Source organism: Streptomyces sp. NPDC048483 (genome assembly GCF_040651455.1).
GTDB lineage: Bacteria > Actinomycetota > Actinomycetes > Streptomycetales > Streptomycetaceae > Streptomyces.
Genome location: NZ_JBEZJZ010000014.1, coordinates 1 through 109590, shown reverse-complemented (window position 1 = coordinate 109590; position 109590 = coordinate 1). Strand labels below are relative to the sequence as shown.

The 109590-nt window shown below is 70.5% G+C and carries 111 protein-coding genes, 1 tRNA gene, 4 pseudogenes and 1 riboswitch (1 of these 117 only partly in view); of the genes and pseudogenes, 53 read left to right on the top strand and 63 right to left on the bottom strand.

Features of this window, described 5'->3' with window-relative positions; translation table 11 throughout:
* Nucleotides 1–43, bottom strand: the start of a protein-coding gene (locus tag AB0D04_RS10760; protein ID WP_362701684.1) for a hypothetical protein. Its footprint begins 167 nt before the window's first position; 43 of the gene's 210 nt are visible here — the first part of the coding sequence; the start codon lies at nucleotides 41–43; the stop codon falls past the left edge of the window.
* A 335-nt stretch (nucleotides 44–378) separates the two neighbouring features.
* Between AB0D04_RS10760 and AB0D04_RS10755 the strand changes: the two genes are divergently transcribed.
* On the top strand, nucleotides 379–2466 hold the full coding sequence (locus AB0D04_RS10755; RefSeq protein WP_362701681.1) for an AAA family ATPase: 2088 nt from the start codon (nucleotides 379–381) through the stop codon (nucleotides 2464–2466).
* A 98-nt stretch (nucleotides 2467–2564) separates the two neighbouring features.
* Here the strand turns inward: AB0D04_RS10755 and AB0D04_RS10750 are convergent, their stop codons facing one another.
* Nucleotides 2565–2951, bottom strand: coding sequence for a DoxX family protein (locus tag AB0D04_RS10750; protein ID WP_362701678.1), 387 nt, complete (start codon nucleotides 2949–2951; stop codon nucleotides 2565–2567).
* Nucleotides 2952–3149: 198 nt separating this feature from the next.
* Nucleotides 3150–3923 (bottom strand): copper homeostasis protein CutC, encoded by a 774-nt coding sequence (locus AB0D04_RS10745; RefSeq protein WP_362701675.1) that lies wholly within the window; start codon nucleotides 3921–3923, stop codon nucleotides 3150–3152.
* A gap of 312 nt (nucleotides 3924–4235) precedes the next feature.
* Between AB0D04_RS10745 and AB0D04_RS10740 the strand changes: the two genes are divergently transcribed.
* Genes AB0D04_RS10740 through AB0D04_RS10730 form a run of 3 tightly spaced genes read left to right on the top strand, consistent with a single transcriptional unit; the run spans nucleotide 4236 to nucleotide 6408 of the window.
* Nucleotides 4236–4718, top strand: a complete 483-nt coding sequence (locus AB0D04_RS10740; protein ID WP_362701672.1) for a hypothetical protein — start codon at nucleotides 4236–4238, stop codon at nucleotides 4716–4718.
* On the top strand, nucleotides 4715–5449 hold the full coding sequence (locus tag AB0D04_RS10735; protein ID WP_362701669.1) for a hypothetical protein: 735 nt from the start codon (nucleotides 4715–4717) through the stop codon (nucleotides 5447–5449). Before AB0D04_RS10740 ends, AB0D04_RS10735 begins: the two co-directional genes overlap by 4 nt.
* Nucleotides 5450–5490: 41 nt before the next feature.
* Entirely contained in the window at nucleotides 5491–6408 is a 918-nt protein-coding gene (locus AB0D04_RS10730; protein WP_362701666.1) for a transporter substrate-binding domain-containing protein, read from the top strand.
* A gap of 95 nt (nucleotides 6409–6503) precedes the next feature.
* On the opposite strand, the gene AB0D04_RS10725 is transcribed toward AB0D04_RS10730, so the two are convergent.
* Nucleotides 6504–7196: a maleylpyruvate isomerase family mycothiol-dependent enzyme gene (locus AB0D04_RS10725; protein WP_362701663.1), complete on the bottom strand. Its 693-nt coding sequence runs from the start codon at nucleotides 7194–7196 to the stop codon at nucleotides 6504–6506.
* A 141-nt stretch (nucleotides 7197–7337) separates the two neighbouring features.
* Between AB0D04_RS10725 and AB0D04_RS10720 the strand changes: the two genes are divergently transcribed.
* Nucleotides 7338–8015 carry a hypothetical protein gene (locus tag AB0D04_RS10720; protein WP_362701661.1) on the top strand — a complete coding sequence of 226 codons (678 nt, stop codon included), beginning with the start codon at nucleotides 7338–7340 and terminating at the stop codon, nucleotides 8013–8015.
* Between the two features lie 221 nt (nucleotides 8016–8236).
* Entirely contained in the window at nucleotides 8237–9463 is a 1227-nt protein-coding gene (locus AB0D04_RS10715) for a Cmx/CmrA family chloramphenicol efflux MFS transporter (RefSeq protein ID WP_362701748.1), read from the top strand.
* A gap of 74 nt (nucleotides 9464–9537) precedes the next feature.
* On the opposite strand, the gene AB0D04_RS10710 is transcribed toward AB0D04_RS10715, so the two are convergent.
* A complete protein-coding gene (locus AB0D04_RS10710; RefSeq protein ID WP_362701659.1) occupies nucleotides 9538–11742 on the bottom strand; it encodes an MMPL family transporter in 2205 nt (734 codons plus the stop codon).
* 289 nt (nucleotides 11743–12031) lie between these two features.
* Here AB0D04_RS10710 and AB0D04_RS10705 point away from each other — a divergent pair, with 289 nt between their 5' ends.
* Nucleotides 12032–12619, top strand: a complete 588-nt coding sequence (locus AB0D04_RS10705) for a TetR/AcrR family transcriptional regulator (protein ID WP_362701747.1) — start codon at nucleotides 12032–12034, stop codon at nucleotides 12617–12619.
* A gap of 36 nt (nucleotides 12620–12655) precedes the next feature.
* On the opposite strand, the gene AB0D04_RS10700 is transcribed toward AB0D04_RS10705, so the two are convergent.
* From AB0D04_RS10700 to AB0D04_RS10690, 3 genes are all read right to left on the bottom strand, one after another.
* A complete protein-coding gene (locus AB0D04_RS10700; protein ID WP_362701657.1) occupies nucleotides 12656–13186 on the bottom strand; it encodes a pyridoxamine 5'-phosphate oxidase family protein in 531 nt (176 codons plus the stop codon).
* A gap of 147 nt (nucleotides 13187–13333) precedes the next feature.
* Nucleotides 13334–13621 carry a DUF4031 domain-containing protein gene (locus tag AB0D04_RS10695; RefSeq protein WP_362701655.1) on the bottom strand — a complete coding sequence of 96 codons (288 nt, stop codon included), beginning with the start codon at nucleotides 13619–13621 and terminating at the stop codon, nucleotides 13334–13336.
* 9 nt (nucleotides 13622–13630) lie between these two features.
* Nucleotides 13631–14005, bottom strand: a complete 375-nt coding sequence (locus tag AB0D04_RS10690; protein WP_362701745.1) for a hypothetical protein — start codon at nucleotides 14003–14005, stop codon at nucleotides 13631–13633.
* A 228-nt stretch (nucleotides 14006–14233) separates the two neighbouring features.
* Here AB0D04_RS10690 and AB0D04_RS10685 point away from each other — a divergent pair, with 228 nt between their 5' ends.
* Genes AB0D04_RS10685 through AB0D04_RS10675 form a run of 3 tightly spaced genes read left to right on the top strand, consistent with a single transcriptional unit; the run spans nucleotide 14234 to nucleotide 17856 of the window.
* Nucleotides 14234–15085, top strand: a complete 852-nt coding sequence (locus AB0D04_RS10685) for a MurR/RpiR family transcriptional regulator (protein WP_362701743.1) — start codon at nucleotides 14234–14236, stop codon at nucleotides 15083–15085.
* 50 nt (nucleotides 15086–15135) lie between these two features.
* Nucleotides 15136–16074 (top strand): N-acetylmuramic acid 6-phosphate etherase, encoded by a 939-nt coding sequence (gene murQ, locus AB0D04_RS10680; RefSeq protein ID WP_362701653.1) that lies wholly within the window; start codon nucleotides 15136–15138, stop codon nucleotides 16072–16074.
* A gap of 21 nt (nucleotides 16075–16095) precedes the next feature.
* The gene (locus AB0D04_RS10675; protein ID WP_362701651.1) at nucleotides 16096–17856 is read left to right on the top strand and encodes a PTS transporter subunit EIIC; all 1761 of its coding nucleotides are present in this window, start codon (nucleotides 16096–16098) and stop codon (nucleotides 17854–17856) included.
* A 71-nt stretch (nucleotides 17857–17927) separates the two neighbouring features.
* On the opposite strand, the gene AB0D04_RS10670 is transcribed toward AB0D04_RS10675, so the two are convergent.
* Both AB0D04_RS10670 and AB0D04_RS10665 read right to left on the bottom strand, forming a co-directional pair.
* A complete protein-coding gene (locus AB0D04_RS10670) occupies nucleotides 17928–18128 on the bottom strand; it encodes a hypothetical protein (protein WP_362701750.1) in 201 nt (66 codons plus the stop codon).
* A 5-nt stretch (nucleotides 18129–18133) separates the two neighbouring features.
* The gene (locus AB0D04_RS10665) at nucleotides 18134–18373 is read right to left on the bottom strand and encodes a hypothetical protein (protein ID WP_362701648.1); all 240 of its coding nucleotides are present in this window, start codon (nucleotides 18371–18373) and stop codon (nucleotides 18134–18136) included.
* 114 nt (nucleotides 18374–18487) lie between these two features.
* Here AB0D04_RS10665 and AB0D04_RS10660 point away from each other — a divergent pair, with 114 nt between their 5' ends.
* The 3 genes from AB0D04_RS10660 (at nucleotide 18488) to AB0D04_RS10650 (ending at nucleotide 20779) form a co-directional block, all read left to right on the top strand.
* Nucleotides 18488–19330 carry a helix-turn-helix transcriptional regulator gene (locus AB0D04_RS10660; RefSeq protein WP_362701646.1) on the top strand — a complete coding sequence of 281 codons (843 nt, stop codon included), beginning with the start codon at nucleotides 18488–18490 and terminating at the stop codon, nucleotides 19328–19330.
* Nucleotides 19311–19613: a DUF397 domain-containing protein gene (locus tag AB0D04_RS10655; protein ID WP_362701643.1), complete on the top strand. Its 303-nt coding sequence runs from the start codon at nucleotides 19311–19313 to the stop codon at nucleotides 19611–19613. Before AB0D04_RS10660 ends, AB0D04_RS10655 begins: the two co-directional genes overlap by 20 nt.
* A 254-nt stretch (nucleotides 19614–19867) precedes the next feature.
* The gene (locus tag AB0D04_RS10650) at nucleotides 19868–20779 is read left to right on the top strand and encodes a hypothetical protein (protein ID WP_362701641.1); all 912 of its coding nucleotides are present in this window, start codon (nucleotides 19868–19870) and stop codon (nucleotides 20777–20779) included.
* 10 nt (nucleotides 20780–20789) lie between these two features.
* On the opposite strand, the pseudogene AB0D04_RS10645 reads toward AB0D04_RS10650, so the two are convergent.
* Nucleotides 20790–20900: pseudogene (locus tag AB0D04_RS10645) on the bottom strand (integrase core domain-containing protein); the annotation flags it as partial.
* A 326-nt stretch (nucleotides 20901–21226) separates the two neighbouring features.
* On the opposite strand from AB0D04_RS10645, the gene AB0D04_RS10640 reads away from it, so the two are divergent.
* The 3 genes from AB0D04_RS10640 (at nucleotide 21227) to AB0D04_RS10630 (ending at nucleotide 23133) form a co-directional block, all read left to right on the top strand.
* Nucleotides 21227–21652 (top strand): hypothetical protein, encoded by a 426-nt coding sequence (locus tag AB0D04_RS10640; protein ID WP_362701639.1) that lies wholly within the window; start codon nucleotides 21227–21229, stop codon nucleotides 21650–21652.
* Nucleotides 21653–21749: 97 nt separating this feature from the next.
* Nucleotides 21750–22379, top strand: a complete 630-nt coding sequence (locus tag AB0D04_RS10635; protein WP_362701636.1) for a sigma-70 family RNA polymerase sigma factor — start codon at nucleotides 21750–21752, stop codon at nucleotides 22377–22379.
* Nucleotides 22372–23133 (top strand): hypothetical protein, encoded by a 762-nt coding sequence (locus AB0D04_RS10630; RefSeq protein WP_362701634.1) that lies wholly within the window; start codon nucleotides 22372–22374, stop codon nucleotides 23131–23133. Before AB0D04_RS10635 ends, AB0D04_RS10630 begins: the two co-directional genes overlap by 8 nt.
* Nucleotides 23134–23150: 17 nt before the next feature.
* Here the strand turns inward: AB0D04_RS10630 and AB0D04_RS10625 are convergent, their stop codons facing one another.
* From AB0D04_RS10625 to AB0D04_RS10605, 5 genes are all read right to left on the bottom strand, one after another.
* Complete coding sequence (locus tag AB0D04_RS10625) at nucleotides 23151–23639, bottom strand: hypothetical protein (protein ID WP_362701632.1); 489 nt, start codon at nucleotides 23637–23639, stop codon at nucleotides 23151–23153.
* Nucleotides 23640–24134: 495 nt separating this feature from the next.
* Entirely contained in the window at nucleotides 24135–24608 is a 474-nt protein-coding gene (locus tag AB0D04_RS10620; RefSeq protein WP_362701630.1) for a hypothetical protein, read from the bottom strand.
* 20 nt (nucleotides 24609–24628) lie between these two features.
* Complete coding sequence (locus AB0D04_RS10615) at nucleotides 24629–29431, bottom strand: putative T7SS-secreted protein (RefSeq protein ID WP_362701627.1); 4803 nt, start codon at nucleotides 29429–29431, stop codon at nucleotides 24629–24631.
* A gap of 62 nt (nucleotides 29432–29493) precedes the next feature.
* Entirely contained in the window at nucleotides 29494–30123 is a 630-nt protein-coding gene (locus AB0D04_RS10610) for a hypothetical protein (protein ID WP_362701625.1), read from the bottom strand.
* Complete coding sequence (locus AB0D04_RS10605) at nucleotides 30120–30551, bottom strand: SseB family protein (RefSeq protein ID WP_362701623.1); 432 nt, start codon at nucleotides 30549–30551, stop codon at nucleotides 30120–30122. The genes AB0D04_RS10610 and AB0D04_RS10605 overlap by 4 nt, the downstream gene beginning before the upstream one ends.
* Nucleotides 30552–30644: 93 nt before the next feature.
* Here AB0D04_RS10605 and AB0D04_RS10600 point away from each other — a divergent pair.
* Nucleotides 30645–30803: pseudogene (locus AB0D04_RS10600) on the top strand (AraC family transcriptional regulator); the annotation flags it as partial.
* A gap of 223 nt (nucleotides 30804–31026) precedes the next feature.
* Here the strand turns inward: AB0D04_RS10600 and AB0D04_RS10595 are convergent.
* The 8 genes from AB0D04_RS10595 to thrC all read right to left on the bottom strand — a co-directional run bounded on the left by AB0D04_RS10595 (nucleotide 31027) and on the right by thrC (nucleotide 37461).
* Nucleotides 31027–31398: a peptidase inhibitor family I36 protein gene (locus AB0D04_RS10595; protein WP_362701621.1), complete on the bottom strand. Its 372-nt coding sequence runs from the start codon at nucleotides 31396–31398 to the stop codon at nucleotides 31027–31029.
* Nucleotides 31395–31973 (bottom strand): hypothetical protein, encoded by a 579-nt coding sequence (locus AB0D04_RS10590; RefSeq protein ID WP_362701618.1) that lies wholly within the window; start codon nucleotides 31971–31973, stop codon nucleotides 31395–31397. Before AB0D04_RS10590 ends, AB0D04_RS10595 begins: the two co-directional genes overlap by 4 nt.
* Before the next feature lie 19 nt (nucleotides 31974–31992).
* Complete coding sequence (locus AB0D04_RS10585; RefSeq protein WP_362701616.1) at nucleotides 31993–32358, bottom strand: hypothetical protein; 366 nt, start codon at nucleotides 32356–32358, stop codon at nucleotides 31993–31995.
* A 162-nt stretch (nucleotides 32359–32520) separates the two neighbouring features.
* Complete coding sequence (locus tag AB0D04_RS10580) at nucleotides 32521–32928, bottom strand: VOC family protein (protein ID WP_362701615.1); 408 nt, start codon at nucleotides 32926–32928, stop codon at nucleotides 32521–32523.
* A 309-nt stretch (nucleotides 32929–33237) separates the two neighbouring features.
* A complete protein-coding gene (gene groL, locus AB0D04_RS10575) occupies nucleotides 33238–34863 on the bottom strand; it encodes a chaperonin GroEL (protein ID WP_362701612.1) in 1626 nt (541 codons plus the stop codon).
* Between the two features lie 307 nt (nucleotides 34864–35170).
* Nucleotides 35171–35374 (bottom strand): cold-shock protein, encoded by a 204-nt coding sequence (locus tag AB0D04_RS10570; RefSeq protein ID WP_003986833.1) that lies wholly within the window; start codon nucleotides 35372–35374, stop codon nucleotides 35171–35173.
* A 466-nt stretch (nucleotides 35375–35840) separates the two neighbouring features.
* Nucleotides 35841–36119, bottom strand: a complete 279-nt coding sequence (locus tag AB0D04_RS10565) for a MoaD/ThiS family protein (protein WP_362701609.1) — start codon at nucleotides 36117–36119, stop codon at nucleotides 35841–35843.
* Between the two features lie 55 nt (nucleotides 36120–36174).
* Entirely contained in the window at nucleotides 36175–37461 is a 1287-nt protein-coding gene (gene thrC / locus AB0D04_RS10560) for a threonine synthase (RefSeq protein WP_362701607.1), read from the bottom strand.
* A gap of 17 nt (nucleotides 37462–37478) precedes the next feature.
* A riboswitch (SAM riboswitch) is annotated at nucleotides 37479–37630 on the bottom strand.
* Nucleotides 37631–37814: 184 nt separating this feature from the next.
* Here thrC and AB0D04_RS10555 point away from each other — a divergent pair.
* Both AB0D04_RS10555 and AB0D04_RS10550 read left to right on the top strand, forming a co-directional pair.
* On the top strand, nucleotides 37815–38777 hold the full coding sequence (locus AB0D04_RS10555; RefSeq protein ID WP_362701604.1) for a glucosyl-3-phosphoglycerate synthase: 963 nt from the start codon (nucleotides 37815–37817) through the stop codon (nucleotides 38775–38777).
* 76 nt (nucleotides 38778–38853) lie between these two features.
* A complete protein-coding gene (locus AB0D04_RS10550) occupies nucleotides 38854–40362 on the top strand; it encodes a trehalose-6-phosphate synthase (RefSeq protein ID WP_362701602.1) in 1509 nt (502 codons plus the stop codon).
* Between the two features lie 7 nt (nucleotides 40363–40369).
* On the opposite strand, the gene otsB is transcribed toward AB0D04_RS10550, so the two are convergent.
* From otsB to AB0D04_RS10535, 3 genes are all read right to left on the bottom strand, one after another.
* On the bottom strand, nucleotides 40370–41311 hold the full coding sequence (gene otsB / locus AB0D04_RS10545) for a trehalose-phosphatase (RefSeq protein ID WP_362701601.1): 942 nt from the start codon (nucleotides 41309–41311) through the stop codon (nucleotides 40370–40372).
* A 92-nt stretch (nucleotides 41312–41403) separates the two neighbouring features.
* Nucleotides 41404–41748 (bottom strand): DUF3263 domain-containing protein, encoded by a 345-nt coding sequence (locus tag AB0D04_RS10540; RefSeq protein WP_362701742.1) that lies wholly within the window; start codon nucleotides 41746–41748, stop codon nucleotides 41404–41406.
* 73 nt (nucleotides 41749–41821) lie between these two features.
* A complete protein-coding gene (locus tag AB0D04_RS10535) occupies nucleotides 41822–43090 on the bottom strand; it encodes an extracellular solute-binding protein (RefSeq protein WP_362701740.1) in 1269 nt (422 codons plus the stop codon).
* Nucleotides 43091–43348: 258 nt separating this feature from the next.
* Between AB0D04_RS10535 and AB0D04_RS10530 the strand changes: the two genes are divergently transcribed.
* The 3 genes from AB0D04_RS10530 (at nucleotide 43349) to AB0D04_RS10520 (ending at nucleotide 46679) form a co-directional block, all read left to right on the top strand.
* Nucleotides 43349–44281, top strand: a complete 933-nt coding sequence (locus AB0D04_RS10530) for an ROK family protein (protein WP_362701599.1) — start codon at nucleotides 43349–43351, stop codon at nucleotides 44279–44281.
* Nucleotides 44281–45504, top strand: coding sequence for an N-acetylglucosamine-6-phosphate deacetylase (nagA, locus tag AB0D04_RS10525; protein ID WP_362701597.1), 1224 nt, complete (start codon nucleotides 44281–44283; stop codon nucleotides 45502–45504). The genes AB0D04_RS10530 and nagA overlap by 1 nt, the downstream gene beginning before the upstream one ends.
* Nucleotides 45505–45749: 245 nt before the next feature.
* Nucleotides 45750–46679, top strand: a complete 930-nt coding sequence (locus AB0D04_RS10520; protein ID WP_362701595.1) for a 1-phosphofructokinase family hexose kinase — start codon at nucleotides 45750–45752, stop codon at nucleotides 46677–46679.
* A 75-nt stretch (nucleotides 46680–46754) separates the two neighbouring features.
* Here AB0D04_RS10520 and AB0D04_RS10515 read toward each other — a convergent pair whose 3' ends face one another.
* On the bottom strand, nucleotides 46755–47675 hold the full coding sequence (locus AB0D04_RS10515; RefSeq protein WP_362701593.1) for a carbohydrate-binding protein: 921 nt from the start codon (nucleotides 47673–47675) through the stop codon (nucleotides 46755–46757).
* Between the two features lie 245 nt (nucleotides 47676–47920).
* Nucleotides 47921–49564 carry a diguanylate cyclase CdgB gene (gene cdgB / locus AB0D04_RS10510; RefSeq protein ID WP_362701591.1) on the bottom strand — a complete coding sequence of 548 codons (1644 nt, stop codon included), beginning with the start codon at nucleotides 49562–49564 and terminating at the stop codon, nucleotides 47921–47923.
* Between the two features lie 481 nt (nucleotides 49565–50045).
* Here cdgB and AB0D04_RS10505 point away from each other — a divergent pair, with 481 nt between their 5' ends.
* Nucleotides 50046–50546, top strand: a complete 501-nt coding sequence (locus AB0D04_RS10505; RefSeq protein ID WP_362701738.1) for a flavin reductase family protein — start codon at nucleotides 50046–50048, stop codon at nucleotides 50544–50546.
* 103 nt (nucleotides 50547–50649) lie between these two features.
* On the opposite strand, the gene arfB is transcribed toward AB0D04_RS10505, so the two are convergent.
* Nucleotides 50650–51078, bottom strand: coding sequence for an alternative ribosome rescue aminoacyl-tRNA hydrolase ArfB (gene arfB / locus AB0D04_RS10500; protein ID WP_362701588.1), 429 nt, complete (start codon nucleotides 51076–51078; stop codon nucleotides 50650–50652).
* A 211-nt stretch (nucleotides 51079–51289) separates the two neighbouring features.
* Between arfB and AB0D04_RS10495 the strand changes: the two genes are divergently transcribed.
* Nucleotides 51290–51865: a TerD family protein gene (locus AB0D04_RS10495; protein ID WP_362701585.1), complete on the top strand. Its 576-nt coding sequence runs from the start codon at nucleotides 51290–51292 to the stop codon at nucleotides 51863–51865.
* A 142-nt stretch (nucleotides 51866–52007) separates the two neighbouring features.
* On the opposite strand, the gene AB0D04_RS10490 is transcribed toward AB0D04_RS10495, so the two are convergent.
* Nucleotides 52008–52289, bottom strand: coding sequence for a helix-turn-helix transcriptional regulator (locus AB0D04_RS10490; RefSeq protein ID WP_362701582.1), 282 nt, complete (start codon nucleotides 52287–52289; stop codon nucleotides 52008–52010).
* Between the two features lie 101 nt (nucleotides 52290–52390).
* Here AB0D04_RS10490 and map point away from each other — a divergent pair, with 101 nt between their 5' ends.
* Nucleotides 52391–53158 carry a type I methionyl aminopeptidase gene (gene map / locus AB0D04_RS10485; RefSeq protein ID WP_362701580.1) on the top strand — a complete coding sequence of 256 codons (768 nt, stop codon included), beginning with the start codon at nucleotides 52391–52393 and terminating at the stop codon, nucleotides 53156–53158.
* Between the two features lie 256 nt (nucleotides 53159–53414).
* Here map and AB0D04_RS10480 read toward each other — a convergent pair whose 3' ends face one another.
* Nucleotides 53415–53990 carry a heme-binding protein gene (locus AB0D04_RS10480; RefSeq protein WP_362701737.1) on the bottom strand — a complete coding sequence of 192 codons (576 nt, stop codon included), beginning with the start codon at nucleotides 53988–53990 and terminating at the stop codon, nucleotides 53415–53417.
* A 250-nt stretch (nucleotides 53991–54240) separates the two neighbouring features.
* Between AB0D04_RS10480 and AB0D04_RS10475 the strand changes: the two are divergent.
* The 4 genes and pseudogenes from AB0D04_RS10475 to AB0D04_RS10460 all read left to right on the top strand — a co-directional run.
* Nucleotides 54241–55023 (top strand): annotated as a pseudogene (locus AB0D04_RS10475) (histidine kinase); the annotation flags it as partial.
* A 636-nt stretch (nucleotides 55024–55659) separates the two neighbouring features.
* Nucleotides 55660–56004 (top strand): annotated as a pseudogene (locus tag AB0D04_RS10470) (ATP-binding protein); the annotation flags it as partial.
* The gene (locus AB0D04_RS10465) at nucleotides 56001–56648 is read left to right on the top strand and encodes a response regulator transcription factor (protein ID WP_362701577.1); all 648 of its coding nucleotides are present in this window, start codon (nucleotides 56001–56003) and stop codon (nucleotides 56646–56648) included. The pseudogene AB0D04_RS10470 and the gene AB0D04_RS10465, both read left to right, overlap by 4 nt.
* A gap of 121 nt (nucleotides 56649–56769) precedes the next feature.
* Nucleotides 56770–57267, top strand: a complete 498-nt coding sequence (locus tag AB0D04_RS10460) for a hypothetical protein (RefSeq protein ID WP_362701735.1) — start codon at nucleotides 56770–56772, stop codon at nucleotides 57265–57267.
* A 90-nt stretch (nucleotides 57268–57357) separates the two neighbouring features.
* On the opposite strand, the gene AB0D04_RS10455 is transcribed toward AB0D04_RS10460, so the two are convergent.
* Complete coding sequence (locus AB0D04_RS10455; protein ID WP_362701574.1) at nucleotides 57358–58047, bottom strand: pentapeptide repeat-containing protein; 690 nt, start codon at nucleotides 58045–58047, stop codon at nucleotides 57358–57360.
* A 243-nt stretch (nucleotides 58048–58290) separates the two neighbouring features.
* Between AB0D04_RS10455 and AB0D04_RS10450 the strand changes: the two genes are divergently transcribed.
* The gene (locus tag AB0D04_RS10450; RefSeq protein ID WP_362701572.1) at nucleotides 58291–59304 is read left to right on the top strand and encodes a zinc-binding dehydrogenase; all 1014 of its coding nucleotides are present in this window, start codon (nucleotides 58291–58293) and stop codon (nucleotides 59302–59304) included.
* Between the two features lie 100 nt (nucleotides 59305–59404).
* Here the strand turns inward: AB0D04_RS10450 and AB0D04_RS10445 are convergent, their stop codons facing one another.
* The gene (locus tag AB0D04_RS10445) at nucleotides 59405–60508 is read right to left on the bottom strand and encodes an aminopeptidase P family protein (protein WP_362701733.1); all 1104 of its coding nucleotides are present in this window, start codon (nucleotides 60506–60508) and stop codon (nucleotides 59405–59407) included.
* Between the two features lie 850 nt (nucleotides 60509–61358).
* Between AB0D04_RS10445 and AB0D04_RS10440 the strand changes: the two genes are divergently transcribed.
* Entirely contained in the window at nucleotides 61359–62060 is a 702-nt protein-coding gene (locus tag AB0D04_RS10440) for a hypothetical protein (RefSeq protein ID WP_362701570.1), read from the top strand.
* Between the two features lie 451 nt (nucleotides 62061–62511).
* Here AB0D04_RS10440 and AB0D04_RS10435 read toward each other — a convergent pair.
* Nucleotides 62512–62585: transfer RNA gene (locus AB0D04_RS10435), tRNA-Thr, on the bottom strand.
* A 204-nt stretch (nucleotides 62586–62789) separates the two neighbouring features.
* Here AB0D04_RS10435 and ugpC point away from each other — a divergent pair.
* The 3 genes from ugpC to AB0D04_RS10420 all read left to right on the top strand — a co-directional run bounded on the left by ugpC (nucleotide 62790) and on the right by AB0D04_RS10420 (nucleotide 65420).
* Nucleotides 62790–63926, top strand: a complete 1137-nt coding sequence (ugpC, locus tag AB0D04_RS10430; protein ID WP_362701567.1) for a sn-glycerol-3-phosphate ABC transporter ATP-binding protein UgpC — start codon at nucleotides 62790–62792, stop codon at nucleotides 63924–63926.
* Nucleotides 63927–64230: 304 nt separating this feature from the next.
* Nucleotides 64231–64662 (top strand): hypothetical protein, encoded by a 432-nt coding sequence (locus AB0D04_RS10425; RefSeq protein WP_362701565.1) that lies wholly within the window; start codon nucleotides 64231–64233, stop codon nucleotides 64660–64662.
* A gap of 29 nt (nucleotides 64663–64691) precedes the next feature.
* Nucleotides 64692–65420, top strand: coding sequence for a nucleotidyltransferase family protein (locus AB0D04_RS10420; protein WP_362701562.1), 729 nt, complete (start codon nucleotides 64692–64694; stop codon nucleotides 65418–65420).
* Nucleotides 65421–65595: 175 nt separating this feature from the next.
* On the opposite strand, the gene AB0D04_RS10415 is transcribed toward AB0D04_RS10420, so the two are convergent.
* The 7 genes from AB0D04_RS10415 to AB0D04_RS10385 form a co-directional block, all read right to left on the bottom strand.
* The gene (locus AB0D04_RS10415) at nucleotides 65596–67227 is read right to left on the bottom strand and encodes a DoxX family membrane protein (protein WP_362701560.1); all 1632 of its coding nucleotides are present in this window, start codon (nucleotides 67225–67227) and stop codon (nucleotides 65596–65598) included.
* A 156-nt stretch (nucleotides 67228–67383) separates the two neighbouring features.
* Nucleotides 67384–68334 carry a 23S rRNA (guanosine(2251)-2'-O)-methyltransferase RlmB gene (gene rlmB, locus AB0D04_RS10410; RefSeq protein ID WP_362701558.1) on the bottom strand — a complete coding sequence of 317 codons (951 nt, stop codon included), beginning with the start codon at nucleotides 68332–68334 and terminating at the stop codon, nucleotides 67384–67386.
* Nucleotides 68335–68519: 185 nt separating this feature from the next.
* The gene (gene cysS / locus AB0D04_RS10405) at nucleotides 68520–69914 is read right to left on the bottom strand and encodes a cysteine--tRNA ligase (RefSeq protein WP_362701555.1); all 1395 of its coding nucleotides are present in this window, start codon (nucleotides 69912–69914) and stop codon (nucleotides 68520–68522) included.
* A gap of 199 nt (nucleotides 69915–70113) precedes the next feature.
* Nucleotides 70114–70518 carry a PPOX class F420-dependent oxidoreductase gene (locus tag AB0D04_RS10400; protein ID WP_362701552.1) on the bottom strand — a complete coding sequence of 135 codons (405 nt, stop codon included), beginning with the start codon at nucleotides 70516–70518 and terminating at the stop codon, nucleotides 70114–70116.
* A gap of 203 nt (nucleotides 70519–70721) precedes the next feature.
* Nucleotides 70722–71234, bottom strand: a complete 513-nt coding sequence (ispF, locus tag AB0D04_RS10395) for a 2-C-methyl-D-erythritol 2,4-cyclodiphosphate synthase (protein ID WP_362701549.1) — start codon at nucleotides 71232–71234, stop codon at nucleotides 70722–70724.
* Entirely contained in the window at nucleotides 71221–71967 is a 747-nt protein-coding gene (gene ispD, locus AB0D04_RS10390; protein WP_362701547.1) for a 2-C-methyl-D-erythritol 4-phosphate cytidylyltransferase, read from the bottom strand. Before ispD ends, ispF begins: the two co-directional genes overlap by 14 nt.
* 367 nt (nucleotides 71968–72334) lie before the next feature.
* On the bottom strand, nucleotides 72335–72817 hold the full coding sequence (locus tag AB0D04_RS10385; RefSeq protein ID WP_003953493.1) for a CarD family transcriptional regulator: 483 nt from the start codon (nucleotides 72815–72817) through the stop codon (nucleotides 72335–72337).
* Between the two features lie 908 nt (nucleotides 72818–73725).
* Here AB0D04_RS10385 and AB0D04_RS10380 point away from each other — a divergent pair.
* Nucleotides 73726–74400, top strand: a complete 675-nt coding sequence (locus AB0D04_RS10380; RefSeq protein ID WP_362701544.1) for a DUF461 domain-containing protein — start codon at nucleotides 73726–73728, stop codon at nucleotides 74398–74400.
* A gap of 97 nt (nucleotides 74401–74497) precedes the next feature.
* Here the strand turns inward: AB0D04_RS10380 and AB0D04_RS10375 are convergent, their stop codons facing one another.
* Nucleotides 74498–75178, bottom strand: a complete 681-nt coding sequence (locus AB0D04_RS10375; RefSeq protein WP_362701542.1) for a response regulator transcription factor — start codon at nucleotides 75176–75178, stop codon at nucleotides 74498–74500.
* Nucleotides 75175–76446, bottom strand: coding sequence for an ATP-binding protein (locus tag AB0D04_RS10370; protein ID WP_362701539.1), 1272 nt, complete (start codon nucleotides 76444–76446; stop codon nucleotides 75175–75177). Before AB0D04_RS10370 ends, AB0D04_RS10375 begins: the two co-directional genes overlap by 4 nt.
* A 485-nt stretch (nucleotides 76447–76931) precedes the next feature.
* Between AB0D04_RS10370 and phoU the strand changes: the two genes are divergently transcribed.
* Both phoU and AB0D04_RS10360 read left to right on the top strand, forming a co-directional pair.
* A complete protein-coding gene (phoU, locus tag AB0D04_RS10365) occupies nucleotides 76932–77609 on the top strand; it encodes a phosphate signaling complex protein PhoU (protein ID WP_362701536.1) in 678 nt (225 codons plus the stop codon).
* A gap of 471 nt (nucleotides 77610–78080) precedes the next feature.
* Entirely contained in the window at nucleotides 78081–78290 is a 210-nt protein-coding gene (locus AB0D04_RS10360; protein ID WP_362701534.1) for a hypothetical protein, read from the top strand.
* A gap of 47 nt (nucleotides 78291–78337) precedes the next feature.
* Here the strand turns inward: AB0D04_RS10360 and AB0D04_RS10355 are convergent, their stop codons facing one another.
* Both AB0D04_RS10355 and AB0D04_RS10350 read right to left on the bottom strand, forming a co-directional pair.
* Nucleotides 78338–79099, bottom strand: coding sequence for a phosphoglyceromutase (locus AB0D04_RS10355; RefSeq protein ID WP_362701531.1), 762 nt, complete (start codon nucleotides 79097–79099; stop codon nucleotides 78338–78340).
* Between the two features lie 96 nt (nucleotides 79100–79195).
* A complete protein-coding gene (locus AB0D04_RS10350) occupies nucleotides 79196–79876 on the bottom strand; it encodes a DUF899 family protein (protein ID WP_362701528.1) in 681 nt (226 codons plus the stop codon).
* 194 nt (nucleotides 79877–80070) lie between these two features.
* On the opposite strand from AB0D04_RS10350, the gene AB0D04_RS10345 reads away from it, so the two are divergent.
* A complete protein-coding gene (locus tag AB0D04_RS10345) occupies nucleotides 80071–80397 on the top strand; it encodes a deoxyxylulose-5-phosphate synthase (protein ID WP_362701526.1) in 327 nt (108 codons plus the stop codon).
* A gap of 46 nt (nucleotides 80398–80443) precedes the next feature.
* On the opposite strand, the gene AB0D04_RS10340 is transcribed toward AB0D04_RS10345, so the two are convergent.
* Entirely contained in the window at nucleotides 80444–81082 is a 639-nt protein-coding gene (locus AB0D04_RS10340; RefSeq protein WP_362701524.1) for a hypothetical protein, read from the bottom strand.
* A 338-nt stretch (nucleotides 81083–81420) separates the two neighbouring features.
* Between AB0D04_RS10340 and AB0D04_RS10335 the strand changes: the two genes are divergently transcribed.
* The gene (locus AB0D04_RS10335) at nucleotides 81421–82767 is read left to right on the top strand and encodes a hydrolase (protein ID WP_362701522.1); all 1347 of its coding nucleotides are present in this window, start codon (nucleotides 81421–81423) and stop codon (nucleotides 82765–82767) included.
* Nucleotides 82768–82791: 24 nt separating this feature from the next.
* Here the strand turns inward: AB0D04_RS10335 and AB0D04_RS10330 are convergent, their stop codons facing one another.
* Nucleotides 82792–83211 carry an ester cyclase gene (locus tag AB0D04_RS10330; protein WP_362701520.1) on the bottom strand — a complete coding sequence of 140 codons (420 nt, stop codon included), beginning with the start codon at nucleotides 83209–83211 and terminating at the stop codon, nucleotides 82792–82794.
* A gap of 101 nt (nucleotides 83212–83312) precedes the next feature.
* Between AB0D04_RS10330 and AB0D04_RS10325 the strand changes: the two genes are divergently transcribed.
* The gene (locus tag AB0D04_RS10325; protein WP_362701519.1) at nucleotides 83313–83993 is read left to right on the top strand and encodes a TetR/AcrR family transcriptional regulator C-terminal domain-containing protein; all 681 of its coding nucleotides are present in this window, start codon (nucleotides 83313–83315) and stop codon (nucleotides 83991–83993) included.
* A 3-nt stretch (nucleotides 83994–83996) separates the two neighbouring features.
* Here AB0D04_RS10325 and AB0D04_RS10320 read toward each other — a convergent pair whose 3' ends face one another.
* Complete coding sequence (locus tag AB0D04_RS10320) at nucleotides 83997–84503, bottom strand: YbjN domain-containing protein (protein WP_362701731.1); 507 nt, start codon at nucleotides 84501–84503, stop codon at nucleotides 83997–83999.
* 55 nt (nucleotides 84504–84558) lie between these two features.
* Nucleotides 84559–85944 (bottom strand): D-inositol-3-phosphate glycosyltransferase, encoded by a 1386-nt coding sequence (gene mshA / locus AB0D04_RS10315; protein ID WP_362701729.1) that lies wholly within the window; start codon nucleotides 85942–85944, stop codon nucleotides 84559–84561.
* 168 nt (nucleotides 85945–86112) lie between these two features.
* On the opposite strand from mshA, the gene AB0D04_RS10310 reads away from it, so the two are divergent.
* Nucleotides 86113–86937, top strand: a complete 825-nt coding sequence (locus tag AB0D04_RS10310) for a class I SAM-dependent methyltransferase (RefSeq protein WP_362701517.1) — start codon at nucleotides 86113–86115, stop codon at nucleotides 86935–86937.
* Here the strand turns inward: AB0D04_RS10310 and AB0D04_RS10305 are convergent.
* The gene (locus tag AB0D04_RS10305) at nucleotides 86900–87874 is read right to left on the bottom strand and encodes a helix-turn-helix domain-containing protein (protein WP_362701515.1); all 975 of its coding nucleotides are present in this window, start codon (nucleotides 87872–87874) and stop codon (nucleotides 86900–86902) included. The two genes, AB0D04_RS10310 and AB0D04_RS10305, sit on opposite strands and share 38 nt — an antisense overlap.
* A 207-nt stretch (nucleotides 87875–88081) precedes the next feature.
* Between AB0D04_RS10305 and AB0D04_RS10300 the strand changes: the two genes are divergently transcribed.
* The gene (locus AB0D04_RS10300; protein WP_362701512.1) at nucleotides 88082–89089 is read left to right on the top strand and encodes an aldo/keto reductase; all 1008 of its coding nucleotides are present in this window, start codon (nucleotides 88082–88084) and stop codon (nucleotides 89087–89089) included.
* Here AB0D04_RS10300 and AB0D04_RS10295 read toward each other — a convergent pair.
* Both AB0D04_RS10295 and AB0D04_RS10290 read right to left on the bottom strand, forming a co-directional pair.
* Entirely contained in the window at nucleotides 89044–89703 is a 660-nt protein-coding gene (locus AB0D04_RS10295; protein WP_362701510.1) for an exonuclease, read from the bottom strand. The genes AB0D04_RS10300 and AB0D04_RS10295 overlap by 46 nt on opposite strands.
* A gap of 94 nt (nucleotides 89704–89797) precedes the next feature.
* Nucleotides 89798–90241 (bottom strand): helix-turn-helix domain-containing protein, encoded by a 444-nt coding sequence (locus AB0D04_RS10290; RefSeq protein ID WP_362701508.1) that lies wholly within the window; start codon nucleotides 90239–90241, stop codon nucleotides 89798–89800.
* Nucleotides 90242–90311: 70 nt separating this feature from the next.
* Between AB0D04_RS10290 and AB0D04_RS10285 the strand changes: the two genes are divergently transcribed.
* Nucleotides 90312–91136, top strand: a complete 825-nt coding sequence (locus tag AB0D04_RS10285; RefSeq protein ID WP_362701505.1) for an NAD(P)H-binding protein — start codon at nucleotides 90312–90314, stop codon at nucleotides 91134–91136.
* Nucleotides 91137–91209: 73 nt separating this feature from the next.
* On the opposite strand, the gene AB0D04_RS10280 is transcribed toward AB0D04_RS10285, so the two are convergent.
* Together AB0D04_RS10280 and AB0D04_RS10275 are read right to left on the bottom strand one after the other, a co-directional pair.
* Nucleotides 91210–91686 (bottom strand): hypothetical protein, encoded by a 477-nt coding sequence (locus AB0D04_RS10280; protein WP_362701502.1) that lies wholly within the window; start codon nucleotides 91684–91686, stop codon nucleotides 91210–91212.
* Nucleotides 91687–91719: 33 nt separating this feature from the next.
* On the bottom strand, nucleotides 91720–92961 hold the full coding sequence (locus AB0D04_RS10275) for a helix-turn-helix transcriptional regulator (protein WP_362701499.1): 1242 nt from the start codon (nucleotides 92959–92961) through the stop codon (nucleotides 91720–91722).
* A 207-nt stretch (nucleotides 92962–93168) separates the two neighbouring features.
* Here AB0D04_RS10275 and AB0D04_RS10270 point away from each other — a divergent pair, with 207 nt between their 5' ends.
* The 3 genes from AB0D04_RS10270 (at nucleotide 93169) to AB0D04_RS10260 (ending at nucleotide 95142) form a co-directional block, all read left to right on the top strand.
* Nucleotides 93169–93582 (top strand): hypothetical protein, encoded by a 414-nt coding sequence (locus AB0D04_RS10270; protein WP_362701498.1) that lies wholly within the window; start codon nucleotides 93169–93171, stop codon nucleotides 93580–93582.
* Between the two features lie 135 nt (nucleotides 93583–93717).
* Nucleotides 93718–94680: a radical SAM protein gene (locus tag AB0D04_RS10265; protein WP_362701496.1), complete on the top strand. Its 963-nt coding sequence runs from the start codon at nucleotides 93718–93720 to the stop codon at nucleotides 94678–94680.
* 105 nt (nucleotides 94681–94785) lie between these two features.
* Nucleotides 94786–95142: a hypothetical protein gene (locus AB0D04_RS10260; RefSeq protein WP_362701494.1), complete on the top strand. Its 357-nt coding sequence runs from the start codon at nucleotides 94786–94788 to the stop codon at nucleotides 95140–95142.
* 1 nt (nucleotide 95143) lies between these two features.
* Here AB0D04_RS10260 and AB0D04_RS10255 read toward each other — a convergent pair whose 3' ends face one another.
* From AB0D04_RS10255 to AB0D04_RS10245, 3 genes are all read right to left on the bottom strand, one after another.
* The gene (locus tag AB0D04_RS10255; RefSeq protein WP_362701492.1) at nucleotides 95144–95590 is read right to left on the bottom strand and encodes an NUDIX hydrolase; all 447 of its coding nucleotides are present in this window, start codon (nucleotides 95588–95590) and stop codon (nucleotides 95144–95146) included.
* Nucleotides 95583–96593 (bottom strand): CHAD domain-containing protein, encoded by a 1011-nt coding sequence (locus AB0D04_RS10250; RefSeq protein WP_362701726.1) that lies wholly within the window; start codon nucleotides 96591–96593, stop codon nucleotides 95583–95585. The genes AB0D04_RS10255 and AB0D04_RS10250 overlap by 8 nt, the downstream gene beginning before the upstream one ends.
* A 154-nt stretch (nucleotides 96594–96747) precedes the next feature.
* A complete protein-coding gene (locus AB0D04_RS10245) occupies nucleotides 96748–99045 on the bottom strand; it encodes an RNA degradosome polyphosphate kinase (protein ID WP_362701490.1) in 2298 nt (765 codons plus the stop codon).
* A gap of 441 nt (nucleotides 99046–99486) precedes the next feature.
* Between AB0D04_RS10245 and AB0D04_RS10240 the strand changes: the two genes are divergently transcribed.
* Nucleotides 99487–99648 (top strand): hypothetical protein, encoded by a 162-nt coding sequence (locus tag AB0D04_RS10240; RefSeq protein ID WP_362701488.1) that lies wholly within the window; start codon nucleotides 99487–99489, stop codon nucleotides 99646–99648.
* A gap of 103 nt (nucleotides 99649–99751) precedes the next feature.
* Nucleotides 99752–101698: an ABC transporter ATP-binding protein gene (locus AB0D04_RS10235; protein WP_362701485.1), complete on the top strand. Its 1947-nt coding sequence runs from the start codon at nucleotides 99752–99754 to the stop codon at nucleotides 101696–101698.
* Here the strand turns inward: AB0D04_RS10235 and AB0D04_RS10230 are convergent.
* Entirely contained in the window at nucleotides 101693–102403 is a 711-nt protein-coding gene (locus AB0D04_RS10230) for a response regulator transcription factor (protein WP_362701482.1), read from the bottom strand. The genes AB0D04_RS10235 and AB0D04_RS10230 overlap by 6 nt on opposite strands.
* A gap of 161 nt (nucleotides 102404–102564) precedes the next feature.
* On the opposite strand from AB0D04_RS10230, the gene AB0D04_RS10225 reads away from it, so the two are divergent.
* Nucleotides 102565–103176: a GNAT family protein gene (locus tag AB0D04_RS10225; RefSeq protein ID WP_362701479.1), complete on the top strand. Its 612-nt coding sequence runs from the start codon at nucleotides 102565–102567 to the stop codon at nucleotides 103174–103176.
* A gap of 9 nt (nucleotides 103177–103185) precedes the next feature.
* Here AB0D04_RS10225 and AB0D04_RS10220 read toward each other — a convergent pair whose 3' ends face one another.
* Complete coding sequence (locus AB0D04_RS10220; protein WP_362701476.1) at nucleotides 103186–104538, bottom strand: tetratricopeptide repeat protein; 1353 nt, start codon at nucleotides 104536–104538, stop codon at nucleotides 103186–103188.
* Between the two features lie 217 nt (nucleotides 104539–104755).
* On the opposite strand from AB0D04_RS10220, the gene AB0D04_RS10215 reads away from it, so the two are divergent.
* Genes AB0D04_RS10215 through AB0D04_RS10205 form a run of 3 tightly spaced genes read left to right on the top strand, consistent with a single transcriptional unit; the run spans nucleotide 104756 to nucleotide 105527 of the window.
* On the top strand, nucleotides 104756–105106 hold the full coding sequence (locus AB0D04_RS10215) for a hypothetical protein (protein ID WP_362701474.1): 351 nt from the start codon (nucleotides 104756–104758) through the stop codon (nucleotides 105104–105106).
* A complete protein-coding gene (locus AB0D04_RS10210; RefSeq protein WP_362701471.1) occupies nucleotides 105106–105297 on the top strand; it encodes a hypothetical protein in 192 nt (63 codons plus the stop codon). The genes AB0D04_RS10215 and AB0D04_RS10210 overlap by 1 nt, the downstream gene beginning before the upstream one ends.
* Nucleotides 105294–105527: a hypothetical protein gene (locus AB0D04_RS10205; RefSeq protein WP_362701469.1), complete on the top strand. Its 234-nt coding sequence runs from the start codon at nucleotides 105294–105296 to the stop codon at nucleotides 105525–105527. Before AB0D04_RS10210 ends, AB0D04_RS10205 begins: the two co-directional genes overlap by 4 nt.
* 118 nt (nucleotides 105528–105645) lie before the next feature.
* Here AB0D04_RS10205 and mshD read toward each other — a convergent pair whose 3' ends face one another.
* On the bottom strand, nucleotides 105646–106584 hold the full coding sequence (gene mshD / locus AB0D04_RS10200; protein WP_362701467.1) for a mycothiol synthase: 939 nt from the start codon (nucleotides 106582–106584) through the stop codon (nucleotides 105646–105648).
* 322 nt (nucleotides 106585–106906) lie between these two features.
* On the opposite strand from mshD, the gene AB0D04_RS10195 reads away from it, so the two are divergent.
* Nucleotides 106907–108727, top strand: a complete 1821-nt coding sequence (locus tag AB0D04_RS10195; protein WP_362701464.1) for a bifunctional metallophosphatase/5'-nucleotidase — start codon at nucleotides 106907–106909, stop codon at nucleotides 108725–108727.
* 77 nt (nucleotides 108728–108804) lie between these two features.
* On the opposite strand, the gene AB0D04_RS10190 is transcribed toward AB0D04_RS10195, so the two are convergent.
* The gene (locus AB0D04_RS10190) at nucleotides 108805–109065 is read right to left on the bottom strand and encodes a hypothetical protein (protein WP_362701462.1); all 261 of its coding nucleotides are present in this window, start codon (nucleotides 109063–109065) and stop codon (nucleotides 108805–108807) included.
* 3 nt (nucleotides 109066–109068) lie between these two features.
* Nucleotides 109069–109401 (bottom strand): hypothetical protein, encoded by a 333-nt coding sequence (locus AB0D04_RS10185; protein WP_362701460.1) that lies wholly within the window; start codon nucleotides 109399–109401, stop codon nucleotides 109069–109071.
* Between the last annotated feature and the right edge of the window lie 189 nt (nucleotides 109402–109590).

Genomic DNA, 109590 nt, shown 5'->3' with positions numbered 1-109590 from the left:
AGGTCGGGTGGACGGATGCGGAGTGAATCGCTGCGCTGCTCATACCTCAATGATGGATTTCACTCGATTGCCGCACATCGGTCCATGGGTCCATCCTTCGGGCGCCGGACGTCAGCCTCCAGTGCTACGCCGACCCCTACGGGCCCCACTCGTACCGCCTCCGCGCGTACCGCCACCCGCACCCCGCGGCCCGCGGCCCCCGCCGAATATCCATTGGCGCCCCTAATAGGTGCTGGCTACAATCGCGCGTCTGCCCCGCCTCCCGTCGAGGAGTGCCGCCGACCGGACGGAAACCGGCCGGCCCCGCCGTGCCCGCTCTCCGCGGCACGCGCCCGCCGCAAGTACTTCCACCGGACACTTCCCACCGGAGTCAACGCCGTGCCGCCCTCCCCTGCCCACCCGTCGCCCGACACCGACCCCCTGCAGCGCGAACGCTCCCACCTCGCCGCCTCCCGCTCCGCCCTGCGCGCGATGCGCAAGAACACCGAAGAGCTCAACATCGCCGACGTCACGGCGAACTGGGTCAACGCCGAGGTGCTCCAGGGCGAGATCGACGCCCGTATCAAGGCCCTCGCCGACCTCGCCCACACCCCGCTCTTCTTCGGCCGCCTCGACTATCTCCACGCTCCCGGCATGGGTGGCGGTGAGCGACGGGAGGGCGAGAACTTCTACGTCGGTCGCCGCCATGTCCACGACGCCGACGGCGACCCGATGGTCATCGACTGGCGCGCCCCCGTCTCCCAGCCGTTCTACCGGGCCTCCAAGAAGGACCCGATGGATCTGAAGCTGCGCCGCCGATTCGGCTACACCGGTGGCGAGTTGACGGCCTACGAGGACGAGCACCTGACCGACCCGACAGAGGCGGCCCGCACCAGCCAACTCCTCCAGTCGGAGATCGAGCGGCCGCGCGTCGGCCCCATGCGGGACATCGTCGCCACGATCCAGCCGGAGCAGGACGAGATCGTGCGCGCCGGCATCGGCGGTTCGGTCTGCGTCCAGGGGGCGCCGGGCACCGGCAAGACGGCGGTCGGCCTGCACCGTGTCGCGTATCTGCTGTACGCCCACCGGGAGCGGCTGGCCCGCTCCGGCACCCTCGTCATCGGCCCCAACCGCTCCTTCCTGCACTACATCGAGCAGGTCCTGCCCGCCCTGGGTGAACTGGAGGTCAAGCAGGCCACGGTCGACGACCTGGTGGGGCATGTGGAGGTGCGGGGCGCCGACGAGGCGGCCACGGCGACGGTCAAGGGCGACGCCCGGATGGCGGAGGTGCTGCGGCGGGCCGTCCGCTCGGGCATCACCATGCCGCAGGAGCCGTGCGTGGTGGTCCGCGGCTCCCGTCGCTGGCGCGTACCGGCGTATGAACTCGAAGAGATCGTCCGGGAGTTGAGGGAACGGGAGATCCGTTACGGCGCGGCGCGCGACGCGCTGCCGCAGCGGATCGCGCACGCCGTCCTGGTGCGGATGGAGCAGGCGGGCGAGGCACCGGACGACCGGGTGCAGGACGCGGTGGCCCGTAATGCCGCGGTGAAGGCCACGGTCAAGGCGGCCTGGCCGGCGGTCGATCCGGCCAAGCTGGTGCTGCGGCTGCTGGGCGATGCGGAGTTCCTCGCCGCGCAGGCGGACGGCATTCTGACGCCCGAGGAGCAGAAGGCGATCCTGTGGGCCAAGCCGCCCCGGAGCGTGAAGAGCGCCACGTGGTCGTCCGCGGATGCGGTGCTGGTCGACGAGGCGATGGACCTGGTGGAGCGCACCCACTCACTGGGCCATGTGGTGCTCGACGAGGCGCAGGACCTCTCCCCGATGCAGTACCGGGCGGTGGGCCGCCGCTGCACGACGGGTTCGGCGACGATCCTCGGCGATATTGCGCAGGGTACGACCCCGTGGGCGACCGACACCTGGGAGCAGGCGCTGGCTCACCTGGGCAAGCCGGGTTCGGCCGTCGAGGAGCTGACCCAGGGCTTCCGCGTGCCGCGCGAGGTCATCGCGTATGCGTCCCGGCTGCTGCCGGCCATCGCCCCCGACCTGACGGAGGCCACCTCGATCCGGGAGTCGGCGGGCGACTTCGCGGTCCGCTGCGTCGCGACCAAAGACCTGGACGCGGCCGTCCTCGCGGCCTGCGACGAGGCGCTGACGAAGGAGGGGTCGATCGGCCTGATCGCCTCGGAGGCCCGCATTCCGGTGTTGCGTGCGGCCCTGGAGGCGGCGGGCGTGACCCCTCTGGCGCCCGGCGAGGAGACCTCCGCCGAGTCCCGCCTCACCCTGGTGCCCGCCACTCTGGCCAAGGGCCTGGAGTACGACTACGTGGTGCTGGACGAGCCCGCGGCGATCGTCGACGGCGAGCCGGACGAACGCACCGGGCTGCGCCGGCTGTACGTGGGCCTGACGCGCCCGGTCTCCGGCCTCACGGTCGTCCACGCGGCGGAGCTGCCGGAACGGCTGACGGCGGGAGCGGACCGGAACAGCTGACGGCGGGAGCGGCCGCGCATGGGGGCCAGGGCAGGGGCACCTCGTCCTGTACCTGTGCAGCCGGCTCGGCGATCAGCTGCTGCGGTGAAACCGCACGGCTACATGCAGTTCCCGCCGTGGTAGGCCAAGTTGAGGACCAGGGCTGCCACGGCCAGGCAGAAGAAGACGGCCCAGCCACCGAAGTGGTGGTCACGAGCTCGCAGGTGGGCTCCGAAGGCGCCGAGAAAGTACAGCACGAGGCCCGCGGCGGCGAACGCGCCCAGCCACGGCACCACAACCCCCACCGCCAACCCGATGGCGCCCGCCGCCAGCAGGGTGCCCAACGGGCGCATCCAGGACCGCGGTACACCCATCTTGTCCGCCTGGCTCTTGGGGTAGTCGTGGCCCATGAAGTTCGCGACGGCGGCCAGACCGTTGAGGACCGAGGCAGTGAGGGTGACCGCGAGGTAGGCGACGAACACGCAGGACTCCTGTTCCGTGAGCACGGGGATGGATCGTTCACCTCACGGACGGGGCATGCCCCCAAGAAGTGACACACCCTCGCATGGTGTACGTCACATGGGCCTGCGGGGCCGGGCGTCACCGGCGACCGCCCCAGGCGTCATCAGCGACCGTCCCACCCGCCGCATCGACCGGCAGCACGGGGCCCGGCCGGCAGCACGGGGCCCGGCCGCCGGAAGGGTTTAGACGCCCGCCCCGTCCCCCACCGCGTGGCCCACCGGGCCCCCCGCCCCGCCGTGGGCCCCGCCCTGGGGCCCGTCCACCGCGTCCCGCCACTCCCGTACCGCCGCCGCGTCCACCGGGGCGGACCAGCCGGCCGGGCGTGCCGCGCCGCCGATGTGGAACGCGTCGAGTCCGGCCGCCCGCAGCCGCGGCAGATGTCCGAGGGTGAGCCCGCCGCCCACCAGGATGCGCGGCGCATATCCGGCCTCGCCCGCCGCCGTACGGGCCTGCTCCGCGACCAGCGTCGCCAGCCCCTGCTCGACGCCCTGTGCGGACCCGGCCGTCAGGTACGTGTCGAGCCCGGCGGCCGCGGGCAGCCCGGCCAGCTCCTTGCGCAGCGCGTCCCGGTCGGCGGCCCGGTCGATGGCCCGGTGGAAGGTCCAGCGGCAGCCGTCGATCGCCTCCGCCACGGCCCGTACGGCCTCGAGATCCGGCCGCCCGTCCGGGGTCAGAAAGCCCAGCACGAACTCGTCCGCCCCCTCCGCCCGCAGCGCCGCCGCGTCCGCGCACAGCGCCGCCACATCGCCGGCCGCGAAGCCGTCGGAGGCCCGCAGCATCACCCGCAGCGGGAGGTCGACGGCCGCCCGGACCGCCGCGAAGACGGCCCGCGGCGGGGTGAGCCCGTCGGCCGCCATATCGGTGACCAGTTCCAGGCGGTCGGCTCCACCGGCCTGGGCGGCGATCGCGTCCTCCGGGCCGAGGGCGATCACCTCCAGGAGCGCGCGCTTGCTCATGTGACCCCAATCCGGGCAACGACAGATTTCGACAGGTCTAGTCCAATATCCAGCGTAAAGGCTGCCCGGCCCTGCGAGGACCAATCGCCACCGGACGCGCCCGGAATCCCCCGGCAACCACCCGTACGCCACCGCCCCGCACCCGGCCCTCAACCTGGCCCGAAACCCCTCAATCGTGCAGGTATGGATCACCCCGCACATGGGTAACACGCCTTTCCGGTAAGGATGTTGCGCCCGTGACCTATGAGCGCTGTGACTTATGAGCGTGGCGACCCATGAGCGTTCGTGACCTATGACCGTTGGGAGAGTCGGATGTCCGACCTGGCGAATGTGTCCGCCGAGATCGCTCCGTATCTCGCCCTGGCCGCGAACAGCCTGGGCACCGCCGTGATCACCCAGGCCCAGCAGCGGATCGCCGAAGGCACGGTGGCAGCCGGCGAGGGCTTCTTCCGGCGCCTGCTGCACCGCGACGGCGCCGGCGACCTCGGCGACGGCACCGCCCAGCCGCTCCTCGACACCCGCCGCGCGGACGCCCTCGACGAACGGCTCGCGGGCCTCGGCGAACAGGACCGGCAGCTGCTGTCCGACGCGGTGACGGCCTGGCTGCGCGCCCCCGCCGACCGGCGCGACGCCCCCCACCTGCTGGAACACATCGCCCAGCGCGCGCCGGCCACCAGCACGCAGATCACCCACAACAACCACGCCACCGCGACCGGCCAGGGCTCCATCGCGGCCAACAAGATCGAGGGCACCATCAACGTGGGGGGCGGCAGCGGCACCCAGGACAGCTCATGACCCGCCCGGGGGACACCCAGGACGGCGCCGTCCACAAGCACTCGTTGGCGCAGGGCGACCACTCCATCGCCGCCAATGACATCAAGAACGTGATCATCAAGTGGGTGATGCACCCCAGCGCGCGCTGGGTGCCCCTCCTGGCGGCCTGCACCGGTCTGGTGATCAGCGGGAGCACCTGGCCGGACGGACCCGCGAGCCAGTACACCCTGTGGGGCGTGCTCGCCGCCCTGTCGGTCGGCACGGCCGCCGCCCGCGTGCTCAACCGGAGACCGCGCGGCGCAACCGTGGTCGGCGCCCTCTCCCTCGTCTCCGTCCTGGCAACGGTCGGCGCCTGGCTGGCGTTCCAGAGCGTCCGCACCCACGGCGAGATCGATGTCACCGGACAGGTACGCACCGAGGGCAGCCAGCCGCTGGACGCCGACGCCCACCGCACCCTGGCCCTCCTCCTGGACGCCGACGCCCTGAAGGAACCGCGCAACGCCCTGCGCCTGACGCTGGCCGTCGACGACCACGACCCGTCCGGCCCGACCTGCCTCCCGGACACCCGCGCCACCGTCTCCCTGCTCACCTCCGGTGTCGCGGCCCAGACCAAGAGCCTCCGCCCCGGTGGAACCGTCGATTTCACCCTGGGCGCAGGGACCGGCTCCGTACGGATCGATCTGCGGCTGCGTACCGCGCGCGGCTGCCGGATGGACGTGCGGGCGACGGGCGCCGTGCTGCACGACAGGTGATCCGGAGCCGCCTACGCCGAACGACAAGAACGGGGACCCTCATGACCATCAGGACAGCGCGAACCGGAACCACGCGAGGAACCACGCGAGCCCGCCGCACCGCCCACCGCGCCCCCCTCGTAGCCGCTCTGCTCGCCCTCGCCGCCCTGACGGCCACCGCCTGCGGCGCCGACCAGCCGCCCTCCCTCTTCGCCGACGGCAAGGTCCTGGTCGGCACGAAGAACGACCAGCCGGGCACCGCCGTCGTCCGCAACTACAAGTTCTCCGGCTTCGACACCGCCGTCACCCGCCAGGTCCTCAAGGGCGTCGGCGCCACACCGGACTTCGGGATCGTGCCGTCCGAGGACCGCCGTTCGGTGCTCACCGACAAGACGAAGGACCTGGTCGTGGCGACGTACTCGATCACCGTCGACCGGATGAAGGACCTGGACTTCGCCGGGCCGTACGCAACCACCTACCAGGGCATCATGATCCGCAAGAACGACCACCGGATCAAAAAGCCCGACGACGTCATCGGCAAGCGCGTCTGCACCTGGCCGGGGACCACCTCCGTCACCACCCTGGAGAGCCCGGCGTACGACCGGATCGTGGTCTACGAGCAGCCGGACGCCTCCACCTGCATCAACGACCTCAAGGTCAAGAAGACGGCCGACGCGGTCTCCACCGACCAGATGATCCTCTACGGCTTCACCCAGGAGAACCCGGATCTCAAGGTCGTCCCCGACATCACCTATGGATCCGCCAACCAGTACGGCATCGCCATGGCCAAGGGGCATCGCGAGGACTGCCTGAAGCTGCGCAACGCCCTGCGGGACTACCTGGCCGACAACGCCTGGAGCCAGGATTTCGCGACCGCCCTGCCGTCGATCCCGAAGGCCGACGCCAACTGGGAGACCAACTTCAAGCCGCGGCCGACGACCGTCGACTCGCTCTCCTGCCGCGACCGGCCAAAGACCTGACGGTCTGTCTGTACGACGCTCAGGAGCGGAGCGACGACTCAGACGCAGAGTGACGGCTCAGCCGAAGAGCGACGACTCGGGCGAAGAGCGACAGCTCAGGCGAAGATCGACAGCTCCGCTTCCTCCGCTCCCGCGAGCTCATACCGCGTACCGACCAGCGAACGTCCCGCGTAGAGCCGGATCAGCGTCGGCACATCGCAGGTCAGCCGGGCGGGCGCGCGCCCGTCGGAGGCGACACCGAGTTCCAGCGACCGGCCACTGCTGCGGCCGTCGCCGTCCAGGAGGTCGGCACGCAGCAGCGGCTTGCCGCGCTTCCGCGAAGAGATCACCAGCAGGTCCAGCGCCGCCTCCGCGCCTTCCCCGGCGTACGCCCCGGGCACGCCGAACGCATCCCGTACGTCGCCCGCATGCACCCACTCCCCCAGCGCCACCCCGTCGAGCGGCCCACCGGCCGCGGCGATCGCCGGACCCGCCTCGCTGAACCCGCGCTCCAGCTCGTCCAGCACCCGGGCCAGCGGCCAGTCGGCCCGCTCGGCGACATCCGCGGCATTCGACGCGGGCGAGAACACCCCCGGCTCCAGGCGGCCTTCGATGATCCGGATCAGCGCCGCGCCGCAGTGCGCCAGCACATCCCGTACGGTCCACCCCGGACAGGCCGTACGGAGCGCGAACCACTCCTCGGGCGTGGCCCGGAGCAGCGGCATGAACGCATCCCGCTCGGTCACCAGCAACCGGCCGGGCAGCTCCGCGTCGCGGATGTCTTCGGATGCTTCCGGTATTGCGGACACAGGCCACCCCTTGATCGGTACGGCGACGATACGGCCGCACGGTAACCGCGCCCCGGCCCCGCCCGCAGGGAATTCCCGAACCTGGAGGATCTTGGATTCCCGAGCCCGGAGGATCTTGACCCCCGAGGCACAATGACTGCCATGACCCCCGAGCCCCGTAAGGCGCACCTCACCGCCCCGGAGGAGCTGACCCACCGCTGGGCGGCCACCGTCGCCGAGGCCCGCGGCTCGTACGCCGTCGCCGGTCCCGACCCGGTGCCGTACGCGGACAACCTCCTCGCCCGGTGGGCCGAACCGCAGCGCCGCTATCACACCGTCGCCCATCTGACCGCCGTCCTGCAGCGCATCGACGAACTCGCCGAGCACGCCGACGATCTGCCCGTCGTCCAGTTGGCGGCCTGGTTCCACGACGCGGTCTACCGCCCGGAACGCTCGGAGAACGAGGAGCGCAGCGCCGCCCTCGCCGAGCGCGCCCTGCCCGAACTGGGCATCGGCGCGGCCCGCACGGCCGAGGTGGCCCGCCTGGTACGGCTCACGGTCACCCATGACCCGTCCCCGGACGACCCCGACGGCGAGGTGCTGTGTGACGCCGATCTCGCGGTGCTCGCCGGTTCCCCGGACGACTATGCGGCCTATGCCGCCGCCGTCCGCGAGGAGTACGCCTTCGTCCCCGACCCCGATTTCACCGCGGGCCGCGCCGCCGTACTGCGCCAACTCCTCGGCCTGCCTCGCCTGTTCAGGACCCCGATGGCGTACGACCGCTGGGAGCACACGGCGCGGCAGAACCTCACCACCGAGCTGGACCTGCTGATCGGCTGACCCCGGCTGGCCCGGCTGGCCCGGCCGACCCGGCTGGCCCGGCCGACCCGGCTGGCCCGGCTGGCCCGGCTGGCCCGGCGATTGAGGTCACATTTCACGAACCGGGAATGTCAGGCGTCCTACCGTTGTTAGCACCTGTCATGCCAGCCCGATCCGAACTCGCCGAACCCGCCGACCGCACGGCCCGCACCGCCCGCACCCACCACACCGACCGCGTCCGCATGCCCATCGCCGTCTACGTCCTGGGGCTGTCCGTCTTTGCCCTGGGAACGTCCGAATTCATGCTCTCCGGCATCCTCCAGCCGCTCGCCCGCGATCTGGAGGTCTCCATTCCGCAGGCCGGACTGCTGGTCTCCGCGTTCGCGATCGGCATGGTGGTCGGCGCTCCGGTCCTCGCCGCGGCGACGCTGCGGCTCCCGCGCCGCACGACCCTGATAACCCTGCTCGGCCTGTTCGGCCTGGGCCAGGTGGCCGGCGCGGTGGCACCGACGTACGGCGTGCTGTTTGCGTCGCGGGTGGTGAGCGCGCTGGCCTGCGCCGGTTTCTGGGCGGTCGGCGCGGCCGTGGCCATCTCGCTGGTGCCGGTGACCGCCCGCGCCCGCGCGATGGCCGTGATGGTCGGCGGGCTGAGCATCGCCAACATCGCCGGCGTCCCGGCCGGCGCGCTGCTCGGCCAGCACGCCGGCTGGCGGGCGGCCTTCTGGGCGGTGGCCGGGCTGGCCGCCATCGGCCTGGTTGGGGTGATCGCGGTGGTGCCGCGTACGGCCGTGCCCACCGGCGACGACCGCCCCCAGCTGCGCCGCGAGCTCACGATCTACAAGGACAAGCAGGTCTGGCTGGCGCTGACCGCCACGGCCTTGAACGGCGCGGCCGTCTTCGCCCTCTTCTCGTACCTCTCGCCGCTGCTGACCGACACCGCCGGGCTCGCCGAGAGCTGGGTTCCGACGGTGCTGGCCCTCTTCGGTGTCGGCGCCCTGATCGGTACGTTCATCGGCGGCCGGATCGCCGACGCCCACCTCTTCGGCACCCTGTTCGTCGGCATCTCCGCCTCTACGGTCGTGCTGGCCGTCCTGGCGCTGACGGCACACAACCCGATAGCCGCGGTTGCGCTCTCCCTGATGCTCGGCGTGACGGCCTTCACCACGGCCCCGGCGCTCAATGCCCGGATGTTCAATGTCGCCAACGCCGCGCCGACGCTGGCGGGCGCGACCACCACCGCCGCCTTCAACATCGGCAATACGCTCGGCCCCTGGCTGGGCGGCCTGGTCATCGGCGCCCACTGGGGTTACCCGGCCGTGGCCTGGACCGGCGCGGCGCTGGCCGCCGCGGCCGTCGCCGTGACGGGCATCGCCTTCCGCCTGCACCGGTCGGACGACCACCGCTCCCGGCTCGTTGCCTCCTCGGCCGGCGTGACCACCGCGAAGAGCGCGCCCGCCGAGCGGCGCTAGCGGCACCAGGAACACCAAGGGCGCGAGCGGCGCGGGGGCGGGCTCACCGATCGTGGGCCCCGCCCCCCGAACGCCTACGCCACGGGTTGAGGCTCGCGGGCCTGCTCTGCCATGGGCGCGGGGGCGGATTCGCCCTCCGATATACCGAACCGGGCGTGGAAGCGGCGCAGAGGGCCCGGCGCCCACCAGGTGGCCCGGCCCGTCAGGCGCATGACCGCAGGGACCAACAGGCTGCGCACGATCATCGCGTCCATGAGGACCGCAAGCGCAATACCCAGGCCCAGCATCTTTGTGTTGGCCACCCGGGATGTGCCGATCGCCACCATCACCACCGCGAGGATCAGGGCGGCCGCGGTGATCAGGCCGCCGGTGCGCTGGAGCCCGTACCGCACGGCATGCGGATGGTCGCCCGTGTGGTCGTACTCCTCCTTGATGCGGGAGAGCAGGAACACCCCGTAGTCCATGGAGAGCCCGAAGGCGACGCAGAACATCAGCACGGGGAGCGTGGTCTCGATGTCTCCGGTGCTGGTGAAGTTCAGGACGCCGGAGAGGTGGCCGTCCTGGAATACCCAGACGACCGCGCCGAACATCGCGGTGAGGCTGAGGGCGTTGAGCACCACCGCCTGGAGGGGTATGAGCACGCTTCCGGTGAGCAGAAAGACCAGCAGCAGCGTCACCACGGCGATGATGCCCGCGGCCCAGGGCAGCCGGTCGCCGATGGCGTCTTTGGAGTCGACCAGAACGGCCGCCGTGCCGGTGACAGAGGTACGGAACGGGGCGTCGGCGGCGCGCACTTCATGGACCGCGCGCTGGGCGTCCTGGCCGACCGCCTCGCCCTTCGGGAGCACCGTGAAATAGGCCGCGTCGCCCTTCACCAGCGGCCCTTCGACCCGGGCCACTCCGGGCAGGCCATCGATCCGCTTGCGGTAGTCGGCGTACTGGGAGTGGGTCGCCCGGCCCTCGGCGAGCACCTCGAGGCCGCCGCCGGGGCTGCCGGGGAAGCCGTCGCGGAGGTGCTGCTGGACGATACGGGACTCGGCGGTCGTGGGCAGCTGGCGATCGTCGGCGGTGCCGAACTTGACGCCGAGGAAGGGGAGTCCGAGGAGGACGAGACCGACGGTGGTGGCGAGGGCGAAGACCGGGGCGCGCCGCATCACCAGGGAGGCGGCGCGGGCCCAGCCACGGCCCGGTTCGGTACGGGGTGCGCCGCGGCGCATGAGTCGTCGCAGGTCCAGGGCGTTGACCCGGTGACCGAGGAGGACGAGCGCGGCCGGGAGCAGGATCAGCGCGGCGCCCGCGGCGAGCAGCACCACGGCGATGCCGGCATAGGCGAAGGAGCGCAGGAAGTACTGCGGGAACACCAGCATCGCGGCCAGCGAGACCGCGACGGTCAGCGCGGAGAAGAGAACGGTGCGTCCGGCGGTGCGCAGAGTCGTCCCGACCGCCTGGAGTGGCTCGGCGCCCGCGGTCAGTTCCTCGCGGAACCGGCGGACGATGAACAGGGCGTAGTCGATGGCGAGGCCGAGGCCCAGGGCGGTCGTGAGATTCATGGCGAAGACCGATACGTCCGTGACCTCGGTGAGGCCGCGCAGGACCGCGTTCGTACCGAGAATGGCGACGATGCCGATGCCGAGCGGCAGCAGGGCGGCAACCGCGCTGCCGAAGACCATGACGAGCAGCACGAGCGTGATCGGCAGGGCGATCATCTCCGCCCGGACCAGGTCCTCCCCGATGGTCGTCTGGATCTCGTGCCGCACGGCGACCGGGCCGCCCACGGAGACCCGGACCGGGCCGTGCGCTCCGCGGAGCGTGGGTGCGATGCGGTCGAGGGTCTCGCCCGCGGCCTTGTCGTCACCGGTGACCCGGGCCGCGATCAGGGCCTCGTGTCCGTCCTTTGCGCGCAGCTGCGGGGAAGGCGTCCGCCAGTACGACCCGACGCCTGTCACCCCCCGCTCGTCCGCGAGGCGGGCCGTCAGCCGCTTGGCCTGGGCGGCGATCGCTGGATCGTCCACGGACGCCCGTCCGCTGTCCACGAGGAGCAGCAGGTTCGGCTGCGAGCCGGGGAACTCCCGCTCCAATGCCTTGGTCGCATACGTGGACTGCGCGGCCGGGTCCTCCCAGCCGCCGGCGCCCATACGGTCGGCGACCCCGCTGCCGACGAACACGGCCAGCGCGGTCAGCACCAGCGCCACCAGCAGCGACAGGCGGGGCCGCGCGGTCACGAAACGGGTCCAGCCCCCCACCCTCGGGCCGTCCGGCGGGCTGTTGACTTCGGACATGACGCGGTGTCCCCTTCACCGTGACCCTTGCGTCCGGGCAGGCAGCATGGGTCGCCCATTGCCATAGACTGGCAAACACGAGCGGTCGCTCGCGTTTTTCAAGAATGCGAGCGATGTCTCGTGTTTGTCAATCGCGATCGGAGAGTTGAGGAAAACCGTGGTCGACAAGCAGCAGGCCGAGGACGGACTGCCCCGCGGCCGGGCAGCGGCCGGACCGGCGCCGACCACCCCGTCCGAAGGCGGACAGGACGAGAAACCGCGCCGGCGTCAGGCCCGCGGCGAACGCCGCATCGCCCAGCTGCTCGAAGCCGCGGCGGCCGTGTTCTGCAAGAGCGGGTACACCGCGGCCTCCACGAACGCCATCGCCCGCGAGGCGGGCGTCTCACCCGGCACGCTGTACCAGTTCTTCCCGAACAAGGAGGCCATCGCCATCGAGCTGGGCGACCGGCTCATCCACCAGATGCGCGATACGTACGGCGAGGCGCTCGCCCCCGGCGACACGGACATCCCGCTGCGTGAGCGGCTGGACGGCATCGTGGACCGTTTCGTCGACTTCAACTGCCGGCACCCGGTCTTCTTCGCGCTGATGCACGGCCCGGACGTCCCGGGCCGGATGGCCGAGGAGCACGACGCGCTGCACACGGCCCTGCTGGAGCGCATCCGGGATCTGATCGCCCTCTATCGGCCCGACGCGCCCCAGGCCGACATCGCACGTACCGCGGAGATGAGCTTCGGCCTGTTCAAGGCGGGCCTGGAACTCATCCTGGCGCATGAGGGCGCCGAACGTGACGCGTACGTCACGGAGTTGAAGCACGCCATGTTCCGCTATCTGGACCCGATGGTCGGCGAGGCCCTCCGCACCCCCGCGCGGCCGTAACTTTCGTACCGCGGCCGCCTGCGGACCGGTGGCGCCTCACGCCCCGCCGTCGAACGTCCACCGGGTCTGGGTGTAGGTCTCCCCGCGCCCGAAGCCGAACGCCGTCACCGGCTCGACCCGGAAGACCAGTGCCCGGTGTCCCTCCTGGAGGAAGGCGCCGTCACCCACCTCGAAGCGCCAGTCGTCGCCGTACTTCTCGACGAAGAGATCGGCCAGGCCACGGAGCGTCGTCTCGTCCTCGACACGCTCCGCCGTGCCCTCGACGACCACGTCCAGGCCCGCATGCAGGTCATTGCCCCCGGCCGTCGACGTCGTCAGCACACAGCGCGGATCGGCCGCGAGATTTTTGGCCTTGCGCTCCTCGGCCCCGGTGCAGAAATGGAGCGCGCCGTCCGCCCACACCGCCAGCAGCGGGGTGACATGCGGGCGGCCATCGGGCCGGACGGTACTGAGCCAGAAGATCTCCGCTTCGGTCATGCCGCCGACCGCCGCGGGCCAGGCCGTGGCCGTGGCGCCCGCGCTGCTGTAGTCCGGGTGAAGCTCGGTGACCGGCTCCTTGGCTGCCATCGCTGACCCCTTTCCCTGCGGTGCGCCTACCCGTACAGCGCCCCCTCAGGCCCATCGTCGGGCCGCCCGCGGCACACGGCCGGTCCGACACACCTGCCGGTCCGACACACCCGCCGGTCCGACACACCGCCGGTCCGATCCACCTGGCTAGAGCCCCTCCCCCACCCCCGGCGCCGCCCGGTGCTTGGGCCGCCGCAGCCCCGCCGCCGTGAGCCGCCGCAGCAGCTCCTTGCAGCCGACCGCCACCGCCCCCGCCCGCACCGCGTCGGCATAGCGCTCCGCGGGCAGGTCGTAGTGGTCCCGCTCGAACGCCCGCCGCGGCGCGCCTATCCCGGCCGCAAAGGCATGCAGTTCGTCGTACGAGGTGTCGCTGACCAGGTGCGACCACATCCGGCCGTGCCCCGGCCACGTGGGCGGGTCTATATAGATCGCCACCTCAGCCCATCACCTCATCTCTCCAGGGGAGCGCAGGCTGCCGACGCGCGCCACCGCGACCGCCGTCTTGGGGCAGACCCAGTGCGGATCGGGCCCCAACTCCGGCTCGACATCGAGCGCGTGCGGGTCACCGGATGTGGTGCACACCGGACACAGCGGCCAGCGGCCGTACCGCTCGAGCAGCGCGTCCTGCACATCCTGAGCTATCAGTCCCGCGACGAATTCCGCGCCCTCAGGCCACTGCTCCACCCACCATCGGCGGTGGACGACCGCGTCCTCGACGAGCGAGACGATGTCGGCGTCGGCGACGTCGTCAGCCACCAGGTCGGCGAGCACCAGCGCCCGCGCGGCATGCAATGCCTGTTCCAGCTCCATGCCGTCCATTGTCGCGCGGACGGCCGGTCCGGACCCGCTCGCTGTCCACAGGCGGAGCGCACCGCGCGACTTTTCCACAACCTCGGCACGGCGAGTGTTGACGCGGTCCGCCGATGAAATTACTTTTCACACGTGAGCAGCAGCGTGAAGGAAACTTTCAAGGCCGCGGCCAAGGAAGCCGCGAAGGAACCGGCCGTCGCACCCCGACCGGCCCCGACCCCACCCGTCCCCGCGGTCCTGGCCGCCAAGGTCCGCTCGCTCAGCCCGACGATGACCCGCTCCATGCAGCGGGTCGCGGAAGCCGTCGCGGGCGACCCCGCCGGCTGCGCCGCCCTGACCGTCACCGGCCTCGCGGAGCGCACCGGCACCAGCGAGGCCACCGTCGTCCGCACCTCCCGCCTTCTCGGCTACCCCGGCTACCGCGATCTGCGGCTGGCCCTGGCCGCGCTCGCCGCGCAGCAGGAGGCCGGCGGCGCGCCCGCCGTGACCGCGGACATAGCGGTCGATGATTCCCTCACGGACGTCGTCGCCAAGCTCGCGCAGGAAGAGCAGCAGTGCCTTGCCGACACCGCCGCCGGGCTGGAGGTCAGCCAGCTCGAAGCGGCCGTCGCGGCGCTGTGCGGTGCCCGCCGCATCGATGTGTACGGCATCGGTGCGTCCAATCTCGTCGGCCAGGACCTCGCGCAGAAGCTGCTGCGTATCGGCCTGATCGCGCATGCGCACTCCGATCCGCATCTCGCGGTGACCAATGCCGTACAGCTGCGCACCGGCGACGTCGCCATCGCGATCACCCACTCCGGCCGGACCACCGACGTCATAGAGCCACTGCGGGTGGCCTTCGACAACGGCGCGACCACGATCGCGATCACCGGCCGCCCGGACAGCGAGGTGGCCGCGTACGCCGACCACATCCTGACCACCTCCACGGCCCGCGAGAGCGAGCTGCGGCCGGCCGCGATGTCGTCCCGGACGAGCCAACTCCTCGTCGTGGACTGCCTGTTCATAGGCGTCGCCCAGCGCACCTACGAAACCGCCGCCCCCGCCCTCTCCGCCTCCTACGAGGCCCTCGCCCACCGCCACCAGCCCTGACCGCTCCTCCCGCTGGGCATCCGAGCCGACCCCGGAAAGAGCCGCACGCCATGACCTCCACCGCCGACTACGCGCACCTCCGCGCCCAACTGGACACCCTCACCACGGAGGCCTACCGCCCCGACCTCGCCGACATCGACCACCGCTCCACCCTGGAGATCGCCCGCACGATGAACGCCGAGGACGCCACCGTCCCCGCCGCCGTCGCGGCCCGGCTCCCCCAGATCGCCGCCGCCATCGACGCCACCGCCGAGCGGATGGCGGGCGGCGGCCGCCTGATCTACGCGGGCGCCGGCACGGCGGGCCGCCTCGGCGTGCTGGACGCCAGCGAGTGCCCGCCGACCTTCCACACCGACCCCACGCAGGTCCGCGGGCTGATCGCGGGCGGCCCGTCCGCCATGGTCACCTCCGTCGAGGGTGCCGAGGACAGCAGGGAACTCGCCGCCGAGGACCTGACCGCGCTCGCCCTGACCGGCCAGGACACCGTCGTCGGCATCTCCGCCTCCGGCCGCACCCCGTACGCCATAGGCGCCGTCGAGCACGCCCGCGCGCTCGGCGCCCTCACCATCGGCCTGTCATGCAACGCCGGCTCCGCGCTGGCCGCGGCCGCCGAGCACGGCATCGAGGTCGTCGTGGGTCCCGAGCTGCTGACCGGCTCCACCCGGCTCAAGGCCGGCACGGCCCAGAAGCTCGTGCTCAACATGCTCTCGACCATCACCATGATCCGTCTGGGCAAGACCTACGGAAACCTGATGGTCGACGTCCGCGCCTCCAACGACAAGCTACGGGCCCGCTCGCGCCGCATCGTCGCGCTGGCCACCGGCGCGTCCGATCCGGAGATCGAGGCCGCGCTCGCCGCAACGGACGGCGAGGTCAAGAACGCCATCCTCACCATCCTCGGCAAGGTCGACGGCCCCACCGCGGCCCGCCTGCTCGACGCGTCCCACGGCCACCTCCGGGCCGCCCTCGAGTCCGCCGCCACACACTGACCGCACAGCAAGGCACCCCACATGCCCGAAGACACGAACCGAGACACCGGCCGAGACGCCGACCAAAACACCGACCGAGACACCGGCCGAGACACCGGCCAGGACAAGAAGCAGGACAAGAAGCAGGACGCCCACCGCGCCCTTGCCGCCGCGCTCCTCCCCCTCGTCGGCGGCGCCGGGAACCTCACCTCCATCGCCCACTGCATGACCCGCCTCCGCCTCGGCATCCGGGACCGCTCGCTGGTCCAGGCCGCCGCCCTCCAGGCCGTGCCGGGCGTCATGGGCGTGGTCGAGGACGACACGTACCAGATCGTGCTGGGCCCCGGAACGGTCGCCCGGGTCACCCCGGAGTTCGAGCGCCTCGTCGAGGAGACCCGCACGGCCGACGCCCCGGCCCCGGCCCCCGCCCCCGCCCCCGTAAGCACCTCCGCTCCCGCCCCCGCTCCCGCCCCCGCTCCCGCCCCCGCGACCACGGCCGCCGGCCTCGCCGCCCAGGGCGCCGCCCTCAAAGCCGGACGGAAGGCCAAGAACGCCACCCCCGCCAAGCTCTTCCTCCGCCGGATCGCCAATATCTTCGTCCCGCTGATCCCGGCCCTGATCGGCTGCGGCATCGTCGCGGGCATCAACGGCCTGCTGGCCAACCTCGGCTGGCTGCCCTCGGTCGTCCCGGCGCTGGCCGCCATCGCCTCCGGCTTCATGTCGCTGATCGCCGTATTCGTCGGCTACAACACCGCCAAGGAATTCGGCGGCACCCCGATCCTCGGCGGCGCGGTCGCCGCCGTCATCGTCTTCCCGGGCATCGCCACCATCACCGCCTTCGGCCAGAAGCTCGCCCCCGGCCAGGGCGGCGTCCTCGGCGCACTGGCCGCCGCCCTCCTCGCCGTCCAGGTGGAAAAACGCTGCCGCAAACTGGTCCCCCCGGCACTGGACGTCCTCCTCACGCCCACCCTGACGGTCCTGGTCACCGGCCTGGTCACCGTCTTCGGCCTGATGTACGTCGCCGGAGAGGTCTCCACCGCCATCGGCACCTTCGCCGACTCGCTGCTCGCCCACGGCGGCGCGATCGCCGGCTTCCTCCTGGGCGGCCTGTTCCTCCCCCTGGTCATGCTGGGCCTCCATCAGGCCCTCATCCCCATCCACACCACCCTCATCGAGCAGCAGGGCTACACCGTCCTGCTCCCCATCCTCGCCATGGCCGGCGCGGGCCAGGTCGGTGCCGCGATCGCCGTCTACCTCCGCCTCCCCCGCAACGGCTCGATCCGTACGACCATCAAGTCCGCCCTCCCCGCAGGCTTCCTGGGCGTCGGCGAACCCCTCATCTACGGCGTCTCCCTCCCCCTCGGCCGCCCCTTCATCACCGCCTGCATCGGCGGCGCCTTCGGCGGTGGCTTCATCGGCCTCGTCAACCAGCTCGGCAACACCGTCGGCTCCACCGCCATCGGCCCCTCCGGCTGGGCCCTGTTCCCCCTGGTCAAGGGCAACCACGGCATCGGCCTCACCGTCGCCGTCTACGCCCTGGGCCTGGCCGTCGGCTATCTCGTCGGCTTCCTCGCCACCTACTTCTTCGGCTTCAGCAAGCAGATGCTCACCGACCTGAACGCCGCCCCGGAAGCCCCGGAAGCCTCGGAAGCCCCCGCCACCCCGCCCGACGCCCCGCCCGACGCCACGCACACCGGCCCGTCCACCGCCACGCCCACCGCCACGCCCACCGGGCCGTCCGCCGGGCCGGACACCCCCACCCCCGACGACTCGTCCTCGGGAGAGGAGCCGGTACCCGTCTGACGCCCCGTCCGATACGGCGCCCACGCGTCCCGTACGGCGCCGGTCACCGGCCGGCACCGTACCCACGCCCCTCACGGCAGCCTGCTCGCCTGATTCGCCTCGGCCACCTTGGCGCGCAGTTCGTCCCACGGCCCGGCGGGACGCAACGCACCGGGCGGGCAGTCCCACTCCCGCCCGCCCCCAGGAGGCCGCAGCTGCACATACGGCCCCTCCTGGCCCATCACCTTGCCGATCCGCCCGTCCCGCCCGTCCACGGCGTAACGGCCGCCCACCACCCTCACGGCCGTCGCTCGGCCAGCACGTCGACGAGCCGGCGGGCGGTGTCGAGGTTGCACCGCCCCAGCTCGATGAGCGGCCTGATCGCACGGCTCAGCTCCGACACCGGATCGACCCCCAGCGACGGCAGGTTGACGCCCACCGCCCGCAGCGCGCGGTCCAGTTCCGCGACGACCTCCTCGGCGCCCCGCGACTCGTTCCCCGCGGCCCCCGCGGCCCCCGCGCTCTCCACTCCCACCATCTCTCACCCTTCACGCTGGGTTTCCCATTACCCACCCAGCGTGGCGAATGCCGGTCTAGCCTGGCCAGAGGCGCAGATCCCACATCCGAACGTGTAAGACAGGGAGTTGCTGCGATGCCCGGACCCAAGAAACTCGACCCGTCCTCCTCCCCCCGCGCCATGCTCGGCGCCGAACTGCGCCACCAGCGCGACAAGGCCGGACTGACCCAGGACGAGCTGGGCGCCTTCCTCTTCGCCAGCGGATCACTCATCGGCCAGCTGGAGGCCGGTACGCGGCGGATGATGCCGGAGTACGCCGAGAAGTTCGACGAAATCCTCAAGACGGACGGCTACTTCGCCCGCAACTGCGAGGCCGCGACGAAGTCCAAGTACCCGGACCACTTCGCCGAGGCGGCGGAGGCGGAAGCGATCGCGGCCACCATCAAGGAGTACGCGCCGCAGCTCATCCCCGGCCTGCTCCAGACGAGGGCGTATGCGCGGGCGGTGTTCCGCGCGTACCAGCCGACGGCGACGGAGGACGTCATCGACGAGCTGGTGGAGGCACGACTGGAACGCGGACGCCTCCTCGACGATCCCACAACCCCGTTTGTGTGGGCGGTCCTTGACGAGGCCACGCTGCGCCGCGAGGTCGGCGGCCCCGCGGTGATGGCGGAGGCCCTGCGCCATATCGCGGACCTGGCCCGCCGCCACCGGATCATCGTGCAGGTGATCCCGTTCTCGGCGGGGGCGCACCCGGCGATGGAAGGCGCCCTCAAGCTCATGTCCTTCGAGGACGCGCCCCAGCTCGTCTATCTCGAAGGGCTGGAAACAGGCCAGCTGGAGGACGACCCGGCCACGGTCGCCCGCCACCGACGGACCTACGAGCTGCTCACGGCCAACGCGCTCTCGCCTCAAGAATCCCTGGCATTGTTCGAATCAATGGCAGAGGATTACGAACATGGAGAGCATCGGACATGAGTACGACCTGACCAGTGCCACCTGGACCAAGTCCACCTACAGCGGCGGCGACGGGGGCGACTGCCTGGAGGTCGCCCGCGACTTCCCCGGCGCCGCCCGCTGGCGCAAGTCCAGCTACAGCGGCGGCAGCGGCGGCAACTGCCTCGAAGTCCGCGACGACCTGACCGGCATCGTGCCCGTCCGCGACTCCAAGGACCCGCACGGCCCGGCGCTCGCGTTCCGAATACCGGCCTGGTCGGCATTCGTCGCCGACATCAAATCGGGCGCCCTGCACCGCGCCTGATTTACCCGCTCGGAGGGCCGGGGCTCAAGTCCCGTCCTCCGAGCCCTCTTTCCAAGGAATGGGCGGAAGAAAACTACCCACCCACCCTCCCAACCCCCGCGCGCACCAGCGCACATGACTTTCCGTGATCGGCTTGCGACGACGCGTCGCGTCGGTCTAGCGTGCGTCACAACAGCACCCACACATGCGACGACCCCGACAGGTGGTAGCACACCTGCCAGGGCCTAACCATCAAGATCGAAAAGAGCGATCTCATGGCTTCGGCAGACTCTAGCGCTGCGCTGCCCGCGCACGCATCCCAGGCCCCCCACCCCGCCGCAAAACCCGGCTACGGAAAACGGGGCGCCCCCGATCAACAACCCCAGCACCCCACCGACTTCGCCCACCTCCCCCGGCGCGAGGCCTCCATCGCGGCCTACCTCGACCGCCTCCCGGACGGCGCGGACATCTCCGTAAAGACGCTGGCCAAGGTGTTACCGGACTACGGCCAGTGCGCCCTCCGCACGGCCCTCCGCCGCCTCTCCGAGGCCGGCCACCTCCGCCGCATCACCGAGACCCTCCCGAGTGACGACGGCAGCGTGCGCTGGGTGACACGTACCTACTTCTCCCGCACGCCCCGCGACGACGCCTGGTGGACGTCCTTCCACACCGGAAACGTCCCCACCCCCGACCCGGCCCCACCACCGCCTCCCCCATCGCCCCAACGCCGCTCCCACTCCCACTCCCACTCCCGCACCCGGGCGTACGACCTCCTCGCCGCCCTCGGCCGCGCCGAACCCCGCCTGACCCTCTCGGCCGCCGACTGCGCCTCCCTCGAACCCCTCGCCGAGGAATGGCTGGCCCGCGGCGCCACCCCGGACCACTTCCTCCGCGCCCTGACCGCGGGGCTCCCCCCGGAGGGCGTCCACCACCCGGGCCGCTTCACCCGCAGCCGCCTACTCACCAAGCTGCCGCCACCCGCACCGGAGGCGGCCCCGGCCGCGCGCCCACCCCTCCGCATCATGGAATGCACCGTCTGCCGCGCCCCCGGCCGGCCCGAGGCCCTCCCCGGCGGCATCTGCGGAACCTGCCGCGGCGAGCCCCTACGCCACCCCTCCCCACTCGACCCGAGCCCCACCGACATCCACACCCGCGTCCAGCACCTACGCGACTTGAGCGCCGTCTAGGTGTACCCGGTCATGAGGTGGGTTGCAGTTGGCTGATCGGCGGCCGGCCTCCGAGGGCTGAGTGGCGTCGTTCGTTGTTGTAGTGCTCGAGCCAGGGGTTGAGCGCACCCCACCTTTCCGCCTCACGCAACGTGAGGGTCAGGTCGGATCCGTGAATCTCGCCCTACCCCAACGATGCGACCAACGTGGTGACCGGGTACAGCGCGAGGCGGCCCACGCCTACGGACCGATCCACCCTGGTCAGCAGCGGCGGCACGCGCCAGGAGCCGACCGCGGGAACGATCATGAGCCATTCACCGGGCTCGTTCCGTACACCTCATAGATCCGTATGCCTCGCAGATCCGCATACCTCACAGATCCGAGTGCCGCACAGATCCGAGTGCCGCACAGATCCGTATGCCCCGCAGATCCGTCCTGGCGAATTCGACGAATTCCAGGAGGTCCCCGATGTCTTCCCTCGTCGCCGAGGCTTCACTGAGGGGAGCTGCCGCCCTCTGCGCCCTCCTCAGCGCCGTCGTCCATCTCCTTCTCGTCCCCGAACATCTCCAGGAAGTGACCTACATAGGAGTCCTGTTCCTTGTCGGCAGCATTGCGCTGCTCCTCGCCGCCGCAGGTCTCGCGCGACGGAACCCCGTACCGGCATGGGTGCTGGGGACGCTGATCAACGCCGGCATGATTCTCGGCTTCGCGCTGTCCCGTACCGTCGGGCTGCCGGACTACCAGGAACAAGGCTGGGACCCTCCCTACGGGATCCTGTCCGTCGTCTCCGAAGTCGCGTTCATCGCCGCCTTTGCCGCCTGGTACGGCGTGGTGAGGACGCGCCCTTCGCCGACTGCGACCACCCGCCCGGTCACGTCCGTGCGCGTTCCGTAACCGGATCCTCCGGTACGGGCGACCGGGGGAGAATGGCATCGTGGTCTTCCGTAGCCGCCAGGCAATCCCCTGGCCGGGGCGGACCGTATACAAGGGTATGCAGAGGTTGCAGCTCCCGGTCGGACGCATCCCGGACGAGGCGCTGCTGGCTGGTCTGGCCACGGGCGACCCCGAGCTCGCCGTCACGTTCGTACGGCGTTTCCAGCACACGGTCTTCGGCGTGGCCATCGCGGTCACCCGCGACCCGCAGCTCGCCGAGGACATCTCCCAGCAGACCTTCGAGCGTGCGTGGCGGCACGCGCAGATCTACGACTCCCGCCGTGGATCGGTAACGACCTGGCTGACGACCATCGCGCACAACCTCGCCATCGACGCCGTCCGTGCGCGTCGGCCCGAGCCGGTCGCTCCCGAGGACCTCGACGCGCTCCTGGACGTGGTCACCGAGACCCCGGAGCAGCGGGCGCTCGCCGACGAGGCGTCGTCCGCCCTGCGGGCCGCGGTGGCGCGCCTGCCGCGCGAACAAGGCCGCGCTTTGGCAATGGCGGGCATCTACGGGATGACGGCCCAGCAGATCGCCGACTGGGAACACATCCCCCTGGGCACCGCCAAAACGCGCATCAGAACCGCAATGGCAAAGCTGCGCACCACTCTCACTCCACCGAACCCCACCCCTCCACCTCCCACTCCTCCCCCTCCCGCGTCTCCAAAGCGAGGCGGCCATGCCTGAGAACCTGAACCCGAACCTGAGCTGCGACCAGCTGCACGAGACTGGTGCCGAGCTGGCACTGGGCGTGCTCTCGGGCCGGGAGCGGGCCGAGGCGACCGCCCATCTGGACCGCTGCGCGGACTGCCGGGAGTACATCGAGCAGCTTGCCCTCGTCGGCGACGGCCTGCTCGGCCTGCTGCCCGGCAGCGAACCGCCGGCGGGCTTCGAAACCCGGGTGGCGCGCCGGCTGAGCCAGGCCACCGCGGCACGCGACGGACGCGTGCCCGCCAGCAGCACCGGACTCCGACGCCCGGGCTTCCGCAGAGCCGCACGACTACGCATCGCATCCGCCGCGGCCGTACTCGCACTCGGCTTCGGGTTCGGCGGCTGGGCCCTCGGCACAACCATCGAAAACATGGCGTCCGGCCCCGAACGTCCCGTCCAGACCGGCTCGGAAATGCTGCAGGCGAACCTGACCGGAGCCGGTGCGCAGCATGGCCAACCGGCCGGTGAAATCTACGCCCACCCCGGCTCCCCGTCCTTGGTCTTCATGACCGTCGACCTCGACGACGCCGGCATTCCGTACACCGGCAAGGTCACCTGCCTGCTGGAGCGCACCGACGGCACCACCGTCCGACTCGGCACCTTCACCCTGCACGACGGCTACGGCTACTGGGGCGCCCAGGCCTCCGTGGACCTCTCCACAATCACCGGCGCCCGCCTGACCACGGCCGACGGCCGCATCCTGGCCACCGCACATTTCGGCGGGCGGTGAGCACTCCCTTTGTCCGCTCAGCCGCTGACCGGCACTTGCACTTCGTCCCGGATCTTGCTCGCCGTATCGGCAAGTGCCTGAAGGTCGACCGCCTTCGGATCCTTGGCCGGATCGGCGGCGTCGACCTGGGCGACGCTGGCGGTCGTACTGGACGTCCCCCAGACACAGAATGGGAAGGTGATTTTCTGCCCCGCCTGGTTCTTCATGTCAACCCCGCAGGTCAGGGGTTTCCCGCCACCGCTGGGCGTGAACTTCTTCTCAGGAACACCGACTTCGGAACCTGGGGCATCCGACATTCCCCCAATCATGTTCTCAACGCCCGCGTCGGCGTCATCGATGGTGCCGTACATCCCCATCACCACCAGCGACTTGGTACCCGACGTGTACTGACCACCCACCGTACGCAGGCCATGGGCATTCGCTCCATCATGTGGCACCTGAGAATCCGCCTGCTGGGATATGTCCTTGGCGAGCGCGTACTCCCCACCAACAAGCGACTTCGGCACCGTAATCTTGTACTTCGGCCCGGCAGATGGCTTACCCGTACCCCCACCGCCACCACCCGCAGAAACCGCGACCGAGGCCACCCTCCCAATCACCAACACCCCAACAATCGCGCCGATAATCCCCCACACCTTCCCGGCATTACGCTTCGGCGGAGGCGGCGGCACCATCCCAGTCCCGCCATACCCATACACCCCCTGCTGCGGCACCCCGTAGGGACCCGGCTGCCCATACGCCCCCGGCGGCACTTGCCCTCCGGACCCCTGCGGCCCACCCACCGGCGCGCCGTACCCTGGCGCGTTCCCGAAGCCAGATTGCGGCTGCCACGGTGTGCTCATTTAAGTCCCTCATTCATCTTTTGTGATTCCATGGATTTCTCGCCCACAGAACTCACCGCCTCCAACTCCGGGAATTCTATGCCACCACCGTCGTTCTACCGGCACGAAATTCATCACGCCGCCCAATCGGGAATTTTCAAGTGTATGCAACTTTGAGAGTTACGTAGGCAGCATGCCCACATAACTCTCCCTGAAGTCTTGACCCACTTCCCGAATCTCCGGGTCATTACTCGAACAGGCCCGGTCGACCAGTTTGGAGAGAGTTTCCCATGCCCCTACGTAAGCCAGCATGTCGGCGAGCCTCAGATAGTCGTCGGAGTCTGCTTCAGCCAGAAGATCCAGGACGATTTCATTCAATTTTCCCAGGATGCCGTCATTGCGAGCGGCCCTAATTACCTCCCGCGCGTCAGCAGCCCATCCTTGGGAAAGGGAATATTCGACCAGTTCTTCGAGCAGCTTGAGTACGTCACCTGGAAACAGTCGCAAAAATGTCATGGCAGCGGATCGGTCCCACGAGGAACTTCCCCTCAAGGCACTGGTCAACATCTCGATTCGCGATGACGACTGGTAGACCTCCGCGCGGCATCGCGCCACTTCTCGCTCGGCGGCCAACAACTCTTCCCACTTACTCATCTCAAATTCCCTTAATCTCGCTAATTGAGCTTTGTGCCTATGTTCTCCCAGTTCATTCCCTTGATTAGTCCTTGATACTCGTCGAACGACATTCGCCGCGTTGGATAGATGGTGTGGTGGCCGAGTGCCCGTGGCCCACCGACGCCTCTGCCGTCGGCGATAACGCCAAGCCCTTCAGGGAGAGGGCCATTAGGGCTACGCACCTGCCCCTTCAGCCCGATTCGCCCTGCATTCTCCACCGTGTCGAATGACGAGAGCCCTTGCACGTCTAGGTCCCTCAGATTGCTAGCCGTTGGGGGATTCACGAAGCCCTCGGCATCTACATCTATGTCTTTCCCAGGGCGCACTCGTGGCCCGCCAACCGTGTGAAGACTACATGGAGTCAGGCCGAGCGGATCGACCCATGCGTGAGGGTTGGACACGTAAGACGTGGGATTTGGACCAGGGTTTAGCCCCAAAGGGTCCGGTGATAGGTACTGTGCCGCGTCCGGAGAATAGTGTCGGTGGTAGTTGTAATGGAGTTCAGCTTCACGATCGAAGTATTGTCCCGGGAACCGGAGAGGCGTGTACGCCGAGGCGTCAGAGTTCCAGGAAGTGGTACCCCAAAGTGTTGTCCGCGCAGACCACGCAATATCGCCAGACTCGACAACTAGTTCACTGGGCGTGCCGATCAGATCAGTGATGATAGCGAAGAATCGTTGGTCGATGATTTGTTGGGGTGCTTCAGAAGGTACAGACGTGACTACCTTACGTTCAGCCTGGGCGAGGGGAGCTAGGCCTTTGTGATCCCAAGTGAGAACGATGGCTTGGTCTGTCCCAGCCGCGCGCGCCACCTGCTCCGTGAGTGTGGAGCCATCCCAAGTGAAGTCGATCTGCTCAGCGACTGTAGCGGCATCAGGCGTCAAGGACTGTTTGGCTGTTCGGCGGCCAAGGGGGTCGTAGAGGTAGCGCCAGGTGGTGCCGTCGGGTGTGACGACGGAAGTCATGCGGTCTTCTGCATCCCAGGTGTAGTGCCAGGTGTCGGGTCTCTGGGAGAGGCGGGTTTTTTGGCGGAGGGTGACGCGGCCGAGAGAGTCGTGTTCGTAGCGGATGCGGCCAGCGCGGGTGATGCGGGTGCCCTCGTATGACCTTTCCCCTCGTGCTGAGGGGCTAGCGTGGCGACCGGGCCAGGTGGCGTGGGTTTGGTTGCCGGCTTCGTCGTAGGCGTAGGTCTCAGCCCAGTCGGTGGCACGGACAGCGGTGACGCGGCCAGCGCGGTCGAGGTCGAAGGTGTGGCGGCCGGTGTGGGAGTCGTTGACGGCGGTGAGGTTGCCGTCGGGACGGTAGGTGTATCCGCGGTGGACGAGCCGTTGTGCTTCGGAGGCGGCGTCTGCTGCTGGGGCGGCCCCGGTGGGGGACTGGCGCGCGCTGGTGGCTGCTGTGTTGAGGAATTGGGCTGTTGGGGTGGCCGTCAACGACTGAGCTACGAGGCGGCCGGTGGGGTCCCAGGTGTGGGTGAGGTTGAGGTTGTCGCCGATGGTGCGGGTGAGTTCTTGGCCGGCGGCGTCGTGGTCGAAGGCGAGGGCGTGGCCAGAGATGTCCATGGCCGTGCGGTTGCCGGCGGCGTCGTAGGTGTAGGTCGTGGTGTGGCCTGCAGGCGTGATGCGGGAGGCGCGGCGGCCCAGGGCGTCGTAGGTGAACGTCATGGTGCGGCCGTTGACCGACTCGCTGGTGACGCGGCCCAGGACGTCGCGGGTGTAGGTGACGGTGGCGTCCGGGTTGGCTGCCTGGTGCAGATTGCCAGCTGCGTCGTAGGCGTAGGTAGTGACGAGACCTGCGGCGTCCTTGTGTGTGATGCGGCTGAGGGTGTCGCGGGTGTAGGTGGTGACCTCACCCAAGGTGTTCGTTCGGGTGGCCAATTGACCGGCGGCGTCGTGCGCGTAGGTGAGGACGCGGTCGTCGAAGTCCGTTTCCGATATCAGGCGGCCGGCGCCGTCGTAGCTGTAATTCCAGTTCAGGCCTTGGGGGTTGGTGACCTGGGTGAGGCGTAGTTCGGTGTCGTGGGTGAACTCGTGGCGGACACCGTCGGGGTCGGTGCGGGCCGTCAGCAGGTCGAAGTGGGTGTATTCGAAACGGGTGGTCTGGCCGATGGCGTCGGTGTGGGTGAGGCGGTTGCCTTCGCCGTCGTAGGTCCATTCCTCCATGGCGCCTGATGCGTCGATGCGGGCGGCGAGTTTCCCTTCGACCGTCCACACCATGTGGGTGGTGTCGCCGAGGGGGTTGGTGATGGAGGTGGTGCGGCCGAAGGCATCGTGGCGGTAGTGGGTGGTGGCGCCGAGCGGGTCGACGGCCATCACCGGCAGCCCGGCCTCGTTGCAGTAGAGGTGGGTGGTGTTGCCGAGTGCGTCAGTGACGGAGGAAACGTGGCCGCGGGAGTCGTGGGTGTAGGTGGTGGTGGCGCCAGCGGGGTCGGTGGAGGAGGTGCGGTTGCCGTCGGCGTCGTAGGTGTGGGTCCAGATGGTGCCGTCCGGGCCGGTGACGCTCAGCGGGTGGCCGTCGTCGCTGTAGGCGGTGGTAGAGGTGGTGCCGTCGGGGAGGGTGACGGCGGTGGGGCGGCCCTCGTCGTCGTAAGTGAAGTGGGTGGTGCGGCCCAAGGGGTCGATGGTGGAGAGGACGCGGTGCTTGGCGTCGCGGACCGTGCGGGTGGTGGCGCCGGTGGGGTCGGTTTCCGCGACGATCTGGTGGCGGTCGTTGACCTCGTAACGGGTGATGCCGCCCTGGGAGTTGTGGAACAGGTTCGTGCGCAGGCCCGATACGGGGTCGGGGTCGTCGCCCCAGCTGAAGTGGGCGCGGAGGTGGCCTTCGATTCCGCCCTGTGAGGTGCAGCGGTCCTGGTCGTCGTAGACGTAGCTGTAGCTGCTGTTGTTGGTGTCGGTCCAGGACGTGATGCGGCCGTGCTCGTCGTAGGTGAAGCGAAGGGGCAGGCCGGAGGAGTTGGTGGTGCTGGTGAGGTTGCCGGCTTCGTCGTAGCCGTAGGTCATCAGGAGCTGGTCGGTGCCGTCGGGGGCGGCGCCGGCCAGGTGGAGGGCGGTGATGCGGCCGTTGTCGGTGGTGAGCAGGAGGCGGTAGCCGGCGCTGTGGGTGATGGCGGTGGGGGTGCCGTCTTCGGTGTAGTCGAAGGTGTGGTGGTTGCCGCGGCGGTCGGATATCTCGTCGAGGACGGCGAGGTCTTCGGTGTAGGTGGTGAAGTAGCGGCGGGTGCCGGTGACCGGGTCGGTCAGGAGGTAGTCGCCGTCCGGGGTGCGCTCGAGCGGGTGGCCGTCGCCCTCGACGGGGAGGGTGGGGACGCCGACGGCCGGGTGCGGGTAGAGGTGGAAATCGCCTTCTTCGCCGATGAGGATGACACCCTCGGAGTCGATCTCCAGACGCTGGTCGACGGTGCTCATCCACGTCGGGCCGAACCAGCGGCCGGTGCGGTACGAGGACTCGAAGGTGCGGGTGAAGGTGAGGGGGAGGCTGCCGGGAAGGGTGATGTCGGTCTGCGGCAGGATCATCCGGCCGGTGGCCATGTCGATAGGGTCGTTGCCGAAGGTCTTGCACCAGGCAGTGCGGAGCCGGTCCCGGATGGTGCGCTTGCCGCCTTGCTCGGCGGCCTCTCGCGCGGCCCCCTTGGCGGCATCTTTTGCCCCCGCCTTCAGAAGCCCCTTGCCGACGGCCCCGGCGCCCTTGCCCCCGACGAGGTTGGCGACAAATGCCCCACCCGCGTCCCACGGGTCGCTGCCCCAGCCCTCACCGAGCATCCCCTTGGCCATGCGGCCGGGATGGGCGGCGGCACTGGCCAGGCCGAGGCCGGTCTTGGCGACGTTGGCCAGGTACAGATTGGGGTGGGCGAGGTTGTACGGCTCCGTCGGGTTCAGGGTGCGGGCCAGGTTGACCGTTTCGACCACGGCCTTGCCCGCGCCGCCGACGACGTGCATCAGGCCGATGCCGCCTTCCGCGAGGCCGTCAGCGGCGTCCCAGGCCGACTTCTTGAGGAATGAGGGCTCCTTCGGGGCGTGGTCCAGCGCGTTCTTGAGGGCGTTACCTGCCTTCTCGGCGGCTTCGTTACGCTGGCTGCGGGCGTTCTTGAGGATTTCCTGGGCCTCTTTGCGGCCCGCGTCACCGGGATCCTTGAAATCGCCGGGCTCTTGTGGCCTGGCGCCCGGGTCGGATCCGCTGTCCACGGCGCTCTTGTAGGCCTTCACCTTCGCGTTGTACGCCTCGACCTGGTGAATGCGGGCGTCGAGCGCCTTCTTGCTCTTGCCCTCGGCCGCCTGCCACGCATCGATGGCCGACTGGGCCTTCTTCTGGGCCCAGTGGACGGTATCGGCGTACGCATCGAGGGCCTTCCACGCCGCCTCGCAGGCGTCCGCGGTCCGCATCCACTGCTTGGGGTGCGCATCGAACTTCTCGTGGAAGCTTTCGGCGGCCTTGCCCTTCCAGGACCCGGCATCCAGTTTGCGGATTCCCTGCCCGACACGTTCGAAGGCCGCGTAAAAGTCCTTCAGATGCGCCGCGGATTCATTGATCTTGGCGACGTCGCCGTGGATCAGCTCCTTGGGGTCGTCACTCTCACCCAGCTGCCGCTCGTCGACCTGCGCGCCCAGTGCGTCCGCGGCATCCTCGCCGACCGAGCGGACGGCGTCGGCCGCGCCGTCCGCACCGACATATTCGAGTCCGTCGGCAGTCTTGTCCGCCGCGTACTCGATGCCCTCACCGACCGCCTTCTTGGCGCCATCGACCGCGTCGCCGACCTTGTCGGCAGCGGAATTGATCCCGTCCCCGATGTCCCCGAGAAGGCCCATCAGTTCTTACCCCCGTTGTGCTGTAAGCAGTGGATGTGCAGTGGCGGCTGTGCACCGGTGTCTCAGGAACCGTCGTGGCCATGGCCGTGGTCGTCGGCCTGGGCCTGAAGATCACGGGCCTGTTTCAGCGGCCGCAAGGCCCAGTTGTGGTCCACGTCACCCGCCCACTTGGACGTCGAGAAGTCCTCACCTGTCTGCTCCGCCGCTTGCTTCACTTCCTGGAAGGCCTGCTGCGATTTCCGGGAAGTGGGGTCCCAGTCCGCGTCATCGAACTGGGTGACCGCGTTGTCCTCGCCGACCTGTTTCCACGTCCGATGCTTCAGCCGTTCCTCGGTCATCGTCGGGTCACCCATCAGCAAGGCATTAGCCCCGACCTTCAACGTCGTCGAAACGTACTGCTCCTGCTCGTGATAAAGACCGGCCGACAAATCAAGACGACGCGCGAATTCATCGGCCTCATGAATGAGCAGGCGAACACCCCAGCCCCAGCGCTCACAGAACGAATCGAATACGGAACTCACGTCGGCGTGACCGGCCTCCATTCCCGAGAGCGCCAACTTGTCGAATCCCTGGCCAAGTTGGGCGCTGGTGTCGAAACCGAGTTCCTTCAGCTCCGCAATCGCGTCGTGGATACCCTTGGTGACCTGCTTCAGGGCATCGGGGTCCAGCTCATAACCTTCGACGGACGTCATGCCGCACCTCCCTCAGTGAACGCGACAGGCCGCCCGCCGGCGGAGTTCGGCTCGGCGAGGTCGATCGCAGCAGAGTCCGGAACGATGCCGCTGACCGGCGGAAACAGCATCGGCTGCTCGCTTCCCACGTTTACGGCCACGCCCGCGGGACCCTCGATGGCGGGGATGACGACGTCCAGGAGACGTGCGCCGACGGCGCGTACGTACTCCAGCTCGGTGTCAGGTGCGGCACCGCGGGCCACGGCGAAATGGGACAGCGCCTCTTCGTCGGTGAAGGCGTACAGCCAGCGGATTCCGGACATCTCGGCCGACATGAGGGAATCGTTCACGACCGGGATGAATACCGAGGCGCGTCGGAATTCCCCCACCAAGGCGGCCGGATTCAGCTCCCCCTCATGAGCTGCCGCTATCTCGTCAGTCAAGTACATGGCGAACCCCCCGATTCCCCTCGCGCGTTGACACCACCATGACACATGGCACTGACACTGCGAGTCGAACACGCCAGCGACAAAACCGGCCCTATGGTTCTTTCGAATTCAATAAAGACGGCTCAACGGCTGGCCATCGCCGATGCGGAGGTGCTGGCCGGCGAGCGGACGCTGCCGGAGATCGCGGTGCGCTGCGGCTTCGGATCCGGCGAGGCATTTGGCCGGGCGTTCCGGGTCGTGCACGGCGTGGGCCACATCGGCAGGAGGAGTGAACTCGACTACTACCGCGGTGTGGTGACGGGTCCTCCCGGGCCCGAGGATCTGGACACGCTCACCGTCCCGGCCGGAGCCGGAGATTCGGCGCACCCGGCCGTCGGCGGACGGGACGCAGACAGCGAGAACCTTGAGGAAGGCCGAAACGACAGCGGCGGCGAGGCGGGCCGACGCCCCTCGCCGCCGCAGCGCCCGACAGTCCTCAGCAGCCGACGGACCAGGTGTGGGAGCCACCCTTGTCGTTCGCGCCGCCGTTGTAGCCGATCTCCTGCCCGGGAGCCAGACACAGGGTCACGTGTCCCTGCAGTTCACGGCCGTCGTACACCTTGACGTGGTCCTTGACGCCCGGCCCGGAGACGCCGTGGTTCGCCCACGAGGAGTCTTCGTTGGACATGTCGCCCTCCCACCAGTGATCGTCGCCACTGTGCTCGATCTTCATGCCCTGGAAGTTCGCGTCCGTCCAGACGCAGAAGTAGCCGCTGCGACAGTCCGCTGCCTCAGCGGCGGACGAGGTGGCCAGGGCGGCGCCGGCGGAGATCAGGGTGGCTGCGAGGACGGCGGTGGTGCGCTTCATGGTGCGGGGTCTCCCTTGGATGGGTGGTGGTTGAGCAGAGCCGTGGCTCCGGTGAGGGCATGTGCGCGCAGCCGCCGCCAGTCGGCGATCTCGGCGCGGTGCCGGGCGCGGACCTCGGCGAGGCTGCGGTGGGTGTGGGCGGCTTCGGGCTTGAGGTTGTTGACGGTCACCGACGCCCGGAACCAGCGGCGCTCATCGCCGTAGAGCCGCCGCTGGGCGGCGGCCAGGCAGCCGTCGGTGTGGGCGCGTACGACATAGCCGGTGGGCAGGGTGAGGGACAGCTCCGTCCGGCCCGTACCGAAGAGCGCGGCGGTGACCCGCTGTTGGGCCTTCCGTCGCTCGGCGGTGTGCGGCGGGCGCTGCCCGGCGCGGGGCGGGGTGAGGCCCTGGCGGGTGAGGCAGGCGTCGGTGAGGAGCCGGGTGGCGGTCTTGATCACGTCGTCCGGGGCGGGACGGGGCACCGGGGCCGGGGCCTGGCCCGTACAGCCGGTCAGGAGGCAGCTGGCAAGAAGGAGGCCGGAGAGGAGGCAGCCGGTCAGGAGCAGGGGGCGGGCCAGTAGTCCGGCGGTCCGCATACGAAGGCGCATCCGCGGATCAGCCCGGCTCGCAGCCCATTTTGGTGTCGCTCACGCCGTCGAACTTCGTCCCCCAGGCGGTCCAGTTGTTGTCGTAGTCGTCCGGCCGGATCTCCCGGTAGAGGCAGCGCCCGCCGGGCTGGTAGCTGATGGCGTAGACGCTGACGGGGGCGTGGGAGTCGAAGGAGTAGGCGTGCCGCTGCACGCGGGGGTCGGCCTCGCGGTAGCCGGGTGGGCTGTAGGCCCAGGCGCCTCCTGAGCCCATCTGGTGGGGCTCGGGCCAGAAGTGCACCTGGCCCGGCGGCACCGCCTGAGCGGCAGGCGCGGCCAGGCCAGCGGCAAGGACGGTAGCGAACACCGCGGCGGCGGTGGCGAGTTGACGCATACGGGAGGTCCCCCGGGGTGGCGGTCGATCTGGGCCTGATCACGCTCCCCGCGGGTTGTGCAGGTATGCGCCAGGCCACTCCCCAACTGATGTGCGTCGTAGCACCCGCACAGGTGACTGGTACTGGTACTGGTACTCCACAGCCCTGGCGTGGGCCCTGCCTCAGGCGTACTTGCCCATCTCGCTTGCCTCCAGCGCCGCCTTCTCGTTGACGCCGATCACATAGCCGTCGAGGTCGCGGAAGTAGAACATCCGCTGTCCGGTGTGGTCGGCGGTGAGTTCCTTGACGATCTCGGCGTTCTCGGCGATATGGCGGTGGGCGGCGTCGAGGTCGTCGACGGACAGGTAGAACATGCCGGCGAAGCCGATGGGGGTGTCCTTGAGGACCGGGAGCCAGTGCTTGAGATCCTCGTTGCGGTAGATCATCGCGCAGAAGTCGCCCTCGAAGAGCAGCATGTGGATGTCGTCGCCGGGGCGCGCGGCCCGGGAGTCCACGTCGAAGCCGAGCTTCTTGTAGAAGGCGAGGCTGGCGGCGGTGTCCTGGACGCTGATGCAGGGCGCGAAGGGCATATGGGTTCACCAAACGTCAAAGAGGGGGCAATTGGGACAAAGGTTAGCCCGCTGCCCGCCCTTCCCCGCCCGACCTTCGGTCGGAACACGCCCATCACCGCACCCATCGCCGCACCCGGCACCCGGCACGCGGCAGGCCGACCTCGGTACGCGCATCGGCGGAGCCGGCCGCGATGGCTCCCCCGAATCGCCGCCGCGACAGCCCCAAAAACGCCGCCGGGGCGGCACCCCTCGTACGAAGGGTGCCGCCCCGGCGAACGGGTGGACCTGCGGTCCGCGAGGACCGGCAGTCTGATCCGGTGGGCCGGATCAGAAGTCCATGTCACCGCCCGGCATGCCGCCGCCGGCCGGGGCAGCGCCCGCCTTCTCCGGCTTGTCGGCGATGACGGCCTCGGTGGTCAGGAACAGCGCGGCGATGGAGGCGGCGTTCTGCAGGGCAGAGCGGGTCACCTTCGCCGGGTCGATGATGCCCTCGGCGATCATGTCGACGTAGTCGCCGGTGGCGGCGTTCAGGCCGTGACCGACGGTCAGGTTGCGCACCTTCTCCACGACGACGCCACCCTCGAGACCACCGTTGACGGCGATCTGCTTGAGCGGGGCCTCCAGCGCGAGCTTCACGGCGTTGGCGCCGGTCGCCTCGTCACCGTCGAGCTCGAGCTTCTCGAAGACCGCGGAGGCCTGGAGCAGGGCCACGCCACCGCCGGCGACGATGCCCTCCTCGACGGCCGCCTTCGCGTTGCGAACGGCGTCCTCGATGCGGTGCTTGCGCTCCTTGAGCTCGACCTCGGTGGCGGCACCGGCCTTGATGACGGCCACGCCGCCGGCCAGCTTCGCCAGACGCTCCTGGAGCTTCTCGCGGTCGTAGTCCGAGTCGCTGTTCTCGATCTCGGCACGGATCTGGTTGACGCGGCCCTGGACCTGGTCGCTGTCGCCGGCACCGTCGACGATGGTGGTCTCGTCCTTGGTGATGACGACCTTGCGGGCGCGGCCCAGGAGGTCGAGACCGGCGTTCTCGAGCTTGAGGCCGACCTCCTCGGAGATGACGGTGCCACCGGTGAGGATGGCGATGTCGCCGAGCATGGCCTTGCGGCGGTCACCGAAGCCCGGGGCCTTGACGGCAACGGACTTGAAGGTGCCACGGATCTTGTTGACGACCAGGGTCGACAGGGCCTCGCCCTCGACGTCCTCGGCGATGATCAGCAGCGGCTTGCCGGACTGCATGACCTTCTCGAGCAGCGGAAGGAGGTCCTTCACGTTGCCGATCTTGGAGTTGACGATCAGGATGTACGGGTCGTCGAGCGACGCCTCCATACGCTCCATGTCGGTGGCGAAGTACGCCGAGATGTAGCCCTTGTCGAAGCGCATACCCTCGGTGAGCTCCAGCTCCAGACCGAAGGTCTGGGACTCCTCGACGGTGATGACGCCTTCCTTGCCGACCTTGTCCATCGCCTCGGCGATGAGCTCGCCGATCTGGGTGTCGGCGGCGGAGATGGAGGCGGTGGAGGCGATCTGCTCCTTGGTCTCCACATCCTTCGCCTGCTCCAGCAGGGCGGCGGAGACGGCCTCGACGGCGGTCTCGATGCCGCGCTTCAGCGCCATCGGGTTCGCACCGGCGGCGACGTTGCGCAGGCCCTCGCGGACCAGAGCCTGGGCCAGGACGGTCGCGGTCGTCGTGCCGTCACCGGCGACGTCGTCCGTCTTCTTCGCGACCTCCTTGACCAGCTCGGCGCCGATCTTCTCGTACGGGTCCTCGAGCTCGATCTCCTTGGCGATGGAAACACCATCGTTGGTGATCGTGGGGGCGCCCCACTTCTTCTCGAGGACGACGTTACGGCCCTTGGGGCCGAGGGTGACCTTGACGGCGTCGGCGAGCTGGTTCATCCCGCGCTCGAGACCGCGCCGTGCCTCCTCGTCGAACGCGATGATCTTGGCCATGTGAAGTGGTCCTCCCGGACATCGGGGTGGATTGCTCCGGACCGCGCTGGCGCCCGCGACGGACGGCCTGCATGCCGTGTGGTTCCTTGCCCCACCCGATCTGCGGACCTCGCCGACCCGATCCTTGGTTATCACTCTCACCCGGAGAGTGCTAACGCAATGATTAGCACTCGACCCCCTCGAGTGCAAGCGTGCGGATGGGTGGGCGGGGGGCTGGGGGGCCGGGGTGGCTACCCGCCCCGCACGCAAGAAGGCCCGCACCCCCTCAGGGGTGCGGGCCTTCTTGACGCTGCAGTCGGTCGGCGCCTCAGCCGGCCACCCGGACCATGTCCGCCTGCGGCCCCTTCTGGCCCTGCGAGATCTCGAACTCGACCCGCTGACCCTCCTCAAGGGTGCGGTAGCCGTCCATCTGGATCGCGCTGTAGTGGACGAATACATCCGCACCACCGTCGACCGCGATGAAGCCGTAGCCCTTCTCCGCGTTGAACCACTTGACGGTGCCCTGAGCCATGCCTAACTCCCCTATTACTGGCCCTTGCGCAGGACCGCACTCCGCGGACCCGGGTCAGACCTCACCCCTCGAAAGGCCCGTGGGGTGTGCGCCGGAACGCGTCGACCGCCGCTGAATGTATCTGCACCAATGCCCAGCGCAACAGGTCAATCGGACGAGAATTCCGGCGCCGGAGAATCCGCAATTATGCAGCCAAGTCGCATTACGCCAGGGCAAGTCGGGCCGGGCATAGCTCACGTATCCGACAATTCCTGCACACGCTTCGGGCACAACTCATCGCGATCAGATATGCGTGGGGCACGCGCGCGGAGTCGTACGAGGGTCATACGCAGGTTGTACGAGGGCTCGTACGAAGAAGATCGCCCCCATGGTATCGCCTTTCACGACATGGAATTGCCCCATCCACTTTTGGGTGGATGGGGCAATTCCAGTCACGCAGGACGAGAGATGGCGCAAATCAACTCGTTCAGCAGCCGCCGGCCACCGCCGGAATGATGGAGACGCCCGCGCCGTCCGGCGTCGGCGTCTCCAGGCCCTGCTCGAAGCGGACGTCGTCGTCGTTGACATAGACGTTCACAAAGCGGCGCAGCTTGCCCGCGTCGTCCAGCACACGGGCCGCGATCCCGGTGTGGTTCTTCTCCAGGTCGGAGATCACCTCGGAGAGGGTCGCGCCCTCTGCGGCGACCTCGGCCTCGCCGCCGGTGTACGTGCGGAGGATGGTGGGGATGCGGACCTTGACGCTCATGGGTTCTGCCTTCCAGCGACTGCGGGGTACGAGTTCAGGGGGGAGGGGCCGGGGCTCAGCCGGACAGGTCGGCCGCGCGGAACGCGTCCAGGCTCGGCCGGATGGTGGCCGTGGGCCCGGCAGCGACGGCGTCAAGCGTCTTGAGGCCGTCACCGGTGTTGAGGATGACGGTGGTCAGGGCCGGGTCGAGCAGACCCTCCTCGACGAGCTTCTTGGTGACGCCGACGGTCACGCCGCCCGCGGTCTCCGCGAAGATCCCTTCCGTCTGCGCCAGCAGCCTGATCGCGTCCACGACCTGCTCGTCGTTGACATCCTCCACCGCACCGCCCGTACGCCGCGCGATGTCGAGCACATACGGCCCGTCGGCCGGGTTGCCGATGGCCAGCGACTTGGCGATGGTGTTCGGCTTCTGAGGGCGTACGACGTCGTGCCCGGCCTTGAAGGCCGCGGAGACCGGCGAGCAGCCCTCGGCCTGGGCGCCGAAGATCTTGTAGGGCTTGTCCTCGACCAGGCCGAGGGCGATCAGCTCCTTCAGCCCCTTGTCGATCTTGGTGAGCTGGGAACCGGAGGCGATCGGGATGACGATCTGGTCCGGGAGCTGCCACCCCAGCTGCTCGCAGATCTCGTACGCCAGCGTCTTGGAACCCTCGCCGTAGTACGGGCGGAGGTTGACGTTCACAAAGCCCCAGCCCTCGCCCAGCGGGTCGCCGATGAGCTCCGAGCAGAAGCGGTTGACGTCGTCGTAGTTGCCCTCGATGCCCACCAGATCGCCGCCGTAGACCGCGGCCATGACGACCTTGCCGGCCTCCAGGTCGTGCGGGATGAAGACGCAGGACTTGAAACCGGCGCGGCGGGCCGCGGCGCCGACCGCGCCCGCGAGGTTGCCGGTGGAGGAGCAGGACAGGGTGGTGAACCCGAAGGCGCGGGCGGCCTCGACCGCGATCGCGACGACGCGGTCCTTGAAGGAGTGCGTCGGGTTACCGGAGTCGTCCTTGACGTACAGGCCGCCGGTGATGCCCAGCTCGGCGGCGAGCCGGTCGGCCTTGACCAGCTTGGTGAAGCCGGGGTTCAGGTTCGGCTTGTCGGCCACATCGGCGGGGACGGGCAGCAGCGGGGCGTAGCGCCAGATGTTGTCGGGGCCGGCCTCGATCCGCTTCTTCAGGCCCTCAGGGTCGCCGCTCGGGAGGTCGTACGCCACTTCGAGCGGCCCGAAACATTCCTGGCAGGCGAAAATGGGACCGAGATCGAAGCGCTGCCCGCACTCGCGGCAGGAGAGCGCGACGGCCGGGCCCAGAGCGACAGTGGGAGCATTTGCGGCGGTTTCGGTGACTTGCACAGCCATGGAGGCGAGGCCCTTTCTCCTCATCTTCCTCGCGACGCATCTCGCCGCGAGACGGACTTGGCACCTTCCCTAGCCGGGAGCCTCGCGCGCGCTGTAACTGCGGCGGAGACCGGCTGGAGGGTTGCCGGGGCTTCAACGGGCCGTATCCCTCTGCCCCTCTGGATGAGCGGTATGGCACTGGGCCGAAACCCAGGCGTTTGTGGCGGTGACCCCGGCATGCGACGGTCATCCGCGTTGTTCAAGACTGTAACCGAAGGCACTGACACTTGAGATAGTCGTCCGCACCGCGAGATGGATCACACAATGGATCACCCATGCGCCGCTGATCCGGCGGCCACCAAGGAGTCGTAGACGTGCTGGAAGAGGTGGAGCGCTGGCTTGGCAGCCGCTCCTGGTCGGCGGCCGACCGTCCACTCGGGCGGCTGCTGGAGGCCAAGCGCCAGACGAACCGCACGGTCAGCGTAGTCCTGCCGGCCCTCGACGAGGAGGCCACGGTCGGCGCGATCGTCACGGCGATCCGCCGGGACCTGATGACCGACGCCGTCCCCCTGGTCGACGAGCTGGTGGTGCTGGATTCGGGCTCCACCGACCGTACGGCCGAGGTCGCGGCGGCCGCCGGCGCCAGGGTCGTCCACCGGGACAGCGTGCTCCCCCGTATTCCCGCTCTCCCCGGCAAGGGCGAGGTCCTGTGGCGCTCCCTGCTCGCCACCTCCGGCGACATCGTCTGCTTCATCGACGCCGACCTGCGCGAATTCTCCGCCACCTTTGTCTCCGGCATCGTCGGCCCGCTGCTGACGGACCCCGACATCCACTTCGTCAAGGCGATGTACGACCGCCCGCTGGACACGGGCGGCGAAGGAGCCGGCCCCGGCCAGGGCGGCCGCGTGACGGAGCTGGTCGCCCGTCCGCTCCTCAACCTCCACTGGCCCCAGCTGGCCGGCTTCGTCCAGCCCCTGGGCGGCGAGTACGCGGCCCGCCGTTCCCTCCTGGAGCGCCTGCCCTTCCCGGTGGGCTACGGCGTCGAGCTCGGCCTTCTGGTCGATGCCCTGCACACGGTCGGCCTGGACGGCCTCGCCCAGGTGGACGTGGGCGTCCGCAAACACCGCCACCAGGACGGCCAGGCCCTGGGCCGGATGGCCGCCGCCATCTACCGCACCGCCCAGCTCCGCCTCACCCGCGGCCACCTGGTCCGCCCCCGCCTCACCCAGTTCGACCGCGGCGCGAACGGCTTCGTACCGCGCACCACGGACGTGGACACCGTGGAGCGGCCCCCGATGGCCGAGGTACCGGAGTACGCGGAGCGGCGGGCGGCCTGAGGCCCCTTTCCCGGCCGGTTTGCGTCGGCCGGTTTCCGTACGTTTGCGCGGATCGGTAGCGGGTTAATGTCGCGGCATGGTCTCCGAGCGCAGTGCGGTCCAGGGTGCGGTCCCGTCAGGTGCCGAGGTTCTCGTCGCGTCCAATCGCGGTCCGGTGTCCTACACCGTGGGGGAAGGCGGTGCGCTGACCGCCAAACGGGGCGGCGGCGGGCTGGTGTCCGGGCTCTCGGCCATCGGCCCCGATACGGATGCGCTGTGGGTGTGTGCGGCGCTCGGGGAGGGCGACCGGGAGGCCGTACGGCGGGCGGGCGGGGTCCTGGATCCGGCCGATACGGGCGGGCAGCGGGTCCGGATGCTGGATATTCCGGCGGACGTGCACGAGGACGCCTACAACGGAATTGCCAATTCCGTGCTGTGGTTCGTTCACCACATGCTGTATCAGACGCCGATGGAGCCGGTATTCGACACGGAATTCCGTGAGCAATGGGCGTCGTACGAGGAATACAACACGGCCTTCGCGGACGCGCTGGCGGAGTCCGCGGCGCCCGGTGCGGCCGTCCTCGTACAGGACTATCACCTGGCGCTGGTGCCCGGACTGCTCCGGGAACGCCGCCCTGACCTGCGGATTGCGCATTTCTCGCATACTCCGTGGGCGCCGGCGGAGTACTTTGCGATGCTGCCGGACGACATTCAGCGGAAACTGGTGGCGGGCATCCTCGGCGCGGATTGGGCGAATTTCCTGACCCAGCACTGGGCGCGGGCCTTCATGGACTGCTGCCAGTGGGCGCTGGGGGCGGAATGCGACGCGTACCGGCCGCGCGACGAGGATCCGTATCTCATCTCCACCTGGCTCAGGCCGCGCAAGACCCGTATCGGGGTGCACGGTCTCGGCGCCGACGCGGAATTCCTGCGCGAGCGGGCGCACCGCCCCGATGTCGACGAGCGGCTGGCGGCGCTGCGCGAGCAGATCGGCCGGACCGGCGGGACGGACCGGAAGACCATCGTCCGGGTCGACCGCACCGAGCTGTCGAAGAACATCGTGCGCGGCCTGCTCGCCTACCGCCGGCTGCTCGCCGACCGGCCCGAGTGGCGCGAGCGGGTGGTGCATATCGCCTTCGCCTATCCCTCGCGGCAGGACCTGGCCGTCTACCGGGAGTACACGGCGGAGGTCGCGCGCCTCGCCGAGGAGATCAACGCGGAGTACGGCACGGAGGGCTGGCAGCCCGTAGTACTGCACGTCAAGGACGACTTCGCGCGGTCGCTGGCTGCCTACCGGCTGGCGGATGTGGCGCTGGTCAATCCGATCCGGGACGGCATGAATCTGGTCGCGAAGGAAGTGCCGGTGGTCTCGGAGCGGGGCTGCGCGCTGGTGCTCTCCCGGGGAGCGGGCGCGTACTGGGAGCTGCGCGAGGACGCGATCGTCATCAACCCGTACGACATCAATGCCACGGCCGAGGCCCTGCACACCGCCCTGTCCATGGACGACACGGAACGGGCCGAGCGCAGCGCACGGCTGGCCGCGGCCGCCACCGCGCTGCCGCCGGCCCAGTGGTTCCTGGACCAGCTGCGCGCGTTGCGGGAGTGAGGCGGCGTCAGGTGGCGGCGGTCAGGTGGTCCGCCAGGGCACCCAGCAGCCCCACCACCCCCGTCGGCCCGTCCACCACCAGGTCGGCGCGCTCCGCCAGTTCGGTGACCTCGTTGCTGCCGCTGCAGACCAGGATGCCGGTGAGGCCTTCGGAGCGGAGCTTTTCGACGGCGCCGAAGGCGGCCAGGTCGCCCAGGTCGTCGCCGGCGTAGAGGACGGTGGCGGCGCCGGTTTCGTGGATCCAGTCGGCCAGGGCCACGCCCTTGTCCATGCCCGGGGGACGCAGTTCCAGGACGAGGCGGCCGGGTTCGACGATCAGGCCATGGCGTTCGGCGAGGGCGGCGAGCGGGCCGCGCAGCCGGTCGAAGGCGCCTTGGGGGTCGGTGGCGCGGCGGGTGTGGATGGCGATGGCGCGGCCGCCCTTGCGCTCGATGGCGGTTTCGACCCAGGTGCCGCGCCAGACGCCGGAGGCGTCGAGTACGCCGGGGAGTTCGGCCTGTATGGCGGCGACGCCGGGGTGCGGCGGCGGGGCGTGGACCGTGCCGGTGGCCGCTTCCCAGCGCTCGGCGCCGTAGTGGCCGAGGACGGTGAGGTGGTCGAGGCCGGGGACGGAGGCGAAGCCGCCGAGGCGGACCGCGACGGTGGCCGGACGGCCGGTGATCACGGCGGCGGCGCGCAGCCGCGGTACGAGGCGGCCGAGGGCGGCGGTGGCGCCGGCATGGGCGCAGGCCTTTTCCGGGTCGGGGACGATGTCGGCGAGGGTGCCGTCGAAGTCGAGGGCGATGACGGTGCGTTCGGGGTGGGCGAGGAGGTCGGCGAGCCCGTCGCGGCCGGCGCCGGTCTTCGGCGTGGGGAGGGCGCGCGGCGGCGCGGCGGAGTCCGGCGGCGGGGCGGACTGCGGGGTCGGTTCGGAGTTCGGCGTCGGCGCGGCGTTCCGGGGGCTGCCCATGGCGCCGACCCTACCGGCGGGCTGCGGGCGCACACCGGGTGTACGGGGGCATCGGGGCGGCGGGTCGGCACCCCCGTGCCCCGGGTGTGGTGTCAGCGGCGGGCGCGGCGGGCGTCGCGTATCCGGCGCAGGCGGTTGACGGTGACCGGGTCGTGGGCGAGCGCGCGGGGGTCGTCCAACAGGGCGTTCAGGAGCTGGTAGTAGCGTGTCGGGGAGATGCCGAGGCGCTCGCGGATGACGCGCTCCTTTGCCCCGGGGCCGGACCAGGAGCGGCGCTCGACGGCGAGCACCGCCGCGTCACGGGAGGAGAGCCCGGCGGCCTCGTGCTCGCCGCCCGTGCGGTCCGCAGCGCCGGCGTCGTCCGTGGCAGCGGCGTCGGTCGCGACGGCGGCGTCGTCCGTCGCGCCCCCGCCCGTGCCTTCGCTGCCGCCCGTCATGTCGGTACCGCCCCTCATCACATTCCCACGATAAGCCCACGGTCGGACAACGCCCGGGCGGCCGCCGGCGCCCTCACCTGACGGTGCTGTCCGCCGTGTCCGCCATGTTCTGGAGGTCGCTGAGAACGGCGGACGGGTTGCCTCCGGGGCCGACGGCGGCGCCCATCTTGGCCTTGACGGTCTTGGAGACCAGTGGCCAGGAGGTCTTGTCGGCCGGGTAGAACTCGGCGCCGGCGAGCTGCTTGAGGAAACCGTGCAGCTTGCTGTACTCGTCGTCGGCCATCATCGCCTGGGAGGCGGAAGCGGTGACCGGGAGCAGTCCGTAGGTGCCGGAGAACCTCAGCACGTTCTTCGTGCTGTAGACGAAGTTGAGGAACTTTCCGGCCTGGGCGCGGTGGCCGGGCTGCTTGAAGGCCATCATCCAGTCGGCGACGCCCATGGTGGCCTTGGCCTTGCCGTGGATGCCGGGGAGTTCGGTGGTGCCGTAGTCGATGCCCTTGGCCCCGGCCTGCTTCATCAGGGTGGGGTGGCCGTTGAGCATGCCCACGTCGCCGTCGGCGAAGCCCTGGAAGGCGTCGGCGCGGTTGACGTCGGCGGGGTCGCCCCCGGTCAGGCCCTTGCCGACGAGGTCCTTCTGGAGCCACTCGAAGGTCTTGATGTTCTCCGGCGAGTCGATCGTGTACTTGCCGATGGTGTCGGTGTAGCCGCCGCCTCCGCTGAGCATCCACATCAGCGTCTCGGCCTGGGTCTCCTCCGGGCCGAGAGGGAGCGCGAAGGGCGTCTTCACGCCGTGGTTCTTGAGCAGCCGGGCGTCGCGGGCGATGTCGTCCCAGGTCTTCGGCGGGTCGGTGATGCCCGCCTCGGCGAAGAGCTTCTTGTTGTAGAAGAGGCGCCGGGTGCTGGCGCCGAAGGGGAGGCCGTACGGCACCCGGTGGTATTCGCCGGCGTCCGCGAGGGCCGGGGTGAAGTCGGCCTGGACGGGTATGGAGAGCAGCTGGTCGGCGCTGTAGAGCTTGTCCTGCGCGGCGTAGTCGGCGTACGCGCCGATCTGGGCCAGGTCGGGGGCCTTGCCCTCCTTGACCAGGTCCGCGACCTTCTTGTCGACGTCCTTCCAGCTGTAGACGTCGACGTCCACCTTGATGCCGGGGTTCTTCTTCTCGAACTCGCGGGTGAGGTCGTCCCAGTAGTGCTGGGAGCTGTTGGCCTCGTTGTCGCCGTAGTCCGCGGCGATGAGCTTGAGCGTGACATCGCCGTCGCTCGCGCCGCTGCCGCAGCCGGTGAGAGTGAAGGTGAGGACGGAGGCAATTCCCGCCGCCGTCAGGCTCAAGTACCGCCGCTGCACCGTGATGTACCGCCCTTGTCCCGAAATCTGTTCTGCCGGGTCCATCTCGGTGTCGGGGGTCACCCTCCACCGGCATGAACTGCGAGTTTTACTCGCGCGTCTCCATAAGGTCTACACCACCGGAAGTCTCTCTTCGATATCGCCCTTCCCACGCGAAGATCACGAGACCGGGTGCCCACCAGGCCAAACAGGCGCAAGAGACCACGGATACGGTGAGTGGACTAGACCTTTTATGGAGGATCGCGCAAAACTGTTGCCGTGAGAAACGTCATCGCCCTGGATGTGGGCGGCACCGGGATGAAAGCCGCCCTCGTCGGGGCGGACGGCACGTTGCTGTACGAGGCGCGGCGCCCGACCGGCCGCGAGCGCGGGGCGGAGGCCGTCGTCGAGGCCATCCTCGGCTTCGCCGCCGAGCTGCAGGACGTCGGCCGGACGCGGTTCGGCGCCGCGGCGCTGGCCGCCGGGGTCGCGGTCCCCGGCATCGTTGACGAGGCATCAGGCACCGCCGTCTACGCCGCCAACCTCGGCTGGCGGGACGTACCGATGCGCGCCCTGCTGTCCGAGCGGCTCGGCGGCGTACCGGTCGCGCTCGGGCACGACGTCCGCACCGGCGGCCTGGCGGAGGGCCGGATCGGGGCGGGGAAGGGCACCGACCGCTTTCTGTTCGTGCCGCTGGGCACCGGAATCGCGGGGGCCATCGGCGTCGGCGGGCGGATCGAGGCGGGCGCGCACGGCAGCGCCGGCGAGATCGGCCACATCGTCGTACGGCCCGGCGGGCGCAAGTGCGGGTGCGGGCAGCTCGGCTGTCTGGAGACGCTGGCCTCGGCCGCCGCCGTCGGCCGGGACTGGGCGGCCATCTGCGGCGATCCGCAGGCCAGCGCGGCGGACGCGGCCAAGGCCGTGGAGTCGGGCGACGAGCGCGCCCGCACCGTCTGGCACGCCGCCGTGGACGCCCTCGCCGACGGCCTGGTCACCGGGCTGACCCTGCTCGACCCGCGGATGATGATCATCGGCGGCGGGCTCGCCGAGGCGGGCGACACGCTGTTCGCGCCTCTGCGGGAAGCCGTCCGCCGGCGCGTTACGTTCCAGCCCGTCCCCTCGATCGTTCCGGCGGCCCTCGGGGACGCGGCCGGGTGCCTGGGCGCAGGACTGCTCGCCTGGGATCTTCTCTCCACGGAGGTAACCGCCTGATGACACTGCAGCATTCCGCGGACCGGCCCTCGCGGCCCCGCCGCACCGTCCTGACCGGCGCCCGCATCGCCCGGCCGTCCGGCGTCGTCGACGGTGGCCGCATCACGGTCGAGGGCACGCGGATCGCCGACATCCGCAGCCGGGACGTGGACGCGGACGGGCCCCTCTGCTACGACCGCAACACCGAGGCCGTCGATCTCCCGGGCCACCTCATCGTCCCCGGCTTCGTCGATATGCACGTCCACGGCGGAGGCGGCGGCTCCTTCTCCTCCGCCGACTCCGAGGAGTGCCTGCGGGTCATCGACACCCACCAGCGGCACGGCACCACCTCGATGGTCGCCTCCACCGTCACCGGCACCCTGGACGACCTCGCCCGGCAGGCCGCGGTGCTCGCCGAGCTCGTCCAGCAGGGCGAGCTGGCCGGCATCCACTTCGAGGGCCCGTTCATCTCGCCGGGCCGCTGCGGCGCCCACCAGCCCGACCTGCTGCGCGCACCGGACCCGGCTGCGGTCCGCAAGCTCCTCGACGCCGCGCACGGCACCGCCCGGATGATGACCGTCGCCCCCGAACTGCCCGGCGGCCTGGAGTCCGTACGGATGCTCACCGACGCCGGCATCATCGCGGCCCTCGGCCACACCGACGCCTCCTACGACGCCACCCGCGAGGCCATCGACGCCGGCGCGACCGTCGCCACCCACCTCTTCAACGCGATGCCCGGCCTCGGCCACCGCGCGCCCGGCCCGGTCGCGGCCCTCCTGGAGGACGAGCGGATCACCGTCGAGCTGATCAACGACGGCACCCATCTGCACCCCGCGGTGCTCCAGATGGCCTTCCGGGACGCGGGCGCCGCACGCGTCGCGTTCATCACGGACGCGATGGGCGCGGCCGGGATGAACGACGGGATGTATCCGCTCGGCCCGATGCGGGTCGAGGTCAAGGACGGCGTCGCGCGGATCAGCGAGGGGCCGACGGCCGGGTCCATCGCCGGGTCCACCCTCACCCTGGACCGCGCCTTCAAACGGGCCGTCACCGTCGACAACCTGACAGAGAGTCAGGCGGTGCAGGCGCTTTCGGCCAACCCGGCCCGGCTGCTCGGCATCGACGACCGGGTGGGCACCCTGGCGGCCGGCAAGGACGCCGACCTGGTGGTGCTGGACGCCGGATACCACCTGGTCGGCGTGATGCGCCAGGGCGCTTGGCTGGTACGGCCCGCAGGGGCCTGACCGGCCCGGGGCGAACACAGGGTGACCGGCCGGCGGCCACAGAATGGCCGGTTCCCCCTCCCACCCTGGTTGACCTGGGTCTGGGCCAACCACCATCGGCGATGGCATGATCGCTCGCGCACTTGTCCGCATGCCACCGCCGAACGCGGTTGCCCGACCTTGGGCCGTACTACGGCCAACGACTGCCCGGCCAACGGCTGCGCCCACCGGCACAGCCGTCCGAGCACGGCGCGGGAGGGGGAACCATGATCCTCACGGTCACGCTGAACGCCGCCCTGGACATCACCTATCGCGTGCCCCGGCTCCGTACGCACACCACGAACCGGGTCACCGAGGTCACCGAACGCCCCGGCGGCAAGGGCCTGAACGTCGCCCGCGTCCTGGCCGCACTCGGCCACCGCACGGTCGCCACCGGCTTCGCGGGCGGCGGCACCGGCGAGGCACTGCGCGCCCTGCTCACCCAGGAGAGCGAGGTCACCGACGCCCTGGTGCCGGTCGGCGGCACCAGCCGCCGCACCATCGCCGTCGTCGACGGGACCTCCGGCGACACCACCCAGCTCAACGAACCGGGCCCGACCGTCTCCCCCGCCGAATGGGACACCTTCCTCGGCACCTACCGCGAACTGCTCGGCGACGCACAGGCAGTGGCCCTGTGCGGCAGCCTGCCCCCGGGCGTCCCGGTCGATGTCTACGCCCGGCTCACCCGCACCGCCCGCGCCGCCGGGGTGCCGGTCCTGCTGGACACCAGCGGCGAACCGCTGCGCCGCGGCCTGGCCGCCCGCCCCGACCTCGCCAAGCCCAACGCCGATGAGCTCGCCGCCCTCACCGGCAGCACCGAACCGCTGCGCGCCGCCCGCGACGCCCGCCGCCGGGGCGCCCATGCGGTGGCCGCCTCACTGGGCGCAAAGGGCATACTCGCGGTCACCGCCGACGGCGCCTGGCAGGCCGCCCCGCCGCGGCGCATCGCGGGCAACCCGACCGGCGCCGGCGATTCTGCGGTGGCGGGACTGCTGTCGGGTCTGGTGGAGGACCTGCCGTGGCCGGACCGGCTGACCCGCGCGGTGGCCCTGTCGGCCGCGACCGTACGGGCCGCGGCTGCGGGCGAGTTCGATGCGGCGACGTACGAGGAGCTGCTGCCGCGGGTCGTGGTGACGGATCATCCGACGGCGGCGTGACCCGGACGTTTCACGTGAAACACCGGCGCTGGAGGGGGCGTTGCTTCAACAGCCCCCGCCACGTCTCCGGACCCGTTACTTCTTCTTGGGCTTCTTCTCCGTGAGCCAGACCTTGTCGAGGTTCACATCGCACTGATTGCCGGTCTCACAGGACAGCTTGACGGTGTTGGTGCCCTGATTGAGCCGCACGATCGACCAGGTCTCGGTCCAGCCCTTGTCCCAGGCGCCCTCCTGGGCACCCGCGAAGTTCTTCATCGATATCGGACGGGCATCGGCCTGGCTGTTCACGGTCAGCGTGAGATTGGCGTCCTTGCCGGGCACGCCGTAGTCGACGTAGAGGCGGTACGGGCCGGCCTTCTCGACGTCCAAGGTCCAAGTGGCCGATGCGCCGGGGGTGTTCATGCCCGCGACATAGGTTCCGTTCGCCGAACGTGCGCCGGGCACGTCCTTGGCAGTGGTGGCGCCGCCGTCGAGCCGCAGGCTGCCCGCGTCCTGCTTGGGGAGCTCGCCGGGAGCGGGCTTGGCGGTGGGGTCCTTGCTGGGGGCAACCGAGTCGCCGGCCGTCGGGCCCGGCTTGCTCCCGGTGTCGTTCTTGTCCTTGTTGCCATTGGTCAGCATGGCGACACCGATGCCTATGCACACCACCGCGACCACCGCGACCGCACCGATCAGCAGCCCGTTACGGCGGCGCGGCTCCTGGTCGTAGCCCTGGGCCGGAACGGAACGCGTCCGCTCGCTGCCGGGCAGCGTCTCGGGGGCGGCGTAGTGCGCATTCTGGTTGCCGTACGCCTGCTGCTGGGTCTGCTGAGCGCCGTACTGCCGCTCACCGACCGCACGCACCTGGTTGTACGAGGTTCTCGGGACCCCCGGCTGTCGCGCCGCACCGCCGCCGGCCGCCGAGCCCGGTGCGCCACCGTCGCCGCCTTCCGAGCGGTAGAGGTAGCCGAACGGGTCGTCGTTCTCCGGCGTGTCCGCGCCGTTGTTGCCGGCCGTCATTCCGTGTCACTCCCAAGCGATGTGTACGCATCTGTCTGCGCCGCTACGCGTCCGCGTCATCTGCGCGAACTGTCTCTTTCGGGCCCCCGTCGGCAGCGCGCCGCATCGGCGCAGCCTACCCCTTCGGAGCCCGGCCACGCCGGGCCCGAACAGCCACAAGATCGCTACGGAACGGTGAACGGCAGGTGGGCCGGGGTGGAATGCGGAGAGTGTGAGATACGCGGCATTCCGCTGCGGGACACGGCTCAGCCCGCCCGGCGGTTCGCCTTCGACCGGGACCGCTTCTCGACGTACATCCGCTGGTCGGCCGAGGCCAGCACCTCCTCGGCGGTCATCCCGCAGCTCGCCCAGCCGATACCGAAGCTGGCGCCGACCCGTACCGCCCGGCCGTCCACCCGGATCGGCGGGATGATCGCGTTCCGCAGCCGGACCGCGAGATCCTGGGCATCGGCGGTGCCCAGGCCGTCCGCGAGCACCACGAATTCATCGCCGCCGAGCCGGGCGACCGTATCGCCGTCCCGCACGCCGCTGGTCAGCCGGCGGGCGACCTCGATCAGCACCGCGTCGCCCGTGTGGTGCCCGAAGCGGTCGTTGATCGACTTGAAGCCGTCGAGGTCGCAGAAGAGGACCGCGAGCCCCTTGGAGCCGTCGTCCTCGGCGCCCTCGGCGGGCGCGACGGTGTGCACATGGTGGTCGTAGGTGCCCGGACCACTGCCGTCGAACGGTTCCTTGCCGTCCCGGTAGCCGTGCGGGTCCGCCGAGACGGTGGCCGAGGAGGCGTACGCATCGGCCGCCGAACCCGGCGGGCGGGAGCACAGCCGGGCACCGAGCCGGGCCCGCAGCTCGGCGCTGTTGGGCAGGCCGGTCAGCGAGTCATGGCTGGCGCGGTGCGCGAGCTGGAGCTCGTGCCGCTTGCGCTCCTCGATGTCCTCGACGTGCGTGAGCAGAAACCGGGGCCCGTCGGCGGTGTCGGCGACGACGGAGTTGCGCAGCGAGACCCAGACGTAGGTCCCGTCGCGCCGGGCCAGCCGCAGCTCGGCGCGGCCGCCCTCGGCCGACGTCCGCAGCAGCGTCCCGATGTCCTCCGGGTGGACCAGATCGGAGAACGAATAGCGCCGCATCGCGGAGGCCGGGCGCCCCAGCAGCCGGCACAGTGCATCGTTCGTCCGCAGCAGCCGTCCGTGCTGGTCACCGCCCATTTCCGCGACGGCCATACCGCTCGGCGCGTACTCGAAGGCCTGGCGGAAGCTTTCCTCGCTGGCGCGCAGGGCCTGCTGCTCGCGCTCGAGCCGGACGAGCGCGCGCTGCATATTGGCCCGCAGCCGGGCGTTGCTGATCGCGATGGCGGCCTGGAACGCGTACATCTGCAGCGCCTCCTGGCCCCAGGCGCCGGGGCGCCGGCCGTTGCGCGGCCGGTCGACGGAGATCACGCCGAGCAGCTCGCCGCCGCCGTTGGCCGCGGAGTACATCGGCGCGAACAGCCGGTCCATGGGGTGCCACTCGTCGGGGAACCGCGGCGCGGGCCCGGCCGTGTGCCACTGCGGGACGTCGTCGTCGTCCAGCACCCAGCCCTCGGTGTACGGGATGAAGCACAGGTCACCCCAGCGCTCCCCCATCGACAGCCGGCGCTCCCAGGAGGACCGGGAGCCGACCCGGCCGGCCATCAGCGCCTCGGCGCCCGCGCTGCCGGCCACCGCGGCGACGACGAGATCGCCGTCCGGGCGGACGAGATTGACCGCCGACAGCTCAAAGCCGAGCCCGGCGATCGCGCCGTCGGCAACCGACTGCAAGGTGTCCGCAAGGCTGCGTGCGGTGTTCAGTTCGGCGACCACTTGGTGCAGCTGCCGCAGGGTCGCAAGACGGACGTACGGCTCCGACTCGGTCTCCATCGCTCGCTCTCCCTGAGACCTCGACAGCAACTCCAGGATTCTTCGATCGCCCGATTCCACGCTCTTTCCTCGCCCACTGAATCACAGTGAGCTGTTCACTCGGTACACAGGGTCAACAATTATGGCGCGCTGTGACTCAAGTCACAAGCTGCGAGAGCCTGTTGATGATCTCCAAGAGAGCCTGCTGAGGGGCCTTTCCGCGACCCGATTGCGAGGCCCCCATCCTTCCTGAACGCAAATTCGGGCACCCACTTTCCCGCCACGCACCGTGGCGACACCCCGCCACCACCTCCGCCATTCGACCTAGGACGCGGGTGGTCCCCCGGCCCGATGCGAGGCGAGGGCGGGCGACGCTAGCGTTCATGGCGTGTTCACGAAAACCCCTGCCGCCGAGGCGGCCTCCGGGCCCGCCACCCCTGCCGCACCCGCCGTCGCCCTCGCCTCCACGCCGGGGGGCGCCCCGATCCCGCATGCTGTTGGGGTGAGTGACGACGAATTCCGCGCCGCCCTGTCCCGTCTCGCCGCCGGTGTGGTGCTGATCACCGCGCACGACCCGGACGACGGGCCGCGCGGCGAGGACGTCGGCATGACCGCCACCGCATTCGTTTCGGTGTCCCTCGAACCTCCGCTGGTGATGGTGAGCGTTCGCAATGACTCACGCATGGACGACCTGCTGGTGCACCAGCCGCTGTGGGCCGTCTCGGTGCTGGCGGAGAACCAGCGGCACATTGCCGGGCGATTCGCCATGAAGGGGCGCATCAGCGACCGGCTGCTCTTCAATGACATTCCCCATGTACGGGGCGAAGCGGCCGGCGCACCGCTGATCGGCGGGGCCCTGGCAACCCTGGAGTGCCGAACCGAGCAGCGGGTGGTGGCCGGCGATCACACCCTCGTCATCGGACGCGTACTGGCCGCGTCGGTCCCGGGCGGGGACCCGGGCCCCCTCACCTACTTCCGCGGGAAGTACCGGCAGCTGAGCTGAGCCGACAGCGGCAGGGCCTCACCCGGAGGAGCCCCTCCACTTCCTCGCCCAGGGTGTCCGCCCGCCCAGACCAGGGCAGGGCGTACACCCGCCGATCGGGCCCTCAGCCCCAATCGCGACCCGAGCGACCGCGCTTCGTGTCGCCGCGCTGCTTTTTCTCGCGCAGCCGACGCTCGTTGATGCCGCGCGGGATCCGCGACTTGCGGCGCGGCTTGGGCGGTGGGGCGGTGGCCTCGGCGAGCAGCGCCGCCAGCCGGACCGCCGCGGTCTCGCGGTTTCGCCACTGGGAGCGGTGCTCGGAGGCCCGTACGGACAGCACGCCGTCGACCAGGCGTCCTGCCAGCCGCTCCTGGGCGCGCGCCTTCCACACCTCGGGCAGCGCCTGCGTCTTGACGAGGTCGAAGCGCAGCTCCACTTGGCTGTCGCTGGTGTTGACGTGCTGGCCGCCCGGACCGGAGGACCGCGAGAAACGCCATACGAGCTCGGCCTCTGGAAGGACGACCGAACCGCGGATGACATAGGGCCCGGACATGTGACCTATGGTCTCGCGCAATCCAGGCCGCCGTCACCCGCTTTTCGGCTCCCCACGCCAAGTGTCCGCATCAGGATTCGGCAAAGTAAGTAAAGGGAGCTGGAACCTCGCGGTCCCCTGACGGCGTTGTGAGGGGAGACGGTAGCTTCGTCCGCAGTACGAAGCCCGACGCTTCGGCGACTCGACGAATCGACAAGGAAAGGGACATCCCATGGCTGTAAGCCTGTCCAAGGGCGGCAACGTCTCCCTCACCAAGGAGGCACCGGGCCTGACCGCCGTCACGGTCGGCCTCGGCTGGGACGTCCGCACCACCACCGGCACGGACTTCGACCTCGACGCGAGCGCGATCGCGGTCAACCCGAGCGGCAAGGTGTTCTCGGACCAGCACTTCGTCTTCTTCAACAACAAGGCGACGCCGGACCAGACCATCGTGCACACCGGTGACAACGTCACCGGCCAGGGCGAGGGCGACGACGAGCAGATCAACGTGAACCTGGCCGGCCTGCCGGCCGACGTCGACAAGATCGTCTTCCCGGTCTCGATCTACGACGCCGAGAGCCGCAGCCAGAACTTCGGCCAGGTGCGCAACGCGTACATCCGCATCGTCAACCAGGCCGGCGGCACCGAGCTCGCCCGCTACGACCTCAGCGAGGACGCGGCGACCGAGACCGCCATGGTCTTCGGCGAGCTCTACCGCAACGGCGCGGAGTGGAAGTTCCGCGCGGTGGGCCAGGGCTACGCCTCCGGCCTGGCGGGCATTGCGCAGGACTTCGGCGTCAACGTCTGAGGATTGCGCGAGTGACGGCTGCGCGTATGACGGTTGTGCGTTTGCGCGTTTGACGTTCGCGTTTCGGCTGAGGGCCGGTCTCCCCGATGGGGGGGCCGGCCCTCAGCCCTTTTCCGGGGGCGCGACCGCACCTCCGCTCGCCTCAGGCGGCCGCGCCCACAGTGGCTTCGGGCGGCGCTTCGGGCGGCGCGGCCAGTGCCGCCACCGCGTCCAGCGAGAGTCCGAGCGCGCCGGCCAGCCCGGCGACCGTGAAGAACGCCGGTGTCGGCACCCGGCCGGTCTCGATCTTGCGCAGCGTCTCGGCGGACAAACCCGCCGCCGCCGCGACCTCGACCATGCTCCGCTCGCCGCGCGCCGTACGCAGGAGCGCGCCCAGCCGCTCGCCGCGTTCGCGCTCCCAGGGGGTCAGTGGAGTTCGCACCATGCCCGTGATACTAATACCGGTAAACAAATACCGGTATTAGTTTACCGGTTCGAGTGCGGGCACCGCCGACGCCGGGCCCGCCGGTACTGGAGGTCGTGAGCATGGTGGAGATCAAGACGGATGCCTCGCTGGAGGCGATGCGGGTGGCCGGACGGGTGGTCGCCGACGCCCTGGCAGCGGTGCGCGCCGCAGCCGCGCCCGGCGTCCGGCTGCTGGAGCTGGACGAGGTCGCCCGCGCGGTCCTGCGCGAGGCCGGCGCCACGTCCCCCTTCCTGGGCTACCGCCCGTCCTTCGCCTCCACCCCGTTCCCCGCCGTCATCTGCACCTCCGTCAACGACGCGATCGTGCACGGCATTCCGGACGCATACCGGCTGCGGGACGGCGACCTGGTGAGCATCGACTGCGGCGCGGTCGTGGACGGATGGGCGGGCGACTCGGCCATCAGCTTCACGGTCGGCACGCCCCGCCCCGAGGACGTACGGCTGAAGGAAACCACCCAGCAGGCACTGGAGGCGGGCATCGCGGCGGCCGTGGTCGGCGCCCGGATCGGCGACATCTCGCATGCCATCGGCAGCGTCGGACGGGCGGCCGGATACGGCATCCCCGAGGACTTCGGCGGACACGGCATCGGCCGCAAGATGCACGAGGACCCGCCGGTCCCCAACGACGGCCGCCCCGGCCGCGGTTTCGTCCTGCGCCACGGCCTCGTCCTCGCCATCGAGCCGATGCTGCTCTCCGGCGGCCGCGACACGTACTACGTGGCGGACGACGGCTGGACGCTACGGACCACGGACGCCGGCCGCGCCGCCCACTTCGAGCACACCGTCGCGATCACGGAGGACGGGCCGCGGGTGCTGACGATGCCGTAGGGGCGTACGTCAGGCCGACGGGGTTCGCGTCAGGCCGACGGGGTTCGCGTCAGGCCGACGGGGTTCGCGTCAGGCCTACGGGGTTCGCGTCAGACCTACGGGGTTCGCGTCAGACCTACGGGGTTCGCGTCAGACCTACGGGGTTCGCGTCAGGCCGGCGCGATGTGCGTCCGGCCTCCGCGATGCGCGTCAGGCTGACGAGATTCCCGTACGTATCCCCGCGGGACCGCCGTCCGTAGCGTGCGGGCGGCGCCCGCTACTTGCCCAGCGCCTGCGCGCCGGCCTGGGCGAACTGCTCGTCGGCGGCACCGCTCGGGGCGCCCGCCACACCGATCCCGGCGATCGGCGCGCCCTGCGACTGCACCGGGGCGCCTCCCGCCAGGAAGAGGGTGCCGGGGATGTCCTTGAGCGTGGGCGCCTGGTCGAGGCGCTTGACCAGCTCGGACGTCGGAGCGTTCCAGGAGACGGCGGTGTACGCCTTCTTCGCCGCCGACTCGTACGACTGCGGGCCCGCGCCGTCGCCGCGCAGCTGGACGAGCGTGTTGCCGTTGCGGTCCACGACGGCGACCGAGATCTTCTGGCCCTCCTGCTTCGCGGCGTCCACGGCGGCCTGCGCGGCCTTGGTGGCGGCGGCGAGGGTGAGGTGGGTGGTGTGGGTGAGGTTCTTGGTGTCGGTGGCCGGGGAAGCGGCGGGCGCGGACTTCGCGGTGTTCGACGACGGGGCGGCGGTCGCGGATACGGCACCGAAGGTGCCCGCGCCGGCCAGGGCGACGGCGGCGGCACCGGTGACGATGCGTGCGCGGAACGAGAGTTTCTTCGCGATCGGGTTCATGTCCCCATCGTCGAAGGCGCGCGGGCCCGCACGGGTCGGCGTACCGGCTGTCATGGCCGTGCATGATGGTGGATACGGGGGTCAGCCGATCGGTTGATACGGACCGCTCTCCACCTGGGTTACGACTACGGGGAACGAACCCTGGAGAGCCCGCTAGGAGATCCGAAGCGACGTGCACCACACGTACCCCACCCAGCAGCAGCCCCCAGCGCCGGATCCGAACCCCGACGCCCGCTGGCTCGGCCCCGTCATGCACACGGCGTTCTTCCTGCTCCTGGCCGCCTCGCTCGCCCGCTTCCTGATCCGGCACCCGGGCGAGCCCCGCACTCCCTGGATCATCGCCCTCAGCCTCGTCCTCGCCGTCCTGTACGTCCTCGGCCCGGCGCTCGGCCCCCGCACGGACGATGAGCGCCGCCCTGCCGCCCGCCGCCTTGTCTGGCTGGGCGCGGTGGTCGCGATCTGGGTCGTCCTCGTCCTGCTCGCGCCGAGCTTCGCCTGGTGCGCGGTGCCGCTCTTCTATACGGGGCTGCGCACCCTGCCCGCCGGTGCCGCCTCGCTGCTCGTCGGCGTGCTCACCGCGTTCGTCGTCGTCGCCCAACTCCGGCTGTCCACCGGCTTCGACCCGAATCTGCTGCTCGCGCCGCCGGCCGTCGCCGCCCTCGCCACCGCCGTCTTCGTCCATATGGAACGCCAGGCGGCCCGGCAGCGGGCACTGATCGACGATCTGCTCCGCACCCGCCGCGAACTGGCCGCCACGGAACGGCGCGAGGGCACGCTCGCCGAGCGGCAGCGACTGTCGATGGAGATCCACGACACGCTCGCCCAGGGACTGTCGAGCCAGCAGATGCTGCTGCAGGCCGCCGACCGCACCTGGGACACGGCCCCGGACACCGCCCGCGGCCATGTCCGTACGGCCACCGAAATCACCGCCCGCAATCTCGCCGAGGCCCGCCGCTTTGTGCACGACCTCGCCCCGGCGGACCTCGCCGACGGCACCTCGCTACCCGAAGCACTGCGCGAACTCGCCCTCCGCAGCGGTGAGTTGACGTCCGAGGGCGGCGCAACCGACGAGGGCGGCGCGCCCTCGTGGACCGGCGACGCCGCCGAAACGGGCGCTGCCACCGATGCGGGCGCCACAGACGGGGCCCCCGCAGCCGCCGATACGGACGCGGTCACCGAGGCCGGCGCCACAGACAGGGCCCCCGCAGCCTCCGAAACCGCCGCAGGCACCGCAGGCACCGCAGCCGCCGCAGCGGGGACCAGCACGTCTGCCGGAGCCGCAGCAGCCACGGAGACCGGCACCCCGAACGGGAGTCTCGCGCCCTCCGGGACCGCGGCATGCGCCGAGACCGGCACCGCAACCGGGACTCACGCACCCTCCGGAACCGCGGCGTCCGCCGAGGCCAGCGCACTCTCGTGGACTGCCACCACCTCCGAAGCCGGCGACGCAGCCGGCACCCGCGTCCCCTCCCGGACCGCCGCATCCGCCGAGACCCCCGCCGCAACCAAAAGCCCCGCACCTTCCGGCGCCGCCGTATCCGCCGTATCCGCCGTATCCGCCGTATCCGCCGGGACGGGAGCGGCCGCCGGGGCGCGCACGCCCTCGCGGACCGCCCCGTTCGGCGAGCCCGGCACCTCGCCCACCACCCCGCCCCTTGCCATCCGCCTCCACCTGGACGGCACGCCCGCGCCGCTCCCCGACCGGGTGCAGTCCGCTCTGCTGCGGATCGCCCAGGGCGCGCTCGCCAACGTCCGGGAGCACGCCGCCGCGACCACCGTCGCCCTGACCCTCACCTACCTCGGCGACCAGGTTGTGCTGGACATCGCCGACGACGGCCGCGGCTTCACGCCCACCGACCCGGCAGCGCCGGCCACCCCCGGGCGCGAACGCGGCCACGGCCTGCCCGCCATGCGTGCCCGGGTGCGGCAGCTCGGCGGCACCCTCACCGTCGAGTCCGCGCCGGGCGAGGGCACCGTCCTGTCCGCCGCCGTCCCCCTGGAGCCCGCCCCATGACCCACCCCCCGTCCGACCCCGGGCCCGTACGCGTCCTGCTCTGCGACGACCATGCCGTCGTACGCGCCGGGCTGCTGGCCCTCCTCAGCAGCGCACCCGGAATCGAGGTCGTCGGCGAAGCCGGGGACGGTGCGGAGGCCGTGGCAACGGCCGCCAAACTCTGCCCCGACGTCGTCCTGATGGACCTCCAGCTCGGCCCCGGCATCGATGGCATCGAGGCCACCCGCCGCATCACCCGCCTGCGCCCCACCCCCCATGTCCTGGTCCTGACCACCTACGACACCGACGCCGACATCACCCGCGCCATCGAGGCCGGCGCCACCGGCTACCTCCTCAAGGCCGAGCGGCCCGACGAACTCTTCGCCGCCATCCACGCCGCCGCCCAGGGCCGCAGCACCCTCTCCGCACCGGTCGCCCATCGCGTACTGGCCCAGATGCGCAGCCCCCGCCCCACGCTCACCGACCGCGAACGCGACATTCTCGGCCAGCTCGCGCGTGGCCTGGGCAACCGCGAGATCGCCCGCGCCCTCTTCATCAGCGAGGCCACGGTCAAGACGCACCTGGGCCGCATCTACGACAAGCTCGGCGTGGACACCCGCGCGGGCGCGGTCTCGGTCGCCAAGGAGCAGCGGCTGCTGCCCTGAGCCGTACGCGGTGTCCCGCGCTGCGCCGCTCAGGCCGGTCGGCGGGGTCGGCCGGGAGGACGGTCCGGTCCGGACGGTCCACCCACCCGACCCGCCCGACCGGCGTGACACCATCAAGGACGTGATCGACCTCGGCTATTCCCTCTCCCCTCGCTTTCCGGATCCCTCGCAGCTGGACTACCGGACCGCGGACGTGCGCACCCTGCGCCACGACCTCTTCTGCGGCGACGTCTATATCGCCGACACCAAGGCGGACCGCGAGCTGTCCACCGCCTGGGGCTGGGTGCCCGTTCTGGACTTCGCCTGGGCGCTGTGCGACATCGTCGAGCAACTCGACACCGACCCCCGCGGCAGCCGCTCGGCCCGTCCCGTCCACGCCGAGCTGGACTTCACCGAATCCACCGACCGGATGCTCTTCGAGCGGCGCTTCGGGTGGGTGGACATCGCCGCCGACTGGATGCCGGCCGACGAGGCCCCGCTCACCTTCAACCACGCCGCACTGCGCCGCGAGGCCCGCGACTTCCTGCACGATCTGATCGCCGACCTCACCGATATGCACGACGGCCTCGGCGACAACCCCGTCATCTGGGACCTCCAGGCCCGCTTCCCCCGCGTGTGAGCCACCTGCCCGCCCAATGGGCCCGGCCGCCCACTTCGCCCGTACGCCCATCCGCCACTCCCCCCGCCAGTCCACCCGCTACCCCATCCGCTACTCCACCCGTACTCCTATCTGTGCCGCGAACACCGGGGCCAGATCGAGGAGTTGGGCCGCGCTGATCACCGCGCCTGACAGCCGGTCGATGCCCCGCGCGATGTCCACTGTGGCCGCGCCCCGCAGATCGACGTCCCTCATCCGCGCCTCGCTGAAATCCACCCGCGCCAGAGTGCAGTCGTCGAACGTCACCCGCTCCAGCTCCGCTCCCGAGAAATCCGCCTCGACCAGCACACACCCCTCGAAGGCGACATCCCGCAACTTCGCCTGCCGCAGATTCGGGAAGTCGATCTTCCCGCCGCGCACCACGACCCGCTCCAGCACCGCCCCGTGCAGCTGCGTCCCGCCGAGCCGGGCGTCCGTCACCTCCACATCGCGCAGGGACGCCTGCGAGAGGTCCGTACCGACCCCGCGCACCCCGCTCAGCACGCTGTCGATGATCCGGGCCCGGCTCAGCACCGTCTCGTCCAGCGCGCACCGCCGCATCGCGCAGTCCAGGAACCGGGCACCGTGCGCCGCCTGCCCCGCCCAGTCGGCCTCCGTGAACTCCAGCCCGTCGTAGTCCCCTTCGGATTCCAGCGCCCCGCCGTCGTGCGGCCGCAGCTCCGGCAACCGCACCTCGGGCCGCCGCACCGCCCGTACCGTCGTCCCCTTGCCGCGCCCTGCCACGCGATCACCGCCTTTCATCGCTCGTCACGTCATCGCTCGTCACGTCACCGCTCATCACGTGACCGCTCGTCACGCCTGCACACCCCATCGTGAACCACGCCACTGACAATCGCCCTGGCCTGTGGATAACCGTCGAGCCGCGAAAAACTGCCGAGCGGCGACGGGGAGTTGACCTCAACCAAACCTGAGGTAGCAGGCTGGCGGCAGCCGGGCGGCCGAACCGCCCCGCGCCACCCGCCTCCCTCCAAGGAGTAGCCCGCCATGCACGCGATACGACTGCACGCCTTCGGCCCGGCAGACAACCTCCGCTACGAGTCCGCCGACGACCCGCAGCCCGGCCCGGGCGAGGTGCGTATCGCCGTGGCAGCGGCCGGCGTCCACCTCCTGGACACGGCTTTGCGCGACGGGATGAAGCGCGGTCCGGCGCCGCTTCCCGAGCTGCCGACCGTGCCCGGCCGCGAGGTCGCCGGCACCGTCGAGGCGCTCGGCGAGGGCGCCGACCCCGTATGGCTCGGCCGGCGCGTCGTCGCCCACCTGGGCATGGCCCCTGGCGGCTATGCCGAACGCGCCGTGGTCGCCGCCGACCGCCTGCATCCCCTTCCTGACGGGCTCGACGCGGGCCAGGCCGTCGCCATGATCGGCACCGGCCGTACGACCATGGGCATCCTGCGCTTCGCCGACCTCACCGCCGACGACATCGCGATCATCCCGGCGGCCGCCGGCGGCATCGGCTCGCTCCTCGTCCAGCACGCCAAGAACACCGGCGCCACCGCCATCGGCCTGGCCGGCGGCCCGGCCAAGACCGCGCGGGTCCGTGAAATGGGCGCCGACCTCGCCGTCGACTACACCGACGACGGCTGGCCCTCCCTCGTACGCGCCTTCCTCGACGACCGCCGCGCGCCCGGCGCCACCATCGTCTTCGACTCGGTCGGCGGCGCCCCCGGCCGCGCCGCCGTCGGCCTTCTGGCCCCCGGAGGCCGCCACCTCGTCTTCGGCTGGTCCGCGGGCGGCCTGCTCACGGGCGGCCCGCTGGAGTTCGCGGACGGCGAGCTGACGGCCCGCGGCATCACGTCCCAGCACGTCCTGGGCCCGCCCATGCTGGCCAAGGTGGGCGGTGACAACCCGATCCGCACCCTGGAGGCGGAGGCCCTCGCCGAGGCGGCGGCCGGCCGGCTCGTCCCGATGGTCCAGCGCTTCCCCCTGGCCGCGGCTGCCGCCGCCCACCGCGCCCTGGAGACCCGCGCCACGATGGGCAAGGTGGTCCTGGTGCCCTAGTGGAAGGGGCAAGCGGGGTGCCGTACCGGACGCGCCGAGGCGCGGTGGCGGAAGCGCCCGGGGGTGCCGTAAGAAGGCGGCCGGCCGGGACCCCACCCCCCTACCGCACCACCGCCATCCCCCTCTCCGTCTCATTCAGCCGCCGCCCGCCCGACTCCGTACACGTCACGATGTCCTCGATCCGCACCCCGAACCGCCCCGGCAGATAGATGCCCGGTTCGATGGAGAAGCACATGCCCGCCACCAGCGGCAGATGCTCGCCCTCGACCAGATAGGGCGGCTCGTGCGTGGTCACCCCGATCCCGTGCCCGGTCCGGTGGATGAAGTACTCGCCGTACCCCGCCGCCTTGATGACCCTCCTGGCCACCCGGTCGATGTCCTGGCAGGCGACCCCGGGCCGTACCGCCTCGAACGCCGCCTGCTGCGCCTCCCGCACGATGTCGTGCACCTTGCGCTCCTCGGCGCCGGGCTCCCCGACATGCACGGTCCGCGTGGTGTCCGACCCGTACCCGTCCTTGAGCCCGCCGAAATCGAGCACCACCATGTCGCCGTCCTCGATGACCCGCTCCCCCGCCTCATGGTGCGGATCGGCGCCATTGGGGCCGGACCCCACCACCGTGAAATCCACCTGGCTGTGCCCGTGCTCGATCAGCAGCCGCGCCAGATCCGCCGCCACCTCGGACTCCCGGCGCCCGCCGAACCGTACGCCCAGGATCTTCTCGTACGTCGCATCCGCAGCCGCCCCGGCCGCCGCCAGCCGCGCCACCTCATGCGCATCCTTGACGGCGCGCAGCATCGGCAGCGCCTCCGACAGCGCCCGGTACCCGCTCCCCGGCAGCGACCGCTGCAGCCCCAGCAGATGCATCGCCCAGGTCGCGTCCGACACCCCGTAACGCCCATCCGGATCCAGCCACTTGGCCAGCTCCTCGTACGGGTTCGCACCATCCGTCCACCCCGCCACGTCCATCGCCCCCGCCCCGGCCGCCCGCTCCGCATCGGGCTGCTCCAGTACAGGCACCAGCAGCCGCGGCCGCCGCCCCGCCGCGATCACCAGGGCGGTCAGCCGCTCGGTCGCCGCGGGGGGCCGGTAGCCGCACAGCCACACCAGATCCGGCCCCGGCGTCACCATCAGCCCCGCCAGCCCGGCATCGGCGGCGGCCTGCGCCGCCCGCACCATGCGCCGCTCGTGGTCGTCCCGCGTCATCGAAGTCACCATGCCGGCGAATTTACGCCGCTGCGCCCCCTACGTCCCGCGTACATTCCCGTCCGCCGCGACCCCCTGCCGCACTCATCACCCGAGCGCCGACCCACGCAAATCCCTCTCCCGTGAACCGCCAGCCAGATGATCACCGGCTTCACGGAGACAACGGAGGCAGCCGGAGGCAATCAGACGCAGACGGAGGCAATCGGAGGTAGACAGATCTAGACGGAGCTAGACGGAGATAAACAGCCCCTCAGGACGGATAAGAGGCCCGCACCCAATGAGGCGGATCTGAGCCGGCGGCTGTGGCCGGACTGCGGGTTCGGAGTTGGCCTGTCCGTGGGAACGCAACCACGGATGGCGTCGGATGAACGGTGGGAGCTGGTCGGGCCGTTGCTAGCGCGCAAGGAGCACCGATTCCCGTATCCGGGGCGCAAGCCGCCGGCGGACCGGCAGCGGCCGTGCGGGATTCTGTACGTGCTCCACAACGACATCTCCATGCGCCACAACGGCATCCAGCGGGAACACCCGCCCAGAGAGCTGGGCGTGGTCATCCACCAGCTTCGGTGGCTGCCCAGGTCGTCCCGCCGCACCACCCTGACGCCGACGGCTTCGTGGGATGCAGGAGGATGTCCAGGCTCCTGCATCCGATGACATGAGGGAACCACCCACCGTGACCCACCAGCCGCCACAGATGCCACCGCCCGGACATGGCGCCCCGCAGCCGCCATATCCCGGCGCGCCATTTCCGCCGCAGACAGGCCCGACGCCGCCAACCGGGCTGCCGGCCTATGGGGGCGCGAGCTTCGCTGCGCAGCCTCCGGCTCCACCCAAGCGCCGCACCGGACTGATCGTGACCATCGTCCTGGTTGTCGTCGCGCTGCTCGCCGGAGGCGGCATTCTGGCGTGGTCGAAGCTCAGCGGTGGGGATGACGCCGAGCCGCGACAGGGGCAAGCGCAGAGCCAAGAACGGGAACAGGACCAGGGGCAGGACCAGGGGCAGGACCAGGACCAGGACCAGGGGCAGGACCAGGGGCAGAACACCTCCAAGGGGGTGAAGCTGACAACCCCCAAGGTGGTGAAGTCGACGCCGGTCGAACTTCGCTACGACGCCAAGGCCACCGCGCAGATGTACCCGCCGGAAAAGCGGAACCCCTCGTTGTACCCGGAGTTCAAGGGCCTGGCCCAGACCGACTCGGCCTACCACCCGAAGAACAACGACTCGGTCATGCTGGGCGTCCACACCGGTGCGGGTACGGTATCCAGCCCCGCGCAGCGGGTGACGGCAGCGTTCGGCCCGAACGAGATGGCCGTCGCGCCGAAGAACTTCGCTCTCCAGGACCCCGACGCGAAGGGAGCCATCCTGCGCTGCGGCATCTCCAAAAGCGACGGCGTCTACATACCCATATGCATCTGGGCCGACAGCACCTCGGTCGGCGACGTGCTCGGGGTGGGGGACGCGGCCTCGCGCTCCCTCAAGAAGGTCGACCTGAAGACGCTTGCGCAGCAGACGAGTGACCTGCGCAAGGCAATGCGCAGCGGCTCCGCCGGCTGACCCGTCCCGCACCCAAAACGGCGACGCAGACTTCATGAGGTCTGCGCCGCCGTTCAATACGAGGATGACGCGCCGTCATCTGTCATGGCGGTCACCTCCACCCGATCCGCCCGCACGACTCCCCGGCACGGCTGCCCCCCCGCTCACCACCTCCGGCTTGGCCCCTCGCGCCCCGATGGAGGTCCATGGAGGTCCATAGAGACCCTCGGTCACAGCCAGATCAGCGTGAGCGTGACCATGGGCGCGTACGCACATGTGACCCAGGGCACACAGCCGGAAGCAATCAGCCACACGGACCGGCCACTGAAGCAGCGGCTCGCCCCCGGCCGACCACCCGCGTCGATGTCACCCGTGAATCTCAGCCGTAGACCTTCAGCCGTAGATCTCCCCCACAGACGTCAGAAGCCCCAGGTCATCACCGACCCGGGGCTTCGTCCCTGCTCAAACACAGAGCCCCCTGTCGGATTCGAACCGACGACCTTCGCTTTACAAGAGCGGTGCTCTGGCCAGCTGAGCTAAGGAGGCGTGCGGGAAGAAGTGTACCCAGGCGTGCCGGATGCCCGTCGCCCTATTTCGGTGACGGGCGGGCCTGGCGATTTTCGTGACCTCAGGGCTACTGACATGGGGCCGCGCCGAGGGTAGCGTCACGGCCAGTCCACCACGGTGGACTACACCTCTCCTTTACTCGGATCGTCCGGCACGTTCCTGCCGGTGAAGGGATTCATCACCATGGCTACGGTCACGTACGACCAGGCAACCCGCATCTACCCGGGTTCCGACAAGCCCGCCGTCGACAAGCTCGACATCGCCATCGAGGACGGCGAGTTCCTCGTCCTCGTCGGCCCCTCCGGTTGCGGCAAGTCCACCTCGCTGCGGATGCTCGCGGGGCTGGAGGATGTCGACGGAGGCGTCATCCGCATCGGGGACCGCGATGTCACCCACCTTCCGCCCAAGGACCGGGACATCGCGATGGTGTTCCAGAACTACGCGCTCTACCCGCATATGACGGTCGCCGACAACATGGGCTTTGCGCTCAAGATCGCCGGGGTGCCGAAGGCGGAGATCCGGCAGAAGGTCGAGGACGCGGCGAAGATCCTGGACCTCACGGAGTACCTGGGGCGCAAGCCCAAGGCGCTCTCCGGTGGTCAGCGGCAGCGGGTCGCGATGGGGCGGGCGATCGTCCGGGAGCCGCAGGTGTTCCTGATGGACGAGCCGCTGTCCAACCTGGACGCGAAGCTGCGGGTGCAGACCCGTACGCAGATCGCGGGGCTGCAGCGGCGGCTCGGGATCACGACGGTGTACGTCACGCACGACCAGGTCGAGGCCATGACCATGGGCGACCGGGTGGCCGTCCTCAAGGACGGGCTGCTGCAGCAGATCGACTCGCCGCGGAACATGTACGACCGCCCGGCCAACCTCTTCGTGGCGGGATTCATCGGGTCGCCCGCGATGAACCTGGTGGAGGTGCCGATCACCGACGGCGGCGTGAAGTTCGGCAACAGCGTGGTGCCGGTGAACCGGGAGGCGCTGACCGCGGCCGCCGACAAGGGCGACCGTACGGTGACCGTGGGCGTGCGGCCCGAGCACTTCGAGATCGTCGAGCAGAACGGCGCCGCCGCGAAGTCGCTGTCCAAGGAGAGCGCGGACGCGCCGGCCGGCCTGGCCATCACGGTCAACGTCGTCGAGGAGCTCGGCGCCGACGGCTATGTCTACGGCACCGCGGAGGTCGGCGGCGAGGTCAAGGACCTGGTCGTACGGGTCAACGGCCGCCAGGTCCCGGCGAAGGGCACCCAGCTGCACGTCGTACCGACGCCGGGTGAGACGCATGTCTTCTCCACGTCGTCCGGGGAGCGTCTCAGCGACTGAGCTCGGCGCGAAAGACGTGACCGCGTGAAGGCGTGACAGGCGGCGGTCGGTGCCGGGGGTCGTACCCGGCACCGACCGCCGTCGCCGTCGTCGTCACACGAACCGCGGAGAGGCGAAACGACCGCCCCTGCCCCGCCGCCACTCCCCCTACACCCGCCACGCCGATACACGTCGACAAATACCCCGGCAGAACTGGCTTTTCGCACCGATGCGTCAACCCCATAACCGCACCGACGAGCCAATCCGTCCCTCGATAAGGTGACCAAATGTCGCCAAATCATCACTGCTCGCTACCATCACGACCGTGAACTCCGCAGCCCGCCGCATCGGCCGAACTCTCGCCCTTGTCCTGCCTGTCGTCCTCGTGCTCTCCGGGACTCTCGCGGTCACCCGCGTCCCGTGGGCGTCGCAGGCCGCCGAATCGCAGGTACTGACCGCGTCCTCCGGGAAGGCCGCCATCAAGGCCGCCCCCCAGGCCCCACGAGCCGCCCAGGACATCCTCCGGGACCGCCTCCTGCTCGATCTCCAGGAGAAGGACCCTGGAGTCGCCCTCACCCACCTCCAGGAGGCGGTGAACGCCCAGCCCCGGAAGCTGGCCAAGCACTGCGCCTCCATCGCCCGCTCCCTCGGCCGCGCCGCGGTCGCCAAGTACGGCGCCACACACCGCGCCCAGGCCTACTCCCGCCCGGTCTGTGACACCTCCTTCGCCACCGGCGTCGTCACCGCCGCTCACTGACCCCGACCGCACCGCATAAGGTGCGAACCATGGCAGACGCCCCGTATCCGTACCCCACGCAGGCCGTGGTCCTGGCCGGCGGCCAGGGCTCACGCCTTCGCCCGTACACCGACGACCGGCCCAAGCCGATGGTCGAGATTCCCGGGACCGGGACCCCGATCATCGGCCACCAACTGAACTGGCTGGCCGAAGAAGGCGTCACCGACGCCGTCATCTCCTGCGGCCACCTCGCCGAGGTGCTCCAGGACTGGCTCGACCGGGCCCAACTGCCCTTGCGCGTCACGACCGTTGTCGAGACCGAACCGCTGGGCCGCGGCGGCGGACTCAAACACGCCGCCGCCTTCCTCCCGCGCCCGGACGAGCCCTGGTACGCCACCAACGGCGACATCTGGACCCGCTTCCCGCTCCGCGAGATGGCCGCCTTCCACCACGAGCGCGACGCCGACGCCACCCTCGCACTGGCCCGCCCGCGGATTCCCTGGGGCGTCGTCGAGACCGACGCCTACGGACACGTCCTGGACTTCATCGAGGCCCCGCCCTCCCCGTATCTCATCAACGCGGGCGTCTACGCCTTCTCCGCGGCCTTCCAGGACCTGCTGCCCGCCCGCGGCGACCACGAGCGCACCACCTTCCCGCGCCTTGCCCGCGAACGCCGGCTGGCCGGCTATCCGCTCCCCCACGGGGCCTACTGGCGTGCCATCGACACCGCCAAGGACCTCACCGAGGCCGCCAAGGAGCTGGGCACACACGGGCGTTGAGCCCCCCCCAGACGCACAGCCCAGAGCACCAAGCCCGCAGCCACAGCCACAGCCACAGCCACAGCCCGCAACAGCACGGCCCGCCCTTGGTGCCGCTGCCCCATACACGTCCGTACACACAGCTGTCCCCGACCACCCTTGCGGTGATCGGGGACAGCTGCGCGCGCCGGACGGATCAGCCCAGGAGGCCGCCCAGGGTGCTGCCGCGGCCGGAGTCGCTGTCGGATTCCGAGGGGCTGCTGCTCGTACCGCCGCCGGTGGTGCCGCCGCCCGTGCCGCCGGAGCTCGGGGTGGCACGGCTGGGGGACGAGGTACGGGACGGGACGGTCTGCTGCGGCGGGCCGCTGGTGGTCGCGCCGCCGGGCTGGGCGGCGCCGCTGGTGGTACCGGCGGTGGGCGCCGTCGAGGCGGACGGACGGCCGCGTGTGCCCGCCGTGTGCGAGGCGTCGGCGGAGGGCGTGCCGGGGCGCCGCGGGGTGCCGTTGCCCGTGTGGCGCTGGCCGGGCCGGGTGGCCTTCTTGCCGGGGCGGGGCAGCGGCGTACCGGGGAGGTTGTTGATCGCGGGCTCGCCGGGCCGCGGTACGGGCGCAACCGTCGCGGACCGTACGGCACCGCCGAGCAGCGACCCGATGAGCAGGGTCAGCCCGGCCACCACCGCGGTCATCACCGCGCCGCGCCGCAGCACCCGGCGCCGCAGCTCACCGACCTCGACCCGCGGGCCGAGCCGCCGCCAGGCCTCGCCGGCCAGCCGCCCGTCCATGGAGTAGACCGGGGCGCCCGCGATGATCAGCGGGCTCCAGGCGGCGAGGTAGATGATGTCGGGGGCGTCGTACGCCGGGACCGTGCGCCAGCTGACCGTCATCAGCAGCGCCGCGGAGAGCAGCGCGCCGATCGACGCGGCGACGCGCTGCCACAGCCCGCAGATGGTCAGGACGCCGACGACGACCTGGAGGAAGGCGACGGTCAGTCCGGCGCCGACGGGGTGCGAGACGGCGAAGTCGCGCAGCGGCACGGCCAGCGCCCAGGGGTCCAGCGACAGCAGCCACTTGACCATCGAGCCCCGCTCGCCGCCGTCGAAGTAGACGGGGTCGCAGAGCTTGCCCATGCCGGCGTAGACGGAGATCAGACCGAGGAAGATGCGCAGCGGGAGCAGGACGACGCCCAGGTTCATCCGGCGGCCCGGGTAGTACGCATGCCGTACGGAGTCGCCGCCGCGCCGCTTGGTGTCGTAGCGGTCCCGGGCCTCGAAGTGGTCGTCGTCGTAGCCGTCGTCCGCGCGGTCGTCGTCGGCGCGGCCGCCGTCGCCGTGGGGGTGGTCGCCGTAGGCGCTGCCGACGGGGCGTACGCCGCGCAGCAGGTTGTTGTCGGATTCGAGGGGTCCACGCTGGCCGACGACCGTCGGGGTGGGAGCGTCGTCGACGCGGATCCGGGGCAGGACCTGGGTCGTTCCGACGTCCTCGCCCTGGCTGCCGTCCAGGCCGATGCCCGCGTTGCGTACCGCGTGCAGGAGTTGGGTGGTGGCGCCGGCGGTGCCGCCCGGTGCCGTACGGCCGCTCCACACCACGGGCGCCCGCCGTCTGGCGGGGGCGGACGACCCCCGGATGACGGGGATCCGCGCGGTGTCGGCCATGGTGTTGCCCACTGCGCCCGTTACGGGTCCGGCGAGCTGCACTCGGAAACTGGCGTGGTTGACAATGACCTGCGCGGGATCGCACGGCACCTTGACCGAGCTCAGGATGGGCTCGTCATCGAAGCCCGGCGAGCGTCCCCCCGTAGGCGTGCGGGGTGTTCTGGTGTCCACGCTCATCTAACCGAGTGACCCGCGGTTAAGACACTGCCTTGACCTGTTCTCTCTGTCCGAGACCCGTCAAAGGCCCGCAATGAGGGGAAGCCGTACGGAGAGGCGTACGCAGTGTCAGCGCGTGTCCCGGGCCGACGGGCGGCCCGGGGACACCCGGCTCACTCAGGCGCGGCGGCGCGCCGCCTCCCACAGGACCACACCGGCCGCGACACCGGCGTTCAGCGACTCGGCACCGCCCGGCATCGGGATCCGCACCCGTACGTCGCAGGTCTCGCCGACCAGCCGCGACAGACCCTTGCCCTCGCTGCCGACCACGATGACCACCGGGCCGTCCAGCGCCGCGACGTCCTGCAGCTCCAGCTCGCCGTCCGCGGCGAGGCCGACGACCGTCAGGCCCGCCTTCTGGTACGACTCCAGGGCGCGGGTCATGTTGGTGGCACGGGCGACCGGCGTACGGGCCGCGGCGCCCGCCGAGGTCTTCCAGGCACCGGCCGTCATCCCGGCCGCGCGGCGCTCCGGCACGACCACGCCGTGGCCGCCGAAGGCGGAGACGGACCGGACGACCGCACCCAGGTTGCGCGGGTCGGTGACGCCGTCCAGCGCGACGATCAGCGGGTCCTCGCCGGCGTCGAAGGCGGCCGCGGCCAGGTCCTCGGGGTGCGCGTAGTCGTACGGCGGGATCTGCGCGACCAGGCCCTGGTGGTTGAGGCCGTTGGTCATGCGGTCCAGCTCGGGCCGCGGCGCCTCCAGGAGGTTCAGCCCGCCCTCGGTGGCGAGCTGGATCGCCTCGCGCACCCGCTCGTCGCTGTCGATGAACTGCTGGACGTAGAGCGTCGTGGCGGGCACGCCCTCACGCAGCGCCTCGACGACCGAGTTACGGCCGACGACCAGCTCCGCCGTGCCCTTGGCGCCGCCGCGGCGCGGGGCCGGGCGCTTGGCGGACTGCTTCGCCTTGGCGTTGGCGACGCGGTTCTTGACGTGCCCCTTGCGTGCGGAGGCAGGCGGGGTCGGGCCCTTGCCCTCCAGGCTCCGGCGCCGCTTACCGCCACTGCCGACCTGGGCGCCCTTCTTGTTGGACGTGCGGCGGTTCCTGCGCTCGCTGTTGCCGGCCATGGGTCACCTGTTTCTTCACTGCTCTCGACGTCTCGCGACGTGGAGTGGGTACGTACGTATGGATTGAGTGTCGCCCGCGGCCACCGGGAAGGGCGAATCCGGCTGGTGGCCGGGGGTCACGACAGGCTCCGGGACCGGCCTCGAGGCCGGATGCAGACGGGTTTCGGACGGGTCTCGGACCGGCTTCAGGACAGCGACCAGCGCGGGCCCGACAGGGTGTCCTCGATGGCGAGGCCGGAGTGCTGGAGCTGGTCACGGATGGCGTCGGCGGTGGCGTAGTCCTTGCGCGCGCGGGCCGACTGCCGCTGGTCGAGGACGAGCCGTACGAGGGAGTCCACCACGCCGTGCAGGTCCTCGCCGCGGTCCTGGCCGCCGCCGGACCAGCGCTCGTCGAGCGGGTCCATGCCGAGCACGCCGAGCATCGCCCGCAGCTCGGCCAGCCGGGCCACCGCGGACTCCTTGTCGTCGGCGGTCAGCGCGGAATTGCCCTGCCGGACGGTGGTGTGCACGATCGCCAGCGCCTGCGGGACTGCCAGGTCGTCGTCCATCGCCTCGGCGAACGCCGGCGGCACCTCGGCCGCGGGCTCGACGATGCCGGCCTTCTCGACGACCCGCTGGACGAAGCCCTCGATACGGGCGAACGCCGACTCGGCCTCGCGCAGCGCTTCCTCGCTGTACTCGATCATGGAGCGGTAGTGCGGGGTGCCCAGGTAGTAGCGCAGGACGATCGGACGCCAGCGCTTGACCATCTCCGAAACCAGCAGGGAGTTGCCCAGCGACTTGGACATCTTCTCGCCGCTCATGGTCACCCAGGCGTTGTGCGTCCAGTACGTGGCGAAGTCGTCGCCGTAGGCCCTGGCCTGGGCGATCTCGTTCTCGTGGTGCGGGAAGATCAGGTCGATGCCGCCGCCGTGGATGTCGAACGCCTCGCCCAGGTACTTGTGGGCCATCGCCGAGCACTCCAGGTGCCAGCCGGGCCGGCCGCGGCCCCAGGGGGTCTCCCAGCTGGGCTCGCCCTCCTTGGTCGCCTTCCACATCGCGAAGTCGCGCGGGTCCCGCTTACCGGTCTCGCCCTCGCCGGCCGGCTGCTTGAGGTGGTCCAGGTCCTGGTTGGACAGCGCCAGATAACCGGGGAAGGACCGCACGTCGAAGTAGACATTGCCGTCGGCCGCATACGCATGACCGCGCTCGATCAGGCCGCGCATCATCTCGACCATCTCGGGGATGTGGCCGGTGGCGCGCGGCTCGTACGTCGGACGCAGGCAGCCGAGGGCGTCGTACGCCGTGTTGAAGGCGACCTCGTTCTCGTAGCCGATCGACCACCAGGGGCGGCCCTGCTCGGCCGACTTCCAGATGATCTTGTCGTCGATGTCCGTCACATTGCGCACGAAGGTGACGTCATAGCCGCGGTAGGCGAACCAGCGGCGCATGATGTCGAAGTTCAGCCCCGACCTGATGTGCCCGATGTGCGGGGCGGCCTGCACGGTGGCACCACACAGGTAGATCGAGACACAGCCCGGCGTGAGCGGGATGAAATCGCGAATCTTCCGGGCGCTGGTGTCGTACAGGCGAATCGTCACGGAACCAGGGTAGTCGGAAGGAAGCAGTGCCCCGTGACCCGTCGGCCGTGGGGTCACAGAACCGTGACACTCGCCCGATTCACCCGAAGCCGGCACCTGCATCTGTGCCCCGCCGGGCCGCTCGGACGCCGCTCAGGCACCCGTCACATCCGGCTCATATCCGACCCGTATCCGGCCCATGTGCGACGTGTGCGCGGTCTCATATGCGGCCGACCACCTTGCGCGGGGTGATCCGGACGACCACCCGCTCGTTGTCGTCGGCCGCCGCCGGGTTGAAATCGGCGTACGGCTTGCCGGTGTACTTCTGCGACAGCTCGTCGATCAGCTCCTGCCCGCCCTCGGTGGTGAGCGAGGCGGAGCCGCGGACCTCGGCGTAGGTGTACGGAGCGTCGAAGGGCTGAACGACGACCGAGACGCGCGGGTCGCGCCGGAGGTTGCCCTCCTTGCGGCGCCCGACGGTCGTCGAGATCAGCAGATCGTCGCCGTCCCGCTTCACCCACACCGGGGAAACCTGGGGGCTGCCGTCCGGCTGAATCGTCGCCACGGTCACAAAGACCGGCGTGTCGAGCAGCTGCTTGAGTTCGTCGGGGAGGGTGGCAGTCACGGGGCGTCCTTTCTGCGGGCCGTTCCGATACGTCCCGCAGGTCCGGCGAGCGGCCGGATCCGCGGGACATCCGTACTTCGGTACTCCATCGCTTCCGTCAACCCCTGTACGCGGCACGGCATTCCCGCATCGGGCCGGCTTTTCCCGCGCCGGGCCGGCGGTCCTGCACAGGGCCCGCCGGGCCGCCCGCCGCATCCACTACCTCAGCCCGTACGGACCACCAGCGCCGTCGCGACCGCCGCCAGCCCCTCGGCGCGGCCGGTCAGCCCCAGCCCGTCGGAGGTCGTCCCGGAGACCGAAACCGGCGCGCCGACCGCCGCGGACAGCGCCTTCTGCGCCTCGTCCCGCCGCTTGCCGACCTTCGGCCGCACGCCGATGACCTGCACCGCGACATTGCCGATGGCGAACCCTTCGGCCCGTACGATCCGCGCGGCCTCGGCCAGCAGGGTCACCCCGGAGGCGCCGGACCACTCGGGGCGGCCGGTGCCGAAATGCGCGCCGAGGTCGCCGACGCCGGCCGCCGAGAACAGCGCGTCGCAGGCGGCGTGCGCGGCCACGTCCCCGTCGCTGTGCCCGGCCAGGCCGTACTCCTCGTCCTCCCAGAGCAGGCCCGCGCACCACAGCTCGCGCCCGCGCTCGAAGGCGTGCACGTCCGTGCCGATGCCGACGAGGGGAAGACCGGCGGGGATCGGGGGGGTCGGCTCAGACGTAGCCATCGGTGGCCCTCCTACGGGCGAGTACGGCCTCGGCCAGGACCAGGTCCAGCGGCCGGGTCACCTTGAACGCTTCCTCGTGGCCGGGGACCACCACGACCGGCTGGCCGAGCCGTTCGACCAGCCCGGCGTCGTCGGTGGCGCCCTCGCCCTCGACGACGGTGTCGTGCGCCTTGCGCAGGGTCTCCAGGTCGAAGCCCTGCGGAGTCTGTACGGCGCGCAGCAGGGCCCGCTCCGGGGTACCGACCACCGGCTCCGGGGTGCCCTGCGGCTGCGGCTCGACCTGCTTGACGGTGTCGGCCAGGGGCAGCGCGGGGACGACGGCGGGCGCACCGGCGCGGACGGCCGCGATCACCGCGTCGACCGTGTCGACCGGGACCAGCGGGCGCGCCGCGTCGTGCACCAGCACCACGTCGATGGCCTCCGGCAGCGCCGCGAGCCCGAGCCGTACGGACTCCTGGCGGGTCTGGCCACCGGGGACGACCACCAGGTCGGTGCGGTCGCTGAGCGGGTGCTCGTCGAGGAGGTGGCGGACCTCGGGGGCGCCGTCGGGCGGGGCGACCACGACGACGACGGAGACGGCACGCGAGGCGGCCATCGCACGGACGGCGTGCACCAGCATGGGTGTGCCGCCCAGGGCGCGCAGCGCCTTGGGGGCGCCGGGGCCGAGCCGGACGCCGCGGCCGGCGGCGGGGATCACGGCGGCGGTGCGGATCGGGCGGGAAGGATCTGACATCGATGGCTCCGAAGTCCGGGGTAATCCCGGAATTAACGCAGACAGGTTTGTTTCCTCGGCCGAGGTGGGTATGGCCTCAGCGTGCCGGGCGCGACGCCTAGACCGGACCCTTCCGTGACATCGGTCGAGGCAGCTGCCCGAGCCCGGCACGCCACAGGTGCGTACGACGGGCTTCCGTCACTTCTCATCCGGTTCCTACGTCGCAGATGCGCCGTCGCAGATATGCCGCAGCGCCCGGCAACAGACCCCTCCGACAGGAGGCGGTCGTCACTCGGGCACCGCGGCATTGCTACGTCGCTTCGTCGCATCACGTCATTTCAAGCTCGCACAATGACGTCTTGATCGACTTGATGGACTTTGTACGTCGTCAGGACGCGAGGACCTCATCGAGCAGAGCCTCGGCCTTGTCTTCGTTGGTGTTCTCCGCGAGGGCGAGCTCGCTGACCAGAATCTGGCGCGCCTTGGCGAGCATCCTCTTCTCACCAGCGGAGAGTCCGCGCTCACGCTCACGACGCCACAGGTCACGTACCACCTCGGCGACCTTGATGACATCGCCCGAGGCGAGCTTCTCGAGATTTGCCTTGTAGCGACGGGACCAGTTCGTCGGCTCTTCGGCATACGGTGCACGCAGCACCTCGAAGACCCGGTCCAGCCCGTCCTGACCAACCACGTCGCGCACGCCGACGAACTCCGCATTGTCCGCTGGCACACGAACAGTCAAGTCGCCCTGGGCGACCTTCAGCACCAAGTAGGTCTTGTCCACGCCTTTGATCTGGCGAGTTTCGATGGCCTCGATCAGCGCGGCCCCGTGATGGGGATAGACCACGGTGTCGCCAACCTTGAACGTCATGTGACAGGTACCCCTTCCGTGGCTATCCATGCTAACACGGGAACGGGCCGTTCTGAATGGCGTTTTCGCAGGTCAGGGCATATCTCGGGGCTTGACAACAGCGGCCGTAACGTGCTGCGAGGGGTCGCTCTATGCGGGTATTCGCAGGTGGGAGGGGCTCCACAGGTGAGCGGAAACGTACCCACCACACACCCGGAACGAGAAGATCAACAGGCCGAACATCCCGTTTTGCGGGGATCCGTATGAGCGACTTCAGCTACTCCGTTCGGTGCTCGCGGACCGCTCCGGGTCGATTCTCGAATTGATCAACAGCCGGCCGCCGAGCGTGGTGATCAATTCCCGGCAGTGCCCGCATTCCCTGCGAATACTGCTTTTCACCGGTGGAAAGGGCCGGCCGCCGACCCGGCCGGAGTCGCCCTGGCAGCCGACGAACTCTTGAGGATTATTCAAACGGAGTTCTCGGGACACGCCGGGGAAGACGGGAGCACTCATCGGGACCGAGCCAATGATTGTTCTTCCGGGGAGGTCGCGGGGTGTTCCTGGGGTGATCTGGTGAATACGGTCGCGGGCCCTCCTGGGGCGTTCCAGGGAGCGTCACGGCGCTCCTTCCGGGTCCCCGCACGGCTCGGCTCCCGGCTCCCTGCCGCGGCCTCCGTGGGCGCCCACGGCGCGCCACGGGACGCCGTGCCGGACAGCGCGCGGCGTGGCCCGTGGGGTGCGTGATCGCGCTGGGGGCGGGTCGGGTGCGGCGGCGCGAGGGCGGCTCGGTAACCTAGCGGCGCTGACACACCCTTAGGGCGGCTTTACGTACCCGTCGACATGACGCGTACGCAGCGCCGCCCCAGCCGCCCATCCGCGACCGGGCACGAAGTTCGGCCGCCGTAGCTCGTCAAGGAGATGCCGCCGCCGTGAGCCGCAGCCTTCGACGCGGCGTCCTCGCCGCCACCGTCCTCTCGCTTTCCGCCGTCTCGCTTTCCGCGTGCGGGGCCGGTGGTGACGCGCAGACGCTGCAGGTCAAGCCGGACAACGCCGCGACCTCCGTCGGCGACATCAAGATCCAGAACGTGAATGTGATCACGCAGCCCGACCTGGACGCCCAGGGTCCGGCGGTGATCAGCGCGACGGTGTTCAACAGCGGCCGCAAGGCCCAGAAGCTGACCGCGATCTCCCTCAACGGCACCGGCACGTCGGCCAAGCTCAAGCCCGCCACCGGTGCCGCGGGCCCGATCACCGTGCCGGCCGGCGGTTCCGTCGTGATCGGCGGCGCGGGCAACGCCTCGGCCGTCCTGGCGAGCGGGCGCGAGTCCGTCAAGGACGGGAACCTGCAGCCGCTGACGTTCAGCTTCAACTCCACCGGCAAGGTGCAGCTGGGCGCGTATGTCGTCCCGGCGAAGAGCTACTTCGAGGGCTACGGCCCCGAGGTGATGCCCCAGCCGTCCGGCTCGCCGACCTCCACGGAGTCGGGCAAGCCGGCCGAGTCCGCGACCCCGGCCGAGTCGGGCAAGCCGACGGAGTCCGGTACGCCGAAGGAGCCGGGCAAGCCGGCCGGTGAGGCGTCGGAGACGGCGCACGCCGGTCACTGAGTCCACGGCCAAAGCGCCGCAGCACGCGTCAGGGCGCCTCTCCGATCGGGAGGGCGCCCTGACGCGTACCGGCTAATCGGCCATTGCCGGGCATGGCTTACGGCTCGAACTTGTAGCCCAGGCCACGGACCGTGACCAGGAAGCGCGGCGCGCCCGGGTCGGGCTCGATCTTGGCGCGCAGCCGCTTGACGTGGACGTCGAGGGTCTTGGTGTCGCCCACGTAGTCGGCACCCCAGACGCGGTCGATGAGCTGCATACGGGTCAGCACGCGGCCCGCGTTGCGCAGCAGCATCTCCAGGAGGTCGAACTCCTTCAGCGGCAGGTCCACCTTGCCACCGGAGACCGTGACGACATGGCGGTCCACGTCCATCCGGACCGGGCCGGCCTCCAGGGCCTGCGGGGCGACCTCCTCCGGCTCGCCGCGGCGGCGCAGCACCGCGCGGATGCGGGCGACCAGTTCGCGGGAGGAGAAGGGCTTGGTGACGTAGTCGTCGGCTCCTATTTCCAGGCCGACGACCTTGTCGATCTCGCTGTCCTTGGCGGTCACCATGATGACCGGGACGTTGGAGCGGCCACGCAGCTGGCGGCAGACCTCGGTGCCGGGCAGGCCCGGCAGCATCAGGTCCAGCAGGACCAGGTCGGCGCCGTTGCGTTCGAACTCGTCCAGTCCGTCGGGGCCCGTAGCCGCGATGGCGACCTCGAAACCCTCCTTGCGGAGCATGTACGACAGTGCATCGCTGAACGATTCCTCGTCCTCGACGACAAGCACTCGGGTCACGGAAGGACCTCCGGGGCAGGGTGAGCAGGGAGCGGTTCGTTGAAGGTCTCGTACGGTCGGTCCTCGTCGTCGAGGCCCTCCGCGGTATCGAGATCGGCGGGCCGTTCGCGGTCGCGTACGGCACCGGCTTCGGGGAGACGCAGGGTGAAGGTGGAGCCCTGTCCCTCAGCGCTCCACACCGTGACCTCTCCGCCATGGGAGGCGGCCACGTGCTTGACGATGGCGAGGCCGAGGCCGGTCCCGCCGGTGGCGCGCGAGCGCGCCGGGTCCACTCGGTAGAACCGCTCGAAGACGCGGTCCCGGTCCTTCTCGGAGATGCCGATGCCCTGGTCGGTCACGGCGATCTCGATCAGGTCCCCTCCGGGCGCCGTCACCCGGCGGCCGGAGATCCCGACCCGGGTGCGGGCCGGGGAGTAGTTGACGGCGTTCTCGACGAGATTGCCGAGGGCCGCGGCGAGCTGGCCGCGATTGCCCCATACGTGCAGGTCGGCGGTGCCTCCGGCGGCCATGGTGATCTGCTTCGTACCGGCCTGCTGGCGGCAGCGGTCGATCGCCTCGGCGACCAGTTCGTCGACCCGGACCGGCTCGGCGTCCTCCAGCGGGTCGTCGTTCTGGACCCGGGAGAGGTCGATCAGCTCCTGGACGAGGTTGGTCAGGCGGGTGGCTTCGTTCTGCATCCGGCCGGCGAAGCGCTCGACGGCCTCGGGGTCGTCGCTGGCGTCCATCACGGCCTCGGAGAGGAGGGAGAGGGCACCGACGGGCGTCTTGAGCTCATGGCTGACGTTGGCGACGAAGTCGCGCCGGACCGCCTCTATGCGACGGGCCTCCGTGAGGTCCTCGACCAGGAGGAGTACCAGGCGGGAGCCGAGCGGGGCGACTCTGGCGGAGACCGCGAGTGCGTCCCCGCGGCCCGTGCCGCGGCGCGGCAGATCCAGCTCCACCTGGCGTATTTCGCCGTCCCGGCGGGTGTCGCGGGCCATCTGCATCATCGGTTCGACGGCGAGCTTGCCGCCGCGGACCAGCCCGAGGGCGTACGCGGCGGAGCTGGCCTTGACGACGGCGTCGGCCTCGTCGAGGACGACGGCAGAGGAGCGCAGCACCGAGAGGACGGTGTCGACGCCGGGCGGCAGCACGGCGTCGGTGTGCAGGGAGGTACGCGTGGGCTTGGCGTGGTCCCGCTCGCTCCAGCGGAATGCCAGCATGGCGAAGACGCCGGTGCACAACCCGGCGATCGCTGCCACTGCGGCAACGGCCGCGTCCACGTTCATGACTCCAGCGTATGCGGCAGGTCGGACACTTCCCCAGCCGTGTGGGCGTCTGCTCGAACACCCGTCGCCCAGAGTTCACTGTGGCGTCGGTGGTGGTTCACTCCGGAGGGCGGAAAGGGCGCGCGGGGGCATGGGAAGCCCCTGTTGGGATCGATGCGACCGCGCGGTAGTGCCTTGGCGTCGCCTGGTGGTGACCTGACGGTGCGCGTCAGGACACCATCAGGACGGCGGTCATGTCGCCCAGAGTTCACCTTCATGTCGGCGGCGGTTCACTCCGGGTGGGAGCGCAGGTCGCGATGCCCCCGCACGGTGAGGGTGCGGGCGTATGACTCGGTCCCGCACCGGCGCGCAGCGGCCGGGCTCCGCGGAGTGCGGGCCGTGCGGGCACAGAGCGTGGGAGCGTGGGAACCTACCGTCACTGGTCGTTCGTTCCCCTCGCAGCCACCCCACCACCCGATAGCACTCGATGCGAGAGAAGGTCACTGATGCGGGACGCGTACCACGAGGAGCTGGATTCGATCGGCGAGGGCCTGGTCGAGATGGCCCGGCTCGTCGGCTCCGCGATCGGGCGCGCCACCACGGCGATACTCGACGCGGATCTCAAGCTGGCCGAGACCGTGATCGCCGCCGACGAGAAGGTCGACGACCTCCAGCGTGACCTGGAGGCGCGCGCGATCGCCCTCCTGGCGCGGCAGCAGCCGGTCGCCACCGACCTGCGGATCGTCGTCACCTCGCTGCGGATGAGCGCCGACCTGGAGCGCTCCGGCGACCTGGCCCAGCACGTGGCCAAGCTGGCGCGGCTGCGCTTCCCGCAGACGGCCGTACCGCGCGATCTGCACGCCACCATCCTGGAGATGGGGCAGCTGGCGCAGCGTCTGATGGCCAAGGCCGGCGAGGTCATCATCACCAAGGACGTCGATCTGGCGCTCCAGCTGGAGCAGGACGACGACGCAATGGACCTGCTGCACCGCGCCCTCTTCCAGCACCTGATGGACGACCGCTGGAAGCACGGCATCGAGACGGCGGTGGACGTGACCCTGCTGGGCCGCTACTACGAGCGGTTCGCGGACCACGCGGTTTCCGTGGCCAAGCGGGTCGTCTATCTGGTCACCGGTGAGCACGCCGACGAGATCGCCCCGCCGACGCCGGTCGAGGGCACGTAGCGCTCGTACGGGCCCTGCGCCCCCCTTGCACCCCCGTGCACCGTTGACGTATGCCTCCACGCGCCGTTGACGCGCCGCGCCGCACGGGCTTGCAATGGGCACCAAGGTGACCCCTAGGAGGCAATTCATGGCACTCATGGCGGACTCCCCCAACCCGGCCCCGCCGCACGGCGCGCCACCACCCCTCGCGCGCCCGCAGCTCCCGCTGCTCAGCGGCTGCAGCTGCGGCCCCGGCTGCCAGTGCGGCTGCCAGTCCGGTGGGCCGTGCCAGTGCGGCGGCGCCTGCGGTTAGCCACCGCGACGCGCACCGCGGCCCCGATCGGCGTTCCGCCGGTCGGGGCCGCTGCGTTTCCCGGGTGGCCGCCCGACCGCCCCCGCCCGAAACGCAGCCATCAGTCCCTTTTGTCACAAATGCATCGCGATCATGCCGCCCCCCATAGCGAGCGACGACCCCACAGCGTTGGCCCGAGCATGAAGCCCTCGAAGAACCCCCGCCCGGTACCGCCCGCCCACGACGAATACCGCGCCGGCGTGAACCCCGAGCTGCTCGGCGCCTACTGGCTCGACACCCCCGGCCGCGACCATGTGGCGGCGGACTGCCCCTGGTGCCGCGAACTGGCCGCCTCACACACCGGCCACACCACGCAACAAGCCCTCCACCCACGGAGAACCCGCAGGTAGAGGGCTTGCCAGGACGCGCTACGGCGCGCGCCCCACGTCCTCGCGTACTACTTCTTCTTGCCCTGGTTCTTCACTGCCTCGATGGCGGCCTTGGCGGCCTCCGGGTCGAGGTAGGTGCCGCCGGGCGTGACCGGGCGGAAGGCCGCGTCCAGCTCGTAGGCGAGCGGGATGCCGGTGGGGATGTTCAGGCCGGCGATGTCCGCGTCGGAGATCCCGTCGAGGTGCTTGACCAGGGCGCGCAGGCTGTTGCCGTGGGCGGCGACCAGGACCGTACGGCCGGCGACGAGGTCCGGGACGATGCCGTCGTACCAGTACGGCAGCATGCGGGTGACAACGTCCTTGAGGCACTCGGTCTTCGGGCGGAGCTCCGGCGGGATGTCCGCGTAGCGCGGGTCGTCGCTCTGGGAGAACTCGGAGCCGTCCTCAAGGGCGGGCGGCGGGGTGTCGTACGAGCGGCGCCAGAGCATGAACTGCTCCTCGCCGAACTCCGCGAGCGTCTGCGCCTTGTCCTTGCCCTGCAGCGCGCCGTAGTGCCGCTCGTTCAGGCGCCAGCTGCGGTGGACCGGGATCCAGTGGCGGTCGGCGGACTCCAGGGCGAGCTGCGCGGTGCGGATGGCGCGCTTCTGGAGGGAGGTGTGCAGCACATCGGGGAGCAGACCGGCGTCCTTGAGCAGCTCTCCGCCGCGGACCGCCTCCTTCTCGCCCTTCTCGTTGAGGTTCACGTCCACCCAGCCGGTGAACAGGTTCTTCGCGTTCCATTCGCTCTCGCCGTGGCGGAGGAGGATCAGCTTGTACGGTGCGTCGGCCATGACCTCGAGCGTAATCCACATTCGGAAGGGGCCCGGCCCAGGTCCAGGACGTGGGCGTCCGGGCGGCGCGGTGGTGCCGGACCCGGTCGCCGCGGCTCAGTAGCCGAGTCCCGCGTACCAGCCGCCCCGGCCGCCCGGGGTGAGGTCGAGGAGGTGCCAGACGGGGGCGAGGAGGTCGATGCCGCGCTCGTCGATGTCGTCGGCCATGCGGGGATGGGCGGAGTAGAAGTGGCGCAGCGTCCCGTCGGGGTCCTTGGTGAAGACGGAGACCGTCGAATCCTGTGCGCCGTCCTTGTCCTCGCTGCCGAGGTCGTACTTGAACGTGCTGTCCCCGCAGCTCAGCAGGCGTAGCCCGGGCCACCCACGGTTGCGGGCGTGCTGCCGGAGGGCGGGCGGGCCGGCGGCCGCGGCGATGGCGAAGTCGGCGTTTTGGGCGAGGTGATGGGCGATGCCGTTGAAGCCGTCGATCCACAGCGTGCACATCGGGCAGGGGTCGGTCTGCAGCTTGCCGAACATGAGGTGGTAGATGATCAACGGGCGGTCGGGGGACGTGAAGAGTTCGCTGAGGGAGACCTCGCGGACCGGGTCATCGCCCGCGCCGAGGTCGGCGGGGCCTTCTGTGAAGACGTAGTCCTCGACGGGCGGTCCCTCGGGAAGCGCCCGCCGCTGCGCCGCGACCTGTTCGCGATGACGCATGAGCTCGACCTCGGCCTGGCGGAGCTCTTCGCGGGCGGAGGCGTAGTCCGCCGTTTCGCCGGCCAGTCTGCTGTACCGCATCGCGTCCTCCTGGGTGGCGATCCGCCCGGCCCTCGGCCGATTTCCGAGCGTAGACCCGCCCTGGGGCTCCCGCGACCCGTCACTGCTCCGGTCGCATCAGGACGTCCTCAGCTACAGCCGGGCGGGGACCTGCGCAGCCGGGCCCCCGCCAAAACCCGTGGCCCTCCCCCACCCACCCCACTAGCCTCCCCCGCATGCGCTCCCATACGTCCTACGTCTGCCTCCCCTGCCGGGCCTCCTACAAGCAGCCGTACGACCGGGCGCGCGAACGCCGCTGCCCGCGTTGCGCCCGGACGATGACCCACGTGGGGTCCGCCTTCCAACCGCCGCGCCGCCGGGACACCGAGGGCTGGCGCGTGCTCTCCGTACTCCTGAACGCGGGCATCCGCTTCCACAAGAGCTGCTGCGGCGGCCCCGGTTACCGTCCTCGGACCCTCCACGAGGTCCGCGCACGCATGGCGTACGCCAAGGCCACGGGTGAGCCGTTCGCCCGGGCACTGGTGCGGTACGAGGTGCCGTAGTCCGTCACCGCATACGGAGCACCGGCCCGGCAGCGGCGACCTGGCTCTACGCGCCGTACAGCGCGGCCTGTGCGTAGAGGAGACGCGTGTCCAGCACCCCGGTGTCGGCGCGGTAGCGGCCGGACCGGAAGTCGAGGGCGACCTTCCTCCGTCCGCCGCCGGCCCGCATGCGCCAGCGAGTGCGGCGGGGCTTTCCCCACAGCCAACTGAACGAAGCTTCGCCGTCGTGGAGGAAACCCAGCAACGCAAAGACGAGCAAGAACGGCGAGGCTACCCAATACGCTGTCCAGGCGCGGATGCTCCCCTTATAGGCGACCGCGCTGCACTGCTTGCCCGCGTCCTCCACACGCCACGCCTGGCGCATTCCCAGGGTGGAACGCTCCTGGATGATCCGGCCGATGAAGCGGCCGGAACCGTCGTGCACCGCATACACGGTCTGCGGGTGAGGGGCGCCGGCCTGGGGGATGACGGTGCACAGGGTGTGGGCGGGCTCTGCCGGCGCCGTGAGGGCGAAACTCCGCTCGTGGTCGGCACTTCCGCCGTGGCGATGTATCCGGGCCAGCGGGGATTCGGCGGCGACCCTTCCGTTTCCCGGCTGAAGTTGCCCCCATGCCTCGCACTCGGGCAGTGCGGTGAATTGCTGCGCAAAATCGCCCCGCGAGACGCAGAACTTTATCTCGGTCATTCGCTCCCTTACTCCTGTACTCCCGTACTGGCCCGCGTTCACCGTCGAGCGCCCTCATCCTCGCGTACCTGACGCGGCGCCCGTCGGCCCGCCCCCGGCAGTCGGCGCGGCAACTCCCCCTGCGCAAAGGGCATGCGGCCCCGCACCCGCGGCCCGTGCGTGGACGTGGTGGCCACACCCCGAAGAGGGGGGTCTCCCCCATCGCCCCCGGCAGCCGGCTTCGGGATCCTGGCGTGGTGGCCCGGACCGCTGTGGGCGTCTGGGCTGCCGGGGGGCCGGGGGGCCGGGGGGCCGCGTGCGGGGCATGAGCCGAGCGGACGGGGAGCGGGGAGCGAGGGATGACGGACGTGGTGGCGGCGCGGCGCAGGAAGGGCGTGCGGTGGGGCGTGGCGGTCGGAGGGCTCGTGACCGCTTCTGCGCTGGTCGTGGCGGTGTTGGGGGCGGAGGGGGCACAGGGGCCGACGGGGGCGGCGGGAATCGGGGGACCCGCCGCCCCTTCCGTCCACACACCGGCCGCCGGCCCACGTACGGCCCCCATGACGCTGCCCGCACCCACCGGCCGGCACCGGGTCGGTACGGTCTCGCTCCACCTGGTCGACCGGCAGCACCGCGACCCGTGGGCCGCCGGGCAGCAACACCGGGAGCTGATGGTGAGCGTCCGGTACCCGGCGCGGGCGGACGCCGGGCGGTATCCGCGCGCGCCGCAGATGCTGCCGGGCGAGGCGGCGGGGTTCGACCGGCTGAACTCCTTCTCGGAGTACGTGCCGAAGGGGAAGGTCGCCTGGGGAGCCACCCGTACGCATGCGCATGAGGGTGCGCCGGTGGCCCCGCACCGGGGGCGGCGGTTGCCGGTGGTGCTGTACTCCCCCGGTGCCGGCGATCCCCGCTCGCTCGGCAGCACGCTCTGCGACGAACTGGCCTCCCGTGGCTATGTGGTGGTGACCATCGACCACACCTATGAGGCGCCCGCGGTGCAGTTCCCGGACGGGCGGGTGGCGCGCAGTGTGATGCCGCAGGAGATCGCGCGGGCGCGGAAGGCGGGGCGGATGACGCAGCTGCTGAGGAAGGTGGCGGGGGTGCGGGTGGCGGACACCCGGTTCGTTCTGGACGAGTTGGCGAGGTCGGGTCCGGGGTCCGTGCTGCCGGGTGCGCTCCGGCGGGCGGTGGATCTGGATGCCGTCGGGATGTTCGGGCAGTCGGCCGGTGGGTTCACGGCGGCGCAGGCGATGCATGACGACCGGCGGATCAGGGCCGCGGCGAACATGGACGGGGTGATGGGTTATACGCAGCGCGATGACGACCCGTCGCATCCGTCGACGGTGGGAACGGACGGCGTGGACCGGCCGTTGTTGTTGATGGGGAAGGAAGGGGACACCCATCACCGCGTCGCTTCATGGGGCGCGGTGTGGGCGCACAGCACGGGGTGGCATCGGGATCTGACGCTGGGGGGTAGTCAGCATGCGAGCTATACGGACGCGGAGGCGCTGATTCCGCAGGTCGCGCGGAAGCTGGGGCTGCCGCGGGCGGACGTCGCGAAGATGATCGGTACGGTCCGTCCCGGGCGTGCCGTCGTGGCCCAACGGGCTGATGTCTCGGCGTTCTTCGACCGCTGGCTGCGGGGGCAGGGCAGCGGGCTGCTGGACGGGCCGTCGAGCCGCTGCCCGGAGGTGCGGTTCGTGCCGTAGGCGGCGTGGGCGGCCGGTCGCCTCTCAGCCGGCGGCCGGCCAGTCCCAGCCCAGCTGGAGGAACATACCGAGCCGGTCGCTCACCGCACGGATCTCGGCGATCTTGCCCCCGCGCAGGGTGAAGACCCAGATCTGCTCGACCGAGAAGGCCCGGCGGGTGGGCTCCGGCATACGGGGGTGGGCGCCGGTGTGCCGGCCGCTGACGGTGAGCCGCGCGACCACGGCGTCGCCCTCGGCGATCAGCTCCTCGGCGACGGCCTTGAACTCACCGAAGGCCGTGAGCTGTTGGCGAAAGCCCTCGAAAGCGGCGCCGGGCCGGTCTTCCTCACCGTGGATGATCTTGTTGTGGTCGATGACGTCGGGCGCCATGAAGGTGGGGAAATCGCCGGTCCGACGCTCGTTGACGGCGGCGAGAAAACCCTCGACGACCTGCTTGTTCGTCATCCTGCCCCACTCCTGTCTTACGCCGTAAGAATATCTCGGCCGCTAGGATCGACTTACGGCGTAAGAAAGTCAAGGCGGGCGGGACGGATGGGGCGAGCGGCATGACGGGCAAGGCGGGCAGGCGGGCGCCGGGGGAACGTGCCGGGCTGTCACGGGCGTTGGTGCTGGACACCGCACTGGACCTGGTGGACCGCGAAGGGCTGCGGGGCCTGTCGATGCGGCGCCTCGGGGGCGCGCTGGGGGTGGAGGCCATGACGCTCTACCACTACGTACCCCACAAGGAGGCGCTGCTCGACGGCCTGGTGGAGCGCGTGTTCGCCGAGGCGCTGCCGCTGTCGGCCGAAGGCGCGCCCTGGCAGGAACAACTGCGCGGCTACGCGGCCTCGTTGCGGGAGGCGCTGCTACGGCACCCGGGCGTACTGCCCCTGGTGGTGACCCGGCCCATGGTGACCCCGACGGGCCTGGACGCGGTGGAACGCGGCCTGGGCGCCCTGACCGGCGCCGGCTTCCCGCTCGGCCGGGCGGTCGATGCGCTCAATGCGCTGTCGCTGTTCGTCGTCGGGCACGCGGCAGGCGAGGCCGGCGTGGGCAACGATGCCGATCCGGAGGGACGGACTCCCGGCTCGCCCGGGTGGCTGGCCCGGCTGGACGCCGCCCGCTATCCGCTCCTGACAGAGGCGGCCCGGACCGGAGCCGGAGTCGATGACGAGCAGCGGTTCCGGTTTGCGGTCGAGGCGCTGATCGCCGGGTTCGCGGGCGTCGCCGAGCGTACGAAGGGTTGAGGGCTACGCCGAGGACGCCGATGACGCCGACGACCGCCCCGTCAGATGCGCGAAGGCGTCGAGGTTACGGGTCGACTCCCCCCGCGCCACCCGCCACGCGTACTCCTTGCGGATCGCCGTCGCGAAGCCCATCTCCAGCAGGGTGTTGAAGCTGCCGTCGGCGTTCTCCAGGACCGTGCCGAGGATGCGGTCGAGTTCGTCGGGGGTGACGGCCGCCAGCGGGAGCTTGCCGACGAGGTAGATGTCGCCGAGCTTGTCGATCGCGTAACTGACGCCGTAGAGGCGGGTGTTCCGCTCGAGGAGCCAGCGGTGCACGGCCTCGTGGTTCTCGTCCGGGTGGCGGACGACGAAGGCGTTGATGGAGAGGGAGTGCTTGCCGACGATCAGCGAGCAGGTCGTCGAGAGCTTGCGGGTGCCGGGGAGCTTGATGACGTAGGCGCCGTCCGAGGGGGACTCCCACTCCAGCTCGGCGTCCTGGAGGGTGTGCTCGATGACCTCGGACGGGGTCATCGCCCGCTCACCCCGCCCGCTGCCCGTACCCGCGCCACCCACGTCACCTGTCATCTCACCCATGCAGGGATCGTAGGTGACGGCGTCGTTCCTGCATGGCGGCGGTGTAGACGTCCCCGGTCGCCGCGGCGGCGGTGTCCCAGCCGAAGGACTGGGCGTGCCGGGCGGCCTCGGTGCCCATACGGGTCGCGAGCTCCGGGTCCGCCACGAAGCGGCCCAGCATGCGGGCGTAGTCGGCCGGGTCGTGGCCGGTGACGAGGAAACCGCTGACGCCGTCGCGTACGGCCACCGGGAGGCCGCCGACCGCGGCCGCGATGACGGGCGTGCCACACGCCTGCGCCTCTATCGCGACCAGCCCGAACGACTCGCTGTACGAGGGCATGACCAGCACCGATGCCGCGCGGTACCAATCGGCGAGCTGCTCCTGGCCGACCGGCGGGCGGAACTGCACGATGTCGGCGATGCCGAGCCGGGCGGCCAGCTTCTGCAGCCCCTCCGGCTTGGCCAGGCCGCTGCCGCTGGGCCCGCCGACCACCGGAACGACCAGACGGGAGCGCAGCGTGGGGTCCTCGTCCAGGAGGGCGGCGGTCGCGCGCAGCAGGATGTCGGGGGCCTTCAGCGGCTGTATGCGGCCGGCGAAGAGCGGGATGACGGCGTCCCGCGGCAGGCCCAGGCGGGCGCGGGCGGCGGCCCGGCCGGCCGCGACGTCAGAGGCATGGGCGCGTCCGTCGCCGCCACCGGCCACCGGCCGGAACCGCTCCAGATTGACCCCGGGGTGGACCACGGCAACCTTGCCCCGCTCCGCCTCGTAGTGCCGTACGAGCTCGTCCGCCTCCTCGGCGGTGTTCGCTATCAGGCGGTCCGCGGCGCGCACGATCTGCGTCTCACCGATCACCCGGGCGGCGGGCTCGGGGGTGTCACCGACGGCGAGGGCGGCGTTCTTGACCTTGGCCATGGTGTGCATGGCATGCACCAGCGGGACGCCCCAGCGCTCGGCGGCCAGCCAGCCGACATGGCCGGAGAGCCAGTAGTGGGAGTGCACGAGGTCGTAGTAGCCGGGGCGGTGGCCGGCCCAGGCCTGCATCACGCCATGGGTGAAGGCGCAGAGCTGGGCGGGCAGCTCTTCCTTGGCCAGGCCTTCGTACGGGCCCGCGTCCACATGGCGTACGAGCACGCCGGGCGCCAGCTCGACGGTGGGCGGGAGGGTGCCCGTCGTGGCGCGCGTGAAGATCTCCACCTCGATGTTGATGGCGGCGAGCTTCCTGGCCAGCTCGACGATGTAGACGTTCATCCCGCCGGCGTCGCCGGTGCCGGGCTGGTGCAGCGGGGAGGTGTGCACGCTGAGCATCGCCACCCGGCGCGGGCGGCGCGCGACGCCGGGCAGCCGCAGCAGCGCCTGCCCCGGGAACTGGCCGTGGGAACGACTGCGGAGCCGGGACACGTATGGGCTCACTGCGAGCTACCTCCTAGGCCGGGCGGTCTGTGCGCCTCCGACCCCGTCCAACAACGGAGGTCGCCCATCCATTTCCGTCCGGCGCGCTCTGCCCCCACTTTGCCAAAGCGTTACCTTAGCCCTGTCAGCAGGTCCGCGGCCCGTACTCTCGATGCCATGGCCCGCCGCTCCTCCGCCACCGCCACCGCGCCGCCCCGCCCCGTCGGCACGGTCACCCGCGGCACCACCAACCCCAACCGCCTGCGCCGTATGGACCGCTGGATAGCCGCCGAACACGGCGCCGAGCTGCGCCGCGCCGCCGACCCCGTAGCGGTCGACCTCGGCTACGGCGCCGCCCCCTGGACCGCAGTGGAACTGCTGGCCAGGCTGCGGACGGTCCGGCCCGACGCGCGCGTGGTCGGCATCGAGATCGAACCGGCACGGGTGGCGGCCGCCCAGCCCTACGAGCGGCCGGGGCTGGACTTCGTCCACGGCGGCTTCGAGGTGCCGCTGCCCGGCGGGCCGGGGCGCGCGCCGGTGCTGATCCGGGCCGCGAATGTGCTGCGGCAGTACGACGAGGACGAGGTGGCCGCCGTATGGCAGCGGCTGTGCGCGCGACTGGCGCCCGGCGGGCTGCTGGTCGAGGGCACCTGCGACGAGATCGGGCGGCGGCATGTGTGGGTGGCGCTGGGCCCCGAAGGACCCCGCACGGTCACCTTCGCCACCCGGCTCGGCTCCCTCCACACCCCCTCCGACCTGGCCGAACGCCTCCCGAAGGCGCTGATCCACCGCAATGTCCCGGGCGAGCCGGTGCACGCCTTCCTCCGGGACTTCGACCGGGCCTGGGCGGCGGCCGCCCCCCTCGGCGCACTGGGCGCCCGGCAGCGCTGGCTCGCCGCCGTACGGGCCCTGGCGGCGGACTGGCCGCTGACCGGGGACCCGCGGCGCCGCCGTCAGGGGGAGGTCACCGTGCGGTGGGAGGCGCTGGCACCGCGGGGCTGAGCTGTACCGGCCCCGCCACGGCATGGGCCACGGCCCCGCCCCGCCGCTGCAACCTCCGCTCCGCGGCCCCCGGCTCCCGCGCCACGACCTCCGCCAGATCCCGCAACCGCAGCTCCGTGCTCGAACCCCGCGGCGCGCTGTACGTCACCAGCGCCTGATCCGCATCCGTGGTCAGCCGGAAGCTCTCGAACATCACCACCAGCTCACCGACCACCGGGTTCACGATCCGCTTCGTCCCGCGCAGGCACTCGGTCACCGCCTGCGCCTCCCACACCCGCCGGAAGTCCGCGCTGCGCTCGAGGAGTTCGGTGACGACCTCACAGATTCGCAGGTCGTCGGGATTGCGGCCGCTCTCCGCGCGCAGATTGCCGACGACCTCATCGGCGATCCGCTGCCAGTCCGGGTGCAGGTCACGCGCCTCGGGGTCGAGGAAGACCAGCAGCGCCGAATTGCACCGTCCGGGCTCCAGCATCTCGAGGTCGAAGCCGACCCGGCCGCCCAGCGCATTCCAGGCGAGGATGTCCATCCCCCGCCCGACGATCATGGCCGGGACGGTGTCCCCCATGGCATCCAGCAGCTGCCGGATCTCGGGCCGTACGACCTGACGAGGCGCAACCGCCCCCGGACCACAGACGTCGGCACCGGCGCCCCGCCGCCTCGGCACCGCCACATTCCGCAGATACGTGACCTCGCCGTCGGTCAGTTGCAGCGCCCGCGCAATCGCATCCAGCACGGAATCCGAGATCGCGTTCGCGCGCCCCTGCTCGATCCGGGTGTAGTAATCGACGCTGATGCCGGCGAGCTGGGCAACCTCCTCGCGCCGCAGCCCCCGCACCCGGCGGCGGTTGAGTCCACCGGGCAGGCCGAGCCCGGCGGGGTCGAGCGCCGCGCGGCGCGCCTTGAGGAACGAGCCGATCTCGATTTCCGCATGCAGCATTCCTCCAGTATGCGACGCACCGCCGACTGGGTGGTTGCGCCGTCGGCCAGGGGGGTGCGCCGCCGGCTGGGTGGTTCCGCCGGACCCAGGCTGCGACGGGCCTGGTCCCCTCCGCGTACGGCCAGCAAGGTGGTGCACACACGCCTCAGGGACGCCGCGGGGACCACCGGCCCCTGAGACCTCGAGACCTCGCAGAAGGAGCACCTCATGCAGCGCAGGATCCTCGGCGGCACCGGCATCTCGGTCAGCGAGTACGCGCTGGGCACGTTGATGCTCGGCGCCTGGGGCAACACCGACCACGACGACTGCGTACGGATCGTGCACCGCGCGCTGGACGCCGGCATCAACTTCGTGGACACCGCCGATGCCTACGCGGCGGGCGAGTCCGAGGAGATCGTCGGCAAGGCGCTCAAGGGGCGGCGCGAGGATGTCGTGCTGGCCACGAAGTTCTTCAACTCGATGGGCCCGGACGCCAACCACAGCGGAAATTCCCGCCGTTGGATCACCCGCGCCGTCGAGGACAGCCTGCGCCGCCTCGACACCGACTACCTCGACCTCTACCAGGTGCACCGCCCCGACCCCACCACCGACATCGACGAGACGCTCGGCGCGCTCTCCGATCTCGTACGGTCCGGCAAGGTACGGGCGATCGGCACCTCGACCTTCCCCGCCGAGCAGATCGTCGAGGCCCAGTGGACGGCGGAGCGCCGCGGCCATGTCCGGTTCCGCAGCGAGCAGCCGCCGTACTCGATCCTGGCGCGCAGCGTGGAGAACGCGGTGCTGCCCACCGCGCAGCGCTACGGCATGGGCGTACTGACCTGGGGTCCGCTCAGCGCGGGCTGGCTCTCCGGCCGCGACCTCTCGGCCAGCTCACGGGCGGGCATCGAGACCCAGAAGTTCGATCTCTCCCTCCCCGAGAACGCCCGCAAGGCCGAGGCGGTCGGCGCCCTGTCGAAGCTCGCCGCCGAGGCCGGCCTCACCCTCCCCCACCTGGCGACCGCCTTCGTCCGTTCCCACCCCGCCGTCACCTCGGTGATCATCGGCCCCCGCACCCTGGACCAGCTCAACAGCCTCCTGGACGGCGCCGAGGTCACCCTGACCGCCGACGTACTCGACCGCATCGACGCCATCGTCCCGCCGGGCACGGACCTCAACCGGGCCGACAGCTACTACGTCCCGCCGGCCGTCGAGGACGCGTCGCTGCGGCGGCGCTGAGCGTCCGCGTCCGCATCGGCCTCCGCATCCGCTCCCGACCGGCCCCGCCCCGGCCGGCCGGGCGCGGTCCGGCTCGCCACCACCGCCTCAAAGACCTGCGCCAACTCCCGCGCATCCTCCCCCGCATGATGCGTATGCGGCATCCCGGTCAGCTTCAGGGCCTGCTTGATGTCCCCCTTACGGCTCGCCACCCACTCGCGCCCCGTAAGCCCCATCCAATAACTCCGGAGATCGACCCCGGACCCGGTGACACCGAACGGGCTCTTCCCGGTGAACCGCATGAAGTACCAGTGCACAAACATCCCGTCCCACACCGCGGGCGCCGCGAGAAAGACGGGCCGGCCGATCGTGCGCAGTCCGTTGACCCACCGCGCGGCCGCCGCCATCGCCTCCTCGGGCGCCGGCGCCTCCCGCACCAGCCGGTCGCGGTCCAGCCCGGAGACCGCCAGGGCCTGCGGTACGAAGTCCTCGGAAATCGGCCGCAGTTCGCTGTAGAAGGACAGATCCGGGCGCCCCACCACGGCCATTCCCAGGGAAATCATGCTGTAGGGGCCGGGGATCGGCCCGTCCGCCTCGACATCGACGGCGATATAGAGCTCGGGGAGCTTTGACATGCCCGGCACTGTAGGGCGGGGGCGGGGGCGGCCGCCAAGGAATTACGGCGCAGCCGCCAAGGGACGGCGGCGCAGGCCGCCCGGCCCCAACGGGTCAGCGAACGTCCGAGTCCGGATGCTCCGCATCCCACGCCGCACGCGAGGCGGCAATGGCGGGCCGGTGGGCGATCGACCAGTCCGCGAGAGTCTTCACGAGATGAGTGAGGCTGTGGCCCATCTCGGTCAGCTCGTACTCGACCTGGGGCGGGATGGTGGGGTACACGGTGCGCTTCACCAGCCCGTCCCGCTCCAGGCGGCGGACGGTGAGCGTGAGCATGCGCTGCGAGATGGCGCCGGGGATGGCCCGCTGGAGCTCCTTGAAACGGCGGACGCCGGCGGCGAGTTCGACCACCACATAGACGGACCACTTGTCGCCGAGCCGGTCCAGCACGTCCCGGACTCCGCACTCGTCCTGCGGTGTCTCACACGTGATCACGGGCTCCGCGGCCCCCGGCTCGGCCACCACCGGGGTGGTTACCGCAGTGTGCCCTGCTGACATCAAAGTGCCTCCTTATGCGCGCGAGCGTCTCCGCCGAGGATGGAACCACACCGCTCAGGAGGCAATTCCCATGATTCTGGTCACCGGCGCCACCGGCGCACTCGGACAGCTCGTCGCCGAGAAGCTGGCAGCGCGCGACGACGTGGTGCTCGGCACCCGCACGCCCCGCTCCACGGCCGAGCGCCGCGTCGACTTCGACGATCCGGCGTCGCTCGACTTCACCGGCGTGGACACCTTGCTGCTGATCTCCGCCGGATACGGTGAGGACGACGTCGTCATCGCCCGCCACGAGGCCGCGATATCCGCCGCCGAGAAGGCCCGCGTACGGCACCTCGTCTACACCAGCCTCAGCGGCGACGGCGACCACCTGCCCTACGCGCTCGCCCACCGCTGGACCGAACGCAGGATCCATCACAGCTCCCTGGAAGGGACCATCCTGCGCAACGGCCTGTATGCCGAGTTCCTCGCCGCCATCGCCGCCCCGGCCCCCGACGGGACAATCGCCGCGCCACTGGGCGACGGGCGGCTGGCCGCCGTCGCGCGGGAGGATCTCGCGGAGGTGGCTGCCCGAGTGGTGGCCGCCCCGGAGCAGCACGCAGGCCGCACCTACGAGCTGGTCGGCGAGAAGCCGTTGGGCGGCGCCGAGCTGGCGGCCGCGACCGGCGGCTCGTACGAGCCCGGCTCACTCGCCCGGACCCGGGAAGCGATCATCGCGGCCGGGGCAGCGCTGCCCTTCCAGGTGCCGATGCTGGTGGGAACGTACTCGGCGATCGCGGCCGGCTTCCTGGACGGCACCCACATCGGCCACAACGCGCTGCCCGAGCTGCTCGGGCGAGAGCCGCGGTCCGCCCTGGAGGTGTACTCCAGCACGATCGCTGCGGCGCACCCAGCGTAGACATTCGCCGCAGCCTCACACTTCCGGGCCGGCCTCTCCGTCCCTGCCGGGCATCGCGACCTCGGCGGTCGCTCTAGTCCCGGGTTGCTCCCTGCGGCCAGAGCACCTGTACAGACGTCCCGGTGTCCTCCGCGTACGCGACCACGTCAGCGGTGCCGCCATAGCCCCGTGCAGCCTTGCCGTCCCATACGGCCAGTAGCTCGTCGACAAGGCCGACGAGGATCTCACTGCCGGCCATGTGCGCATCAGAGTCCGAGGCGGCAAGCCCGGTCTCGTGGACATCGGCGGCCTGACGCATCAGCGCGTCGTAGGTGGAGTGGTGCCACTCGGGCAAACCCTCGCGATACTCCGCCGCCGGGACGACGACTTCAAGGCGCCCGCCGCGAGCGAGCACCACCTCGGCGAACCAAGCATCCGGGCCGTCCGCAATGCACGAGACGCCGACCAGCTCGGCGGGGTCGTAGCGGCGTACGGCCTCGTCCAGCATCGCCCGCGCCCGCCGCTCAACCTCTGCGCTCAGTCCGCGGTGCCCGGTGATCCCTACGTGCATCGAATGCCCCTCCCTACAGATCCCTGCAGATCCCTACAGGTACACACCATGTAGACGTTCGTCGAAATCCCGCACCGCCTTGGGCGGCGTGGCGGTGGTAAGTGAGCGGCGCACAGCGCGCGCCCGTTCCACGATCCGGCCGGAACGGTACTTGAGCCCGATGTCCAGCGCCCGCCCCGCGAGCGCGAAGGCCACGTCAACCCTTCCGCCGGCCAAGTGCCCGGCGGCGATGTCGAGCACCAAGAGCGCGCGTTGCTTGGCGTGACCGGTGGCCAGGGCTTCGACGTCATCGCCGAGGACCCATTCCGGGAGGCCGAGCCGGGCGCCGCAGGTTACTCGAAAGGCAGCGACCTTCGACGGATCGAAGGTGAAGACCCACGGCCACGGCGGCGGCTCCTCCGGCAGCGCTTCGGCTGCCGACCGGCTTGCCGTCAGCGCCCGGTCGGCAGCCCGCCGGTCCCCAGCCGCCGAGTGCGCGAGAGCTTCGACGGAGGACAGCCACGCATCGGCGACCGACGGTCGTCTCTCGCCCAGCGCTCGCCGCGCGCTGCGGGTCAGGTTGAGGGCTTGCACGGCGTTGCCTGCGTCCGCCTCAAACTGGGCGAGGCTGCCGGTCTGGTAGGCGGTCAGGAGCGGATCACCGGCCGTACGAGCGCCCTTGATCGCGGAGCCGTACCAGCTGCGGGCCGATCCGTGGTCGCCCATGTCCCACGCCAGCCACCCGGCGAGGCTCGCGGCCTCGCTCCCGACGGCCGCTAGGTGGAGCCGCTCGGCATCTCCGGCCGCCGAGCGTGTGATGGTCCGGATCAGGTGCATATGTGAATGCACGGCCCCGGTGAGATCGCGGGACGGAGTCGAGCCGTCGAGTCTGCGATAGGCCGTGGTGGAGAGTCGCAACGCGGCGGCCCGGCCGCCGGTTGCGTCCGCCGTATCGGGCAGTGCAGCCAGTGCGGGAGCCGCTGCCGTAGCGGCGACCCCGCCGAGGAACTTTCGTCGGTCCACGTCGTCACCGTTCACCTCCCCCTGTGGGCGGCTCGCTGCGAGCCCCACCAGTGCCGACGGGATCCCGAGATGTGCGGACGCCGCTGCCAGGATGTCCGTGCTGTATGCGCTTGTGCCGCGTTTCTCCAGGCGCGAGACGGCAGACTGCGACAGACCGCACACTTCGCCTAACTGGCCTTGTGTCATCCGCGCGTTCTTGCGGGTCAACTCAATAACCCGGCCGTAGTCCCCTGCCCGGGACGCATCCCGGATCGCCGCCGCCTGCCAGTTCACCGCACGCCTCCACGCTACGCATTGCCTCGGCCCGCGCCACGCGCCGTACCCGCTGAGCGCATATCCGTATGCGGGCACCGCATCGCCGATAGTCCCACGAGCGTGACCGAGCGTTGACTGCCAGTCAGCCGCCGATCGGTGGCAAGCCCCATCCATCCCTGCGCTCCCCGAGGGAGAGATGGGCATGCCGAGACAACGAAGAGGCACATGGTGACCAACACAACGCAGGAGACACCACGCTCCACCCATGCCAGTACCCTCGCCGTCCTTTATGTCTGCGTCGAGCGCGGCACGGGCGCACACATCGACCCCGGCCTGCCCGCATCGCGAGCACGAGAGGAAGGGCACAGCTTCGCTCGCCGGCACGGCCTGACAATCACCCACGAGATCACCGACGCATTTGGCGAACCGGCACCGCACAAGCGCGCCGGCTGGAACAAGGTTCGAGAGCTGGTGCAACGGGGCGAGGTGGGGGCGGTCATCGTCAGGTGGCCGACCGCAATCAGTCCAGACCACGAGCAGCGCTACGACGAGGTCCGTTGGTGCAAGGACCACGGCTCCGGTGTCCTCTTCAGCTGGGCGCCACTGGCCGCGATGGCCGGCTGCGGCGCCACTCGATGAGCGGGAGACACGCCAAGCCGCGGTCGCGGCCGATCGCCCCTCTACCGCCCGCTCCTGGCCCTCGCAGCCGCGGAATTCGACGGAAAGCCGGACCGTCCCCTCGCCCCACCACGCCCCCAAGCCAAAGGAGTCGACATGACCTTTCTCGCCCCGCAATTCGTGTGGCTTGAGATCACAGGGCTGTGCAATCTCAACTGCCGCCACTGCTACGCCGACAGTTCGCCGCAGGGCACTCACGGCGACATGGCGCCCGACGACTGGTTCCGGGTGATCGACGAGTTGGCGGTGCTCGGTACTCGTCACTGCCAGTTCATCGGCGGCGAGCCCACACTGCACCCCAGCTTCCGTGAACTTGTCCGGCACACTCGTGCCCGGAGCATTCAGGTCGAGGTGTTCAGCAACCTCACCCACATCACCGCCGATGCCTGGTCAGCGCTCCGCATGAAGGGTGTCAGCCTCGCGTTCTCGTACTACTCGGACAAGGACGACGACCACGACGATGTGACCGACAACCGAGGCTCACGACAGCGAACCCGAGCCAACATCGAACGGGCGCAGTCGTACGGAATCCCCCTGCGCGGCAACGTCATCAATGTCTTGGAAGATCAACGCGGAAGGGAAGGACGCCGCGAACTTCTCGACCTCGGCATCCATGATGTGCGCACCGACAAGATCCGCCCGTTCGGCCGGGGAGCGCAGGGAAACAGTCCGCACATCAAGAAACTCTGCGGCAGGTGTGGGCGCAACAAGATCGCCATCAGCCCCAACGGCGAGGTATGGCCCTGCGTTTTTGCTCGCTTCATGCCAATCGGCAACGTCCACGAGCAGAGTCTGCAGGAGATCTACCATGACGTGCCGATGCAAGGTGCCCGCGCAGAGCTGGCCCATGTCTTTCCCGAGAAGGCCGCAGCCGACGGCGAACCAAGTTGCCTGCCTGACTGCGGGCCGAGCTTCGAGACGTGTGCACCGCAACTCGCTTGCGCACCTGATGCGGCTTGCGGCCCAACCGAAGAGTCAGGCCGCTTGAAGCCGCCGATCATGTCGCCTCACCGATCGGTGCGGTACCGCAGTCCATACGTCGCGGGCACGGACTGCTGACACGCTCCACGCCCACAAGAGGGAACCTTCGGACGGGCTGCTCATGGCTGAGACGCTCCGAGTAGCGTGGATGCGTCTCAGTTCCCGGACGCTCGGAGTACCACCATGAGTACCCCCACTCCGCTCGCGTTGTACCTGGCGCGACGCGACGCCTACGCCGAATTTCTGAGCGCAGCAGACCAAGAATCGTCCGTGTGCTACTGGGAGGCACAGGGCCGCTACGAGACCCCCGAAGCAGCCACCTCGGCGCGCGATGATGCATACGCTGCGACAAGAGACGCCTGCAACCGCATCACCGTCGAGCCCACCGGCCCGCAGAAGGAGGCTCTGGCCCTGGTCGAGCAGCTTCGCCACCTGGGACGGACCGGTGCCAATGATCAGGACTGGGTGTCCTTCAAGAAGGCGCGCGAAGTGTTCGTGGACGCCTGCCGTATGCACCTCAAGGAAACACTGGACGTCTGAGCTACCGACCCTCCCCGTCCAGCGGCGCGCCCCCCGTCACGTGCAGCGCGCTGAGCAGGGCATAGACCAGTTCTCTGTCCCTGGGCTGGGTCAGGTGGCGGCGGGCCGCCTCGGGGGAGGTCCACAGCAGGCGGTCCACTTCCCTGTTCGGTGCGAAGGTGCCGCCGGTGGCCTCGGCCGCCCAGTAGCGGACTTCTTTGGGGCGGCCGCCGACCAGGTAGCGAGCGGTGGGGAGTTCGAGGCCGGGGTCGCAGGTCATGCCGGTTTCCTCCGACACCTCGCGGATCGCGCCCGCAAGGGCGTCCTCGGTGCGCTTCAGTTTGCCTTTGGGGTGCGACCAGTCGTCGTACTTGGGGCGGTGGACGAGGGCGATCTCCAGGCCGTCACGGGAAGGTGAGCGGCGCCACAGCACGCACCCCGCCGCCCGGATGACCGATTCCTCAGCCATGTGGGCCGCCTCCCTTGCCCCGCGGCAGCCACACCCGGCCGAAGGCGAAGCGGGCCGCCTCCACCTCGTGGCGCTGGTCGGCGTGCAGGACGCCCAGTGCGTAGGCCGTGGCGGGGGCGATTCTGGGGGTGCGGGCGGCGGCGGATGCGGCGGCGGCGGCCTCTGCGGCGTCGCGGTGGCGTTCGAGGGCGTGGCCGGCGTCGGCCAGGCGGGGATCGCCGTGGCCCGGTGCGATCACTTCCTGGGCGTAGCGGCTCAGCCGTACGAGCATCCGTACCTGGTGCCAGGGCGTGTCCTGGCGGTGGTCGGCGGCCAGCGCGTCGGCGTTGTACGGGTGGCCGGCGCGGGAGAGCGGGAGGGCGGTGACGGCCTCCGCGAGGCGCCGGTGGGCCTGTTCGGCGAGCTGGGGCAGCGCCTCGACGGCCGGTACATCGGCGGCCGCGTGCGTCAGCGGCGCCTCGGAGGCAAGCACGGCGACGGAGTCGGCGACGGCGTGGAAGCGGGAGGAGCCGAGCGCCTGGAGCGCGGCGGAGTGCGCGCGGGTGCGGGCCAGGGTGAGCTGCCGGTCGAGCAGCGCGCCGGCCCGCGCGGCGCCGGCCGACAGGGCGCTCTCGGCGTCCGGGTCGGCGGCGGGGGCGTTGGCCGCGGGCGTCGTGAGGCGTTGCAGGGCCGCCATCAGGCGGGAACGGCGGGCGGCGCAGGCGTGTTCGCGGGCCAGGGTGCCGGACAACCAGCCCAGTTCGGCGAGGAGTTGGTCGGCCCAGGCCTCGTCCGTGAGTGAGCGGAAGGTGTGCAGGGTGGCGCTGATGCGACGGGCGGCGGCGCGCAGTTGCCAGGCCGCCTCGTCCGCGCCCTGGGCGTCCGAGCCGCTCTCACGGTGCAGTCGCAGGCTGCGGAGGAAGTCCCCGGACTGGCGGTGGAGGTAGCCGGCCAGCACCTCGCCGGCCGTCCGGGCGTCGGCCTCCGGCCCCCCGGAGTCCCCCGATGCGGCCGCACCCCCCATGTCCCCCAACTCCCCCGATTCGCCGGCCCCGTACGGGCCGTACCGCTCCCCCCGGTCCCCCTCCGGCGCGTCCACCACCGCGGCTCGGGCTCCGGGTGCCCCGCCGAGCTCGTATCCGATACCGATGAGACCGGACGGCCCCCCGGCCGGCTGGTCATGTCGCTGGGCCACGCCGGCGCCTCCGGGCGTCAATGAGCATTTCCTGTACGTTGCGCAGCGGCGCGCCGTCCGCGTCCACCGCCCGCCGGGTCCAGTCGCCGTCCGGGCCCAGGTGCCAGGAGGAGGTGGAGTCCGAACTCCCGGTCTCCAGGAGTCTGTTGAGGGCGGCGCGGTGCGCCGGGTCGGTCACCCGGACCAGCGCCTCGATGCGCCGGTCGAGGTTGCGGTGCATCATGTCCGCGCTGCCCAGCCAGACCTCGGGCTCGCCGCCGTTGCCGAAGGCGAAGATCCGCGAGTGTTCCAGGAAGCGGCCGAGGATGCTGCGGACGCGGATGTTCTCGCTCAGGCCGGGGACTCCGGGGCGCAGCGCGCAGATGCCGCGTACCCAGACGTCGACCGGTACGCCTGCCTGGGAGGCGCCGTAGAGGGCGTCGATGACGGCCTCGTCGACCATGGAGTTGACCTTGATACGGACGTAGGCGGGGCGGCCGGCCCGCTGGTGCGCGATCTCCTTGGTGATGCGCTGGATCAGGCCGTCCCGGAGGGACTTGGGCGCCACCAGGAGGCGGCGGTAGGTCTCGCGGCGGGAGTAGCCCGACAGCCGGTTGAAGAGGTCGGAGAGGTCGGCCCCGACCTGCGGGTCGGCGGTCAGCAGCCCCAGGTCCTCGTACAGCCGGGCCGTCTTGGGGTGGTAGTTGCCGGTGCCGACGTGGGAATAGCGGCGCAGCATCTCGCCTTCCTGGCGGACGACCAGCGACAGCTTGCAGTGGGTCTTGAGGCCCACCAGGCCGTAGACGACATGGCAGCCGGACTCCTCCAGCTTGCGCGCCCACTTGATGTTGGACTGTTCGTCGAAGCGGGCCTTGATCTCGACGAGGACGAGAACCTGCTTGCCGGACTCCGCGGCGTCTATCAGGGCGTCGACGATCGGGGAGTCGCCGGAGGTGGTGCGGTAGAGCGTCTGCTTGATGGCGAGGACATCCGGGTCGGCGGCGGCCTGCTCCAGGAAGGCCTGTACGGAGGTGGAGAACGAGTCGTACGGGTGGTGGAGGAGGACGTCGCGGGCGCGCAGGGCGGCGAAGATGTCGGGGGCGGTCGCCGACTCCACCTCCGCCAGGTCGCGGTGCGTGCCGGCGATGAACTTCTCGTACTTCAGCTCCGGCCGGTCCAGCGCGCCGATGCCGAAGAGGCCGGTGAGGTCGAGGGGGCCGGGCAGCGGGTAGACCTCGGCGTCGGAGACCTTCAGTTCCTGGACGAGGAGGTCGAGCACGGACGGGTCGATGGATTCCTCCACCTCGAGGCGGACCGGGGGCCCGAAGCGGCGCCGCATCAGCTCCTTCTCCAGGGCCTGGAGGAGGTTCTCGGCGTCGTCCTCCTCCACCTCGAGGTCTTCGTTGCGGGTGACGCGGAACATGTGGTGCGCGCGCACCTCCATGCCCGGGAACAGCTCCTCCAGGTGGGCGGCGATGACGTCCTCGATGGGGACGTAGCGCTGCGGGGAGGCCTCCAGGAAGCGGGAGAGCAGCGGCGGCACCTTGACACGCGCGAAGTGGTCGTGGCCGCTGACCGGGTTGCGTACGACGACGGCCAGGTTCAGCGACAGACCGGAGATGTACGGGAAGGGGTGCGCGGGGTCCACCGCCAGGGGCGTGAGCACCGGGAAGATCTGCTGACGGAAGAGGGTGAACAGGCGGGCCTGCTCCTTGTCGGTCAGCTCGGGCCAGCGGATCAGGTGAATGCCCTGTTCGGCGAGCTCGGGGGCGACGTCCTGCTGGTAGCAGGCGGCATGCCGGGCCATGAGCTCGCGCGAGCGCGTCCAGATCAGGTCCAGCACCTCGCGGGGCTGGAGGCCGGACGCGGAACGGGTGGCCACTCCGGTGGCTATCCGCCGCTTGAGGCCGGCGACCCGGACCATGAAGAACTCGTCCAGGTTGCTGGCGAAGATCGCCAGGAAGTTGGCCCGTTCGAGGAGCGGCGTCGCCGGGTCCTCGGCCAGCTCCAGAACCCGCTCGTTGAACGCCAGCCAGCTGCGCTCGCGGTCCAGGAATCGGCCGCTGGGCAGCTCCTGGCCGTCCGCGCCGGGCACACCCGATTCCTCGTACGAGTCGAGGTCGGCGTCCATCTCGGGCTCGAGCTCGGGGAGTGTGCCGCGCATGGCGTGCGGGCGGTGCGCCGCGATGGAGCCCACCGAGGGCTGGGCCGCGGGGCCCGAGCCTTCGGGCGGGGCCGGTGACGGCTTCGGGGGCTGCGTCTCGGGCGGGACCTGGGCCTGAGCGCGCGACTGCTGCTTCATGTACCCATTCTTCCGCGCTCCGGGGATTCCAGGCTCGTCAGAACCAGGAGGCGGCGCGAGACGGAGCCTCTGGTTCTGGGCGTTCGGCACAGCGGGCTGCATTCGGCGATGCTCGCAAGCGATATTGAATCGCCGGTAACGCGGATATGGCGGACAGGCAAGCGGGGCGCTACTCCCAGGGGTTCGGGGGCCGGGACACGCGGGCGGTCCCCGGTCCGGGCCGGTGGCCGCCGAGGGCTCCGGGCGCCCAGTATAAGCCCCCGATAAAGCTCGTTGTTACGTATGAGAAACGCCCTCATCCTTAATTAAGCGAGACCTCACGAAAATTGGCCTGTGCACTCGATTTTCTGGCGTAGCGTTTTCCTTGTCGCCGCCGGGAGGGCAACACGGCACCGACGGCGAGTAATACCTCACCCATTTCATCGAGCAACGGAGAAATCCATGAGCTTCCGTAAGATCATTCCCGCCATTCCCGCCCGCCCCGCCGAGCCGGCCCGTCCGGGCATTCCCGCCCACCCCTGCGACACGGTGACCACCAGCCCGGCCCGCGCCCGCCGGGTCGTCACGGTCAAGCGCGCCGGCCGCCGGGTGATCGGCGGCTGACGGGCCGTCATCTCCCGGAGGCGGGCCCCGGTGTGGGGCCGGGGCCCGCCTCCGCCCCACGGACGCACGGACGCACGGACGCACAAAAGAGGAGCGGCTGCGGATGTCTCCGTACGACGACCAGGCGACGGTACGGCTGCGGGCCCTCACCCCCGTACCGAAATTCCCGGTACCGGAATTCATCGCACCAGAATTCACCGCGCCGGAATCCACCGGGGGCAAGGAAAAGAGAAATCCCGAACTCGAGGCGGCCGCCGACACCACGAAGAGCACCTCCGTCCGGCAGGCATTCCGAAGTTTCTGGCCGCTGGTAAAAGGCGATCGGCGCCGGCTTGTCCTGATATGCGCCTGTGTCGTCGTCGCCGCCCTCGCGGAGACCGCGGCCATTCTCCTCTTCGGCGAATTGACCGACCACGCCCTGCAGAAAGGGTCGCTCGGCGCGTTCTGGGGGCCGGCCGCGAAGTGGCTGGGCGTGGCGGCCTTCGGGGCCGTCATCGGTTACCTCGGCAACTCCACGGCCGTATGGGTGGCGGAGCGTTTCGTGATGCGGCTACGGGCCCGGGTCTTCGGGCACGTCCAGGACCTGCCGCCGCACTTCTTCCAGCAGCACCGGCAGGGCGACCTCGTCGAACGTCTCACCGGGGACGTCGAGGCCATCGAGCAGCTGGTCGTCTCCGGGGTGGTCAGAACCGTGTCCGCGCTGTTCAGCACGGTGTTCTTCTTCACCGCCGCCCTCATCCTGCGCTGGGACCTGGCGCTGGCGACGTTCGTCCTGGCGCCGCTGTTCTGGCTGGCCGCCCGGCAGTTCGCCGCACGCATCAAGGCCGCGGCCCGGCAGGAACGCGTCGCCGACGGGGCGATCACCTCGGTCGTCGAGGAGTCGCTGGGCAACATCGTGCTGACCCAGGCGTACAACCGGCGGCAGGCCGAGGAGCAGCGGCTGCGCACCGAGGCCCGCGCCTGGATGCGTGCCTCCGTGCGCGGGGCCCGGCTGAGCGAGATGTACACCCAGCTCGTCGAGGTGATCGAGACGGTGTGCGTCCTGGCCGTCATCGGGCTCGGCGCCTGGGAGATCTCCCAGGGCCGGATGACCCTCGGACAACTGCTGGCCTTCGCCGCCTTCCTCGGCTACCTCTACCCACCGATCCGCGCCCTGGGCCAGCTCGGACTCACCGTCACCGCGGCCACCGCCGGCGCCGAGCGGCTGCTGGAGATCCTCGCCGCCCGGCCCGCCGTCACCGACCCCCCGGCGCCCCGGCCGCCCCGGCAGGTCCGCGGCTTCCTCGACGTCGACCACGTCTGGTTCCGCTACCCCGGCACGGACCCCGCCGCTATGGGCCCGGCCACCGCCCCGTACGCCCTCCGCGACCTCTCCTTCACGGCCCGCCCCGGGGAGCTGGTCCTGATCACCGGCCCCAGCGGAGCCGGCAAGTCGACGGTGTCCAAGCTCCTCCCCCGCTTCTACGACCCGGCCGCCGGCCACATCCGGCTCGACGGCACCCGCCTCGACGCCCTCCCCCTGGAATTCCTGCGCCGGCAGATCACCCTGCTCCCGCAGAAGACGCTCGTCCTGCACGGCACCCTCCGGGAGAACATCGCCTGCGGCCGGCCGGGCGCCACCGACGACCAGGTCGTACGGGCGGCCCGGGACGCCGCCGCACACGACTTCATCAGCGCGCTCCCCGACGGCTACGAGACCGTCGTCTCCCCCGCCACCGCCCAGTTGTCCGGCGGCCAGCTCCAGCGCATCGCCATCGCCCGCGCCCTGCTGCGCGACGCCCCCGTCCTCGTCCTCGACGAGCCGACCGCCGGCCTCGACGCGCTCTCCGCCCGCCGGGTGATCGCACCGCTGCGCCATCTGATGTCCGGCCGTACGACCCTCCTGATCACCCACGATCTGCATCTGGCCCCGGACGCCGACCGGATCCTCGTCCTCGACGACGGCCGACTGACGGAGTCCGGGCGCCACGAGGAGCTGCTGGCCCGCGCCGGTACGTACGCCCGTCTGCACGGCCACGCGAGCGCGCCCCGGCCGGCGGCCGGATCATGAGCGCGCGGCCCGCCGCAGCCGGTACCCGGCCCGCGGCACCGTCTCCACCACCGCCGGCTCCCCGAGCCTGGCCCGCAGCCTGCTCAGCGTGATCCGTACGGCATTGCTGCCGGCGCCCAGGTCCCCGCCCCACACCCGCGCCAGCAGCTCCTCGCCGCTGACCACCGCCCCGTCGGCGCGCAGCAGCACCTCCAGCGCGGCGCACTCCCTCCCGGACAGCGGCACCTGCCGCCCGTCGCGACCGACCATGCGGCGCGCGGTGCCCAGGACGAGCCCGGCGCACTCCAGGACGGCCGGCGCCGCCGTACCCGCACGGCGGCCCAGGGCGGCCACCCGGGCCAGCAGTTCCTCGTAGGCGAAGGGCTCGGTCAGACAGTCGTCGGCGCCCAGGGACAGTCCCTCGACCCGGCCCCAAGCTCTCGGCTCCTCTGGGGCAGAAGATGCCCCCGTCTCGAGCGAGCCGGCGGCGGTGGGCATCAGCACGCGCAGATGCGGCCACTGGGCCACCACACTGCGGCACACCTCGTCGCCATGGAGTCCGGGCAGATCCCGGTCAAGGACGAGCAGGTCGTAGCGCCCGAGCCGGAGCCGGCGCAGCGCCGCGGCGCCGTCCCCGACGACATCCACGGCATACGACGCCCGCCGCAGCCCCGCCGCCACCATCCCGGCCAGAAATTCCTCGGCCTCGACGATCAGTACACGCATGGGTCCCTGTGTAGGCGCCCCGGAGGTTTCGTTGCTGTTGCGCCGCCGCAAGCCGGCACGAGCCGCCGTCGCGAGGCGCGGCGAGCCGCCACGGAAGCGGCCGAAGGCCCCGCCCCCCAAACTCGGCTGCCCCCCTCAACTCCCCTGCGTACGCTGGCCGCATGCCCACTCCTCACACTCCCGCCACACCGGCCCCGCCGCTCCCGTACACCCCCGACTACCCCCTCCGCACCGCGCGCCTGGAGCTGCGCCCGATCCGCGCCGACGACTTCGCGGCGATATTCGCCTACCGACGGCTCCCCGAGGTCTGCCGCTACCTCTACACGGGCCCCTACGAGGAGCCCGAACTCCGCGCCGACCTCACCACCAAGGCCACCCGCACCACCCTGCGCGAGAGCGGCGACATCTTGAGCCTGGCCGTCGTGGTCCGCGAGACCGGACAGCTGATCGGCGACGTCACCTTCGTCCTGACCCGCGCCGAGCACCGCCAGGGCGGCATCGGCTATGTCTTCCACCCCGGCCACGGCGGCCACGGCTATGCCACCGAGGCAAGCCGCGCCCTGCTGAAGCTGGGCTTCGAGGACCTGCAACTGCACCGCATCCAGGCCGAGTTGGACGGCCGGAACACCGCCTCGGCCCGCCTGCTGGAGCGGCTGGGCATGCGCCGCGAGGGCCATCTGAAGGAGAACGAGTTCCTCGACGGGGAATGGGCCGACGAGGTCGTCTACGCGATGCTGGCGCGGGAGTGGCACCGGGTCACGGGTGCCGAGTGACCTTGACGGTCATGCGCTGCCCCTGGCCAAGATTGAGGATGGAGTCACGAGCCGGGCACGTTCGTAGAGTTCCCGTGCGGCGTGATTCTTGAGGTGGGGGCGGATGAGCTTGACCATTGTTTGCATGCGTTGATCTGCCCGTCCCGACTGAATCAAAGGGTAGTCGTTCAACGCGAGATGCCATGTCGCGCACGCTGATTCCAGGTGACCGATGGAGAGTTGACGCTCGGCCAGCATGGAACGTTCTTTCACGCGTGTTCTCCGGTAAACGTCATAGCGCAGCTTGTCCGACTGCTGCATCGCTTGAACGGCGCCGCGCATGTCACCCAATTCGTAACGTACTTGACTGGTATGATAGTTCAGGGAAGCTGGATCGTACGAGCCGAATGCTTTCTCTCTGGATTCAGCCTTATCCATCGCTACTTCGGCTTCTTGTAGGTACATCAATGCAGTTCTGTGGTCGCCGATTTGAGCGGCAGAGTGCGCCTGCTGTCCGGCAAGGAACGCGCGCATGCGTGGACCGGCTTGCGGGGATGCGGCTGCGGCAGCATCTGCCAGCCGCATGGCTTGCCTTCCGTGCCCTAGATCGGCGGCTTGAAGGCTCATCCCCCGCAGCGTCGTGCAATATGTCAGATGGTCCTCTGCCGCTCCGGCAAGTTCCAACGCCTTGAGGTAATACTGCTGCGCAAGACCGTGAATGCATTCATCCACGGCCATGTACCCGGTGAGGTAGCTCAAGTCGGCAGCAGCCGACATCATCGCTTTGCGTACTGGCTCGGAGGCGTCCGCCCGCAGATATGGGGCTACCGTGTTCACCAGGAAAGCCGCAGCCATCGGGCGGGCGTGGCGCCCTCCGAATTGGTCGTCGAGTTCTGACACTCGTTCGGTCATCGCGATGACCATGTCGACCTCTGGCGTGCCGATGCGCTGAGTCCGGCCGGTTTGTGCAGCTTCCATTCGGCCGACCACTTCCGGCCAATTGGGCACGGTCAGCGCAACGGAAAAGAGACTTATACCGAGGACGCTGCGGCGTGAGGGATCCATATCTCCACTACCGAGATCGATAAGCCCTTCAACCGTACTCGGAGCGACGTCCGAGCTACTGGCAGGGGCCGGAAATCCGGCCTCGACATGGGTGAGGGGACGACCCAGCTTCCGCGCGAGGGCCTCCAAGATCAGCGGCCTGACCGTCTCCTTGGGGATGTGCCCCTGACGCCACTGATGGGCCGACGGCTCGCGGTACTTGAGTGGGGTTCCTCGTTCGGTGCCGACACGGTTCACGGCCTGGACGAACTGCCGCAGGGTCCAGCCGGTCTCCCGGTGAAGCCGTTCCAGGCGCCGGTTCGGTTCCCGAGTACCCATTGCCTTCAACTCCCCAGTCTGTAGGAGCGCTTAAAGCTCTTAAAAGCCGCTGCCCCTGCCACGGTACCGCTGGCTGTAGCCGAGCGGTTGCCTAGAGCGAGGACCGGCCCTCCTCTCGCGATGGCCACTGCAATATCGCCAAGACAACGAGAGGACCCCCGCGACCGTGGTTCGACGATCCGGGGGCGTGGCCATCAACTACAAGGGAGTTGACGACATGAACCACGCTACAGCGAGGTTCTTCATCCTGCTGCTGCGGCTGCTGTTTCCCCCGCGCGGCCGCCACCGATCGGCCGGCGCACTGTCCGCTGCGCGATGCGAGGACGCGCCGACGCTCGTGCCTCCCCGCGTTCCCGTCCGGCAGCCAGAGCTGCTGCGCGGCGAAGACTCGTACCTGATCCGCCCGTACGTCCTCTCCCCCGAGGAGCGGCGGGAACGACGGGCTCAGCGCGGGCGACGGCGGGCGCTGTGGCTGGCCATGCACGGGTACGACGCCGGGCCGCGGTGGATTCTTCCCCAAGCTCTCAACTTCGTTCGAGCAGGCCCAACCGTGGAGGTGGTGGGCTGATGGCCCGCATGTGCCGCCCCGTTCACCTCGGGGAACCGGCGTCTGAGCCCGTACCGGTTGCCGGGTGCGACGTGTGCGGGGCGCTGGCCGAGCAGCGCGCGAGGGCGTACGCCACAGGGGACAAGTCGAAGGCGACCGACTGCAACGTCGAGATGCGCGGCCACTCCCACCCGAAGGCGGTGCGGGCATGAGCGCGGGCGACGGCATCGTGCGTGGTGAGAGTGTCTCGTATAAGGATCAGCTCGCCGTGCCTGGTTCCGGTCTCGCCGACCCTCATGACTGCCTCGGATGCACTCTGCTGAAAGAGCAACTGAGCGAAGTCCTTCAGACGCAGCGCAATCTCGCCTTGTGGGAGCTTCTGCGGAACATCACGACGCCCAAGGAATACGGGCAGCCGGACGACGCACGGCCGCCCCATTAGACCGGGGCGGGGCCGCCATGCCGAACGCGCAGGCTCCCCGCTCACCACGACGACCCCGGCTCCCTCGAGGGAGCCGGGGTCGTCCACACGCGCAGACACCAGCGAGTGGTGGGATCCCTCACGTCTCCGACCGGTACATCAGATCCGTCTCATGCGTGACGAACCCCAGCCGCTCGTACACGCTCACCGCCGCCACATTGTCCGCATCGACGTACAGCATCGCGGTCGGCAGCCCCTGCGCCGCCAGGTGCCGCAGCCCGATCGCGGTCAGCGCCTTGCCCAGCCCGCCGCCCTGTGCGCCCGGCCGCACCCCGAGGACATAGACCTCGCCGAGGCCCTCGTCCGCGTGGACCTTCGTCCAGTGGAAGCCGACCAGCCGCCCCTCCTTCTCCGCGAGGAAGAAGCCCTTCGGGTCGAACCACGGCTCGGCCTTGCGGTCGTCCAGGTCCCGCTGGGTCAGCGAGCCCTGCTCGGGGTGGTGGGCGAAGGCGGCCGCGTTCACCTCCAGCCAGGCCGCGTCGTCGGTGCCCGGCTGGAAGGTCCGTACGGACACGCCCTCAGCGAGCTCCGGCTCCGGCAGCGTCAGATCGCCCAGCGAGCGGCGCATCTGGCGCAGCTCACGGAACATCGTCAGCCCGAGGGTCTGGGCGAGGTGCCGGGCGGCCGGATGCCCGCCGTGTGCCCACACCCGCAGCCGGCGCCCGGACTGCGCCAGCAGCTCGGTGCCCAGCGCCCGGCCGTGCCCGCGGCCGCGGTGGCCCGGGTGCACGGCCAGCTCGGCGGCCGGCGCCTCCACCGGGTCGGTGTCCTCCAGCTGCCCGTACGCGACCAGCTTCTCCTCGTCCTCCACGAGCGTACGGACGAGCACATGCCGCACACCCTCCCGTCGCCCGCCCCGCAGCTGCAGCCGCCCCTGCTCGGACACGGCCGGCTGCCCGTCCGTCCGCGCGGCCCGCTCGATCAGCTCCAGCACGGCCGCGGCCGCATCCGGGGTCAGCTCCTCGACCACCTGAATCCTGCGGCCGGCCCGGCCCATCTCCTGTGCAGCGTCAGTCATGTGTGCAGCGTACGACTCTCCCGGGCCCGGGAGCCGGGTGGTCGGGCGCGAGCGGGCCACCGGGGTGACCTCCTGGGTGCGCACGATGAGGCCGCACCAGCGGGCGACCCGCCGCAGAGGCGGCAGGCGGCGGCGTCCGCCGGGTCGTGGACGGAACCGCATCCGGGCCGCCGGTGAGCGCAGGCCGGCCCTGCGCGGGCCGCGGGCCCGCCGCGACGAACCGCACCGCGGGATTCGCCGGCCCGTCACCCTTCCCCTCTGTTGCCGCTACGCGCGTCGACCGTAGGCTGCCCTCCGCTCAGACCACCCAGGAGGGGAACCCATGCCATCCACACCTCAACGGCGCCGATCGGCCCGCAGATTGACGGTCGGACTGACCACCGGGGCCGCCGTGCTGGCCGCCGTCATCGGGCTCACCGCGACGGCCCTGCCGGCCGGCGCCGAGAGCGCGCATCCGCGGCCCGGCCGTACGGTCGACGTGCAGCTCCTCTCCTTCAACGACTTCCACGGCAACCTCGAACCGCCGCAGGGCTCTTCCGGCACGGTCGAGGAAATACAGCCGGACGGCAGCAAGAAGAGCATCCCGGCGGGCGGCGTCGAGTACCTGGCCCAGTCGCTCCGTACGGCCCGCAAGGGGCACCCGTACTCCGTCACCGCCGCGGCCGGCGACATGGTCGGCGCCAGCCCGCTCGTCTCCGGTCTCTTCCACGACGAGCCGACGATCGAGGCCATGAACAAGCTGGGCCTGGACGCCACCTCCGTCGGCAACCATGAATTCGACGAGGGCCGGGCCGAGTTGACGCGCCTCCAGAAGGGCGGCTGTCATCCGAAGGACGGCTGCTACGAGGACGGCAAGAAGTTCGCCGGCGCCGACTTCCCGTACCTCACCGCCAACGTCACGGACGACAAGACCGGCAAGCCGCTGCTCAAGCCGTACACCGTCTGGCAGCGCAAGGGCGTCAAGATCGGCTTCATCGGTGTGACCCTCGAGGGCACCCCGGACATCGTCAACGCCGACGGCATCAAGGGCCTGAAGTTCCACGACGAGGTCAAGACGATCAACAAGTACGCCAAGGAGCTCAACAGGCAGGGCGTGAAGTCCATCGTCGCCCTCATCCACGAAGGCGGCCTCCCCGCCTCCACCTCCTACAACTACGACTGCGACAGCCCCGGCGACGGCGACGGCATCTCCGGCCCGATCACCGACATCGCCAAGCACGTCACCCCGCAGGTCGACGCCCTGGTGACCGGCCACACCCACCAGGCCTACGCCTGCACCATCCCGGACCCGTCCGGCAAGCCCCGTACGGTGACGTCCGCGGCGTCCTTCGGCAAGCTCTACACCGATACGACCCTCACCTACGACCGCCGCACCCACGACATCGTGCGGACCAGCGTCAAGGCGCCCGGCGCGGCCAACCACGTCGTCGACCGCACCCAGCCCAAGGCCGCGGACATGACGTCCCTGATCGCCCGCTGGAACAAGCTCGCCGCCCCGATCGCGAACCGCCCCGTAGGCCATATCTCCGCCGACATCGCGGGCCGCGGCGCCAACGCCCCCGAATCGCCCCTCGGCGACGTCATCGCGGACGCCCAGCTGGAGGCCACCAAGGCCGCCGACAAGGGCGGCGCCCAGCTCACCCTGATGAACCCCGGCGGCATCCGCTCCGACCTCGCCTACAAGGCGTCCGGCGCGGAAGGCGACGGCGTGGTGACCTACGGCGAGGCCTTCACCGTCCAGCCGTTCACCAACATGACCAACGTCATCGACCTCACCGGCGCCCAGCTCCTGACCGGCCTCCAGCAGCAGGTCAGCGGCCCGAACGAGGCCTCCCCCAAGATCCTCCAGGTCTCCAGGGGTCTGACCTACACCCTGGACCTGACCAAGTCCGGCGCCGACCGCATCGTCAAGAACTCGGTCAAGCTGAACGGTGCGGCCCTCGACCCCGCCAAGACCTACCGCGTCGCCATGAACGAGTTCCTGGCCGGCGGCGGCGACGGCTTCCCCGCCTTCAAGAACGCCAAGAACACGTACGTCGGCCCCTCCGACCTGGACGCCTTCACCGCCTACCTGACCGCCCACTCCTCGGCGAACGCCCCGCTCGACCCGCCGAAGGCGGACCGGATCACGGTCGTGAAGTAGACGACCGGGACATCCCGTCCGGCCCCGGCCGTCCGTCTCTGAGACGGGCGGCCGGGACCGCTGCGCTTCGCACCGCGTCACAGCAGGTGGAAGCCGAAACCGGGGACGGCGATGGCGAGGCCGAGGAGAAGGACCAGCGGCCCGATCACGTAGTTGCCCCACCGCTTCTCGTCCTTGACACGCAACAGGGCGATGGTCACGGCGACACCGGTGGCGACGACCAGGCACCCGGCGAGCCCGAGGAGTGCCAGGAAGAAGGGGCCCAAGCCGGGATCGGGGTGGTTCGGGTCGATGTGAATGACCACCGCCAGGGTCGCGCCACCAGGTTCACCGGTCATGGTTCAGCCGTCGCCCTTCTCGGCTTGCTTGGCCAGGTTCTCCAGATCCGACTCGATTCCGGAGCCCGCTTCGTAGACCGCCGTGTTGATGCCGGTGCCGACGGAGTTCTTGTACGCCGCATCGGCGAACTTGCCCCGGTCACTGAGATGCTCGCCGCCGAGGCCGGCGTGGTCCTCCAAGTGCCGGAAGCGGGCGTCGCCAGCGGCGTTTCCGAGGGCGCCGGTGACGGCGTTCGTCCCCGCGTCCCATGCGATGGTCTCGCCGTCCTTGCCGTCCAACCCGTCGAGAGTCAGGCCGCCGGCGATGTTGCCGAGCGCACCGTTGGCGGCCTCCATGACCTGCTCCACACGCGCCCCGCACCAGCACCACACGGGGACTTGACCAAGACCGGGCCGTCGTCATGTGCGAGCGGAGGGCCCCCGGTCGCACATGACGACGGCCCGGTGGGGAGCGTTCCCACCGGGCCGTCGTCGTGTGCGTGTGTGCGGACGGCGCTCAGCCGCCGTACGGGTTCCCCTGCTGCG

Bases quoted from the DNA above. Each gene is read 5' to 3' on its own strand.
- AB0D04_RS10745 (WP_362701675.1), bottom strand. From the start codon at position 3,923: ATGAGCAAGCGCGCGCTCCTGGAGGTGATCGCCCTCGGCCCGGAGGAC.
- AB0D04_RS10740 (WP_362701672.1), top strand. From the start codon at position 4,236: ATGTCCGACCTGGCGAATGTGTCCGCCGAGATCGCTCCGTATCTCGCC.
- AB0D04_RS10735 (WP_362701669.1), top strand. From the start codon at position 4,715: ATGACCCGCCCGGGGGACACCCAGGACGGCGCCGTCCACAAGCACTCG.
- AB0D04_RS10730 (WP_362701666.1), top strand. From the start codon at position 5,491: ATGACCATCAGGACAGCGCGAACCGGAACCACGCGAGGAACCACGCGA.
- AB0D04_RS10720 (WP_362701661.1), top strand. From the start codon at position 7,338: ATGACCCCCGAGCCCCGTAAGGCGCACCTCACCGCCCCGGAGGAGCTG.
- AB0D04_RS10715 (WP_362701748.1), top strand. From the start codon at position 8,237: ATGCCCATCGCCGTCTACGTCCTGGGGCTGTCCGTCTTTGCCCTGGGA.
- AB0D04_RS10710 (WP_362701659.1), bottom strand. From the start codon at position 11,742: ATGTCCGAAGTCAACAGCCCGCCGGACGGCCCGAGGGTGGGGGGCTGG.
- AB0D04_RS10700 (WP_362701657.1), bottom strand. From the start codon at position 13,186: ATGGCAGCCAAGGAGCCGGTCACCGAGCTTCACCCGGACTACAGCAGC.
- AB0D04_RS10690 (WP_362701745.1), bottom strand. From the start codon at position 14,005: ATGGACGGCATGGAGCTGGAACAGGCATTGCATGCCGCGCGGGCGCTG.
- murQ (WP_362701653.1), top strand. From the start codon at position 15,136: ATGACCTCCACCGCCGACTACGCGCACCTCCGCGCCCAACTGGACACC.
- AB0D04_RS10675 (WP_362701651.1), top strand. From the start codon at position 16,096: ATGCCCGAAGACACGAACCGAGACACCGGCCGAGACGCCGACCAAAAC.
- AB0D04_RS10665 (WP_362701648.1), bottom strand. From the start codon at position 18,373: ATGGTGGGAGTGGAGAGCGCGGGGGCCGCGGGGGCCGCGGGGAACGAG.
- AB0D04_RS10660 (WP_362701646.1), top strand. From the start codon at position 18,488: ATGCCCGGACCCAAGAAACTCGACCCGTCCTCCTCCCCCCGCGCCATG.
- AB0D04_RS10655 (WP_362701643.1), top strand. From the start codon at position 19,311: ATGGAGAGCATCGGACATGAGTACGACCTGACCAGTGCCACCTGGACC.
- AB0D04_RS10650 (WP_362701641.1), top strand. From the start codon at position 19,868: ATGGCTTCGGCAGACTCTAGCGCTGCGCTGCCCGCGCACGCATCCCAG.
- AB0D04_RS10640 (WP_362701639.1), top strand. From the start codon at position 21,227: ATGTCTTCCCTCGTCGCCGAGGCTTCACTGAGGGGAGCTGCCGCCCTC.
- AB0D04_RS10635 (WP_362701636.1), top strand. From the start codon at position 21,750: ATGCAGAGGTTGCAGCTCCCGGTCGGACGCATCCCGGACGAGGCGCTG.
- AB0D04_RS10630 (WP_362701634.1), top strand. From the start codon at position 22,372: ATGCCTGAGAACCTGAACCCGAACCTGAGCTGCGACCAGCTGCACGAG.
- AB0D04_RS10620 (WP_362701630.1), bottom strand. From the start codon at position 24,608: ATGAGTAAGTGGGAAGAGTTGTTGGCCGCCGAGCGAGAAGTGGCGCGA.
- AB0D04_RS10615 (WP_362701627.1), bottom strand. From the start codon at position 29,431: ATGGGCCTTCTCGGGGACATCGGGGACGGGATCAATTCCGCTGCCGAC.
- AB0D04_RS10610 (WP_362701625.1), bottom strand. From the start codon at position 30,123: ATGACGTCCGTCGAAGGTTATGAGCTGGACCCCGATGCCCTGAAGCAG.
- AB0D04_RS10605 (WP_362701623.1), bottom strand. From the start codon at position 30,551: ATGTACTTGACTGACGAGATAGCGGCAGCTCATGAGGGGGAGCTGAAT.
- AB0D04_RS10595 (WP_362701621.1), bottom strand. From the start codon at position 31,398: ATGAAGCGCACCACCGCCGTCCTCGCAGCCACCCTGATCTCCGCCGGC.
- AB0D04_RS10590 (WP_362701618.1), bottom strand. From the start codon at position 31,973: ATGCGGACCGCCGGACTACTGGCCCGCCCCCTGCTCCTGACCGGCTGC.
- AB0D04_RS10585 (WP_362701616.1), bottom strand. From the start codon at position 32,358: ATGCGTCAACTCGCCACCGCCGCCGCGGTGTTCGCTACCGTCCTTGCC.
- AB0D04_RS10580 (WP_362701615.1), bottom strand. From the start codon at position 32,928: ATGCCCTTCGCGCCCTGCATCAGCGTCCAGGACACCGCCGCCAGCCTC.
- groL (WP_362701612.1), bottom strand. From the start codon at position 34,863: ATGGCCAAGATCATCGCGTTCGACGAGGAGGCACGGCGCGGTCTCGAG.
- AB0D04_RS10570 (WP_003986833.1), bottom strand. From the start codon at position 35,374: ATGGCTCAGGGCACCGTCAAGTGGTTCAACGCGGAGAAGGGCTACGGC.
- AB0D04_RS10565 (WP_362701609.1), bottom strand. From the start codon at position 36,119: ATGAGCGTCAAGGTCCGCATCCCCACCATCCTCCGCACGTACACCGGC.
- thrC (WP_362701607.1), bottom strand. From the start codon at position 37,461: ATGGCTGTGCAAGTCACCGAAACCGCCGCAAATGCTCCCACTGTCGCT.
- AB0D04_RS10550 (WP_362701602.1), top strand. From the start codon at position 38,854: ATGGTCTCCGAGCGCAGTGCGGTCCAGGGTGCGGTCCCGTCAGGTGCC.
- otsB (WP_362701601.1), bottom strand. From the start codon at position 41,311: ATGGGCAGCCCCCGGAACGCCGCGCCGACGCCGAACTCCGAACCGACC.
- AB0D04_RS10540 (WP_362701742.1), bottom strand. From the start codon at position 41,748: ATGACGGGCGGCAGCGAAGGCACGGGCGGGGGCGCGACGGACGACGCC.
- nagA (WP_362701597.1), top strand. From the start codon at position 44,281: ATGACACTGCAGCATTCCGCGGACCGGCCCTCGCGGCCCCGCCGCACC.
- AB0D04_RS10520 (WP_362701595.1), top strand. From the start codon at position 45,750: ATGATCCTCACGGTCACGCTGAACGCCGCCCTGGACATCACCTATCGC.
- AB0D04_RS10515 (WP_362701593.1), bottom strand. From the start codon at position 47,675: ATGACGGCCGGCAACAACGGCGCGGACACGCCGGAGAACGACGACCCG.
- cdgB (WP_362701591.1), bottom strand. From the start codon at position 49,564: ATGGAGACCGAGTCGGAGCCGTACGTCCGTCTTGCGACCCTGCGGCAG.
- arfB (WP_362701588.1), bottom strand. From the start codon at position 51,078: ATGTCCGGGCCCTATGTCATCCGCGGTTCGGTCGTCCTTCCAGAGGCC.
- AB0D04_RS10495 (WP_362701585.1), top strand. From the start codon at position 51,290: ATGGCTGTAAGCCTGTCCAAGGGCGGCAACGTCTCCCTCACCAAGGAG.
- AB0D04_RS10490 (WP_362701582.1), bottom strand. From the start codon at position 52,289: ATGGTGCGAACTCCACTGACCCCCTGGGAGCGCGAACGCGGCGAGCGG.
- map (WP_362701580.1), top strand. From the start codon at position 52,391: ATGGTGGAGATCAAGACGGATGCCTCGCTGGAGGCGATGCGGGTGGCC.
- AB0D04_RS10480 (WP_362701737.1), bottom strand. From the start codon at position 53,990: ATGAACCCGATCGCGAAGAAACTCTCGTTCCGCGCACGCATCGTCACC.
- AB0D04_RS10465 (WP_362701577.1), top strand. From the start codon at position 56,001: ATGACCCACCCCCCGTCCGACCCCGGGCCCGTACGCGTCCTGCTCTGC.
- AB0D04_RS10455 (WP_362701574.1), bottom strand. From the start codon at position 58,047: ATGAAAGGCGGTGATCGCGTGGCAGGGCGCGGCAAGGGGACGACGGTA.
- AB0D04_RS10450 (WP_362701572.1), top strand. From the start codon at position 58,291: ATGCACGCGATACGACTGCACGCCTTCGGCCCGGCAGACAACCTCCGC.
- AB0D04_RS10445 (WP_362701733.1), bottom strand. From the start codon at position 60,508: ATGACGCGGGACGACCACGAGCGGCGCATGGTGCGGGCGGCGCAGGCC.
- ugpC (WP_362701567.1), top strand. From the start codon at position 62,790: ATGGCTACGGTCACGTACGACCAGGCAACCCGCATCTACCCGGGTTCC.
- AB0D04_RS10420 (WP_362701562.1), top strand. From the start codon at position 64,692: ATGGCAGACGCCCCGTATCCGTACCCCACGCAGGCCGTGGTCCTGGCC.
- AB0D04_RS10415 (WP_362701560.1), bottom strand. From the start codon at position 67,227: ATGAGCGTGGACACCAGAACACCCCGCACGCCTACGGGGGGACGCTCG.
- rlmB (WP_362701558.1), bottom strand. From the start codon at position 68,334: ATGGCCGGCAACAGCGAGCGCAGGAACCGCCGCACGTCCAACAAGAAG.
- ispF (WP_362701549.1), bottom strand. From the start codon at position 71,234: ATGGCTACGTCTGAGCCGACCCCCCCGATCCCCGCCGGTCTTCCCCTC.
- ispD (WP_362701547.1), bottom strand. From the start codon at position 71,967: ATGTCAGATCCTTCCCGCCCGATCCGCACCGCCGCCGTGATCCCCGCC.
- AB0D04_RS10385 (WP_003953493.1), bottom strand. From the start codon at position 72,817: ATGACGTTCAAGGTTGGCGACACCGTGGTCTATCCCCATCACGGGGCC.
- AB0D04_RS10370 (WP_362701539.1), bottom strand. From the start codon at position 76,446: ATGAACGTGGACGCGGCCGTTGCCGCAGTGGCAGCGATCGCCGGGTTG.
- phoU (WP_362701536.1), top strand. From the start codon at position 76,932: ATGCGGGACGCGTACCACGAGGAGCTGGATTCGATCGGCGAGGGCCTG.
- AB0D04_RS10360 (WP_362701534.1), top strand. From the start codon at position 78,081: ATGAAGCCCTCGAAGAACCCCCGCCCGGTACCGCCCGCCCACGACGAA.
- AB0D04_RS10355 (WP_362701531.1), bottom strand. From the start codon at position 79,099: ATGGCCGACGCACCGTACAAGCTGATCCTCCTCCGCCACGGCGAGAGC.
- AB0D04_RS10350 (WP_362701528.1), bottom strand. From the start codon at position 79,876: ATGCGGTACAGCAGACTGGCCGGCGAAACGGCGGACTACGCCTCCGCC.
- AB0D04_RS10345 (WP_362701526.1), top strand. From the start codon at position 80,071: ATGCGCTCCCATACGTCCTACGTCTGCCTCCCCTGCCGGGCCTCCTAC.
- AB0D04_RS10340 (WP_362701524.1), bottom strand. From the start codon at position 81,082: ATGACCGAGATAAAGTTCTGCGTCTCGCGGGGCGATTTTGCGCAGCAA.
- AB0D04_RS10335 (WP_362701522.1), top strand. From the start codon at position 81,421: ATGACGGACGTGGTGGCGGCGCGGCGCAGGAAGGGCGTGCGGTGGGGC.
- AB0D04_RS10330 (WP_362701520.1), bottom strand. From the start codon at position 83,211: ATGACGAACAAGCAGGTCGTCGAGGGTTTTCTCGCCGCCGTCAACGAG.
- AB0D04_RS10325 (WP_362701519.1), top strand. From the start codon at position 83,313: ATGACGGGCAAGGCGGGCAGGCGGGCGCCGGGGGAACGTGCCGGGCTG.
- AB0D04_RS10320 (WP_362701731.1), bottom strand. From the start codon at position 84,503: ATGACCCCGTCCGAGGTCATCGAGCACACCCTCCAGGACGCCGAGCTG.
- AB0D04_RS10310 (WP_362701517.1), top strand. From the start codon at position 86,113: ATGGCCCGCCGCTCCTCCGCCACCGCCACCGCGCCGCCCCGCCCCGTC.
- AB0D04_RS10305 (WP_362701515.1), bottom strand. From the start codon at position 87,874: ATGCTGCATGCGGAAATCGAGATCGGCTCGTTCCTCAAGGCGCGCCGC.
- AB0D04_RS10300 (WP_362701512.1), top strand. From the start codon at position 88,082: ATGCAGCGCAGGATCCTCGGCGGCACCGGCATCTCGGTCAGCGAGTAC.
- AB0D04_RS10295 (WP_362701510.1), bottom strand. From the start codon at position 89,703: ATGTCAAAGCTCCCCGAGCTCTATATCGCCGTCGATGTCGAGGCGGAC.
- AB0D04_RS10290 (WP_362701508.1), bottom strand. From the start codon at position 90,241: ATGTCAGCAGGGCACACTGCGGTAACCACCCCGGTGGTGGCCGAGCCG.
- AB0D04_RS10285 (WP_362701505.1), top strand. From the start codon at position 90,312: ATGATTCTGGTCACCGGCGCCACCGGCGCACTCGGACAGCTCGTCGCC.
- AB0D04_RS10280 (WP_362701502.1), bottom strand. From the start codon at position 91,686: ATGCACGTAGGGATCACCGGGCACCGCGGACTGAGCGCAGAGGTTGAG.
- AB0D04_RS10270 (WP_362701498.1), top strand. From the start codon at position 93,169: ATGGTGACCAACACAACGCAGGAGACACCACGCTCCACCCATGCCAGT.
- AB0D04_RS10265 (WP_362701496.1), top strand. From the start codon at position 93,718: ATGACCTTTCTCGCCCCGCAATTCGTGTGGCTTGAGATCACAGGGCTG.
- AB0D04_RS10260 (WP_362701494.1), top strand. From the start codon at position 94,786: ATGAGTACCCCCACTCCGCTCGCGTTGTACCTGGCGCGACGCGACGCC.
- AB0D04_RS10255 (WP_362701492.1), bottom strand. From the start codon at position 95,590: ATGGCTGAGGAATCGGTCATCCGGGCGGCGGGGTGCGTGCTGTGGCGC.
- AB0D04_RS10250 (WP_362701726.1), bottom strand. From the start codon at position 96,593: ATGGGGGGTGCGGCCGCATCGGGGGACTCCGGGGGGCCGGAGGCCGAC.
- AB0D04_RS10245 (WP_362701490.1), bottom strand. From the start codon at position 99,045: ATGAAGCAGCAGTCGCGCGCTCAGGCCCAGGTCCCGCCCGAGACGCAG.
- AB0D04_RS10240 (WP_362701488.1), top strand. From the start codon at position 99,487: ATGAGCTTCCGTAAGATCATTCCCGCCATTCCCGCCCGCCCCGCCGAG.
- AB0D04_RS10235 (WP_362701485.1), top strand. From the start codon at position 99,752: ATGTCTCCGTACGACGACCAGGCGACGGTACGGCTGCGGGCCCTCACC.
- AB0D04_RS10230 (WP_362701482.1), bottom strand. From the start codon at position 102,403: ATGCGTGTACTGATCGTCGAGGCCGAGGAATTTCTGGCCGGGATGGTG.
- AB0D04_RS10225 (WP_362701479.1), top strand. From the start codon at position 102,565: ATGCCCACTCCTCACACTCCCGCCACACCGGCCCCGCCGCTCCCGTAC.
- AB0D04_RS10220 (WP_362701476.1), bottom strand. From the start codon at position 104,538: ATGGGTACTCGGGAACCGAACCGGCGCCTGGAACGGCTTCACCGGGAG.
- AB0D04_RS10215 (WP_362701474.1), top strand. From the start codon at position 104,756: ATGAACCACGCTACAGCGAGGTTCTTCATCCTGCTGCTGCGGCTGCTG.
- AB0D04_RS10210 (WP_362701471.1), top strand. From the start codon at position 105,106: ATGGCCCGCATGTGCCGCCCCGTTCACCTCGGGGAACCGGCGTCTGAG.
- AB0D04_RS10205 (WP_362701469.1), top strand. From the start codon at position 105,294: ATGAGCGCGGGCGACGGCATCGTGCGTGGTGAGAGTGTCTCGTATAAG.
- mshD (WP_362701467.1), bottom strand. From the start codon at position 106,584: ATGACTGACGCTGCACAGGAGATGGGCCGGGCCGGCCGCAGGATTCAG.
- AB0D04_RS10195 (WP_362701464.1), top strand. From the start codon at position 106,907: ATGCCATCCACACCTCAACGGCGCCGATCGGCCCGCAGATTGACGGTC.
- AB0D04_RS10190 (WP_362701462.1), bottom strand. From the start codon at position 109,065: ATGACCGGTGAACCTGGTGGCGCGACCCTGGCGGTGGTCATTCACATC.
- AB0D04_RS10185 (WP_362701460.1), bottom strand. From the start codon at position 109,401: ATGGAGGCCGCCAACGGTGCGCTCGGCAACATCGCCGGCGGCCTGACT.